This is a genomic window from Paenibacillus provencensis, assembly GCF_042678545.1.
GTDB classification, from domain to species: domain Bacteria; phylum Bacillota; class Bacilli; order Paenibacillales; family Paenibacillaceae; genus Paenibacillus; species Paenibacillus provencensis.
Window position 1 is genome coordinate 3,170,561 of record NZ_JBHTKX010000001.1, and the last position, 115,343, is coordinate 3,285,903.

At 45.9% G+C, this 115,343-nt stretch carries 97 protein-coding genes, 2 pseudogenes and 2 CRISPR repeat arrays (2 of these 101 running past the window's edge); of the genes and pseudogenes, 13 read left to right on the forward strand and 86 right to left on the reverse strand.

The window, feature by feature from the left end; genetic code table 11:
- The 15 genes from ACFQ3J_RS15240 to ACFQ3J_RS15310 all read right to left on the reverse strand — a co-directional run.
- A protein-coding gene (locus ACFQ3J_RS15240) for an S-layer homology domain-containing protein (RefSeq protein ID WP_251582485.1) crosses the window boundary here: on the reverse strand, positions 1–1,182 show its 5' portion. Its footprint begins 3,561 nt before the window's first position; 1,182 of the gene's 4,743 nt are visible here — the first part of the coding sequence; its start codon is at positions 1,180–1,182; its stop codon lies off the left edge, out of view.
- Positions 1,183–1,433: 251 nt separating this feature from the next.
- On the reverse strand, positions 1,434–1,958 hold the full coding sequence (locus ACFQ3J_RS15245; protein ID WP_091160325.1) for a hypothetical protein: 525 nt from the start codon (positions 1,956–1,958) through the stop codon (positions 1,434–1,436).
- Positions 1,959–1,973: 15 nt separating this feature from the next.
- On the reverse strand, positions 1,974–3,050 hold the full coding sequence (locus ACFQ3J_RS15250; protein WP_251582486.1) for a hypothetical protein: 1,077 nt from the start codon (positions 3,048–3,050) through the stop codon (positions 1,974–1,976).
- Positions 3,051–3,305: 255 nt separating this feature from the next.
- Entirely contained in the window at positions 3,306–4,658 is a 1,353-nt protein-coding gene (locus ACFQ3J_RS15255) for a sodium-dependent transporter (RefSeq protein ID WP_091160328.1), read from the reverse strand.
- Between the two features lie 277 nt (positions 4,659–4,935).
- Entirely contained in the window at positions 4,936–5,592 is a 657-nt protein-coding gene (locus tag ACFQ3J_RS15260; protein ID WP_091160329.1) for a deoxynucleoside kinase, read from the reverse strand.
- Positions 5,589–6,212: a deoxynucleoside kinase gene (locus ACFQ3J_RS15265; protein WP_091160331.1), complete on the reverse strand. Its 624-nt coding sequence runs from the start codon at positions 6,210–6,212 to the stop codon at positions 5,589–5,591. Before ACFQ3J_RS15265 ends, ACFQ3J_RS15260 begins: the two co-directional genes overlap by 4 nt.
- A 502-nt stretch (positions 6,213–6,714) precedes the next feature.
- Positions 6,715–6,960 carry a hypothetical protein gene (locus ACFQ3J_RS15270; RefSeq protein ID WP_251582487.1) on the reverse strand — a complete coding sequence of 82 codons (246 nt, stop codon included), beginning with the start codon at positions 6,958–6,960 and terminating at the stop codon, positions 6,715–6,717.
- 87 nt (positions 6,961–7,047) lie between these two features.
- Positions 7,048–7,689, reverse strand: coding sequence for an HAD family hydrolase (locus ACFQ3J_RS15275; protein ID WP_251582489.1), 642 nt, complete (start codon positions 7,687–7,689; stop codon positions 7,048–7,050).
- A gap of 57 nt (positions 7,690–7,746) precedes the next feature.
- Positions 7,747–8,169 carry a histidine phosphatase family protein gene (locus tag ACFQ3J_RS15280; RefSeq protein ID WP_379293136.1) on the reverse strand — a complete coding sequence of 141 codons (423 nt, stop codon included), beginning with the start codon at positions 8,167–8,169 and terminating at the stop codon, positions 7,747–7,749.
- Between the two features lie 167 nt (positions 8,170–8,336).
- Entirely contained in the window at positions 8,337–9,068 is a 732-nt protein-coding gene (locus ACFQ3J_RS15285) for a Fic family protein (RefSeq protein WP_251582493.1), read from the reverse strand.
- 831 nt (positions 9,069–9,899) lie between these two features.
- A complete protein-coding gene (locus ACFQ3J_RS15290; protein WP_091160340.1) occupies positions 9,900–10,685 on the reverse strand; it encodes a DeoR/GlpR family DNA-binding transcription regulator in 786 nt (261 codons plus the stop codon).
- A 52-nt stretch (positions 10,686–10,737) separates the two neighbouring features.
- Entirely contained in the window at positions 10,738–11,868 is a 1,131-nt protein-coding gene (gene phnW, locus ACFQ3J_RS15295) for a 2-aminoethylphosphonate--pyruvate transaminase (RefSeq protein WP_251582495.1), read from the reverse strand.
- A complete protein-coding gene (gene phnX / locus ACFQ3J_RS15300; RefSeq protein WP_251582497.1) occupies positions 11,862–12,662 on the reverse strand; it encodes a phosphonoacetaldehyde hydrolase in 801 nt (266 codons plus the stop codon). The genes phnW and phnX overlap by 7 nt, the downstream gene beginning before the upstream one ends.
- Positions 12,663–12,789: 127 nt before the next feature.
- A complete protein-coding gene (locus ACFQ3J_RS15305) occupies positions 12,790–13,047 on the reverse strand; it encodes a hypothetical protein (RefSeq protein ID WP_251582499.1) in 258 nt (85 codons plus the stop codon).
- Positions 13,048–13,294: 247 nt separating this feature from the next.
- Positions 13,295–14,059: a MerR family transcriptional regulator gene (locus ACFQ3J_RS15310; protein ID WP_091160346.1), complete on the reverse strand. Its 765-nt coding sequence runs from the start codon at positions 14,057–14,059 to the stop codon at positions 13,295–13,297.
- Positions 14,060–14,376: 317 nt separating this feature from the next.
- Here ACFQ3J_RS15310 and ACFQ3J_RS15315 point away from each other — a divergent pair, with 317 nt between their 5' ends.
- A complete protein-coding gene (locus ACFQ3J_RS15315) occupies positions 14,377–16,761 on the forward strand; it encodes a glycoside hydrolase family 16 protein (RefSeq protein WP_251582501.1) in 2,385 nt (794 codons plus the stop codon).
- A gap of 170 nt (positions 16,762–16,931) precedes the next feature.
- Here ACFQ3J_RS15315 and ACFQ3J_RS15320 read toward each other — a convergent pair whose 3' ends face one another.
- The 9 genes from ACFQ3J_RS15320 to htpG form a co-directional block, all read right to left on the reverse strand.
- A complete protein-coding gene (locus tag ACFQ3J_RS15320; RefSeq protein ID WP_285850057.1) occupies positions 16,932–17,444 on the reverse strand; it encodes a GNAT family N-acetyltransferase in 513 nt (170 codons plus the stop codon).
- A 292-nt stretch (positions 17,445–17,736) separates the two neighbouring features.
- Complete coding sequence (locus tag ACFQ3J_RS15325; RefSeq protein ID WP_251582503.1) at positions 17,737–17,904, reverse strand: hypothetical protein; 168 nt, start codon at positions 17,902–17,904, stop codon at positions 17,737–17,739.
- Between the two features lie 116 nt (positions 17,905–18,020).
- Positions 18,021–18,515 carry a hypothetical protein gene (locus ACFQ3J_RS15330; protein ID WP_251582505.1) on the reverse strand — a complete coding sequence of 165 codons (495 nt, stop codon included), beginning with the start codon at positions 18,513–18,515 and terminating at the stop codon, positions 18,021–18,023.
- 88 nt (positions 18,516–18,603) lie between these two features.
- On the reverse strand, positions 18,604–18,837 hold the full coding sequence (locus ACFQ3J_RS15335) for a YvrJ family protein (RefSeq protein WP_091160350.1): 234 nt from the start codon (positions 18,835–18,837) through the stop codon (positions 18,604–18,606).
- A gap of 196 nt (positions 18,838–19,033) precedes the next feature.
- Positions 19,034–19,189, reverse strand: a complete 156-nt coding sequence (locus ACFQ3J_RS15340) for a DUF3934 family protein (protein WP_170862541.1) — start codon at positions 19,187–19,189, stop codon at positions 19,034–19,036.
- Between the two features lie 83 nt (positions 19,190–19,272).
- Positions 19,273–19,554 (reverse strand): SunI/YnzG family protein, encoded by a 282-nt coding sequence (locus ACFQ3J_RS15345; protein WP_251582507.1) that lies wholly within the window; start codon positions 19,552–19,554, stop codon positions 19,273–19,275.
- Between the two features lie 37 nt (positions 19,555–19,591).
- Complete coding sequence (gene hemG, locus ACFQ3J_RS15350) at positions 19,592–21,004, reverse strand: protoporphyrinogen oxidase (RefSeq protein WP_251582509.1); 1,413 nt, start codon at positions 21,002–21,004, stop codon at positions 19,592–19,594.
- A gap of 14 nt (positions 21,005–21,018) precedes the next feature.
- Positions 21,019–21,903, reverse strand: a complete 885-nt coding sequence (locus tag ACFQ3J_RS15355) for a putative RNA methyltransferase (RefSeq protein ID WP_251582511.1) — start codon at positions 21,901–21,903, stop codon at positions 21,019–21,021.
- Positions 21,904–22,131: 228 nt separating this feature from the next.
- Positions 22,132–24,018 carry a molecular chaperone HtpG gene (htpG, locus tag ACFQ3J_RS15360; RefSeq protein WP_251582513.1) on the reverse strand — a complete coding sequence of 629 codons (1,887 nt, stop codon included), beginning with the start codon at positions 24,016–24,018 and terminating at the stop codon, positions 22,132–22,134.
- 264 nt (positions 24,019–24,282) lie between these two features.
- Here htpG and ACFQ3J_RS15365 point away from each other — a divergent pair, with 264 nt between their 5' ends.
- On the forward strand, positions 24,283–24,708 hold the full coding sequence (locus ACFQ3J_RS15365) for a hypothetical protein (RefSeq protein ID WP_251582515.1): 426 nt from the start codon (positions 24,283–24,285) through the stop codon (positions 24,706–24,708).
- 141 nt (positions 24,709–24,849) lie between these two features.
- Here the strand turns inward: ACFQ3J_RS15365 and ACFQ3J_RS15370 are convergent, their stop codons facing one another.
- The 12 genes from ACFQ3J_RS15370 to ACFQ3J_RS15425 all read right to left on the reverse strand — a co-directional run bounded on the left by ACFQ3J_RS15370 (position 24,850) and on the right by ACFQ3J_RS15425 (position 43,476).
- Positions 24,850–26,427, reverse strand: a complete 1,578-nt coding sequence (locus ACFQ3J_RS15370; protein WP_251582517.1) for a response regulator — start codon at positions 26,425–26,427, stop codon at positions 24,850–24,852.
- A complete protein-coding gene (locus ACFQ3J_RS15375) occupies positions 26,402–27,925 on the reverse strand; it encodes a sensor histidine kinase (protein WP_251582519.1) in 1,524 nt (507 codons plus the stop codon). The genes ACFQ3J_RS15370 and ACFQ3J_RS15375 overlap by 26 nt, the downstream gene beginning before the upstream one ends.
- On the reverse strand, positions 27,922–28,941 hold the full coding sequence (locus ACFQ3J_RS15380; protein ID WP_251582521.1) for a sugar-binding protein: 1,020 nt from the start codon (positions 28,939–28,941) through the stop codon (positions 27,922–27,924). The genes ACFQ3J_RS15375 and ACFQ3J_RS15380 overlap by 4 nt, the downstream gene beginning before the upstream one ends.
- Positions 28,942–29,082: 141 nt before the next feature.
- Positions 29,083–29,904, reverse strand: coding sequence for a carbohydrate ABC transporter permease (locus tag ACFQ3J_RS15385; protein ID WP_091160363.1), 822 nt, complete (start codon positions 29,902–29,904; stop codon positions 29,083–29,085).
- Positions 29,905–29,907: 3 nt separating this feature from the next.
- Positions 29,908–30,843 (reverse strand): carbohydrate ABC transporter permease, encoded by a 936-nt coding sequence (locus ACFQ3J_RS15390; protein WP_251582522.1) that lies wholly within the window; start codon positions 30,841–30,843, stop codon positions 29,908–29,910.
- A gap of 109 nt (positions 30,844–30,952) precedes the next feature.
- Positions 30,953–32,269: an ABC transporter substrate-binding protein gene (locus ACFQ3J_RS15395; protein ID WP_251582523.1), complete on the reverse strand. Its 1,317-nt coding sequence runs from the start codon at positions 32,267–32,269 to the stop codon at positions 30,953–30,955.
- Positions 32,270–32,581: 312 nt separating this feature from the next.
- Complete coding sequence (locus ACFQ3J_RS15400; RefSeq protein ID WP_251582524.1) at positions 32,582–34,651, reverse strand: glycoside hydrolase family 65; 2,070 nt, start codon at positions 34,649–34,651, stop codon at positions 32,582–32,584.
- Between the two features lie 166 nt (positions 34,652–34,817).
- Complete coding sequence (locus tag ACFQ3J_RS15405) at positions 34,818–36,308, reverse strand: extracellular solute-binding protein (RefSeq protein ID WP_091160606.1); 1,491 nt, start codon at positions 36,306–36,308, stop codon at positions 34,818–34,820.
- Positions 36,309–36,480: 172 nt separating this feature from the next.
- Complete coding sequence (locus ACFQ3J_RS15410) at positions 36,481–37,347, reverse strand: carbohydrate ABC transporter permease (RefSeq protein ID WP_091160369.1); 867 nt, start codon at positions 37,345–37,347, stop codon at positions 36,481–36,483.
- Positions 37,347–38,210 carry an ABC transporter permease gene (locus ACFQ3J_RS15415; protein ID WP_244533584.1) on the reverse strand — a complete coding sequence of 288 codons (864 nt, stop codon included), beginning with the start codon at positions 38,208–38,210 and terminating at the stop codon, positions 37,347–37,349. Before ACFQ3J_RS15415 ends, ACFQ3J_RS15410 begins: the two co-directional genes overlap by 1 nt.
- Positions 38,211–38,478: 268 nt before the next feature.
- Positions 38,479–40,764, reverse strand: a complete 2,286-nt coding sequence (locus ACFQ3J_RS15420) for a helix-turn-helix domain-containing protein (protein ID WP_251582525.1) — start codon at positions 40,762–40,764, stop codon at positions 38,479–38,481.
- 252 nt (positions 40,765–41,016) lie between these two features.
- Complete coding sequence (locus ACFQ3J_RS15425) at positions 41,017–43,476, reverse strand: glycoside hydrolase family 88/105 protein (protein WP_251582526.1); 2,460 nt, start codon at positions 43,474–43,476, stop codon at positions 41,017–41,019.
- A gap of 313 nt (positions 43,477–43,789) precedes the next feature.
- Here ACFQ3J_RS15425 and ACFQ3J_RS15430 point away from each other — a divergent pair, with 313 nt between their 5' ends.
- Positions 43,790–44,125, forward strand: a complete 336-nt coding sequence (locus ACFQ3J_RS15430; RefSeq protein ID WP_170862543.1) for a nuclear transport factor 2 family protein — start codon at positions 43,790–43,792, stop codon at positions 44,123–44,125.
- Positions 44,126–44,514: 389 nt separating this feature from the next.
- Entirely contained in the window at positions 44,515–45,489 is a 975-nt protein-coding gene (locus tag ACFQ3J_RS15435; RefSeq protein WP_251582527.1) for an aldo/keto reductase, read from the forward strand.
- A gap of 79 nt (positions 45,490–45,568) precedes the next feature.
- Here ACFQ3J_RS15435 and ACFQ3J_RS15440 read toward each other — a convergent pair whose 3' ends face one another.
- The 5 genes from ACFQ3J_RS15440 to ACFQ3J_RS15460 all read right to left on the reverse strand — a co-directional run bounded on the left by ACFQ3J_RS15440 (position 45,569) and on the right by ACFQ3J_RS15460 (position 52,830).
- Complete coding sequence (locus tag ACFQ3J_RS15440) at positions 45,569–47,161, reverse strand: response regulator (protein ID WP_251582529.1); 1,593 nt, start codon at positions 47,159–47,161, stop codon at positions 45,569–45,571.
- On the reverse strand, positions 47,130–49,058 hold the full coding sequence (locus ACFQ3J_RS15445; RefSeq protein WP_251582775.1) for a cache domain-containing sensor histidine kinase: 1,929 nt from the start codon (positions 49,056–49,058) through the stop codon (positions 47,130–47,132). The genes ACFQ3J_RS15440 and ACFQ3J_RS15445 overlap by 32 nt, the downstream gene beginning before the upstream one ends.
- A 157-nt stretch (positions 49,059–49,215) precedes the next feature.
- Positions 49,216–50,883, reverse strand: coding sequence for an extracellular solute-binding protein (locus ACFQ3J_RS15450; RefSeq protein WP_091160380.1), 1,668 nt, complete (start codon positions 50,881–50,883; stop codon positions 49,216–49,218).
- Positions 50,884–50,938: 55 nt separating this feature from the next.
- Positions 50,939–51,829: a carbohydrate ABC transporter permease gene (locus ACFQ3J_RS15455; protein WP_091160382.1), complete on the reverse strand. Its 891-nt coding sequence runs from the start codon at positions 51,827–51,829 to the stop codon at positions 50,939–50,941.
- Positions 51,830–51,852: 23 nt separating this feature from the next.
- A complete protein-coding gene (locus tag ACFQ3J_RS15460) occupies positions 51,853–52,830 on the reverse strand; it encodes an ABC transporter permease (protein ID WP_251582530.1) in 978 nt (325 codons plus the stop codon).
- Positions 52,831–53,013: 183 nt separating this feature from the next.
- Here ACFQ3J_RS15460 and ACFQ3J_RS15465 point away from each other — a divergent pair, with 183 nt between their 5' ends.
- Positions 53,014–53,598, forward strand: a complete 585-nt coding sequence (locus ACFQ3J_RS15465; protein ID WP_251582531.1) for a GNAT family N-acetyltransferase — start codon at positions 53,014–53,016, stop codon at positions 53,596–53,598.
- Between the two features lie 177 nt (positions 53,599–53,775).
- Positions 53,776–54,591: a DUF4097 family beta strand repeat-containing protein gene (locus tag ACFQ3J_RS15470; protein WP_251582532.1), complete on the forward strand. Its 816-nt coding sequence runs from the start codon at positions 53,776–53,778 to the stop codon at positions 54,589–54,591.
- Positions 54,592–54,671: 80 nt separating this feature from the next.
- Positions 54,672–56,878: direct repeats of the CRISPR family, unit length 32 nt; unit sequence ATTTCAATCCACGCATCCACGTAGGATGCGAC.
- A gap of 168 nt (positions 56,879–57,046) precedes the next feature.
- Here the strand turns inward: ACFQ3J_RS15470 and cas2 are convergent.
- The 8 genes from cas2 to ACFQ3J_RS15510 form a co-directional block, all read right to left on the reverse strand.
- Positions 57,047–57,337, reverse strand: coding sequence for a CRISPR-associated endonuclease Cas2 (cas2, locus tag ACFQ3J_RS15475; RefSeq protein ID WP_091160386.1), 291 nt, complete (start codon positions 57,335–57,337; stop codon positions 57,047–57,049).
- 9 nt (positions 57,338–57,346) lie between these two features.
- Positions 57,347–58,378 carry a type I-C CRISPR-associated endonuclease Cas1c gene (gene cas1c, locus ACFQ3J_RS15480; protein ID WP_091160388.1) on the reverse strand — a complete coding sequence of 344 codons (1,032 nt, stop codon included), beginning with the start codon at positions 58,376–58,378 and terminating at the stop codon, positions 57,347–57,349.
- Entirely contained in the window at positions 58,375–59,031 is a 657-nt protein-coding gene (gene cas4, locus ACFQ3J_RS15485) for a CRISPR-associated protein Cas4 (protein ID WP_285850059.1), read from the reverse strand. Before cas4 ends, cas1c begins: the two co-directional genes overlap by 4 nt.
- Positions 59,021–59,881: a type I-C CRISPR-associated protein Cas7/Csd2 gene (gene cas7c / locus ACFQ3J_RS15490; protein WP_091160391.1), complete on the reverse strand. Its 861-nt coding sequence runs from the start codon at positions 59,879–59,881 to the stop codon at positions 59,021–59,023. The genes cas4 and cas7c overlap by 11 nt, the downstream gene beginning before the upstream one ends.
- 1 nt (position 59,882) lies before the next feature.
- Positions 59,883–61,805 (reverse strand): type I-C CRISPR-associated protein Cas8c/Csd1, encoded by a 1,923-nt coding sequence (gene cas8c / locus ACFQ3J_RS15495; protein ID WP_091160392.1) that lies wholly within the window; start codon positions 61,803–61,805, stop codon positions 59,883–59,885.
- Positions 61,802–62,524 (reverse strand): type I-C CRISPR-associated protein Cas5c, encoded by a 723-nt coding sequence (gene cas5c, locus ACFQ3J_RS15500; protein WP_251582534.1) that lies wholly within the window; start codon positions 62,522–62,524, stop codon positions 61,802–61,804. Before cas5c ends, cas8c begins: the two co-directional genes overlap by 4 nt.
- Before the next feature lie 19 nt (positions 62,525–62,543).
- Positions 62,544–64,985: a CRISPR-associated helicase Cas3' gene (gene cas3, locus ACFQ3J_RS15505; RefSeq protein WP_251582535.1), complete on the reverse strand. Its 2,442-nt coding sequence runs from the start codon at positions 64,983–64,985 to the stop codon at positions 62,544–62,546.
- Positions 64,986–65,785: 800 nt separating this feature from the next.
- Positions 65,786–66,616: direct repeats of the CRISPR family, unit length 32 nt; unit sequence ATTTCAATCCACGCATCCACGTAGGATGCGAC.
- A gap of 210 nt (positions 66,617–66,826) precedes the next feature.
- Positions 66,827–66,988 (reverse strand): LPXTG cell wall anchor domain-containing protein, encoded by a 162-nt coding sequence (locus ACFQ3J_RS15510; protein ID WP_251582536.1) that lies wholly within the window; start codon positions 66,986–66,988, stop codon positions 66,827–66,829.
- Between the two features lie 233 nt (positions 66,989–67,221).
- Here ACFQ3J_RS15510 and ACFQ3J_RS15515 point away from each other — a divergent pair, with 233 nt between their 5' ends.
- The gene (locus ACFQ3J_RS15515; protein WP_251582539.1) at positions 67,222–68,676 is read left to right on the forward strand and encodes a methyl-accepting chemotaxis protein; all 1,455 of its coding nucleotides are present in this window, start codon (positions 67,222–67,224) and stop codon (positions 68,674–68,676) included.
- Between the two features lie 93 nt (positions 68,677–68,769).
- Here ACFQ3J_RS15515 and ACFQ3J_RS15520 read toward each other — a convergent pair whose 3' ends face one another.
- The gene (locus ACFQ3J_RS15520; protein WP_251582541.1) at positions 68,770–69,261 is read right to left on the reverse strand and encodes a YbaK/EbsC family protein; all 492 of its coding nucleotides are present in this window, start codon (positions 69,259–69,261) and stop codon (positions 68,770–68,772) included.
- A gap of 193 nt (positions 69,262–69,454) precedes the next feature.
- Between ACFQ3J_RS15520 and ACFQ3J_RS15525 the strand changes: the two genes are divergently transcribed.
- Positions 69,455–70,102, forward strand: a complete 648-nt coding sequence (locus ACFQ3J_RS15525) for a DUF1796 family putative cysteine peptidase (protein WP_091160402.1) — start codon at positions 69,455–69,457, stop codon at positions 70,100–70,102.
- A 156-nt stretch (positions 70,103–70,258) separates the two neighbouring features.
- Here the strand turns inward: ACFQ3J_RS15525 and ACFQ3J_RS15530 are convergent, their stop codons facing one another.
- The 22 genes and pseudogenes from ACFQ3J_RS15530 to ACFQ3J_RS15635 all read right to left on the reverse strand — a co-directional run bounded on the left by ACFQ3J_RS15530 (position 70,259) and on the right by ACFQ3J_RS15635 (position 92,881).
- Positions 70,259–71,647 carry a glycoside hydrolase family 30 protein gene (locus tag ACFQ3J_RS15530; protein WP_251582543.1) on the reverse strand — a complete coding sequence of 463 codons (1,389 nt, stop codon included), beginning with the start codon at positions 71,645–71,647 and terminating at the stop codon, positions 70,259–70,261.
- Between the two features lie 32 nt (positions 71,648–71,679).
- On the reverse strand, positions 71,680–73,320 hold the full coding sequence (locus ACFQ3J_RS15535) for a sugar ABC transporter substrate-binding protein (protein ID WP_251582545.1): 1,641 nt from the start codon (positions 73,318–73,320) through the stop codon (positions 71,680–71,682).
- Between the two features lie 153 nt (positions 73,321–73,473).
- Positions 73,474–74,361 (reverse strand): carbohydrate ABC transporter permease, encoded by an 888-nt coding sequence (locus tag ACFQ3J_RS15540; protein ID WP_251582547.1) that lies wholly within the window; start codon positions 74,359–74,361, stop codon positions 73,474–73,476.
- Positions 74,362–74,387: 26 nt separating this feature from the next.
- Positions 74,388–75,336: pseudogene (locus tag ACFQ3J_RS15545) on the reverse strand (ABC transporter permease).
- 326 nt (positions 75,337–75,662) lie between these two features.
- Positions 75,663–76,673, reverse strand: coding sequence for a LacI family DNA-binding transcriptional regulator (locus tag ACFQ3J_RS15550; RefSeq protein ID WP_251582549.1), 1,011 nt, complete (start codon positions 76,671–76,673; stop codon positions 75,663–75,665).
- A gap of 337 nt (positions 76,674–77,010) precedes the next feature.
- Positions 77,011–78,183: a dicarboxylate/amino acid:cation symporter gene (locus ACFQ3J_RS15555; protein WP_091160410.1), complete on the reverse strand. Its 1,173-nt coding sequence runs from the start codon at positions 78,181–78,183 to the stop codon at positions 77,011–77,013.
- Positions 78,184–78,438: 255 nt separating this feature from the next.
- Positions 78,439–78,786: a hypothetical protein gene (locus ACFQ3J_RS15560; protein WP_091160412.1), complete on the reverse strand. Its 348-nt coding sequence runs from the start codon at positions 78,784–78,786 to the stop codon at positions 78,439–78,441.
- Between the two features lie 2 nt (positions 78,787–78,788).
- Entirely contained in the window at positions 78,789–79,865 is a 1,077-nt protein-coding gene (locus ACFQ3J_RS15565; protein ID WP_251582550.1) for a WXG100 family type VII secretion target, read from the reverse strand.
- 268 nt (positions 79,866–80,133) lie between these two features.
- Positions 80,134–80,703 carry a DUF4256 domain-containing protein gene (locus ACFQ3J_RS15570; RefSeq protein WP_251582551.1) on the reverse strand — a complete coding sequence of 190 codons (570 nt, stop codon included), beginning with the start codon at positions 80,701–80,703 and terminating at the stop codon, positions 80,134–80,136.
- A gap of 103 nt (positions 80,704–80,806) precedes the next feature.
- Positions 80,807–81,673: a GNAT family N-acetyltransferase gene (locus tag ACFQ3J_RS15575; RefSeq protein ID WP_251582552.1), complete on the reverse strand. Its 867-nt coding sequence runs from the start codon at positions 81,671–81,673 to the stop codon at positions 80,807–80,809.
- Between the two features lie 79 nt (positions 81,674–81,752).
- A complete protein-coding gene (locus tag ACFQ3J_RS15580) occupies positions 81,753–82,118 on the reverse strand; it encodes a hypothetical protein (protein ID WP_251582553.1) in 366 nt (121 codons plus the stop codon).
- Between the two features lie 153 nt (positions 82,119–82,271).
- A pseudogene (locus ACFQ3J_RS15585) lies at positions 82,272–82,571 on the reverse strand (hypothetical protein); the annotation flags it as partial.
- Between the two features lie 36 nt (positions 82,572–82,607).
- A complete protein-coding gene (locus ACFQ3J_RS15590) occupies positions 82,608–82,826 on the reverse strand; it encodes a zincin-like metallopeptidase toxin domain-containing protein (RefSeq protein WP_251582554.1) in 219 nt (72 codons plus the stop codon).
- A 1-nt stretch (position 82,827) separates the two neighbouring features.
- On the reverse strand, positions 82,828–82,986 hold the full coding sequence (locus tag ACFQ3J_RS15595) for a hypothetical protein (RefSeq protein ID WP_251582555.1): 159 nt from the start codon (positions 82,984–82,986) through the stop codon (positions 82,828–82,830).
- A gap of 248 nt (positions 82,987–83,234) precedes the next feature.
- Positions 83,235–83,486 carry a hypothetical protein gene (locus ACFQ3J_RS15600; protein ID WP_091160423.1) on the reverse strand — a complete coding sequence of 84 codons (252 nt, stop codon included), beginning with the start codon at positions 83,484–83,486 and terminating at the stop codon, positions 83,235–83,237.
- Between the two features lie 5 nt (positions 83,487–83,491).
- Positions 83,492–84,682 (reverse strand): WXG100 family type VII secretion target, encoded by a 1,191-nt coding sequence (locus ACFQ3J_RS15605; RefSeq protein ID WP_251582556.1) that lies wholly within the window; start codon positions 84,680–84,682, stop codon positions 83,492–83,494.
- A gap of 109 nt (positions 84,683–84,791) precedes the next feature.
- A complete protein-coding gene (locus ACFQ3J_RS15610; RefSeq protein ID WP_251582558.1) occupies positions 84,792–85,175 on the reverse strand; it encodes a (deoxy)nucleoside triphosphate pyrophosphohydrolase in 384 nt (127 codons plus the stop codon).
- A gap of 233 nt (positions 85,176–85,408) precedes the next feature.
- Complete coding sequence (locus tag ACFQ3J_RS15615) at positions 85,409–87,823, reverse strand: restriction endonuclease-like protein (protein WP_251582560.1); 2,415 nt, start codon at positions 87,821–87,823, stop codon at positions 85,409–85,411.
- The gene (locus tag ACFQ3J_RS15620) at positions 87,795–90,008 is read right to left on the reverse strand and encodes an MrcB family domain-containing protein (RefSeq protein WP_251582562.1); all 2,214 of its coding nucleotides are present in this window, start codon (positions 90,006–90,008) and stop codon (positions 87,795–87,797) included. The genes ACFQ3J_RS15615 and ACFQ3J_RS15620 overlap by 29 nt, the downstream gene beginning before the upstream one ends.
- 96 nt (positions 90,009–90,104) lie before the next feature.
- Entirely contained in the window at positions 90,105–91,136 is a 1,032-nt protein-coding gene (locus ACFQ3J_RS15625) for a restriction endonuclease (RefSeq protein WP_251582564.1), read from the reverse strand.
- Positions 91,137–91,200: 64 nt separating this feature from the next.
- The gene (locus ACFQ3J_RS15630) at positions 91,201–91,914 is read right to left on the reverse strand and encodes a nuclease-related domain-containing protein (protein WP_311286637.1); all 714 of its coding nucleotides are present in this window, start codon (positions 91,912–91,914) and stop codon (positions 91,201–91,203) included.
- A 13-nt stretch (positions 91,915–91,927) separates the two neighbouring features.
- Positions 91,928–92,881, reverse strand: a complete 954-nt coding sequence (locus ACFQ3J_RS15635; protein ID WP_251582566.1) for a helix-turn-helix transcriptional regulator — start codon at positions 92,879–92,881, stop codon at positions 91,928–91,930.
- Positions 92,882–93,820: 939 nt separating this feature from the next.
- On the opposite strand from ACFQ3J_RS15635, the gene ACFQ3J_RS15640 reads away from it, so the two are divergent.
- Positions 93,821–93,883: a putative holin-like toxin gene (locus ACFQ3J_RS15640; RefSeq protein WP_368665071.1), complete on the forward strand. Its 63-nt coding sequence runs from the start codon at positions 93,821–93,823 to the stop codon at positions 93,881–93,883.
- A 159-nt stretch (positions 93,884–94,042) separates the two neighbouring features.
- Here the strand turns inward: ACFQ3J_RS15640 and ACFQ3J_RS15645 are convergent, their stop codons facing one another.
- The 6 genes from ACFQ3J_RS15645 to ACFQ3J_RS15670 form a co-directional block, all read right to left on the reverse strand.
- On the reverse strand, positions 94,043–94,837 hold the full coding sequence (locus ACFQ3J_RS15645) for an ABC transporter permease subunit (RefSeq protein ID WP_251582568.1): 795 nt from the start codon (positions 94,835–94,837) through the stop codon (positions 94,043–94,045).
- A 20-nt stretch (positions 94,838–94,857) separates the two neighbouring features.
- Complete coding sequence (locus tag ACFQ3J_RS15650; protein WP_251582779.1) at positions 94,858–95,646, reverse strand: ABC transporter permease subunit; 789 nt, start codon at positions 95,644–95,646, stop codon at positions 94,858–94,860.
- Between the two features lie 12 nt (positions 95,647–95,658).
- Complete coding sequence (locus ACFQ3J_RS15655; protein WP_251582570.1) at positions 95,659–96,543, reverse strand: ABC transporter ATP-binding protein; 885 nt, start codon at positions 96,541–96,543, stop codon at positions 95,659–95,661.
- Positions 96,544–96,835: 292 nt separating this feature from the next.
- Entirely contained in the window at positions 96,836–97,024 is a 189-nt protein-coding gene (locus ACFQ3J_RS15660) for an ATP-binding cassette domain-containing protein (RefSeq protein ID WP_311286519.1), read from the reverse strand.
- 33 nt (positions 97,025–97,057) lie between these two features.
- The gene (locus ACFQ3J_RS15665; RefSeq protein WP_251582571.1) at positions 97,058–97,585 is read right to left on the reverse strand and encodes an ankyrin repeat domain-containing protein; all 528 of its coding nucleotides are present in this window, start codon (positions 97,583–97,585) and stop codon (positions 97,058–97,060) included.
- A 119-nt stretch (positions 97,586–97,704) separates the two neighbouring features.
- On the reverse strand, positions 97,705–98,568 hold the full coding sequence (locus tag ACFQ3J_RS15670) for a helix-turn-helix transcriptional regulator (RefSeq protein ID WP_251582572.1): 864 nt from the start codon (positions 98,566–98,568) through the stop codon (positions 97,705–97,707).
- Between the two features lie 107 nt (positions 98,569–98,675).
- Here ACFQ3J_RS15670 and ACFQ3J_RS15675 point away from each other — a divergent pair, with 107 nt between their 5' ends.
- Positions 98,676–99,362, forward strand: a complete 687-nt coding sequence (locus ACFQ3J_RS15675) for a lysoplasmalogenase (RefSeq protein ID WP_251582573.1) — start codon at positions 98,676–98,678, stop codon at positions 99,360–99,362.
- A 332-nt stretch (positions 99,363–99,694) separates the two neighbouring features.
- On the opposite strand, the gene ACFQ3J_RS15680 is transcribed toward ACFQ3J_RS15675, so the two are convergent.
- The 5 genes from ACFQ3J_RS15680 to ACFQ3J_RS15700 all read right to left on the reverse strand — a co-directional run bounded on the left by ACFQ3J_RS15680 (position 99,695) and on the right by ACFQ3J_RS15700 (position 106,062).
- The gene (locus ACFQ3J_RS15680; protein ID WP_139237016.1) at positions 99,695–99,979 is read right to left on the reverse strand and encodes a hypothetical protein; all 285 of its coding nucleotides are present in this window, start codon (positions 99,977–99,979) and stop codon (positions 99,695–99,697) included.
- Between the two features lie 212 nt (positions 99,980–100,191).
- On the reverse strand, positions 100,192–102,069 hold the full coding sequence (locus ACFQ3J_RS15685) for a terpene cyclase/mutase family protein (RefSeq protein ID WP_251582574.1): 1,878 nt from the start codon (positions 102,067–102,069) through the stop codon (positions 100,192–100,194).
- A 274-nt stretch (positions 102,070–102,343) separates the two neighbouring features.
- Positions 102,344–103,966 (reverse strand): Na/Pi cotransporter family protein, encoded by a 1,623-nt coding sequence (locus ACFQ3J_RS15690; protein ID WP_251582575.1) that lies wholly within the window; start codon positions 103,964–103,966, stop codon positions 102,344–102,346.
- Between the two features lie 245 nt (positions 103,967–104,211).
- Positions 104,212–104,589: a hypothetical protein gene (locus tag ACFQ3J_RS15695; RefSeq protein WP_251582576.1), complete on the reverse strand. Its 378-nt coding sequence runs from the start codon at positions 104,587–104,589 to the stop codon at positions 104,212–104,214.
- Positions 104,590–104,709: 120 nt separating this feature from the next.
- Positions 104,710–106,062, reverse strand: a complete 1,353-nt coding sequence (locus ACFQ3J_RS15700) for an MATE family efflux transporter (RefSeq protein WP_251582781.1) — start codon at positions 106,060–106,062, stop codon at positions 104,710–104,712.
- 263 nt (positions 106,063–106,325) lie between these two features.
- Between ACFQ3J_RS15700 and ACFQ3J_RS15705 the strand changes: the two genes are divergently transcribed.
- Both ACFQ3J_RS15705 and ACFQ3J_RS15710 read left to right on the forward strand, forming a co-directional pair.
- Complete coding sequence (locus tag ACFQ3J_RS15705) at positions 106,326–106,940, forward strand: TetR/AcrR family transcriptional regulator (protein WP_251582577.1); 615 nt, start codon at positions 106,326–106,328, stop codon at positions 106,938–106,940.
- A gap of 78 nt (positions 106,941–107,018) precedes the next feature.
- A complete protein-coding gene (locus ACFQ3J_RS15710; RefSeq protein ID WP_251582578.1) occupies positions 107,019–110,129 on the forward strand; it encodes an MMPL family transporter in 3,111 nt (1,036 codons plus the stop codon).
- Between the two features lie 112 nt (positions 110,130–110,241).
- On the opposite strand, the gene ACFQ3J_RS15715 is transcribed toward ACFQ3J_RS15710, so the two are convergent.
- Positions 110,242–111,423 (reverse strand): NupC/NupG family nucleoside CNT transporter, encoded by a 1,182-nt coding sequence (locus ACFQ3J_RS15715; protein ID WP_170862546.1) that lies wholly within the window; start codon positions 111,421–111,423, stop codon positions 110,242–110,244.
- A 262-nt stretch (positions 111,424–111,685) separates the two neighbouring features.
- Here ACFQ3J_RS15715 and ACFQ3J_RS15720 point away from each other — a divergent pair, with 262 nt between their 5' ends.
- Positions 111,686–112,162, forward strand: coding sequence for a DUF5301 domain-containing protein (locus tag ACFQ3J_RS15720; RefSeq protein ID WP_251582580.1), 477 nt, complete (start codon positions 111,686–111,688; stop codon positions 112,160–112,162).
- Between the two features lie 203 nt (positions 112,163–112,365).
- Here the strand turns inward: ACFQ3J_RS15720 and ACFQ3J_RS15725 are convergent, their stop codons facing one another.
- On the reverse strand, positions 112,366–114,534 hold the full coding sequence (locus ACFQ3J_RS15725) for an amidase family protein (RefSeq protein WP_379293175.1): 2,169 nt from the start codon (positions 114,532–114,534) through the stop codon (positions 112,366–112,368).
- Between the two features lie 298 nt (positions 114,535–114,832).
- Positions 114,833–115,343, reverse strand: the 3' portion of a protein-coding gene (locus ACFQ3J_RS15730) for a methyl-accepting chemotaxis protein (RefSeq protein WP_251582584.1). Its footprint extends 1,493 nt past the window's final position; the window shows 511 of its 2,004 coding nt (coding positions 1,494–2,004); the start codon falls outside the window, past its right edge; the stop codon is at positions 114,833–114,835.

The window sequence follows — 115,343 nt, forward strand, 5'->3', positions numbered from 1 at the left end:
GAGATCTGCCCCTGTCACCTGCACCGGGGAAGGCACTCCCACATTATTCTCTACCAAGGTATAAGGGAGCCCCTGTGAAGGCGCTATCTCCTGCAGATTGTTATAGATATCCATGACGCCGCTGACACGGACCCGATCTCCTGCTTGTGCAAAGCTTGGGAAGCCATACAAGACGATGGCAGCCGTCTCATCCTGCACATACATCTTGCTGCCATTCACATGAGTAACGATACCGGAGATCATGACCTGCTCGCCTTGTGCAGCAAGTCTTGCCTCAGCGATGGTCATTTGCGGAAGCAAATCGTAGGAATAAATAGAGGTTTCACTACGCTCCAGCCCATCCTTCTCAGCGTAAGTATGGATCGTCAAGGGTTCATTAAGCAGAATCGGACCGTTAACCAGCTGGTAGCCGCTGCTTACTCCATCGGAACCATAGACATCTGCGTATACAGAAGCCCCTGCCGTTGCCGAGCTCAAATGAATCTCGGTTCCCTGTGGATAAGCGCCTTGCTCGGGACTCACTGTCACCTCTGCGGTCTTCGTTTCAGGCTGACCATAGGAGGAGTTTCGTGGATCTGGGGATGCTACGCTGAAGTCCTCTGCATTGTTATCCGTATCCAGTCCCCTGCTGCCTGGATCTGCTCCGGGTGCTGCCAGACGAACAGCTGCCGTGGAATTGGTCAGGACTGGGGCAGCAGTACTACCTTCGTATTCATTGGCATTTCCATAGCCGATTAGATCTACGAGTTCTTCCCCAAGAAATAATCCTACCTTGCCGTTTGTACCGCTTAAGTTAATGGCTCCTGTCTGATCAGGTGCCGGAAGAGCAGCTGTCCCGCCGTTTCCTTTGGCCTGCTGAATCAGATAATACGAGTAAGGACGAATAGCTCCATTCAGCTCGGTCGGAATGATTGTCCCAAAATCGCCTGTTGCGCTGGCATACTTTACGGTATACCCTGTGAGATCTACAGCTTCTCCCGTCGGATTATAGAGCTCGATGAAGTCATGCGTATAGGTTGCACCTGAGTTGCCTCCCCCTCCATAGACCTGACTGATGACGATCTGATTCCCCTCTGGGGATGCATACGCCGTATACATGGATGGATTCCAAAGACCCGCTAAGATTGTTATTACGAGTACCAAGCTCCATACTTTCAGCGGACGTCTTGTCCTTTTGCTCATTCGCAATCTCTCCTATCTTGATAATATGTAGTTTGTATCTACATCTTTTGGATCAAGTGTCAGGGACATTCTAAGCGTAAAATGTGTGGAGAAATGCCGAGATGGTGTGCAATCTTGTAAAATTTATCAGCATAACAAGACAATTTCCCATGGATTCAGACCGTTTTATCATCCCTTTCAAGTAAAATGGTACAAAAAAGGCGGGATCTCATACGTCACGTACTTTCCCACCTTGATGTGAATCTATCCTATTAATACTGCTGCAACTCCATGATCTCCCCAAGTCTCTTCGCTGCTTCCATCATATACTGCAACAATTCCGGCAGATCACGCATATGATCTTCATTAATTTTGCGGTTGAAATAAACTTCAATAGTATTTGTCATCATCGATTCGAAGCCATACACATAGCTGATCTGTTGTACGGTCTTTTGCTCAGGCCACATCTCTGCCATCATCCGCTCCACCTCGCTGCACAGGTCAGTATCCTTCATCTGCACAATATACCGCAGACACAGCACACAGCCAGGATTCTCACCGGACAGCTCCAGTATCTCAGCAGCCAGCTCCTGCATGGATGCCGTAAGCTCGATCTCGGCAGATACCCGCCTCTCTCCTGTCAGTTCAAACCGAAGCATGAACACACGCGACATCGTCGACATCTCCAGCCGATCGATTCGATTCGTAATCTGGATGGCGTTATCCAGGTTGTCCAGGTCGTACAGCTCATTCTCGAGCGCTACTTTTAAATTATCAAATATGGTGGGATCGAACATATCCTATATACCCTTTCATTGGCTAGTCAGCGTTATATATCTTAGATTCTCTTCAGCAAAATATAAATTAAACCTACGGTTATCCTCCATAGTATAAATCCACTTGTTACCCAGCATAAGATTAGGGCTGCCCAGCAAGCTGTGCACCTCCTTTTCACTCATCCCTATGCTGATGCCATCTGTGGATGAGACGTTGTTCTTCGTAAACAGAATGGTCGAAGGAGTAGATAGAATTCCAGCTTCTTCATGGATACGAACGGTCTTGATGCTGTCATCACCGACAGAATAGTAATGGTAAGCTTCCTTATAATCGGCACTACTGCTGATATAACGGCTCCACTCCGTAAAATTTTTCTCTTGGATCTTGAACCGTTCCTGGTCATAGACAAGTGACCCATCTTCCTGCGGCGCAGGGGTATCCTCTGCACTTACATCCATCCCCCTCATTTCACCGAGCATACCGAGAAGTGTATTCGGTCTGCAGAATAAATGAAGATAGCTCATCAGGTTGCGAGAAGCATAGAAATACTGACCATTCAGTTCTACTGTATTTGTATCGAGATTATATTTAATAGAATACATTTGATTATCGAGATTGAAGCGAATATACACGTCGGAAGCGAGAGCCGAAGCATCGATCTCCGTCTTCGCTGTCGATAGATTGAGACTTGTCAGCCCCTGTACAAGAGTACGATAACTCTGCGGCGAAACCGTGTATCCTCTAACCCCGTTATCCAAGCTGACCATAATACTGATTCTCTTCACTGACATCTTGTCCAGCGGGAATTGATCTCCAAGAACACCTTCTGTCTTCTCAATAGGAAGGGGCAGATCTTCAGGAAAATATGGATTAACGGATTTAAGGTTGGCATCGCTGTTAGGATCACCAGCACCTCCCTCTTGCTTTGCCTGTTCTTCTACAGACTCTAATACCATACCTGAGCCTTCTTCGGTCTGCTCTACTGGCAGATTCTGCTCTTCAGCAGCCTTCTGCTGCTCCGAACTCCATATATTAATCAACATCATCATCAAGGCAATAATCAACATCAGGATGACGGAAATGAACCATATTTCTTTTTTCTCCAAACGCATCAACGTTTGAGCCCCTCTCTGTTGAATCTTCTGGATGCGCATAGATGCACATTTCTGCAAAATTAACTTTCATACAAATATAACAGATGAGTAGGCAAATGATTGTCGAAATTTGTTCTGTCCTCCTGCATATTAACATTGTAATTTTTAACAAATTGGCTATGTATCCGAATATAATACAATAAAAAACCTCCTTCGCCAAAGCGAAAGAGGTTATGCGTAGTGTATTGCCTGAAGAATGTGTATGCTTAAGTATTACAATTTAATAATTTGGGCCGAGTACAGGAATACGAACAACACCAGAATAGGTGCGATATAACGAAGCATGAACAGCCATACACGGAACCATTTCTGTGTAAGCCCTGCTTCTTCAGCAACGTTCTTCCAGAAGTATCCTGCGAACAGGGTAACGACAAGTCCACTGAGTGGAAGGAACCAGTTGGAGGCTACAAAATCAACAAAATCGAACACCGGCATCCCGTTAATTTGGAGCTCTGGCATCAGTCCCATAGATACAGCTGAAGGTATGCTTAGCAGGAACACAAGACCAGACATGATCCATACCGCAGTGCTGCGGCGCAAGTTCCATTTCTCCATCACATAGGAAACGGGAACTTGAAGCAGGGATACTAAAGAGGTCAATGCCGCAATCCCTAGAAGGACAAAGAACAATCCCCCAAACAACCAGCCGAGCGGCATCGCCGAGAATGCAGCTGGCAGTGCAACAAAGACGAGGCCTGGTCCCGCATCGGGAGCAATATTAAAGGCAAATGTCGTTGGGAAAATGATCAGACCTGCAATAAGTGCATAGAGCATATCCCCTGCCCCGACAGCCATTGTTGCTGATCCGAGTGACTGCTTGCGGTTGACAAAAGTACCGTACGTAATCATCGTCCCCATCCCGAGTGACAGGGAGAAGAAGGCATGTCCAAGCGCCACAAGCGCTGATTCAGGTGTCAGCTTCGAGAAGTCCGGTGACAGGAAGAAGGATACCCCCTCCATACCGCCCGGCAGTGTAATGGAACGAATCATAAGGATAATGAGCAGAACCAGCATACCCGGAATAAGGATCTTGTTGAACTTCTCAATCCCGCCGGAGATTCCCTTGACTACTACGAAGCTGGTAATTACAGCAACGATCGCTCCCCATACGATCGGCATATAACCACCCGTGAAGGAACTAAATTGTCCACCAAAATCGGTGTCGTTAAACAGTTGTCCACTGAAGGATAGCACAGCATAGTGGAGCGTCCAGCCTGCCACGAGCGAATAGAATGTCATAATGACGAATGGAGCAATAACGGATAACAGCCCGAATACACCCCAAATTTTTCCTCCCCCAGCTTTGACAAAGGAAGAGGATGCGCTGCCGCGTCCTGCACGTCCAATTGCAAGTTCAGCAAGCAATACAGGCAATCCTACAATGAGCAAGCAGGCAATAAAGAGCAGGAAGAAGGCTCCGCCGCCATACTGGCCAGTAATATAAGGGAACTTCCACATATTCCCAAGCCCTACTGCACTTCCGATTGCTGCTAAAATAAAGCCGGTTGAAGAAAATCGCTCCTTTGTACCTGGTGTATCCAACTGATTCGTCTGTTTTGGTACCATGATGACCTCCCTCTCTCTTGAGAAAGCCTTACTATATTAAGACTCTTTTTTCTAATTTTTTGATATTATACAAGATAGATGAACATCCGTATACATAAAAATATTAGGAAAATCAACTTATAAGCCTACAGACCTATTTATAGATCTGATCTATTTCACAAATAATCCTTAAAAGTAATAAATTATTAACAAAAAGACGGCATAAGCCGCCTTCTTTTTATTATATATTTAGTAGTGCGCAAGTTCGCTTACCTATATTCAAAGTATCGTGAATAACCTATTGCTGCTTGCTTCTGGAGATTAGGATCTTTTGCTCCACTTCTTTCAGAATACTGTCCAAGGAAGCCGGATCATGCACATCGTATTCGTCAATGTTCAGCTTAAGTACCGGACAAGCGGTAAAGCCGTCAATCCATTTGGCATAGCGCTCATGCATCTCTTCCCAATACGCAGGATCGGTCTGAATTTCCATCTCCCGACCACGCTCTTTAATTCGACTTAATATGGACGGTAGACTACCCTCCAGATAGATGAGAATGTCCGGATGAGGAAAATACGGTGTCATTACCATTGCCTCAAACAGACTAGAATACGTCTCAAAGTCCGTCTCGCTCATTGTGCCTTTATCTGCATGCATCTGGGCAAATATTCCTGTGTCCTCATAGATGGAACGGTCTTGAACATACCCGCCCCCTGCTTCGAATATACTTTTCTGCTCTTTGAAACGTTCAGCCAGAAAATATATTTGCAGATGGAAGCTCCATCTCTCAAAATCATGATAGAACTTCTCCAGGTAAGGATTATGGTCAACCTTCTCTAAAGATGTCTTGAATCCGAGCCGCTCTGCAAGCGCAGCTGTAAGTGTGGATTTGCCTACACCTACTGTACCTGCAACCGTGATCAAGGCGTTACCCGGAATTTGTATTTCACTCATTGAATATACTCCTTTACTTCGGACACAATCAGGTCAAATTGCTCGCGATGCGTTACAAAATCAATCTGATTCCCGTCAATCGTAATAATTTTGGTATCAGGCTCACTCTCAGCAAGAGATGCCATCGCATGATCATAGTCGATGATAAGCTGCTCTAAATAGGCGGTGTCCATATTTTGCTCAAATGAACGGCCCCGCATTTTGATACGCTTCAAGAGTGTCTGAAGATCAGCCCTAATATATATAATCAAATCCGGTTTCGGAAGATCGCCTGTAAGAATGTGATAAATTTGACGATACTTTTCCCATTTCACGCCGGAGAGCGTGCGCTTGGCAAAGATCAGATTTTTGTAGATGTGGTAGTCGGAAATGACCTGCTGACCATGCTGGATATATTTCGTTGTCGTATCTTCCAGCTGTTTATAACGATTGCATAAGAAAAACATCTCCAGCTGAAAGCTCCACTCCTCAATATTGTCATAGAACTTGCCGAGAAACGGATTCTCCTCCACGATCTCTTTCAGCAGCGGAATATTCAGCTCCTGCGACAGCATCGTGGAAAGCGTCGTTTTACCAGCCCCGATCGGGCCCTCAACAGCGATAAAGGAACCTGTGCTCATGTGAATCCTCCTGTAATCTATCATGCCATCGTTCTAATTCATCCACTCTTACGAGATGGACCAAATTAGAACGGGTGATCGAACTCGTTCGATCTAGTTCATAGACAGTTTATTGTATCACAAGTTGAGGCCGGTGTGAGAGCACTAAAATCAGGAACTATTTGCACAACAAAAATATCTCTCTTGTGTCATGAAATTTATGAACCAAAGAGAGATATGATCGTCTAAACTGCAAGTTTATTCAGCTTGCTCTTACCCTCATAGCGACTGCTCCACTCAAGAGCTGTTTCTGATAGATGATGGATGCTTAGAAGATAGTGCTTACTCCTGCATTGCCTGTCAGCTTAAAGAAAAAGCAACTGGTCTTTTGAGCGGCTGCTTACTCGTTCTTATTGAATTAACGTTTCCCGTTAAAGAAAAAATGAAAAAGGAGAGCTGCCGACCGGCAAACTGCTCCCTTCTGTTTCAGGAGTAGAAGGAGGTTACTATACGTTTTTCGACTTCATTTACAAGCGTTGATTTCCTGAGCCTGAAAGCCCTGTGAACCATACCCTCCACCTTCTGTTCCCACGAGTTCCTCGAACGACAACTTTGCCACCGAGGAGTGGAAAAGCAGCCAGCTGTTCTGACTGTACTTCTCCACGTGTTCACCCATGTGCTCGATAGCGAAATCTAACTGAACTGAAGCGCTTGGCATCGCCTTTAGTATCTCGGCGAAGATAAACATGCCGTAGTACAAAGCAGCCAAGCTCTACGTTCCACGGGCATAACGTGAGTCCGCGCTGTCTGCACTGTTCTTCACAAAGTGAGTACGGGAACGCTGGCGAATTCTCTTTCAGGTTACATTCAAAATAATGTTCTTTAGTTCAATCAGAGTCTTGATTCGATAGCTGGCCTGTGAGAAGTCATGTGTTTTTGTGAAGTCGTTATGGACAATCGCACAGTCGATACCAGCCGCCACGGCTGAGTTCAACCCTCTGTTTGAATCCTCTACAACCAGGGTCTCTTCTTCGGTAGCTCCGAATCGCTTTAGGCCGGTCAAGTATGGTTCCGGGTGCGGCTTGGTGCGCTCGTAGTCTTCGCGAACAAGGACGAATTCCATGAATGGTGTAATCTGGCGATTTTCATGAATAAGTTGAAAATCCGCACGTTTTGCAGTCGTCACGATGGCCATGCGGACGTACTTTGACAGTTCGGCTAGAGTTTCAACTACACCTTCAATCTCTATGGCTTCTGTTCTTAGATATTCCTGATAATAGGCGTTGCGGATTTCACGCTGCTTGCTGATAGTCTGTTCATCAATACCTGCGGCCCTAGCTTGGGACCAAGTGCCCAATGACTGTGTCATGTCCCGGAGGTATTGATCTTTATCCAAGGTAAATCCAATGTCAGCCAGAGCGCGTTCTCCCGCTTTGAAATACCAGAATTCAGTATCAACTAGAACACCATCATGATCGAAGAGTATGTACTTTTTCATTGTTTCGTTCTCCTTCGTCAGCTGCGGCAACCATGCGTGCCAATTCGCGCCGTTGGATCACCCATAAGTAAACGGGCCTCTGATGTTAGCGTTGTCGGTGATAGCTCTCTCCAAACTGACTCCACAGCAGACATGCGCGAAGATGGCGGGACTCAGACGCCATCCCACCGTGATGATCGTGTGCTCCTTATGTTCCTTCAACTTCTCATCCAGGAACTCGCGAGCTCTTTGCGCGAAGTCTCTGAAGGACTCACCTTGGGAAAAGGTTTTGTCGATGAAGGCAAGGTAATCTCTTTCGCCTATATCCCCCCAGTTCATACCAGTGTACTGTGGACCGTTGTCGATCTGACGAAGGCGCTCGTCGATGATGATTGGAATAAACGTGTTGCTGAATAGGATCTCGCACGTTTCTTTCTGACGTCGTATCGAAGACGTATATGCAGTCGCGGAAGCCCCACTCTTCGCGATTAGGTCGCTCACCAGAGAAACGAGTTCCCGGGTGGTCCGAGTCCTAAAGGGGGATTGAAGTGAAGGATCTTCTGGGTCATCCGAGGTTCCGAGGATAATCCTCCTAATTCGAGAATCTTCTTTTCTTATGGAAGCAGCGGATCCAGATCACATGAAAAGCTAACGCACTGAAAATGTTATTAAACGGATAACATCAGTTCAAGGCTGGCCTTAACTTCAGATGCAATTAGATCAATAATCGGCTCTAAGTCTCTATTATCTGCTTGCTCCAAGGCGATATAGTAATCTTCGCGCTTTTCATTACGAATGATAGCAGGCGGATACCCGTTTTTAAGGAGTATAAAATTCATAGCAAGCCGGCTGACTCTACCGTTACCATCGGTAAATGGATGGATAGCAGCGAGTTTATGGTGCAGTACTGCTGCTAGTTTGACAGGATGCATATCTAAATTTCCATTGTACCATTCAATGAGACGTTCCATTTCATACGGAACTTGTACTGCAGGAGTATACTGATGAATATTTCCGGACATAGTGAGCACGTGATTATCCATCTTCTTGTAGTCTCCAGGAGAGAAGTCGATATCCCTTACTCCCTGAAAAAGAATGGCATGAAAGTCTTTAATAATGCGTTCGGTTAAATCTCTCTGTTTAATGGCCTCATTGAGGTAATCTATAGCTTCTGCATGGTTTATTATTTCTAGATGTTCTCTTAATGATTTTCCTTTTACCGTCAGTCCTTCTCTTAAGAAGAATGCCGTTTCACGGTAAGTAAATGTATTGCCTTCAATTGCATTCGTATGATAAGTCCACTCTTCACGGAATTTTTGAGCAATGGTATTCATAAGCTTTGGATCGATCGGGCGTTTCTTATCGACCTCTATTCGAAGAGCATCAATTTGATTAAACATTATCCATTTTCCTTCCTACTTCTTCTTACTAGCATTATATCAAAAGTAACTCTTATCAATACTTGGGATGTCCTCTTTTCTAAATAAATAATTATGAACTCAGAAGTACAAGTTTAGTTACAGTTTATTTACTTAAACATAAACATAGAGCAGACCGGTTTAACTCGGTCTGCTCTATTCAAAATGATTAGGATTCTTCTTCTATAAGGTTCTTTTCGTTCTCGAATAGTTTATACAAGGCATTTATATCGGAATCGCCTTCTAGTAACTTAAAATTCAAGACATTTATCATATGGGCTGGATCGAACAGTTCCCATTTTGAGCTGTATGCGAGATGGTATCTCACTTATATACCATTCGAAGTGCTGCTGCGCTTCTTTTTTCTTCATTTCTTCAAAAGACTTTATTTCAAATGGAGGGTGCATTAAAGGATACTCCACTCTGTGCCTCCTTAATAGTAATAATGGAATCTTGTACTTATATTCTATTGTCTTAGGTATGCCATTAACGAAGCAGTACCATGTCCTTGCACTTCGGAAGAAGTGCCAGACTACGCCACTTACACGACCTTTTTGTAGCAGCCAGCTATCCTTATTAATTTGTTTTTTTACAAAGCTTTCGGTATAAGCGAAATGCTGTCTACCTCTGTTTCTCAGTACTTCTTTACTATAAAATACATTTCGTTAACGGGCTGTTAAACACAAGTTAAATATGTGTTTTTATTCTACTTTTCATTGTTTTTGTTGTGTGTTATGGGTAACAAAAAACCATGACATGCATATTTTTCACACATCATGGTTATATGAAATGCAAAGCTATGATTAGAACATTTTAATCGGCTACGATCCAATGGACATCCTCTTCAGTTAATTTGCTCTCCCACGCCGCAGGAGGCGGCACATCGCTGACTACCATGTCCACTTCTCTGAAGTCTGCAAATTTATAGAAATGAGAGGTTCCAATCTTGGTGTGATCCGCCAGCACAATGGTTTGTTTCGCCTGCTTCATGAAGGTTCGAGCCAGCAGCCCTCTGTCATCCTCATAGCTCGTGATTCCGGTATCCAGCTGAAGACCGTCCGCGACCACAAACGCTTTGTCGACATGGAAACCGGACATGAACTCTACGGCAAGTGTTCCAGATGCACGATAATGCTTGGAATTAATTCTCCCGCCGATAAGCACAATTTCTCCGTCAAACGCACCTTTATTCTTATAATTAATTAACAAGTTCAAGGTATAGATTGAAGACACCAGTATTGTAAGATGCTTTTTAAGGATGAGTGAATCGATCATCTGCAGTGTTGTCGTTCCTTCGTCAATAACAACGATATCGTGGTTCTGTACCAGAGAAGCTGCGGTCCTGCCGATCCGCTTCTTCTCTTCTGCCTGAAGCACTTCACGTTTGCCGTAAGCTGGCTCTTCCCGTTCAACATTGAGTTTAACAGCACCGCCGTACACTCTCTTCAGCTTGTTCTCATTCTCCAGTTCTTCGAGGTATCTGCGAATGGTTTCCGAAGAGACATCCAGTGCCCTTACCAGCTCAGGCGTTCTGACCTTGCCCTGCAGCTGGAGCATATCTAATATAGTCTGCTTCCGTTCCTCTCCAGCGAGTGACATTTACTCATTCTCCTTTGTATTCGTTCTTTATATATCCAGGTCTTATTGCAGCTTACTTATCCCCATTTGCAGCCGTTATCCGTTTCACAATGCCGATCAGCTCTTTAATATCAGAAGCATGCACATCCCCGATCGTTCCAATACGGAACGTAGGCACGCTTGTCAGCTTGCCCGGATATAGAACAAAGCCTTCTTCCTTCAACCGACTGTAAAATGCGGAGAACGAGAAGCCAGCCTCCGGGTACCGGAACGAGGTAATAATCGGAGAATGCCATTCGGCCGGCAGTAATGTAGAGAAACCCGCTTCCTTCATTCCCTTAACCAGCTCCTGCTGATTTTGAATGTATCTATTATAGCGTGCATTTACACCGCCCTCTTCCTCAAGCTCGATTAATGCCTGATCAAAAGCCCGAACGACATGGGTCGGAGATGTATAACGCCATTTCCCGTTCATTCGTTCCATGATATCCCATTGATCATACAAGTCAAGGGAGAGTGAGCGTGCGTTGCCTTTACAAGCGGTCAGACAGCTGATTCGAGCAAGTACAAATCCGAAGCCGGGAACGCCCTGAATGCATTTGTTACTGCTGCTGATCAAATAGTCAATTCCTAGCTCATGCATGTCCAGCGGAACCCCGCCAAAGCTGCTCATGGCATCCACGATTAGTGTTTTGCCTTGGCGTCGTACCGCCTCACTTAGCTCATGGAGTGGATTCAGTACCCCCGTAGTTGTCTCGCAATGGACGATAGCCGCATGAGTAATGGAAGGATCCTTCATCAGTGCCTCCTCAAAAACAGCCGGGCTGATCGCTTCTCTCTCATCAAAATGGACAGCCGTCACCGGAATGCCAAGCACCTTCGCCATTTCCACCATGCGTTCTCCATATGCTCCGTTTACCGCCACCACAAGCTTTCCTCCCTGCCTCGGCAGAGCTGTGCCAAGCACCGCTTCAACACTGAAGCTGCCGCTTCCTTGCATAAGCACAGCGGTATATTCTTCTGTGTGCCCAGGTGCAGCCAGCCGAACCAGCCTGTGTCTAATGGAGTTTACCAGCGTATTATATTCATCGTCCCAGGTGCACCAATCCTTTAGCATCGCCTGCTTGACGGTGTCCGTCGTGGTCAAGGGTCCGGGAGTCAGCAGCAGATACGGATTACTGCTTGTCTTTTTTTCTGTTAGCATGGAAGCTCTCCGTTCACCATACGAAGATTAATATCTTCAATGACCTGATCCAGCTCGCCGATCTCGGAGATAACGTAGTGCGCACCAGCCTTTTTCAATTGTTCAGCAATTTCGTCAAATCTCTTCTGCTTCTCTCCCTCAGGCAGTTTGCGGACTTCCTCTTCAGTAAGCCCCAGCTCATTACCTCCGAATACAACACCCACTGCCCATACTCCAGCATTTCGTCCTTCTCTCATGTCTGCTTCTGTATCCCCGCATTTAACAATATCCTTCATCTGAATCGTACCCAGTGCTTCTGCATTTCGGAAGATCATCCAAGGATAAGGTCTGCCTGCTGCCGTCTCATCCGGCGCAATGACACTGTCCGGCTTATAACCATGCTTCGCCGCTTCAGGAACGATGACATCAAGCATTGCACGTGTATACCCCGTCGTTGTACCGATCGTTATGCCTTTTGCATGCAGTCGATCGGCCATTGCTACAGCACCCGGGACTGGAACAGCGAATTGATCGAGCAGTGAGAACAGCATAGGCTCAAAGGCTTCATACATCGTAAGGACATCCTGTACGTTCGGCAGACGTCCATACCTTTCCTGCCACGCTGCTGAGACTCCTTGATCTTCACAAATATCGCGAAGATGATCGATCTTCATCCGTCCCATCGGCTTACGAATGACCTCCGAGCTTACCACAATGCCGTGTTCGTCAAACAATCTCCGGAATGCCTCTACGGGAGCAAAGCTCCCGTAATCCACCATCGTACCTGCCCAATCCAAAATTACTGTTCTAATCATGTTATTACCTCCGTTATTTTATATTTATGATTGCTTCATCGTTTAATAATGCTTCAGGATTTTGCCTAATTTTAATTGGATGTTCTTTCAAAAACTTATGCCAAATCCTCGGATGTCTCGGTTGTACTTATCTCTTTTGCCACGCAGCTGTTATTTTGCGGCGAAGCCTTGCGGTAAGTACCTCGTATCCTCCTCGTACTGCTAAATTCAGCATGACGATCAGCACGGACATCGATGCTGCCTGCGCGGTATCACGGCCGCATCCGCTGGGACCCAGAAGACATGTGAACTTCCCCTTCGGTATAGTGACATTGATATGTTGTAGTGCAGTATAGGTTCCAAACGACTTGCTAATGCTGTCAATGACCAAGCCCCCATTGTTCATATGCATTCTCCTAACTTTCTGTGAATTGCCTGCTAACGTAACAGCCTTGCCTTAGCTGTAACTACAGTCTACGGAACCATTGTTAACAGAGTGTCAAACACACGTTAATTATGTGTTTTTGATTGTTTTTAGTTTGTTTTGGCTAGAAACACACAAAAAAAGCTGTTGCTAAACACCTTTATAGGTGCAAGAACAGCTTTTCTTCCTGGTATTTCGATATCTGAGTTACTCCAATCCCCGTCTTCTATTACTTTAAGCCATCACAGTATATGATCATTGCTTCTCTTAGGAAGGCAGCGTACCCTGGAGTTCTTCCTTTCTCTATATTCTTGGTAAATCTCGAATCCTCCACGTACAGATCGGCCAGACCACGGAAGATTTCGGGTGTACAGTCGTAGTAATTGTTCGTAATTTCCTGACGAAGCTCAGCAACTCCCTCCTGCACCTGTGCATCTGCAGGCCCTAGGTCCATAGCTCCTTCGATCTTGTCGTTAATCTCTTTGTTTCTGGCGTGGATTCTCGCCCAGTCCTGCTCCGTATAGGCATCAGTTTTACGCTCGGTTTGCGTAACGATTTCTTCCCCGTACTTCTCCTTCGCTTCCTGTGAATACTTCGCCTTGTGTTCCTCAATAGATTTCATATCAAATCCGTTAAACATCTCTTCCTTCGACATCGGAACTCCCCCATTTTCCTCTTGTAATGTTCGATCGACGGTATCGATTAATTCTTCAAGCCGTCTCTTCTGCTCCATGAGCAGCTCTTTGTGCGCCGCAAGCGCCCCTCTTCGGTCAAAATCCGGTCGGTCCAGAATCGGCCCAATCTCCTGCAGAGTGAACCCGATCTCGCGGAAAAACAGCACCTGCTGCAGCCGTTTCAGATTGTCGTCTGAATACAGCCGGTGACCGGACTCGGTGACTTCGTCCGGCTTGACCAGTCCAATCTCGTCATAGTGATGCAGCGTTCGGATCGTGACTCCCGTGAATTTCGCTACTTCCTTCACTTTATACAGCATTCCTTCACCTCCCTGAACTGATCATAATCCATCACGTAACGTTAGTTTCAAGCGTTCATTTAGGCGTTCCATTTTAACGCTCCATTTTTGGCTGTCCATTTTTGGCTCTCTCACTCCGGTTGCTGACACAAAAGTCGTTCGTCATCCAAAAATTCAACTTGGGGACTTAATAAAACCGAAAAAGTGAGACCAAAACCAAAAAATGCGACCTGTTCATCTCCGAATGTTATTAGTTAAAATATAGTCGCCCCCATTTGGAAGCGTTTACCAAAATAATTTCCACTGGGGAGCATCTACTCTTTTGAGGGAGGTTATTTATGAAGCATCGTCATGCTACGGGAAAAAGTATCTTGCACGCCGCGTTCAGCTTGTTCTTAACCGCAATTCTGGTCACTACCTTCAGTCTGCTGCCCGCTTCCAATGTTCAAGCCGCTGAAGAAGCAGCTCCTTCCATCACCTCAATGACCTATTTCTCTGCCGCCGACGGCCCTGTTATTACCAAATCGGGCGTTGGGCAGGCCAGCTATGGTTTTGTCATGCCGGTGTTTAACGGAGGCTCTGTCACATGGAATGAAGTTGCTCATGATTTGGGGGTTAAGGTAAAGGTCAATGGAAGCTGGGTTGATATCGATAGTATCGACAGCTTTACTTACAACCAAAACTGGGGGCACTGGAGCGATGGCGGCTTTAACGGCTATTGGTTCACCCTCTCCTCTACAACGGAGCTTCAGCTGCACTCCAAGACAACCGGAGCTACACTAGAATACACACTCGTATTCAATAACATTAACAAAACAACGATCACAGCAATGACCCCCACACAAGGACCGCAAATTACAGCGGGATATACAGGCGGTGCAGGCTTCACCTATCCTACATTTAATAATGATCCAGCCGTAACCTACGAAGCCGTAGCGGAAGATCTAAAGGTGTATGTCAAGCCTGTCAATGACACGGAATGGATTGATATTGACAACAATGCAGCCAGCGGCTGGATCTATGATCAGAACTTTGGTCAATTTACCGATGGCGGCGGCGGCTTCTGGTTCAATGTAACGGAGTCGATCAACGTCAAATTAGAGTCCAAAACGTCGGCAGCTAACGTTATTTACACCATTACTTTTAATGAACCCGTAAGAAATTCCTATGTGATCACACCGTATGAAGGAACGACATTTACAGCAGATGAGAGCGGCGCGATTGGCCTCCCTCTTCCCAGGATCGATGGGGGAGCTGCTGTAGGAACTGAGCTCGGTAATTTTGTATACCAGATTAACGTTGGAGGCGTGTGGATAGATCTGGATCAATCCAGTCAGAGCGGATTTACCTACTCCTCCAGTGGATATAACAACATGTCCGATGCCAATCAGTGGGGCTACTGGGCGGATCATATCTATGGCCTTTGGTTCCAGCCTATCCAGGAGGATATGCAGATTCGCATCGGCTATCCGCTGAATGGTCAGAAAGGCGGCAGTATCGGAAATAATTACGTCGTCTATACCTTCATTGGCAACCCAGATGCCCCGCGGCCAGACGTAACGGATCAGGAGGATATTATGATCGGAACGCCAGGCAATCCTGACATTCAAGGCATGAATCTCATTTGGCAGGATGAATTTAATGGATCCACACTCGACACAAGCAAGTGGAGCTATGAAACAGGATATTATTTAAACGATGACCCGAACACCTGGGGCTGGGGTAACTCCGAGCTGCAGCATTACACGAACAGTACACAGAATGTCTTTTTACAAGATGGAAATTTAACGATCAAAGCCATGAACGAGCCAAAATCCTTCCCACAAGACCCAAGTCGGTATGCACAATACTCGTCTGGTAAGATTAATACAAAGGATAAGTTCTCTCTCGAATATGGCAGAGTGGATTTCCGTGCGAAGCTGCCGACGGGAAATGGCCTATGGCCAGCCTTGTGGATGCTTCCAGAGAACAGTCCTTATGGTGTATGGGCATCATCTGGTGAAATCGATGTTATGGAAGCCAGAGGACGCTTGCCGGGCTCAACCAGCGGTGCCGTACACTTTGGCGGACAATGGCCAGCCAACCGACATCTCTCTGGTGAGTATCACTTCCCGGAAGGGCAAACCTTCGCAAATGATTATCACGTGTATTCTGTCGTATGGGAAGAAGATAATATTAAATGGTATGTGGACGGGAAGTTCTTCTTCAAAGTGACGAGAGAGCAATGGTACTCCACTGCTGCGCCGGACAATCCGAATGCGCCATTTGATCAGCCGTTCTACCTCATTATGAATCTAGCGGTTGGGGGAAGCTTTGACGGTGGACAGACTCCGAACCCTGGGGATATTCCTGCCACGATGCAGGTAGATTATGTCCGTGTCTATAAAGAAGGCAACTCGAATCCTGATCCTACCGAACCTACCGAGCCTGAACCAGTCTCTGTTGTTGGAGATGAGGTCAAGGGTCTGAAAATAATTGGAGATGATCTGCAGTTCTATGTAAATGGCGCAACTTTCGCCGATTTGCACTATAAAGTTAATAACGGAGGGCAATTGAACGTTGCTATGAACTCATCAGGCAGCGGCAATTTCACCTACAATGTAAATAACCTGCAGCAGGGAGATACCGTTGAATACTTTTTCACCTATAATCCTGGTGGAGGAGCGTTAGATACGCCTTGGCTCACCTACATCCATGGCGTTACCGAGGGTGTACCCGAATGATATAACGAGATTCTAAGCAGGTGCGGTAGCCATCAGCGTCATAGTCATTCATGTCAAAGCAGCTCTATAGCTCAAAAGAAAGAAGCAGGCACAGCATAATTGCCTGCTTCTTCTTGGTTGTATTTTCTCTCAGTAACCAACCTCTATTTTGTTAATTAAATGACTTTGACTCATCTATGAATGCCGTAAACTTCCCTGTACAGCTGTTCCTTATACGAATGAAACTCCGTTTCTGTCAATCGCTGAGGATAGCTCATAATGCATAAGGGCAGCTCCGGCTGACCTTCCCGCAGCGGTGGCTGTACATACTTGTGATCCCCGAGCTGAAAACCGAGCCGCTCATAGAACCCGATTCTTCTTCGCTTCAGCTCATCTTCGGGAGGCTCGACTTCTAGAATGACCGGCAGTGCCGATTCCTTCATGAATTGTTCCATTAACTGTCTTCCTCTTCCTCCGCCTCGTATGACCGGAGAAACGGCAATATGCTCGACGAATCGAAAGCTCTCAAATTCCCAGCCCGCGAGAAAAGCAATTACTTTCCCGTGCTCATCCTCTTGTGTCAGGAGCCGATAGTACGGATTAGACAATAACATCTTCTGCCCTTCATAGCTGCGATACTCAATAACCGGGAAAGAATCCTTCATGATGCTATATATCTGATCAAATGTTTGTAGTTGAACCAATTCTTTCACTTCCTTATATCACAATCTGCTTGATGCTGCTTTCAACCACAATGCTGCCTTTTCCAGGCTAGCACTGCACCTCAAGGATATTCAAACCACAGCTCACTCTGATTGCAATAATGCCCCGTCACGTACCTTCTATCTTATCCAACTCTTCCCATAATGATGTGGACACAAAGGAAAAGCCCAGGCCTTCTGGCCTGGACTTTTCCCTCCATGTGAAGTGACTGTCAGATGATGAGTGACTGTCAAGCAAATATGCCTGCTGATTAGTGACTGGGTGTGTGATAGCCTATTTCAAATCTACGCGCGGTACATTTTTGCCTCCATGTGACGATCGCGAGCTTCTCATCATATTGGAGACTGACGTAAACAGCTTGTCCCTCGCTTTTTTATTCCTCATCAAGTAAGTGACACCAGCGCCAATGGCTGTCATTATAATTCCTCTTTTTTTAGACATGTGTAACTTCCTCCTCTTAGGATAGATTTCATCGTGTCTTGCTTGAAATTTACCCTTTGCGGGGAAAACGAAACGCTAACGCTGACGATTAGAATGATTTACATCATAAAATTGCTCTAATTTACGTCTGCTGAGGATACGGATGTCTGTGATTTCAGAATGGTATATTTCTGATCTTCCTTGAACTGTTCCCACGCTGTATCATACACCACTTCCACATCAGGATAGGCTGTGAAATAATCCTCTCTCACTTCAAACCTCACTTCATAAATGCTTGTCTCTTCATTGCTGCTGGCAATGCTAACCTTGGGCTCAGTGAACACTTCATCCGCCTCATCAGGCATTACAAACTGAACCTGATAATCCGGATTATTTGTAACTTCCGCAGTGATTCGGACTTCGCGGCCAGATTCATTATAATGAGAAGATTTCATATGCATCTGATCTTGCTCTGGTATCTCTTCAGGTTCGGAAGAATCCGCTTCCTCCAAGAGATAATAGACTTTATCTAATTCAGGTGCAATTTCTTCAACCGCAGCAGGCTGTGAGCAGCCTGCTGCCAGCAAGCCTGTTAATATGGCTGGCAGTATCTGTTTAGTTAGTCGATTCATAATTAAAAATACTCCAATTCTGAATAAGTGTTGAATGCTGAATGAATCTATTCAGTTCGTTCGTAGTCCTTGTAATTGAAAATACTGATTATCCACCCTCTTTATCCCGATCTGACTTAATTGCTTGATTAGCCGTCGCTGCTTTGGCTTCGGCATCCAAATCCCGGACCGTCTTTGTCAGCCGGGTTATGGAGTTATCCAGCTTATCTAAACGCGTTCCAATCGTGCTCAGTATATACCGGAGTAAAATGACACAAACCGCCATGGGAAAACCGATGTTCGTCACCAAATAAATGATTTCTTCCAGATTGATTAATTCCATTGTAAATCCCTCCCTTATATATGGAAAGGTAATGGAATCGTCCTTTTTACAACTATTAACAGCGATTTCTTGAATTCCCGGTCTTAGATAAACTTTATGTAACGCAAAAGAACCGCCCGGAGCTTCTGCCGGACGGCCTAACGCATACTGTTCTGAAGTTTAAATCATCTATATCCTGTTATGTTTGATGCTTGCTTTATTTCTGACCTTCGGGAGCTGTATCAGAAGATTTCTTAGTACCTTTGCTCTTATATGGCTTTGGCGCACTCTTGGCGCGTCGCTCACTGGCTTGCCAGCGATTCCAGCCTTTTTTGCCTGTCCCTCTTCCTGTCCCGCCTTTACCTTTTGCCATGCTATCCTTCACCACTTTATATTCATTTCCATACTTATGGGTTAGCCTAACACTATACAGGAATGAGAACTCAATGTACAGTCTTACGAAGAAGCCTTGAAATACTCATCCCGGTATTGATTTATATTTGTTAATATGGACTGTGCATTCGTCGTAAATAAGAGATATGCTGCATCCTTTGTACGGATTACGATCCGATCTGTGGTACCTTGCGGTAAACCAATTCTTATTGCATCCTTTATCTCACCTGCATACGTTGCATCCTCAATAACGGAGGCGATTTGCTCAAGCGGTATTTCGACCTTGGTCAATTGCCATCGAATAACGAGCTGATCACCTTTTCTCGCAACCGTAATACCCAGCATACTGATATCCCCCTTAATAATAGTGGTATCTATCCCTCTAAGGTTGTTCTACTACGCCTTGTAAATGCAATTGCTCAATTACCTTCGCTGCTGTCTTCTCTCCATTCAGCATGCAATCTGGAATCCCCACTCCATAGTAGGAACAGCCAGCAAGCCAAATTCCCGGGAAATAAAGTGACATACCATGCTCCAGTGACTGAACCAGTTCATGATGCTTCATATGGTAATTCGGCATTTGCTCATGCCATTTGTGGACGTGATGCGTCATCGGCTTCGCCGAAATTCCCATCGCCTCGCGAATATCGCTCAGCGCAACCTCAATAAGCTCTTCTTCAGACAAGGGAAGAAGTGAGTCATATACTGGCTTCGTGCTTTTATAAAAGAGTCTGACCAGCAAACGGCTGTGATCCGATGTATGCTTCCACTTTCGGCTCGTCCAGGTACAAGCATTGCACTTCAGGTCACTCGCATCCGTCGTGATGAACCCCGTCCCGTTAGCCGGGAGCTCACTGTCCGGAATGTCAAAGCCCAAATAGATGCTGATCAAGGAGCTGCTCTTCAGCTGCTCAAAATCTCTCATAAGCTCAGGCTTAGCAAGCATACTTCCCGCTGCGGTATGAGGGACACTTAATACGACGTAATCGGCTTCCAATTCATCACCGGCAGACAAATTCAATGTATACTTTCCATTCACACGCTCAATGCGGGTAACGGACGTCTCTTTACGAATATCCACCTTGGAGAGTTCCCTTTCAAACGCATCAATGAGATCAGACATCCCTCCAGCAAAAGAAAGAAACTTCTTCTCTCCAGAGGATTTCAGCTTGCCTCGCTGCTCGGACAGTCCGCGGATCAGGCTCCCATATTCGTTCTTGTAATCCAGCAGATAGGACAGCGTCGAAGCCAGGGTAAGGTCATAAATATTCCCTGAATATACCCCGGATATAACGGGTGCAATCTGCTTCTCCACAAACTCCTTGCCGAGAAAAGCTTCAAGAAATTCACCTAGAGAATCATTTTTTGTAAACCGGTCATTAGGCGTGTAAAAATCCTTGAGTGCTTCGACTTTTCCTTCGGCAGATACAAGTGTCGTACTGGCGAGAGATTCAATGCTCATCGGTATCCCGAACATGGAATCATCAGGAATCTGCTTCAGCGCTCCGTCACTGTGGACAAAAGAAGTACCTGTCTCGTTGAAAACGATGCGATCGGTTAGCCCAAGCTGCTCAATGTATTGAAACGTATTCTTTTTGCGCGTCACAATGGAGTCAGCTCCCGTCTCCATCGTAAACTCCCCATCATGTACGGTGCTAATTTTGCCGCCCAGCGCAGAGTCTGCCTCTAACAGGACGATCCGCACGTCTTGACCGCTTGTTCTAATCTCTTTTTGCAAATGATAGGCACAGGACAAGCCTGTAATGCCTCCGCCGACGATGGCCACTGTCTTCAATGGAATCTCACCTTCTATATCTTAAAGTTCAAATTTTTCTTTTTCCCGTACATTATATGATAATCAAACGTAATACTCTGCTGTTTAAGGACTTCCTTCTGCTTGTGTTCTGTAATTCCCCAGGACAGAGGCGTCATATGAACCAAGTGGGCCATTCCCTCAGCGTCAAGCTGAAGTGTGTAGCTTACCTTCTCCTCACAAATCATGTGAAAATGACGGGCAAAATGCTGGATTGTACGCTTATTATCGTAATCCTCCTGTGCCGTATGCTCATAGAATCGGCTTCTCAGCTCCTGCAAATACCCGCTGCCTGGAATAACCTTAATGACCATGCCGTCATCCGTCAGCAGCCGGTCGAATTCTTCATAGTTCGAAGGAGACAAGATGTTCAGAATGTGGTCGACAGCATGGCTCTTAAGCGGCGTTCTTGCAAGATCTGCAACACAAAAGAGAGAATCGGAGCTCTGCTTGGCCGCAAGCAGAATCCCTTCCTTGGCAATATCCAGCCCAACACCAATCCATTCATGCCTCGTCATAGAGCCAAGCTTCTTCTGGAGCTGGATTAGCAATGACCCTTCGCCACATCCGGCATCCAGCAGCATATTCGGCGCAGAAGCCCTAGAGTACTGGAGATGATCCGGCATGTGATTCATCATTCCTAATGCGATCGCCTCAATCAGCGGTTCAAGCTTACCATCTGCGATCAGCTGTTTGCGCGCACGGAATAATGTGCGATCATATTTAGTTTTTGCTGCACGCAGCAGCATGTTAATGTAGCCGTATTTCGATATATCAAAGGTATGTCCTTGCGGACAAAACAAGCCTTTTCTTGCCGTAAGCTCCATTTCCCCGTTACATACTGGACAACGAAGCAAATTAATAACGTGTGAATTCAGCATGCTAACACCCCATTCATTCATTTATCGCAGGAATGAAAAAGGCACAGAAAAATAAACCCCCGGCTTGTCATTTTTAAAAAACGCCTGGGCTTACTTATAATCTGTACCTCTCATTAACGATAGCGAATGAACTGAATTAGCATACGTAGTTCTCCTTAAAATAGAAAAATGAGAACAGAAACCTCTGTTCTCATTTCATTTTACCGTGGCATGGGGCTGTAGTAAACCTTACGCCATGATTTTGCAGATATCGTTCGTGAACGCGACTGGATCTTCAACCTGAAGACCTTCAATCAGCAGTGCCTGATTGTACAGTACGCTGGTGTACACAGCAAATTTATCTTGATCATTCTCATATGCCTGCTTCAATGCGCTGAACACATCATGATTCGCATTAATCTCCAGCACTTTGTCGGCTTTGACCTGCTGGCCGTTCGCATTCGGCATCGCATTCAGCACTTTCTCCATCTCGATGGTGATTTCACCATCGGCGGATAAGCAGACCGGATGGGATTTGAGACGCTTAGAAGCTTTGACACTCTTCACTTTGCCGCCCAATAGCTCCTGCATTTTCTCAAACAATTCCTTGTTCTCGGACTCCTTCGCTTCGGCTTCCTCTTCACTGGCATCCGCTTCGAATCCAAGATCACCACTCGATACAGAACGGAATTCTTTCTCCTGGTAGCTCATCAGCATCTTGATGGCGAATTCATCCACATCGTCTGTGAAATAGAGAATTTCATATCCTTTATCCGCAACGAGCTCCGTTTGCGGCAGGCGTTCGATACGCTGTACGGATTCGCCTGTTGCATAGTAAATATACTTCTGATCTTCCGGCATACGGGAGACGTATTCAGCCAGGCTGACCAGCTTCTGCTCCTTCGAAGAATAGAACAGCAGGAGGTCCTGAAGATCGCCCTTGTTCATGCCGTAATCGTTGTATACTCCAAATTTAAGCTGTCTGCCAAACGATTCGTAGAACTTCTCATAATGCTCACGCTCATCCTTCATCATGGACTGGAGCGCAGATTTGATCTTGTTCTTAATATTCTTTGCAATCAGCTTCAATTGACGATCATGCTGCAGCAGCTCGCGGGAAATGTTCAAGGACAGATCCTCGGAATCGACCATCCCTTTGACAAAGCTGAAGTAATCCGGCAGCAGGTCCCCGCATTTATCCATAATCAGTACGCCGTTGGAGTAGAGCTCAAGACCTTTCTCATATTCCTTGGTGTAATAGTCGAACGGTGTTTTTTCCGGGATAAACAGAATGGCGTTGTACACAACGGCACCATCCGCACTGATATGTACGTGCTTCAGCGGCTTGTCGAAGCCGTAGCGTTTTTCGAAATAGAAGTTCTCATAGTCTTCATCTGTCAGCTCACTCTTGTTCTTGCGCCAGATCGGAACCATGCTGTTTACGGTTTGCTCTTCGGTAACTTCCTCAAATTCGTTCTCTGCATCTTCCTTCGGCTTCTGTGTCTTCACGTCCATCTTGATCGGATAACGAATGAAATCGGAATATTTCTTGATGATCGTTCTAAGACGATACTCCTCAAGGAACTCATCATAAGAATCCTCTTCCGTATTCTCTCTAATGTGAAGAAGGATATCGGTGCCCACACTGTCTTTGTCAGCCGGTTCAATCGTGTATCCATCTGCGCCCTGAGACTGCCATTTATAGGCCTGATCGCTGCCCCAAGCCTTGGTAATGACGGTAATCTCATCAGCAACCATGAACGCAGAATAGAAGCCGACCCCGAATTGACCAATAATATTATGGCCGTCCTTCAGCTCATTCTCATTCTTGAACGCAAAAGATCCACTGTTCGCAATGATCCCCAGGTTGTTCTCCAGCTCCTCCTGAGTCATCCCAATCCCTGTGTCAGAAATGGTGAGCATGCGGTTTTCTTTATCTGCCGTAATTTTGATGAAATAATCTTCGTTATTAAAAGTCAGTTGATCCTCTACCAATGCTTTGTAGTACATCTTGTCGATCGCATCACTGGCGTTGGAAATAAGCTCTCTTAGAAAAATTTCCTTTTGTGTGTAAATAGAGTTAACCATCATCTCCAGCAAGCGCTTGGATTCCGCCTTAAACTGCTTTGTTGCCATGATTAGTCTCCCTTCTATTCTATGAGCGTCGCTGCTCAAATTTTTAGCACTCTAAACCTTAGAGTGCTAACTCTTCTACTTATATATCATATCCGAAAAATTGATGTCAAGTTTAGATTCAGTTCTTGTAGTAATCAGCATAATTAATTATCTGAATAAAGCTAATCCGATCATTTTCATCTACTGGATACTGTCAGATTTGTAACCAAATCATGTATTACTTCGTTTAAAATAGGCTCGATCCTTCATTTAGGAGGTAAATCCATGAAATACATACTTAAGCTTAATATAATGAGTGCTATGTACGCGCTGCTGATCTTCTATCTCGTTCAAAGTCTCGGTAATTTTTATCGAATTGCGAGGCTTAAGAACTGGGAAATGGATATCGTGAATCAAGCAGTTGACTGGAGCAGCCTTGGAGTATCACTGCTGTTCTCTGCCCTTTTCTGTTACCTAAACGTCAGATGGCTTGGCCTGAGGAAGGCTAATTATTGGACTGTTCTGCTGTGGATACCTTATTTTATCGGCTTTACTTATGTAATGGTTACGCTGTTTCCCATCACCCATCCTGCCGATGATCCAGGACCCGCTGTAGGACTTATTGTCCTTGGCATGCTGATCTTCTACCCGTTTTATATAGCAATATTGAACTTGTTCTCATATGTGTTTCAGAGAGTGAAATCTCCATAATCTATGAATGAAGGTTGGTTTCCGTGCTCGCTTCATAAAATTCATACTGTCATGCAAGTACGTTACGAAGGGTAGTCTTGGCATCCGCTAAAAAAGGACACGATATTCTCGTGTCCTTCGTTTCATCTTCTGCTCGTAAGCCTAGCATTCTTTAAGTGCAGCACTCCGATAATCGGAAGGCGACATGCCAACCATCTTCTTGAAGACACGGCTGAAATAATTGGGATCCCTGTATCCAATTCTCTGACTAATGTCCTTCAATATATGACTGGGATCTCCGAGCAGCTCCCGAGCTTTTTCGATTCGGATTCCCGTCAAATAATCAATGAAGGTAATGCCGCACCTCTCATGAAAAATCTTACTGAAATAATGGGGATTCAGCCCCGCGATATCAGCGACCTCCTCAAGTGACAGCTCCCTGCTGTAGTGCTCAGCTATATATGCCTTTGCTTTTTCTATACTGCCTCTGTGCTCATCCATATACCATGTGTCCAGCGCTTCCAGTACAATATCAAATTGAAATATAGCATGCCCGCGTAAATCTTCGACGTCATTTATATCTTGAAATCCGCCAAGCTTAGGGAGAGATATTCCCTTCTCCTTCGCCTGGTTAAGTATTTGAGCAAACAGCTTGTGCAGATCATGCTGAACCCTTGCCAGCTGATACCTTGTCATTTCAAGCAGCTCGTTCAAGTACTGCTGAAACATGCCCTTCGCCTCCTCCACGTTGCCACGTCCTATCATAAGCAGTAACTGCTGCTCACAAGCATGAGGATAAGGGTACGACTCCTCATTCCCTGCGGGCAGATCCTCATAGAAACAGCTGCAGAAGAAACGCGGTTCACTAGAAGCGAGCACAGCCTCGTGATAAGATCTCATCCATCCTTCCCTGCTGAATTTCAGCGTTCCGATGCCCGCGGTCATTCCGCTTGAAGGAAACATGCGCTGCGCTTCCTGCAACAGGCTCCTAGTTAGATGAGCAGCTCTTGAGCGAACAGATATGCCACTTTCATTCCTCAGCCGTTCAGGAAACAGCAGCAGCGGAAGATGCTGTCCAATAAAAGGTCCTGCATGACAGAATCCATATACTGATATGCGGTTTCGTGCCCATTGCTGGATTCGAGTAAGCTCTGCTTGCCCGCTCTCCTGATCCACAGCGACCTTCAGTACACAGGCATATCCGGCTGAATCTGCAGGGATGCCTGCTGCTTGCTGCCATTCGGTTAGCTCTGCGCCAAGTGTCCGTGATTGACAGATAGAGGACACCCAATCTATTTCAAGCAGCGCTTTGGTCTGTTCTGCCTGATGCCTCAGCGCATTCATTTGTGACAGCTCACGTCTCTCCTCATCAATATCCTTCATCACTGCTTTAATCGCACTTACGATTTGCTCTTTCTTGCAGGGCTTCAAGAGGTACTCCTTAACTCCGTATTTCATGACACAGCGCGCATACTCGAATTCGTCAAAGGCCGAGACCATGATCACCTTCATGTCAGGCAGAAGGTTATACAATACCGATACAGCTTCAATTCCGTCTGTACCCGGCATCTTAATGTCCATCGTAACCAAATCAGGCAGCAGCCTTTGCGCCATTTCAATGGCCATTCTTCCGTTCTCCGCTTCACCCACGACCTCGACATCGGGCAGATTTCTCTCCACGATCATCCTGAGGGCGCTGCGTTCAATCTGTTCATCATCGGCAATAAGCATTTTGAACATAGACGGCTTTCTCCTCCTTCGCGCAAGGCAGCTTCAACCTTATGATCGTTCCCTGTCCCGGGGCGGATTCAATATCCATGACGTCTTCCCGCTGATAATATAGCTGCAGCCGTTTCAGCACATTCGTAAGACCAATACCACTAGACGATGGTGGTGAGGACGGACTTTCCGACCAAGACTGCTCTTTCTTTCCTGTATACTCTTCTGCTGCTTCATCCTCTGGGAACACAGATCGGCCGAGCAGCTTCATTATCTGTTCTTCTCTCATGCCGGCTCCGTTATCCCGAATCTCCACCATGACCAAGCCGCCGTGTCTATAAATATGCAGTGACAGTTCTCCTCCATCCTCACAAGACTCTATTCCATGTACAAAGCTGTTTTCGATCAGCGGCTGGATCGTCAAGGAAGGCACCACATAGCCCAGGCAGGACTCATCAATCGTCTCCGAGAAGCGAATCCGCCCTCCGAATCTCATTTGTTGAATGTAAAAATACTCCCTCACAATCGCGATCTCATCCCTCAGCACCACATCGTGATGCATCTTTTTCAGATTGTACCTCAGCAGTGTCGAAATGGAATCCACCAGGTCACTAGTCTTCTCCGCCCCTTCCACGTAAGCCATTTTGGATACCATATTGAGTGTATTGAACAGAAAATGCGGATTGATCTGGTTTTGGAGACTTCGAATCTCCATTTTTTTGACGAGCGCATCAAGCTCTGATTTTTGCTTCATTTCTACCACAAGCTGACGAATATTCGCGCACATCCCGTTAAATGTCTCTGCCAGAAACTGCAGCTCATCCCGACTGTTCACCTTTATATCGCCTACCGCCAGATTACCGCGTGAAATTTGCTTCGCGGCCGTGGATAATCGGCGAATAGGATTCGTTATCCCTTCGGAGAACCAGAACGTAAACAGTGTGCATAATAGTGCAGCAGCCAAAAAAGCATACACGGCCATTTTTTGCAGATGTTCATTCTTCGCATTCATCATGTCATAAAAAGTCTGGTAATTGGACAGCTCGCTGTTGATTAGCGTAAGCGTCGTATCCTGGATGAACCCGGCAGTCCGGTCCGTTTGCGTCATCCGTTCATAGTAAGCGGCCAGATCTGTCCCTTGAGCCTGATTGATGGTTTGTCTGCCTTGTTCCAAGAAGCTCGTTATCATATTGCTATAATTCTTCACGAGCACATAATTCATATCGTTCTCAATCTCCGCCAGCAGTGTTTCATTCAAGTGTCCAAGCTCATGTGCCTGTCTTTCATAATTCTCAAGCAGCCCCTGATCAGAAGCAGAGCTTTGCACAAAAGTCTGAATGGAGCCGTTAACCTGCACCGTACGCTGATTGATTTCGTTGAGCAGAAAGAACCGTTTCAATATCTGATCATACTGCGTAAGAGAATTGCTGTTATTCTGATACAAATACAAGGCAAGAGCAGATAAGAGGACGATCAGCACAGTGAAGAACAGCATCAGCTTTGTTTTGATGTGGATCATAAACCTCCGTTCCCTCCCTTGTACATCGATAGATCTTCCTTTCGAATAATGCGGGCATCCGTGTTATACACACTGACAATCCGCTCGCCTCCCAGATAGTCCAGCATAAGCTCTACACCCTCCGCTCCCATTTGATAGGGCTTCTGTACAATGGATGCAGAAACAATGCCCTTGTCAATGAGCTCTATCGTTTCCGGAAGGTCATCAAAGCCGAATACTCGAATATCTTTATGCTCGCTGGCATGCGAATCCTGACTCCTGTCATTCAGCATTTGAGCGATCCCCATCGCATCCAGGGCACTAGTACCGACAAACGTATCCAGCGCTTCATGCTCCCTGGACATCGTATACGCTGCGGACGCGGAGCCAATCCGGTCGATGTTCGATTCTTTCATGTCTAGGATACGGATACCGTCCTCCCGTTTCACCGCATCCAAAAAGCCGCGGACGCGCTCCTTCAGATTAGCAGCATGGAAGCTGCCGGTGACAATCCCGACGTTTGCGTTCCCGCCCGTATCCTGAATGAGCGCTTTGCCAGCCATAAATCCTGCCGCGTAATTATCGGTGCCCACATAAGCAAGACGCCGGCTGTCCGGCGCATCGGAATCAATGGTGATAACGGGAATCCCTAACTCTATGGCCTGGTCAACAATAGAAACGAACTGCTCTTCATCAAGCCCTTGGGTCAGAATGCCGTCGATCTTGGAGGCTACCGCCATTTCAATCAGCCGAATTTGCTCGCTGACACTGGCTTCCACCGGGCCAATGTACTCGAGCGTGGCATGGTTTTGCTCCGCTGCACTTCTTGCTCCATGCTCGATCAGGCGCCAATAGGGATTATCAAGCTCCTGTGATATCAGTACCAGATGGATCTCAGGATTATGGGAATGGGTAATGGAAGACATGCCGGATTCATAATGAAGCGCTTTCATAAAATGAGTCAAAGATATGGACACCGTCAGTAGAAGCAGCAAGGCAATCAGAATATAATGCGGCCGCAGCCATGAATTGAGCAAGCGGGAGCCCCCCCCTTAGCTTGATATGGATCAAATCTAAAAAAGCTCTTACAGAGAGCCGCTTTCTTATCTAATGCGGCTCCCTATGCTGAGCTTAATCATTTCCATAACAAATCGCAATCCTTGATTTATATGAACAAGCTATCCTTTGACAGAACCTGCGAGCAGTCCTCTAATAAAATATCTTCCAAGCAGTATATATACAATCAGTGTAGGTAATGCAGCGAGGACCGCTCCTGCCATCTGTACATTCCAATGGACAACCTGACTGCCGGACAAATTCTGCAGCGCCACCATGATGGGCTGCTGGCTCTGCGTCGTCAGCGTGACGGCAAACAGGAATTCATTCCAGATGTTCGTGAACTGCCAGATGCCAACGACCACAAAGCTTGTCACCGACAGAGGAAGAATGATATGCCTGTATATACCGAGGAACCCTGTACCATCAATCTGCGCCGATTCAATAATCTCATTAGGGATGCTCACGTAGAAATTGCGAAAGATCAGCGTTGAAATAGGCAGACCATAAATGACATGCACTAAAATAAGTCCCGGCAGTGTATTGTACAGGTGAATCTGCTGCATGAATTGAATCAGCGGAATTAGAATGCTCTGGTAAGGAATAAACATACCGAACAGAATCAGTGTAAAGATCGTTTCCGAGCCTTTAAACCGCCATTTGGCAAACACATAGCCATTCAGCGACCCAAGAAGAGCGGAGAGCACGGTTGCCGGAATGACGAGCAGCATGCTGTTCCACAGATGCGGGGCAAGCCTGGCAAAAGCCTGGCTGTAGCCGGACAGGTCTATTCTTTTTGGGAAGGACCACATTTGATTCAGTGTAATTGCATCAATTGATTTGAAGCTGGTGACAAGTACGACATAGACCGGAACCAGAAACAGAACGGCAAACACAGCAAGCAGCAAGTAAACGAAAAAGCGGGAAAGTCTTCTCTGTGCCACTCTCTAGTCCCCCTTTCGACTGGAAATCAGGTAAGGTACGATGAGGAACGAGACGAACAGCAGCAGCAGGATGGCAATGGCAGATCCATTGCCATAGAAATTGCCGCGGAACGTCGTTTCAAACATATAAACACCAGGCATATCGGTGACAAACATCGCTCCAGGGCCAGTCATCGAATAGACGAGGTCAAAGATTTTCAAGGAAATATGCCCAAGAATAATAACGGCGCTGACGATTACAGGCCTCAGCAGAGGCAAAATAATGGAGGTGAAAATCTTGCGCTCTGTGGCTCCGTCCACACGTGCAGCTTCGAACAAATCCTCCCCGATCGCCCGAAGTCCGGCGAGCAGCATCGCCATGGTATAGCCTGCCATCTGCCACACAGCCGCAATGATGACCGCAACCAAAGCTGCCGGAAAACCGAATTCAATCTGACCCATTTTGAAGAAAGAGAGGATTTCTGTACTCACATACCATTTGGGAGGACTCGATACACCGAGATTTTGCAGCAGAATATTAATTCCCGAAGAAGGATTCAGCAGCCACTGCCAGACTACCCCGGTTACGATAAAGGAGACTGCCATCGGGAAAATAAAAATGTTGCGGAAGATGCCTTCTCCTTTAATTTTCGAATTCACCAGCATCGCGAGCAGCAATCCAATCGCTAAGCACGCGAATATGAAGAGCACTGTAAACATGATGGTATTGCGGATGTCAGATTGAAACCGGAAGTCCTGAAATAGAAAAGCGAAGTTCTTGAGTCCGGCAAAGGATAAATCCTTTACAAGACTATTCCAGTTACTAAGCGATACATAACCCGTCCAGCTGATGAAACCATATACAAAGATACCGATCGCTATCAGAGAGGGCATGAGCAGCAAGATACCCCATGCGGTATCAGGCACTCTTTTTTTGCGAAGAGTTGATTGTGTTCCCATTGAATTCGCTCCTTTTGCTTACGCGATTGGCCGCCAGATTGGCGTCAGCTTCACTTCAAAAACAGCCTCGCCGGATCAAATAAGTCCGGGAGGCTGTCGAGAGGTCAAATTACAATCCTTGGGAGGCTGCCGACTTGAGTCCCTGCACCGCCTGCTCTACGTCTCCGCCGGTAACGAAAATATTAATAACTTGGTTCGCCTGTGTCAGGAATCCTTCAGAAGCGGCTGAACCGTGCGCAAGGCTTGGTGTGAGAGCACCATTCTTGAAATCCTCCATCGTCTCCTTGCCGTATACGTCGTACTTCTCTACATCCGCATCAATACGGGCAGGAATTGATCCTTTCTCCGGATTAAAAGCATCCTGCCCTTCCACAGAGCCCAGCACCTTCAGGAATGCCTTCACCGACTCGGGGTCCTTCACACCGGTTGGTAATCCGAACGTATCTGTGATAACCATGAAGCTGCCATCTGTACCCGGTGTAGGTGCGTAGCCGAAATCAACACCTACCTCAAGCTTAAGGTCGCCTGTGAAATAACCCTTTGCCCAGTCTCCCATCACGTTCATGGCTGCCTCTCCGCTCGATACGAGCTGGGAAGCATCCTGCCAGTTGCGGGCCGCATGGTCTTCGTTTACATAGGTGAGCATTTTCTTGAAGGTCTCGAGCGCTTCCTTCACCTTCGGATCATCAAAGCTGATGTCCCCTGTCCACAATTGTCTGTAACCGTCGGCACCGAGTGTTCCGAGAAGCACGGTCTCAAATAAATGGGTTGCCGCCCAAGGCTCCTTGTCTCCAAGCGCCAGCGGTGTAATTCCTTTTGCCTTCAATGCATCCGCCGCCGCAAAGAACTCATCAAACGTTGTCGGCACCGTTAATCCGTTGTCATCAAACACTTTCTTGTTGTACCACAGCACGTTGCCCCGGTGGATATTAACAGGTACAGACCAGATGCTGCCGTCACTGCTGACAAGATCGATCAAATCCTGCGGGAACTTATCGTTCCATCCTTCCGCTTCGTACAGATCATTCAGCGGCTCCATCTTGCCGGCTGCAACCCAGCCCGAATTGAGCTCCGAACCGCCGTGTACCTGAAATGTCCCCGGAGGATCTCCCCCTTGCATCCGGCTGGCCAGCACGGCCTTGGCATTGGTTCCTGCTCCGCCGGCAACAGCGGCATTAATAACCTCAATGCTCGGTTGATTATCCTTAAATACCTGAATTAGTGCCTTGAGACCTGCTTCTTCTCCGGCACCGGTCCACCAGCTGAATATTTCAACCTGCTTGCTGTCCGTCGTAGCAGGCGTTTCCGTTCCTTCCCCTCCGGTAGCTTCGCCCCCGGCAGGTGCCGAGGTTGAACCTGAACTGCATGCTGATAGAGCCAGTGAACCTAGTAGTGTCAGCGTTAGCCATATTGGTGATTTCTTCACATCAACACTTCCTTCTCATTCATGTTAGGATGGATGGTTATACTTATACACTTGCTTGCACCTCAGATTATAAGCTCCAAAATGTAAGCGCTATACTGGATTATGTTCAGGTCATCTGGACTTTATTTAGGGGTGCATGTCCGTCATAGAAGCAAGGTATACGATCTACAGAGCCTAGTTGAGCGCCAACAATAAAAAGAAGCTCCAAGCATGAGTTATCATGCATGAAGCTTCTCTAGTAAAAACGATGTATTTAATCGTTTCACACATTCTATAGGTTCTTCGTTCCTCGTCCTTCAAGCTGCAAGACTCTCACAGCCTTTGAACAAGTCCCTCATGCCTTACCGTCCAGGTACCATCCTGCGGAAAGCCAGGGGCCTCGCCATCGGGTCCGCCAATCCAGCCTGCCGCCATAAGGGCGACTGCAGCAAGGAGTCCTCCGTTGCCCGGCAAATAGGCCAGCAGATCATCGCGCTGATAATTGTGCCCGCTTTTCAGATACGTATTTTTCACCTGGTCCATGAGCAGCATGTCTATGGCGAGTTCACCTTCGCCAAGTCTCGCGGCCGTCATCGCGGCCGTTGGGAAATCCCATCCCCATGAAGTTTCCCAACGCCAGGCTTGCCTTACTCGGTGCAAAGTAGAGAGCATGACAGACCGGTCAATCAGCTTGCCGGGCAGCACGCCAAGCGCTGCCAGCATGGATGGATGATCCATGTTCGCTCTTGTATACGTATCCGTGCATAGCTCATGTGCCTCATATACACCGTTTACAGGCATTGGTACAGACAAATGCTCCATCACATGCCGCCATCTTGGCTCATCAGGCAATCCCAGCTTCTCCCGCCACAGGAGAGCAATCTCAAGACCATGGCGCCAGTATTCCAGTTCATAGACGGGATTCATCGTCTCGCTGCCCCGGTGGTTCTCCTGTGCAGGAATAACAGGCGGACCGAGCACATAACGCTCTCCCGGCTCATCCCACACCGCGAAGGAAACCATAAATTCAGCAGTTTCCATCACAATCTCCTTGTACCGTTCAAGCACCGCCTCTCCCGGATTGGCCTGATAGCACAGATAGGCCAGATCAATCGGATGCGGCTGCTGCCAGATCAGCAGTGTTGCAACGCTGGACGGGCTCTGATCGCCCTCCGGCCCAACCATCTTCGGCCATCTGGCTCCCGTGTAGCCCCCCGATACTGCCAGATCCAGTGCCTTTGGCAGAATCTTCTGATACCAGGACAGGCTGCGCTCCAGCAGATGAACTCTCCCCCACTGGGCAAAGTGTGCGGCATGCCACCAGTGCATTTCGAGGTGGGGCTTACCAAACCAGCTATTATACATAAGCCCGGTCTCCTGTGGGGGAAGAGAGCCTGCAGAATGCAGCGCTGTCTGGTATTGGGACAAGATGATTCTTCGCTCCAGCTCGGAGGCCCGCGGATCACGGCTGTCTGCGAGCTCAATAGCCCCGCCGCTCATCCAGAATTGTTCCCAGTGTGACGCAGAGTAGGATCGGATCGTGTCACTCGGATGCAGTTCTCCGATCAAATCTACAGAGGGTGTATAACTGACCGTCAAATCCAGCTTCGACAAGGAGCTGTTCGGGACCAGACGATAGGCATGCCGGCCGAGCTGAACAAGTTCACCATCCGTCCAAGCAAGCCCTACTGCATACTTGTCTTCATCCATGATCCGCCTGATCTCAGCTCCATGCTGGTCTGCATGATGCAGCTCGGTCCTATGCCCTTCTTCTGTCTCCCAGTTCAGACCTATACTGCTGCCCCAGCCGCGGGACTGCGGGTGGGGAGCAGGAAACCGGACGGATACAAATAGCCGGCCTTGTTCGATGAGCTCTGATTCTATTGTCAACCCGATCTGATCCAGCCGGTCATGACAGCTTGTGAGAACGGTAACGGGTACTTCCTCCACACGGAACCTGCTAGTGATGATTCCCGTCCATAAATCAAGCTCTTGTTCGATGTCGCCAAGGTCCTGAAGCTGAATCCGGGCGCCATCTGAAGAGAATAACTCAAGTCCGATTACACCAAGCTGGACCCGATGCGGATTCTGTCTCAGCCAGTGAAAAACCTCCTCCTGACCGGAAGCACCTGTTGCATATCCTACCTTCCGTCCATGCGTTTCATATGGGACAAGCTTTACGTCCTCATATCGATACAGATCATGTCCGCCTGTACTGTGCCATCCCCAGTTGGACTGGGTTCCTAGCGGAAACTTATATTCGTCCGGGAAGCTCTGCATGCCGGTGATATCTACAGTGTAGGCAAATTCTCCGTTGCCTACAGACAGCGGTGATAGGGTCTCCGCCTGCCGCAGCACCGGATTATGCCGGGTGACAAGCAATTTGCGATCAATTCTTTGCATAGGACAAGGAATCCTCCTGCTTCTTTTTTTAGATACTCAGCGTGTTTATTGCGAAACATTCAATGAAGCCAAAGCCACCTAAAAGTCATGGCAAGCATATAGCACTATGCTATTGCGGCCTGGCCTCATTGATTAAGCCTGCAGCTGCTCTATCATGGTCGCTTAGTTACTGCTGGTAGCTCTGCACCTTCTCATACCATTCCTGCGCCCGCTTCGTGACCTCTTCTCCGCCGGAGCTGTTCCAGCGCTCCACGAACTCATCAAATTTCTCCAGCGGCCATTCACCGATTACAATCTTGGACAAATATTCCTGGAACAGCTTGTGAGATTGTATGTCCGGATATCCTTCATATACTGACGAAGGAAGTCCATCTCCGGCAATACGGCGGGCATCTGCTGTTGCAACGTCAAAGATATCCTTGACCATCTGGATCTGATCCTCCGGAAAGGTCTGCTCAATACGGACATCCATCGTCTCTTTCGTGTTGTAATTCAGCATGCCGAGCGCAATCGGCGTGTTGTCGTCGGCAGGAAGCAGCTGCTTCTTGCCATCCACGACCTCATGCTGCACACCTTCAATCCCGAATCGGATAAAGTCCTCATTCGCCGGATCGTAGAAGAAGTCAAGCAGCTTCAGCGAAGCCTCAGCCTTGTCCTCGGACATCTTTGGAATCATCCACTCCGGCTCGCCTACGCTTTTTTGGGTAACGTAGCCTTCATAGCCTTCCACGACTGGAATGGGCATTCCCTTGACGACGGCTTCTGGTGCAAGCGTCTGGATCGCGGCCAGCCGATCCTTCAAGTTCCCAGGCAGATGATACCAGCTGCCGACCAGGTTGTTGTTAATCTTCGCTGTCCAGATCTCCCCCTTGTTCAGGAAGGTCTCGTTATCCAGCAGCTTCTGTTCGTATAAATCACGTACAAAAACGATAGCATCCTTCATGTTCTGTGTAACACCTGCGTATTGCAGCTTGCCGTCGTAAATGTCCCATTCCGGCTTCCCTTCCCACATGGCCACGCCATACATGGCAAACAGATGATCCATCCAGGTCCCGAACTCGCGGCCTGTCGTTGGAATTTCGTCTGCCTGGCCATTGCCGTTAGGATCCTCGTTCAGGAAAGCCTTCAATACTTCGACGTATTCCTCCTGTGTTGTAGGCATGTCGAGCCCCACGGCATCCAGCCAATCCTGACGAATCATGGGGGCACGCTCTGGAATCATATAGATTTTGGGAACATAATAGATCTTGCCATCCGGTGAGGCAGAACGTACTATATCCCAGGCTTCCTGAGGAATGCGCTTCCATAAATTCGGAGCATGCTGTGGCAGCAAATCGTCGAGCGCAAGTGCGCCATTCTGTGAGATCAACGTCTGCTCGACGCCACCTACCGGTCTCATAATATCCGGCAGATCACCGGAAGCGATCATCACGTTCATGCTCTCCACCGGATCGCCGCCTGACGAGGTTGTCTGCAGATTATACTGCACTCCGGTCTTCTCTGCGATATACTGCACATGCGCATCATCCGGCGATGGCAGCTTCCCCTTGCTAAGGTGCGTCTTATAGACATCCACCACGACATAATCCGGATTGGTCGGCGCAGCTGAGCTGCCTGTGTCCGTATTGCCGCTGCAGCCAGCCAGTACCGTCGTCATCCCTAGTGTCAATGCCAGGATAGCCCGAGTCCATCCTTTATGAGTCCACTGATTACGATTCCACAAATGCGATCTCCCCTTTTCAATAAGTTATATGACCCGCCAATTACTCCATTCGCAATATTCAAGACTTTGAATTCATCACATGCAGCAGTTTACGCGGCCGGATGGGCTAGCCCTTTAATGAACCCAGCATCGCTCCCTTGACAAAATATTTTTGCAAGAAGGGATATACCAGAATGATCGGCGTCGCCGCAAATATAATGGTGGCCGCCTTCAGCGTTGTAATATTGTAATCGAAGCTGCCGAGCATATCCGTCACAGTCAGCATTTCTGGTGATACGATATATTCCCTCAGCTTCACCTGCAGTGGATGCAGATTCGGGTCACGGATGAACAGAATGGCCCGCTGGAAGGTGTTCCAATAACCCACAGCATAGAATAAGCTGACCGTTGCAAGTACGGGCTTGGATAGCGGCAGGAAAATCTGGAACAACACTCTGAAGTCATGGCAGCCGTCAATCTGTGCTGAATCGGACAATTCAGCAGGTATGCCCATGAAAAAGGTACGGATAATGACCATGTTGAATGTGCCGATCAGTCCCGGAATAATCAGAGCCCAGATGGAATCCAGCATCCCGAGCGATTTGACGGTCAGATAGAACGGGATAAGCGGTGCGTTGAATATCATCGTGATCACAATCCCGAGCATGACATGCCTCTTGATCATGAACTTCGGATGCGCCAGTGGATAAGCGGTGAGCACAGAGAATAATACACTGAGCAGCGTACCAACCACCGTAATGAAGATTGTAACCGCAAAAGAATTCCATAAATCCTGACGATTCAGAATGTATTCCCAAGCCCCCAATGTAAACTCGACCGGGAACAAAAATACTTTCTTTGAATCTGCCGCAATCGGCGAACTGAAGGACATGGCCAGCATTTGTACGAGCGGTGCGAGCATTGTAAATGCAGCCACTGTCAAAAAGGTGTAATTGACGACCTTGAACACTTTTTCTCCGAATGTACTTTTCATCACCACAACCCCTGCTCTGTTTTTCTCGCAAGCCGATTAAAGATGTAGAGTAAAATAAACCCGATGACGGACTGGAACAGACCAATGGCTGTCGTCATGCTGTACTGTCCCTGGAGCACCCCTGCCCTATACACGTAAGTCTCGATAATATCTCCTACCGAATACGTCATTGGCGTCAGCAGGTTAAATATCTGATCAAATCCAAGCTCCAGGAAGTTGCCGATATTCAGCAGGAACAGTACTGTAATGGTCGGGAGCAGAGACGGAAGGGTAATATAGATCGCCTGCTTCCATTTGCCCGCACCGTCAACGACCGCGGCTTCGTACAGATTGGGATTGATCGCGGTCAATGCTGCAAGATAGATAATGGTCCCCCAGCCCACTTCCTTCCAAATCCCTGACAAAATTACGATCGTCCGGAAAGCCCCCTCCTGCTGCATAAATAGAACAGGCTCATATCCGAACCAGCCCCGTATTACGTTAACAAGTCCGCCGGTGGCCAGCAGTTCGAATACAATACCGCCCACAACGACCCAGGACAAGAAATGCGGAAGATAAAAAATGCTCTGATACGTGCGCTTCATGATTCTCCCTGCAACCTCATTAAATAGCAGTGCGAGAATAATGGGCGCCGGGAAGCTGAATACAAGCTGGTAGAGCGCAATGAGAGCCGTATTGCGGAGCACGTTCCAGAAATCGGGATACGTAAAAATAAACTTGAAATTATCGAAGCCGACCCAGGGACTGCCCCATATCCCATTCATAATCTGATAATCCTGAAAGGTAATAATGCTGCCAGCTAACGGAACGTATTTGAATACGATGTAATACACAATTCCCGGCAGGACCATGAGGTAGAGCATCCAGTACTTGCGGACATTATGCAGGTAAGGACGAATGGATCCTCGTTTCGATGTGGAATGAGACACCTCCGGTTTCGCTGTGATGTCAGCCATGTGTATGTTCGCCCGCCTTTCCTCTTCTATTGTCGTAATGCCACGTGGGACACCCTCAATTTACGACTGACAGGCTAAATCAGCAATCGACCATTCCGCCAATATATGGACATAAAGAGAAAAATCCACCCTCTGCAGTATTTGCTCATAGGGTGGAGCTTCGGTTCATCATGTGTTACACAGAATATTTTTTGTATTTCATATGCTCTCTGTATTTTCCCGGTGTAATATCCTTCAGCTTGCGAAATACACGGATGAAGCTGTTCTCATGCTGATAACCGACCATTCTTGCAATCTCCGCCAGTTTATAATCGGTCTCGATCAGCAGCTCACCGGCTTTTTCCACACGTAACTTAGTGAAATAATCGTGAATCGTCTCTCCTGTCTCTTGCTTGAACAGCTGGCTGGCCAGGCTGACACTGATATGCACTGAGGAAGCAATTTCCTGTACCCCTACATTCCCGTCCAGATGCCGTGTCATAAAATCAATCATTTGCTGCACCATTATGGCCTCCCGACTGACAGCGAGCGATGCAAAATGATCAGCCAGTCTGCTCGTGTATTCATAGAGAAGCTCCATCATATCCTGCAGATCAAGCGTGTGCAGCTGACGAATCTGAATAGCTTCCTCCGGATCGGCTCCTTCTTTGGAAACTTCCAGCTTCAACAGACGCTGGCGAATATGAGTGAGCATACTCGTCACTTCAGAAGGATACCAGCCTTCAGTCCTCATCTGTTCCTCAAGCTTGCTTAACATTCGAGTTGCCTGCTCCTTCGACCCTGTCTCTACTGCCTGTAGTAATCCCGAAACCATGGATTCATCCTCTACAGAATCGGTCCGCTCATGGGAGGCTACTTCTTCAAAGGTAATGACCGTCCCATACCCTTTATATAATCGATAGCTCAGCGCATTCTCAGCTTCATAATACGCACGCTGCAGCTTCATGACGTTCTCTGCCTGATGGCTGATCCCGATCGACACCTTAGTCTGCAAAATATCCTGCAGCATCGGTAAGATTTGGCTGATCTCTGCTTCAATCGGCTCCTCCTTATCCCGACTGGACTGGAGCACTAGAGCCAGCTTATCCTTGCCTAGATCCACGCTGACACTGCGGTAGGATGGAGCGAGCAGCTCCTCAGCGATATTGTTCATTGCATATTTATATAGGAACTGATCGTTATCACTCCATTTATCCGCCCATTCCGAATACCGATCAATGGATATCAGTACGACAAGAAGCGGTCTGTTCGTCCATTCCTTGAAATATTGATTCCACCTTGCTTCCAGCTCTCGCCTTCCGGACAAATTGCCCATGAAAATATCCTGCACGAACTTCGATGAGGCCTCTGCCTTGGTATGACGGATTTGCTGAGACAGATCTTCATGTGCCCGCAGGAGCCGGACGGTAATATTCTCAAGCTTGCCAAGATCGAGACTGTTCTCTTCACGTTCATAATTTCTAAGGAGGGAATGCAGCCGGCGAATAGGCTTGAAAGTGACGGCATGAAGCTGAATGATCAGCCAGGCTCCGAGCACCAGCATAATGAGGGAGACGAGCAGTACGACGCTGCGGATCTTCTTGGAATTGGCCAATAAATCGTCCTGGGAAGCGATGGATACATACCTCCAGTCCGTCAGAGGAGAAGGATTGTGGGTAAGCAGCAGCGACTCACCATTCAGTTCTACATCATCGTATCTTTGCTCTCCCAGCTGCCGTGTGTGCTCATAGATATCGGACGGCTCAGCGTGGGCATTGCCGATCTGATACACCAAATTCCCTTCGCTGTCGAGAATATACTGGGCGCTCTTGATCTTCGAAACCGTGCTTGGTCTCATCTGTGCGAACAGCTCTGCCTTGTTGAAGTTCAGGGCAAGGATTCCCTTCATCTCGCCTTGGACAACGATTTTTCGAAAATAGGTAATTTCGTTCGTTCCGTTCTTGCCGCTCCCGCCTGCTGCCGTTCTGGATTTGACAAGCATGGTCTTCTCTTTAAGCTCGCTGCCTACGCTCACCCAGTCCGAATCTGGAAATGTGCTGAACCGGGAGCTGTAGCCCATCGGGTAAGATACAAAGCTTTTCTCATCTTCATTAAAAATGTATGCGCTTTCTATTATAGGTGAGTTAACGACCACATATTTCAAATACTCAATGAGCTGCCGGATTTCCGTTTGCGTGATCTGTTCATCCTTAGAGAGGTATCCATATACGCCTGAATGCAGTGCCATCTTGATAGCCGTACTGTCCGTATCCTTGATATAGTCTTCAATAAAATTCATCTTATCGCTGAGCAGCTGGTGATGCATTTCGCTCAGCTCGCTTTGAAGCACCGATTTGGATGTATAATAGGAAGTCAGACTGACCGCCAGTATGATGACGAACATCGCAATCGTCAGCGCAAAAACAAGCCTTGTCTGGGTCGTTGAGAGCAATGCGCGGAGCGAGCTTGACACTTTGGACATGATTCGCCTTCCCCCATCCTTATCCGCTTGGGATTTGCATATCGTTCGTACTAACATTTTCTTTCCATATGTTATCACAACTTGTATGGATGTCGTTCACAAATATTTAAATTTTTTCCTATTTGAATCAATTCGTACTCTCATTAAAAAGGTATTATGAAATGGATTCCTTCGTGAAAAAAGACAAATAACCGGACTGTATAGCCCGGTTTATTGCCATTCATATTTTTTACTCCGTCATGCTCCCGTTATTTACTGTGGACACGATCGGATTGAAGCCGCACGGGTCTCCTTCAAATACTCGCGCAGCCTTAAGGACTCGATCCCCGCGAGCAGTACAATACCGATGCCGTGGGTGTCATTCAGCAGCCAAGACAGACGTTCCTTGTAATAATTCGGAGAGAAGGAGTATCCCGACCCTCGGCAGACCCCGTATACATTCCCGTCTCGATCAATACAATGGCGTATAATCCCCTCATAGCCACGGAAGACCGCCTCAGCATATTGACGCTGTATTTCTTCTGGAAGCCAGCCATATCTTATTCCTCGGGAAAAAGCATAGATAAACATCGACGAGCAAGATGTCTCACTGTAGGATTCGTGATCTGTCAGCACCTGATGCCACAGGCCCTGTTCATCCTGAACTGCAAGATAACCCTCGCACAGTTCCCTGTAGAAATGCAGCAGATCGTTATAATTCGGATGCGTCTCGGGAAGAACAGTCAACAGCTCAGTTAGAGAGAACAACACCCAGCCATTGCCCCGTCCCCACGGTACCGTACAGCCCTTATCAAAATTCAGATTGTACACATGGTGCATCATTCTCTGCTCAGGCATATACAGTCTTTTCTTATACAGCAGAAATTGTGCAGCTGCGTCATCCAAATACCGAGTTTCACCAGTGAGCTTGTAATACTGGCTAAGGAACGGAGTACTCATGTACAAGTCGTCGCACCAGATCGTATTGACCATTAGCTCGCTGAAGCTGCGATAGCGGTACAACGTTCCATCGGGCAGGCGATCCTGTTCATGTGTAATATAGGCCGCTATACGATGTGCAGCCTCCTCGGCTCCCCTCAGTTCCTTCAGCACGTGAGCTCTGAGCATGGTAGCACCAAAGGAACCGCAGTCATCCAGACTATCGATCAGCGCAAGCTGGTGATTCATCCCGGGGGCACCATGCCGCTCGATATCCCACATGACCAGCTCATCCAGAGATGTGCACTGCTCAATATGGCCCGCTGCATAGTCTATGTAATCCGGGCGGGACAGCTCTCTGCCGGTCTCCAGAATGCCATACAGCGTAACACCTAGCGGATAATTCCATTTTCCGTACAAACGGGATTCCAAATAAGGACGAATCCGTGCAGCCGGCTGATCGGCTCTGAAGTAAGTTCGTTCATCTCCCTCCCCGAATAGACAGTCCATATGAGGGACATCTCGGGGCTGAGGCACACGATCCTTGGAAAAAGGTCCAAGATACAGCCAGTGTCCTGTTAACCCTTCGATCGGGTATGGCCTGGACCATGTTAGCGCTTCGCCAGTTTCTTCTCCGGCAAATACATCCAGATCAAATCCCCAGGCTTGACGGGTACGGGCTGACACAACAACGACGTCATGCATTCCATAGTCCAGCTCCGTCTCCACCTCGAAGTAGCCTTGGTCCTGATCGCTTGCGTACAGCAAATTTCCGTCCACATATAGCTTGAACGTTCCTACATGCAGCCCTTTCCATGTCACACGGCGTTCACTTGAAGTGCCCCGGTGATCCAGCCTGGACCAAGCCAGCGCAACGGACCCAAGGGGACAGTCCAAGCAATCTGCAGTGACAACTGTATCGGCGCTTGCACGGGTAAGAACATTTGTAATTGCATTTGAGCTTGCATTTGAGCTTGCATTTGCACTCACATTTGCACTCGCATCATCACCGTCACTTCCCCTGGTATTGCCTTCTACATTGGCCTTTTCCTTAATTTCTGCCCCCATCCCTGTATCAAACACTCTCGCGAAGACACCGAGCTGCTGCTCCTCCTCGCTCCATTCACTTCGGGGATACCAGGTCAGACCTGTGGCTGCTTCGGATGCTGATATTTCTGCCTCGAATATACTTGCTAGCTTCGAGTCTATATCGTAAGTATTCACCTCTTTCACATTGCCTGGTATCCAACGTATATGCTGGGGTTCACTGTATACCCAGCCTTCCTGCCCTTCGCGTTCAATTGATGGGGCAAGAAAATGAACCGGTGCGCCTTTCACTGAGCCTGTACCGAATTTTGCACCGCAGCCGGTGGGTGTTTTTTCAAACTCCAGCACGAAGAAGTTCCAGCCCTGACGCAGCTTTCCACGCAGTCCAGCCTTGCTCTCCGGCATGACGTCATCCCGATGATTCGATTCAAAGGCCAGCTGGCCGTTAATAAACACCCGTGCATGGCTGTAGCAGCTGATCCGATAAGCCTGCGAGGTGTCCTCATCAGCCCATATTTTGGCCCAGGCATAAACAAACTGTCCATCCTGCAGCTGAGGAAGCTTCTCCATGAGGTTCATATCGTAACGGTATTCGTTATCTCTAATAAAGCCTTCCACATTAAGCAGCCGGTACGTCGGCAAGGTCCTCGGGTTCGCTCCGATATATCGGTTTACAATGGCTCTAAGCACATCCTCTGTTCTGTCCAGTGAAGCTCCGAAAGAACGTTCTTTGGTTACATATGGCATCGCCTGCAGCGCCTCCTTACGACGAAATGATATTTAATAGAATAAATTCCAGACTCACGGTAGAACAATGGCGCGAATCTCCAAACCGTAACCCAAAGCTTCACAATCCAGCAAAAACGATACGGTTTGTTCTCTGTACATTTGGTTGGTTGAACCCTGAACATTGCAGAGCCTGTAGAATGAGCATATATCTTTTGTGAAAATGATAATTAGTCTAAGAAAAATGGTATATGTTAAAGGATAATTTTGTGATACAATGCGGAGAAGCTTTAATACATTAAACCCATTTTACGAGAAAAAAGGAGAATTCACCGTGTCCATTACTGATGTTATTGATGCACAGCTAGCCGCGTACAATGCGCGGAACATTGAAGATCTACTGGCTACCTATCACGAGGACTGCGTCATTGAAGATGCTGTCGGCAACATCCAGAACTCAGGCAAAGAAGAAATCCGCGAGCGTTATACAGCTTTGTTCGAGATCAGTCCTGAGCTGAACGCAACCATCACGAATCGCATCGTGCACAATAACTATGTCATTGACCATGAGTCCGTAACAGGACATCGCGGCAGAACGGACGTGCTGCTGGCGGTACCTGTATATCGTGTTGAGAATGGTCTGATTACACACGTAAGATTTATTGGATAAGGAAGATCCCCGAATAACCCTATGGGAGCGTCTCCATATAAATAGAAGGCCTGTACCTCAGACGATGAGGACAGGTCTATTTATTATTATGAAGCTACTAGATTATTGCCTGCCTTATGTTATTATTTTACTCTGCTGTCATGGCAACAAGCTCTTCAAAGGCATCCACTTCCATTTCCACTTCCACTTCAGCCTGATCTAAATTAATATATTGTTTATAATATAGTGGAATCAATTTCATAATACCTTTAGCTGCTTATATCAAGGGTATATATAGATCAAAATGATTTTATTTGTCTATATATAGTTTCAAATTTACCTATTTAATGACTTATGAAATTGATTCAGTAGAGAGCAAATTAAACAATCTCAATATAGGAGTGATAACGATGAAATATACATACCTCGGACGCAGTGGAATGCAGGTCTCTCTTCTCGGTCTTGGCACCAATTCTTTCGGAAAAAGAGCGGATGAACACACTTCGACCCGCATCCTCCATCATGCCATCGACCGCGGAATCAACTTTATTGATACGGCCAACATCTACGCTGGAACGGAATCGGAACGCATTATTGGACAAGCACTGAAAGGTAGAAGAGACAAGGTCGTCCTCACGACCAAGGCCGGACTCGTCGCTAGAAATGACTCCCCGAATGGGCGCGGATCTTCCCGTTACCATCTGCAGCAGGAGCTTGAGAACAGCCTGAAGCGGCTTGGGACCGATTATGTGGATCTGTATCAAATTCACACCTTCGATCCGAATACGCCGCTGGAAGAAACACTCCGCACACTCGATGACATGGTTCGTGCCGGCAAGGTACGCTATATCGGTGCCTCCAATTATGCTGCTTGGGAGCTGATGAAGGCACTCGGGATCAGCGAGCTGAGAGGATATGAACGTTTTGTCTCCAATCAGGTCAGCTATTCGCTGGCAGACCGAACGCCGGAGCGCGAGCTCGTTCCGATGTGCCTGGATCAAGGTGTCGGAATTATTCCTTACTTCCCTCTGGCTGGAGGAATTTTGACCGGAAAATATACAGCCGAAACTGCGGTACCTGCGGGCTCCCGTGCGGAGACCGACCCGAACTTCCAGCGTTTCCTGGAGCAGCATAATGTAACACTCGGACAACAAGTGGCAGCTCTCGCGGCCGAGACTGGATATACACCAAGCGCATTATCCATCGCCTGGCTCATGAACCGGCCTGCCGTATCCACTGTCATCGTCGGCGCAACCCGAACAGAGCAGCTGGATGACAACTTGAGAAGTCTCGACATCGAGATCAATACAGAGCTCGGAGAGAAGCTTGATGAAATAAGCGATCGATTCCTATTCTCGAAACCTTTTGCTGCCTACCGAATATAATACGAAGGAAAAGGCTGGACCTTAGCTTTACGCCCCCCGTAAGCTCAAAGTCCAGCCTTTCTCTTGTCTTCTAACCACTTCATTTCCCGTGCCCTGCTTCCATACCTCCGAGCTGACGATATTCATGAGGAGACACGCCCTCCAGCTCCTTAAATACGCGGGAGAACTGCTTGCTGTTCTCAAAGCCCACTGCGAGGCTGATCTCCGCCATTTTCATGGAGGATTTATGAAGCAGCAGCTCCTTTGCCCGCTGGATACGTACCTTTTTGAGATAGGACACAAAGTTGTCTCCCGTATACGCCTTGAACGCCTCGCTGAAATACGAATAATTGAGCGATACATGATTGCTGACCATCGCCATATTCAGAGGACGTTCGTAATGCTCATGTATATAACGAACCGCTTCTTTCATATCCGCATGCTCACTATGCGCCAGCCGAATGCGGGACACATAATCATTAACGCTGACGAGCAGGTATTCCAGCTTCCTATAATACTCGTTAAAGCTCTGAAAATTGTTAAGGCTGCCGACCAGCTTATACATCTTCAGCACCTCAACCGAGGATTCCCCGTATCTCCTAAACACCTCGTCGAACACATTCTCATTAATCAGTCCGCTTACCTTCTCCAGATACGTCATATCGATCTGCTTCAGATGATCCAGCTCAAAGATGGAGGCAAGCAGCCTCTTCATCTCTTCCATTCGATCTGTCCCCAGCATATTTCCGAGCTTACGCAAGGCGCCATACGGCAGTGGAGGATTCATCCGATTCGTGAGTGCAGCATCATATTCGATATAATAAGCACTTGGATGCAAAAAAGTATATCGCAGTGCCGCCTGCGCCTCTTGATATTGCTCATGCATCTGAGCCAAATCCCTCTGCTCTGTGCTGATTCCGATGCGGAATCCGTTCCACCCTTTCTGCTCAGCCTGCCTTGCAAGCTCTTGGTACCAGTTTGCAGTATTTCCTGCCAGAATAAGCCTTCCTTCTACATCCGTAAGTGCAAGCTCTGCCCTAACATCCATGGATTGACTGAGCCGCTCGACCAGACGCTGAATTTCACCTGTCGGCATGACGGACCCATCTACATATCTGCACAGCACCATCGCGACCGCATAAGCGCTTGCTGGTGAAATACGATCTGCCCACTCCTCCTTCATCTGCTGCAGCTCTTCTTCCGTAACAGGTCCTGTTCCAAATAGAAGCTGCCGCACACGGTTCTTGTGCTGCTCCAACTGCAGCTCATACTTCTCCTGTCTTCGTTCCAGATTCGAGGCTTCTAATTCGCTCAGTTCCTTATCCACCCGATTCAGCATATCAAACAGCTCGGTTCGCTGAATCGGCTTCAGCAAATAATCCTTCACCTTGTACCGGATTGCCGTCTTCGCATATTCAAAATCATCATATCCGCTGAGCAGCACAACAGCCGGCCTTCTTCCTCCCGGTTCACGATCCAGCTCCTCCAGCAGCCGGATTCCATCCAGGACCGGCATGCGAATATCGGTTAATATCAGATCTGCACGAGATGCACGGTTCAGCTCAAGCGCCATTTGTCCATTCGAGGCCAGTTCAATCTGATAGGCTGATGGATATTGCCGCTCAATCATCGTTTTAAGTCCCAGGCGAATATTTTTCTCATCATCCACGATTATGAGTTTCCTCACCTTCATCTCCCCCTGTCATGACCACTGTAGGCAAAGTAATGGTTACGATCGTACCGACACCCTGTGTGCTATGGATCGTAAGACCGTATGGTGATCCAAAAAACAGCTGAATTCGCTGATGCACATTCATCAGTCCAATCCCAGCAGATTGATTCGATCGGCTGATTTCATTTGCCGCACTCGGCGCAGGCGCTTCTCCCAGATTCACTTTCTCGGAGCTTGAGCTTTGGAGCTGATTCCTTAGCAGCTTCAGATCCTCCTCCGCCATCCCCGTTCCGTTATCCTGGATCCATATTTGGCATTTGCCGCGGATCGCCTCTGCCCGAATGGTCATCGTCTTATTTCGGAATCCGGCCTCCTCTGCTTCCTCATACCAGCCATGCTTGACGCTGTTCTCTACAATCGGCTGAAGCGACATCTTCAGCACTTCTGCTTCCAGCATCGCATTCGGCACATCTACGATCAGCGTAATCGGTGTATCAAACCGGATATTCATCACTTCAATATAATTTCGGATATGCCTCAGCTCATCTCTCAGCTTCACATAGTCCCCTGACCACTTGAAGTTATATCGCATCATCCCTCCAAGTGAAGTGAGCGAATCCGCAATTTCCCGCTGATCCTCCATCTCGGCCAGCATCCGTATATTCTCCAGTGTATTGTACAGAAAATGAGAGTCAATCTGATTATGCAGCGTTCTTAGTTCGGCTTCCTTGGACATCGCTTCCTTACGGACAGCCACAGCGACCAGCTCATTGATCTTGTTCATCAGCTTATTGAAATGAAAGGCCAGCTCGCCAATCTCCCCGCCGCCCCGGATCACAACACCCGTATACAGCTCTCCGCGACGCGCCTTTTTCATCGCTTCTGTAAGTCTAACCAGATTTTTCAAGATGAAGGAATTGAGTACGTAAGCAATAATCGTAAAGATAATAATGAACAAAATATTGATCCCAATCGTCGTGTTGCGGATCTTGGATATCTGCGCCAGCACGTCCTCCATGGACAGTACATTCAGCAAGTGTGCATTCAATCCTTCTAGAGGGACGCTCAGAAAAATATAGGATTTGCCCGCCTCCTTATACTCCATCTGCCATGGCTCACCATCGGACAACGCTTGGAATTTAGCCTGAATCGCCTGCTCCATCATAGGAGCATCACTTAGCAGCGACTGTTTCGCGCGCGAGAAGACCTCACCTTCTCCATCGACCAGGAACAGCTGGGACCGCTCATCCTGGACAGTAAAAGTCCGGGGGGAAAATTCCGAGAGCAGCATATCGACCTGAATAATGCCGGAACGTTCTCCACTGATCACACTGATCTCTCGCAGCAAAGAAACCTTGGGCTCCTGCTCTACCGATCGTTTAATAAGATCTCGGTCGGTGTACTGAAATGACCACATCTGCAGATCACCAAGACCATACGTGTCCTCGTACCAAACTTCGTCCTTGATCCGACGTTCACTGAAGATAATCGGCCATATTTCATAAGCATACGGATTGTCCGTGAATAGATACAGATGCTCAATGTTCGGATTGTTGAACTGGATTCTTGTGAGATTAACAAAAGCGCTCATATTAAAATCAACCAGCTCACCCAGCGGCAGCTCTGTCTTCCTAGTTAAATAGTTCAGCACCTCTTTGTCTGAAACGGCAAGCTGCGCCGAACGCTCCATGGACTCAATCTGGTTCATGATATGCAGCTTCTCCATATCGAGAATATAGGCACTCTTGTCTACCGCATCCTTCATGTAGGTCTCGTTAATCGCACGAAAAGAAAAGATGGATACGAGCAGGCTCGGTACCAGTATTATCGCAATATATGCTGCAATCAGACGACTCTGCAAGGATCTGTGCTCCCACCAGGATACAAAACCCTGCACCAGATTGGTTCCTCTTCTCATCACAATAAATCCATCCCATTTCTGCTTGTATTTGCAGGTAAAAGCTCGAAAAACCCGCAGTCTGCGGGTCATTCGAACCTTAACATCTGATTGCGTATTCATACGAGTTACGAATAGAATATGGCTGCGAAAGGTCTGTACGGGTCGACCTAATTTCCTATTTCAAGAATTCAGCCAGCTTCGAAACGTTCTCCTCGTATTTCTTCTGCTGGAATGCCTGAACCTCTGCAAGACCTTCCTTCTCACGCTTCTCCTGATAATCCGTCCAGACGGAATCAAACTCGGCCTCGGATTCTGACATCAGCAGCTTCGGCAGCGTTTTGCCCCACAGCTGAGCAAGCTTCGTATTAATGATACCCTCAGGTGAGTTCCCCGTTGGATTCAGCAATTCAAATTCGGAAGCGCTTACCGTTTTGCCCTTGGTCCAATCCTCCATTTGCTTGAACGGCTCAACAGACGGCGGAGTCCACTGTGCAGTAATATTCGTATTCATCAGCATCCAGAATGTAAATGAGGCACCGTACTCTTTGTCGAAGGCAGAACGGTCTGCATTCAGCAGTTCCAATGCTTCTGGCTTAAACTGATCTTTGCCGTCAATGGTGTCGTAGGTGACTCCCTTTTCACCAAGATAGAGATCCTTGTTGCCTTCTTCACTGTTCAGGTAGCTCAGGAAGCGAATCGCACGCGCCTTATCCTTCACATTCTTGGAGATCAGCGTCACAGTCCAGCCCGAGATTCCCGGTCCATCCAGAGTCGGTGTATCCAGGTTCGTGTTCGATGGTCCATCTACAGCGATATATACGGAATTCGGATCGTTTGCATACAACGTATTTTGCTGAGCAGCAAGGTCACTGCGCTGATAAATCATGGCAAAGTATCTGCCTTGTGCAATTTTCTCTTCCATTTGAGGACGTTTATCAATGAAGATATCCTTGGATAACAATCCTTTCTCATTTGCAGTACGCAAGGTCTTGAGCCATCTTACATACTCTGGATCCGTTGCCCGGTCGTAGAGCTTGCCGTCCTTCTCCTTCGGAATCGCGAGCAGGTTCTGAATGTATCCTTCGAGAGAGTAGTTGCCGTTCTCCGTAAATTCATGCATACCCAGAGGAATCAGCGGCTGACCATTCACATCAGGGAACTTCTCTTTGGCCGCCTCAAGTGCTGCAAGGAACCCTTCCGGAGTTCGCATGTCCGGACTGCCGATCGCTTCATACATATCTTTTCTCACGAGAAACACTTGGTTGGAGACATAGGTGTCACCATACTGCTCATAATCCTTCGGTGAAGAAGAAGCATTAGGATAAGCATATACTTTACCGTCCGGCTGCGTGTACCAGGACAGCTTCGCTGCATCCGATGCAGTGAAGAAGTATGGATCATACTCCTCTGCGAGCTCGTTCAGTGGAAGCACCAGACCTCCGTCAATCATCTTCTGAACGGCATCGTCGCCCTTATCGATCGTAATGAAATCCGGAAGTTTACCGGATGCTATTAGAGTATTCATTTTTTCGCTCTCATTTCCTGCTGGCACGATAAAATTGATATTTACGCCTGTTTTTTCGGAAATGTATTTCGTTGTTGGATCCACGCCCCACTGATTTGGAAACCAGGAGAAATTCAAGTACCAATCAAACGTAATCGGTGAAGTATCCACCTTCCAGCCTGGATCATCCTTCGTCAGCTGAACAGCAGGTGTCTCTGTATCCGGTGTCTCTGTATCCGTCTCTTCTGCTCCTCCCGAGGAAGAACATGCAGTTGTAAAGATTAATACGAGTGAAGCCAGAAGAATCAGAACTCTTTTCAAGCCCAATGTTTGGTTCATGCATTTAACCCCTTTTCGGCTTATTTGTATACTGTTCCTATATGTTGCCTTACACTCATCCTTTGATGGATCCGATCATCATCCCCTTCACGAAATACTTTTGCAGAAATGGATATACGAACACAATCGGGAGCGTCGTGACGACCATGGTTGCCAGTTTAATCGACTGTGAAGTCACGGTCTTAGTTGCTGCGGTTCCCTGTACTGCGGCTACCATCTGGTTGGAGCTCGACTGGGCAACGACTCGGTACAGATAAGTCTGTATCGGCTGCATATCGGTGTTGTTGATATAGATCATTCCGGTAAAATAGTCATTCCACTGATACACGCCATGGAACAGAGCAATCGTTGCGATAACAGGCAGGGATACCGGGAGTACAACTCTCAGGAAGATCGACCAGTCATTCGCGCCATCAATACGTGCCGCCTCCTCCAGTCCTTCGGGAATTTCCCGAAAGAAGGTCATGAAGATAATGAGATCGAAGAAGCTGAACATGACAGGAATGATGTAGACAAGAAAATTGTCCAGCAGATGCAAATCCCGAATGAGCAGGAAGGTTGGAATGAGGCCTCCCCCAAAGAATAAAGTAACCGTTCCCATCAGAATGTACAGCTTGCCGCCGATCAAATCCTTGCGGGAGAAGGCATAAGCCACCATGGCGGTAAAAAAGACGTGTACTGCGGTACCAACCACCGTCTTCGCAACGGTAATACCCATTGCCGTCATAATGCCTGGGCTTTCGAACACCGCCTTGAAATTATCGAGGCTGAACTCACGAGGCCACCAGTAAATTCCCCCTCGCATCGCATCGGTTCCATCGTTAAAGGCATTGACAAGAACATACCAGATGGGATACATCGTCAGAAAACAAACAACGAGCATAATCAGGGTATTAATTGTATCAAAAGCGAACTCCCCTTTAGTTCTGCGATTAAGCGTCCACAAGGCTATAGACTCCTCCTTTCTCCTTAATAAAGGGATGTTCCGTTAAGCTTCTTCGACACCTTGTTTGCAAGGAGCAGCAGAATGAGCGCGATGACCGATTTGATCAAGCCGACTGCCGTCGAATACGAATAACGTCCGGATAGAATACCGGTCTGGTATACATAATAGTCAATTACATTACTGGCACTGTCGTTCAGCGAGTTGCGCAGTACAAGAATCTGGTCAAAGTTAGAGTTCAGCACACCGCTCACCGCGAGAATGAACAGAATCGAGATGGTCGATTTAATAGATGGCAGTGTAACGTACCACATCTTCTGGAATCGTCCCGCTCCATCAATGGTTGCTGCCTCATACATTTCAGGCGATACACTCGATATCGCTGCCAGATAGATGATGGCAGACCAGCCAAGCTCCTTCCATATATCAGAGGCAATAATAATCGTCCAGAAATATTTCGGCTCGGCCAGATAACTGATCGGCTGATCGATAATGTTCAGTGCCATCAGGATGTTATTAATCACCCCGATATCCGACAGCCATGTCGCCAGAATTCCTCCAAGAACGACCCATGATAGAAAGTGAGGCAGATAGGAGATCGTCTGTACCGTGCGTTTGAACTTAACACTCCTCAGCTCATTGAGGAACAGGGCGAACAGAATTGGAAGCGGGAAACCGATAACCAGCTTGAGCAAGCTCATTCCCAGTGTATTTCGAATTACATTACCGAGGTTGTCATCATCCAGAAACTCTCTGAAGTGTTCGAGCCCAACCCATGGTGCGTCCGATATGGAGCCGATAATGTCGTATTCCTTGAATGCGATAATAATGCCGTACATTGGGATGTAATTGAATATGAACATCCAGGCTACACCAAGCAAGGCCATTGTCTGTATGTGCTTCTGTCTGAGAAATTTCTTTCCCAGCTGGAGCGCAGCTGAAGCTCGGGGAGCTTTAGCTTGCTTCGCAGAAACAGGTGGTGCTTGGCGAGGTTCCATGTCCATAGAGGAGCCCCCTTCATTTTGTAATATTCATTGTGTAAGCACTTACATTTGATAAATACATCATACTTTCAAATCATGGGGCTGATAAGGTGTTAAATTTCGTTTTTGGTGCTCATTTTTCGGGTTGATCCTCTTTACGACCCATGTTATGTTTATTAGAAAAATTTTCTAGGGGGCGCTGCTATGAGTACTGCTAAGATTGATCCGATTCTGTTAAATTTCCCGGATAGCATAGATAGCGAAAGGCTGATGATTCGTGCACCGAGACCAGGTGACGGCACGGTCATGAACCAGGCGGTCCATGAGAGTCTCACCGAGCTGGCACCCTGGATGCCTTGGGCCAAGACTGCGCCTAGTGTAATCGAATCTGAAACACAGATCAGGCAGTCCGCGATTCGTTTCGCGGAGCGCACGGATCTGCAGCTCCTGCTGTTCCACAGAGAGACCGGCGGTCTCATCGGAAGCAGTGGTCTGCACCGGATCGACTGGGAGTCCCGGAAGTTCGAGATCGGCTACTGGGTTCACAGCGCCTATACCGGACAAGGCTACATCACGGAAGCGGTGCATGCTATCACCCATTTTGCAGTTAAAGAGCTCAGCGCGAACCGAATTGAGATCCGTTGTGATGCCCAGAATACGAATAGTGCCAATGTAGCCAAACGGGCAGGATTTACGCAGGAAGGTATTCTACGGGGAGACAGCATCGGGGTCGACGGCACGCTTCGTGACACCTGTGTATTCGCGAAGGTACGGGGACATGAATTGTAGATTTATATACAGTTCCGATTCAAAACGTGTAAATGTCCAACCAACCGGTACTGCTAAGGAAGCAGTCCGGTTCTTTGCGTTTTTTTTCGAATATTTCGCTTGCCATCTTACTTTTATTCTTACAATTAAAGGGTAATAAGTTGTAAATTATACTAACAAAAAAAGGAGGAACCGCGCATGAAGAAGCCATGGAGTATCATTTTATCTATGACTGCCGCACTTGCGTTAACTTCATGCGGTAATGATCCTTCATACCAGACAGGAAACACCACTACTGTAGAGCAGCAGGCCATTCTCGGCCAGAGCCCTACATCTGCCAGTGAACAGAAACGCTCAGGCTCAGATAATGTAGATAAGCCGCAGCATATAACACAGACTCAGGAAATCGAGGCTACCGACATTCGGTCGATCCGTATTGCGGAGGGGTACGAAGGAAATATTTTTATCAAAATGGAATCAAATGCAGAACGAATCACCGCGACTCTTAACGTTGAGCAATGGTCACATGAAGAGCAGCCTCTGCTGTTCGTTAACACGGTGGATCAGACCTTGACCACGGGAATTCGTTATCCGGAAGGTACAACGAGTGAGCAAGTGAATCACACAAACGGCAATGTGGCAGCTCAAGAGAGTGCAACACTATCTATTACAGTGCCCGAGAAGCTGTATGAGGAAATTTCACTCACGACACGCAGCGGGTACATCACGGCAGAGCACATGAATGCAGCATTCATGGAGGTAAAGACCGGGGCGGGAAATCTTGATTTGAAGCAAGTCAATGCCGAGAAGTTTGCTGGTGAGACGGGAGTCGGAGATGTGTTGTTCAAGATCAGCCATCCGGAGCACTATAAATTCAGGGCTAATACGGGGAACGGAAAGGTTGAAATGCTGGGAGAAGTATACGAGGATCATAGCAGATTGATCGCTAAGGGAAATGGCTTTAATGAAACCCAATTAGTCACAAGCAAGGGGAATGTGAGGGTCTATGAGTAAATTAAAAAATGGTGTGAGACTATAAGAAGCCTGAATTGGTTAAATCCAGGCTTCTTTTGGCTACCCAACCCATGCTCTATATTTCAATTCACGCATCCTCGTGGGATGCAAACTTGTACCGGTTCATCGGACAATACGGAACAGAGTGATTTCAATCCACGCATCCACGTAGGATGCGACCTGTACAACCTGACAGGCTTAGAACCTAATGTGACTAAATTTCAATCCACGCATCCACGTAGGATGCGACATGATGAAGTACAAAAAGAAACCAATATTGATTATTTCAATCCACGCATCCACGTAGGATGCGACTTGGAACGTTTAACAAGTTTAACGATCACTTCGGTATTTCAATCCACGCATCCACGTAGGATGCGACACGGCGGTAAATGGTGCCTAATCTGCGGTATATCAAATTTCAATCCACGCATCCACGTAGGATGCGACGACGTTAATGTTACGCCTAATTTTACGGGGTGGCAAATTTCAATCCACGCATCCACGTAGGATGCGACTCTAATCCAGAGGGCTTTTTCTATTTGAGGGAGAGGGATTTCAATCCACGCATCCACGTAGGATGCGACTGGTAAGGTATTGGCGCTTTGTTCAATGCATGGAAATAATTTCAATCCACGCATCCACGTAGGATGCGACGCGCCACAACAAACGTCTTTAAGCTCCCGTCATTATTTCAATCCACGCATCCACGTAGGATGCGACTTAGTTGACTTCTTTTCACTAAACTCGATATCAAAATTTCAATCCACGCATCCACGTAGGATGCGACTACATCTTTACGCTTTATACTTGGGTTTTTTCTATTTCAATCCACGCATCCACGTAGGATGCGACTATTTATTACGGTTTGGCTTCTCACTAAATCGTCAAAGATTTCAATCCACGCATCCACGTAGGATGCGACTCCTAATCGGTATCTATTTGGTACTAAACCGGGGTAAAATTTCAATCCACGCATCCACGTAGGATGCGACACAACAACAATCATCACAAAAGGCGATACTGTCGCCATATTTCAATCCACGCATCCACGTAGGATGCGACGTATTTCGATGTTGCAAACAGCAGAGGGTGCTTTATTTCAATCCACGCATCCACGTAGGATGCGACATCACCCGGCGGAACACGTTACGCGACTTCGGTGATTTCAATCCACGCATCCACGTAGGATGCGACGGGTAATGAGATGGACGCGGAACGGTTAGAATTTATCAAATTTCAATCCACGCATCCACGTAGGATGCGACCTATGCGAGTTGGCGAGCATTGGTCGCTAAGTAAAATTTCAATCCACGCATCCACGTAGGATGCGACTGCCTGCTTCACTACTTATTGCCCAACTCCTTCAGATTTCAATCCACGCATCCACGTAGGATGCGACCATACGATTAGCAAACATTCTTACGCTCGGTACCACAGGATTTCAATCCACGCATCCACGTAGGATGCGACGTTATCGAAAATACCGATTAGTCCATCTTCATGTGAATTTCAATCCACGCATCCACGTAGGATGCGACTACATTTACATCATTCCTAGTTGACCAGGATGGGGTAATTTCAATCCACGCATCCACGTAGGATGCGACCTACCGTGCGCTCGTACCAATGTCATTGATGTGGTGGTATTTCAATCCACGCATCCACGTAGGATGCGACCGGTTGAATCTAATCAATTGACGTTTAGTACACTTATTTCAATCCACGCATCCACGTAGGATGCGACTTTTGATTCCTCAAACAATGTATTGACTGAGATATTTCAATCCACGCATCCACGTAGGATGCGACCGGCTATGCTTGGTGGACATCGCGTGGCTAAGTTTATTTCAATCCACGCATCCACGTAGGATGCGACCTCAAATTCCTGCATCGTTAGAAAATGGTAATTTATTTCAATCCACGCATCCACGTAGGATGCGACGTTTGGTAAAGGCGGCACAAATTCCTGCATCGTTAATTTCAATCCACGCATCCACGTAGGATGCGACAGGCACTCGTATATGGGTCTTAAGTCACAGGAAATTAATCATTTCAATCCACGCATCCACGTAGGATGCGACGTGCTTGACCTGAAAGGAGGTGAAGCATAGTGGAAGATTTCAATCCACGCATCCACGTAGGATGCGACGGATATTCACGTAAATGAAAATCAGTTGGATGATTGATTTCAATCCACGCATCCACGTAGGATGCGACGCAATCCACCCTCGCCAGCCCATGCATGAGAGAGTATTTCAATCCACGCATCCACGTAGGATGCGACTCCGATTTCGGACAGAACTCTGTCGAAATATCGTGGTTTTTAAATTATTGGGTAAAGAAATCTAATATAGCATCAATATAATATCCATATATTCATACTAAACCCATTATTAGGTCGATTATTACGGTGCGAATCTCCCAGTAAAATGATGTTCACTTCGGGTTCGCATTAAAAAATAATAGGGCCTCCAAGATCAATAGAACTTTTGATACCAAAGTGCTCTATTTTGTTCTTGTAGTTGTTTCCTAATTGATAAATTCGCAAACTATCTGTTTCATTATCAATAATTTTAAGTAATTTCTGTTTGAGAACAGTGAGTTGCGTAGCATCTACGACACACTCAAATACTGAATTCTGTACTCGCTGCCCATAATCCTGGCATGTCTTAGAAACTCTTCGCAATCTAGCCTGACCATCATTCGTTTGCGTACTAACATCATAAGTAATGATAACCATCATTTGCAGCACCTACTTCCATAAAAATGGAGGGTACTCGTCCAAATCATTTCTTAAGTAACGAGCAAGTAATAAAGCCTGCACATGGGGAACTAGCCCCCAATTGATCTTCTCCCCGAGATAAGGATGAGTAATTTTATCCTGCTTTTTACTCTGCCATGCAGATAAAAACTTCTTTCTACCCTCATTTGTCATTAGAACCGCACCATTTTCTTTATGATGGAAATCAGCCGCATTCATCACTTGTTTGTTAATCAATGAAAGAACAAACCTGTCAGCATAAATTCCACGAAGCTCCTCCATTAAATCTAAAGCGAGAGACGATCGTCCAGGGCGGTCTCGATGTAGAAACCCAACATATGCATCGAGACCAACCCCTTCAAGAGCAGAAGCAGTATCGTTAGCTAATAATGTATAGGCAAGTGATAACATCGCATTTACTTTGTCTAGTGGCGGTCTGCGTGAACGGCCATGAAAGTAGAAATCATCTTTCTGCTGTAATATCATGTCATTGAACAATTGATTATAGCTTAATGCGGCTTGCCCTTCCAATCCTCTTAATCTATCAAGATCGTTACAATCTCTTATAATAAGCATTATAGCTGATAAGCTTACAGAGACTGCCTTGAATTTTGCAGTATCAATTCGAAGCGGATAATCCCTTGTCATTCGCTCAATCATCCACTTTTGATTGTATATCTTTCCAATAATGAAATTCCTGGATATCTCCGCGGATTCAGTCTCATTCTCAGATAGTCGATATTGTTTCTTACGCAGAATAACATTCCCTCTGCTCTCTCCTGTTACTCTTGCTAAGAATCTTCCATTCATGGTCATAAAAACAATTGAGATATTTCGCTCCGCACAGTAACCCATTAATGCAGGACTTGCACCGGTGTAACCAAAAGCTACAATAGAATCTAAATTGTGAAGAGGCAGTCTCCCTAAGCGCTCCTGTTCTTTTAACAGAACAACATTATCACCATCCAATGACAGATACACATCGGGTTGAGTAATATACAGGGAATTTAATAGTTTTTTCATTCTCCCAATTTCCCCTCTATGTAGCTCCGTACAGACCTCTTCGTCATCATCTCAGGAAGACACACCGTCTGAAGTGAACAATTTTTACAAAATGTGCCTGTTTTCACTTTGGGTGTGTATTTTCTGTGGTAATAATCATACATTTCTTTAACAATTAAATTTACATCAGATTTTATGCTTGGCGTAATCGATACTTCAAGCCTATGCTTAATCTCATGATAATAAATATACCCTTTAGATATTGAACAAAGAAGCATCTCTTCCAGACAAATGGCTTGTGCAGCAAGTTGTAACACATCAGCGTCATTTAATTTTGGTTTTCCCCGTTTGTACTCTACCGGGTATGCTATATATTTGCCTTTCATCCCGCTGACTTCCACTCCATTATCATCCTGAATAAATTCAACTACATCACAAATACCAGATATCTTCAGCATCTCTGATTTTACAGGCATTGCTCTGACAGTAAGTTTATTGTTTCTTTTTGCTCGGATAAACGGTTGATCCGCTTTATGATGCAAATGCTGACCTTCTACGGTCTTCACATTATCTTCCCACTGCTGTTCGATATGGATTAGGGCCCACTGTCTTTTGCAAAATTGGAAATGTTGAATACCAGACAACATCAAATATTCTTCTATATTAGTGTCCATCAATAATTTCTACATTAAGACCATTCAACTCATATAACTCTATTGCATAGTCTTCAAATGCTTGAGGATTTTCTCTTTTCTTCTTAATATCCAGTGAGCGATGAACCTTTGCCGAAGAGTATTGACCTAGCTTGGAACTATGCTCCCACCAGTAGACTTTATGTACTTCCATACTGCCATCAGGTCGGGCACCAGAAGCATCATTTTCGAAGAGAGTAACTAGGGCCTCTTTTATTTTCTCTGCATCCTCATTAGTAAATCCTGTTTTTCCAGCAAGCTGAGTATTAATGCTGCCGTAAAATACATATAGTCCAAAATCAACACGATGCTTCATCCCCATTGTATCACTGCCCCTGTCAGCGCCTGGTTCAGAGTTTACACTTTTAGTGATTTGCAGACTAGTAATATCAATCGGGTCGACACTTTTTGCACTGTGTAATGAAACAGGACCTCGAACTCCTACAGAGACTCCTTTTCCTCCTGAAGCCTTAAACGCAAACACCTGTCCGAAACTGCGGACATCGAGCCATGTCTCAGACGCTACTTTTGCGAACTCTTCTTCGGAAATATTTTTGGATTTCATAATGCTGTTTAACGCTTCATTTGCATCAGCCCGTTCACGCAAACTCCCATATGCATCATTCTTGCGATCGTTTGACTGTACGAAAATAGCCTCACCCAAATCCTGGAGCCTATTTCTTATTTTTCTTTTAATCGCCACATCCGAAATTTCACCGTAACCATCATAGTTTTGCCTCGGACGATTCCCATTAAGTGGATCACCATTGGGGTTTGCATTTCGAACAGATAAAACTACTGCAAAATCAATCTTATGAGTTAACGTTGACATTTTAAATCACTCCTTCTTCATCGTTTTGAACTAGTGATTCTGTTGCTTGATTTTTGTCTTTTTTCTGATAAAGCTCATGTCGTTGACTGGAGAAACCTAACAGATATTTACCTGACAGCGGCTGATTATTGAAATCCTCCAGTTTAAACTTGCTGCTGATCTCATCTAGAATTCGGGTCCAAATCACCGCTCCTCTGCCGAGGCGGACTAGATAAGGCTGCAAGGATGAATGTATTACCTTCCAGGTTCTTTCAGGATGATTGGCAAAAGCGTTCATATAACGAATCGCATTCGTTGCCCTCTTCTCATCTCCTAAAGCTCTCCGTTCCAGTACATCTGCGACTGCAAGCATACGACCAAATAAATAGCTCCGGTCAGTACAATTTATATCCAATCCCAATTGAAATTCCTCCCCTTGCTCCATTAGCTTTTTATTTATCAAAGCACATGCGATACTAAGTGTCTTTTCCCACTCCCACTTTTCCATACCTGCAGGATTAGATGCTCTTTGATAGACGCTTGTCACAATGTCCCTGGGTAGCCTTAAGCCATCTACAATACACGGAATAAGGCGTTCCATCAGTTCTTTCACGATCTTCTCGTTTGCTCTCGGGCCATAAGCAGCAAATGCAATATCTTTAGTAGCGGGGGCACCAATAAATTCAATCAATGTACCGTCATCATTTTTACGATATCGATGAAGCCACACACAAGTCGTATGCCATTTTTCGATTTTATCCATATATAGTTCCTTCTGAAAATTTCGATAATAAAGAACAGACATACGTCCGGTCGTCGCTGAATCCAAGACCATAATATTAACTTCACTTCTCATAGATGGATTATTTCTAAATCCATCTAGTGCTTTAGCAAATTCTTTAGCATAAGTGACACTTGTATTGGATTGCTTGCTAACCGTGGCGGATGCTGGCGCAATATCAAAGCTGTCCTCCATCGGATCAGGGATATTCGAATTTACCTCATTCGTCCAAACAAGGAATACTCGCTGATCTACCGTTTTCCCTTGGCGCTGAATAAGCCATTTTAATGCATTATGAGCCTTCTGTGAGACCTCATAGCTTATACTCGCTGCATCACTGCTTTTAGAAAATCTGCCTCTAAACGTAAATCCGCTTGTGTCGTTGGCAGATATCAATTTTGCCTTATCTGCTGCATTCCTGATCTTATTCGCATGTCTCTCGGTACTTGGGAGCAATTTACCTGTCACATAACACAGATCTTCTCTTCCTAAGAGATCTTGATAATATTGAATAAAAGAATCATAAACTCCCGGATCATCCCAAACCTTTGTTAACATGTGATGTGGTGAGTACACCGTAAATCGAATAAAAGCACTCTCAGGTCCTCCAGCAATGACCCCGTAAATCGGTGGTTTTTCTGAGGATAGCTCTTCATATTTCTTGTCCCATTTCGTAATCAAATGATGGTTACTATCAACAAATAGCTTCTTATCTTCAATTAAATCTTGTATTAGCTGTCCTTTGCTTAAATACGAGTAAATACTCTTTACTTTAGGATGAGCATATGGAGAATTGGCCCAATTGCTCAATTCCTTAATATAGGTTGCAAAAGGCTCCTCTCCCTTTACCTCTCCTCCATACTTCAAAAAATCACCTGCAACATAGCTCAGCTTGTCGTGTAAGGGGTACGGCGCGATAACGGATCCTGCACGACTAGATGATTTCTCAGTACAAGGAATTAATGTGCTGGCATCTTGCTTATCAATTACATGTGCTGAATGAAATTCCCCATTTTCCGTAATGTATACTTCTAAATGAGCGTTTTGAGTGGTATGTGAGATGGGAAGGAGCGTATATTCCCGTTTGCTCCGACTCGTTTCAGTCACTCCTATGCGATCCAAATTTGATTCATACGTTTCATATAACTTGAGCAACCAACTCATGGAGTCCCCTCCTCTTCCATCTGTGCATGCAGCACATCTGCCGATACTATATTTGATTGGTCAAACAGCTTTGGCTCCATATTCCGAATGACACGGACTTGTGTGCAGTTCTCTGGTCTAATAAATTTAATAATTCCATTTTTCATCACTGGATTCCACAGCCTGACCTCTAACTGATCTCTTCCTGTTTCATCTGGATAGTTTAATCCATGCACCATATTCCCAAAATGAATTTCGCCATCATAGCTATCATAGTAGCTATCTCCGGTTCCATATTCGCATGGCTCTACATAACCTTGACACTCCCGTGTCCCCAGAAAAATATCTCTGCGACCTCCCGCAGCCAAAGCGCGTTTTAAAATGTTGTGATGCTTATGTTCATTATGATCATGCTTCAAATCCTGACGGTGCATATTAAATTCAAAATAAGCACGTACCTGATACCGGACATTTTTCAGGTACGTATAATTAGCAAGCGTATTGCCACCGCCGTATTCAATAGGACGAATGCCCTTCGACTCCATGCTAATTGGATTCATTACTCTTATCTCGTCCACATACATAATTAATGTTGGCTTCCAGTAAATACTTTCAACAATGCCCTTAATGGCTTGATACGTCGGAATATGATAAGAAAGCTTCTCTCCCCCCAATTTTGTCAGTGGATCTGTAAACAGTGCGTAGTCACCATAGACCTCAAATTCAATTGAGTTTCTCAATTTCTCACCTCCTTTCTCGTCAAAAAAAGTTCATTTCTAAGGAACTTTCATTTTGTAAATTCAATCCATACTCTAAGTCGTAAGCACTCTCGCTCAAAATCAATACTTTACCATCTAACAAACTTTTGACTCCTCCATTTCTATCAAGTATCTGCAATTCATGGCGGAATAACTGGATTGTATACTGTTGAGACTTCTTTAATAATCTCGTCAGATCTACTATGCTTGTATCACCATTTAAATCTGCTATAATTTCCTTGCCTTCTTGACCGTACGGTACTATTACTGAAGTAGTCATATCCTCAATCACTTCAAAATGAGTTGCTGCTGTATTGTAGCTGTTGGCTAAGTACAAAGGCAGGGCTGTCTGATGTCTCGTAGTGTAATCATTAAAAAATGGACTGTTCTTTCTAGGTGCGGTCAAAAGCCGGGAAATCGTAATGTCCGATCCCAGTTGTGGCAGGCGGTAATTGAGATCCGAGCGGAAATTGTTATACAGTTCCTGAAAATATCTTTTCATCGCTTCAATGGATAGCAAGTGACCACCATGAGTTGACGGATCTTTTAACATATCGATAAGGATTCGCTTGGTTATCTGTTTGCCTGCCTTGATTTCAGGCAATTTATCCAGATTTTCTTCCATATGGTCAATAACATATACCTTTTTCAATCCATATTCACCATGGCGGTTACATCTTCCTGCTGCTTGAGCGATAGAGTCAAGACCTGCCAATGACCGGATTACACATTCAAAACTCACATCCACCCCAGCCTCAATTAACTGAGTACTGATACAGACAACTCTCTCTTTGTTATTCAAATGATCGCGCACCTTATTTAGAACGTCCTTCCGATGGGCAGCACACATCGAGGTACTCAAATGGTATATAGATACATCTTCTCTTCTATCTGAAATCAATTGTGTATAAAGCCTCTTGACCACTGTTTTGGTATTGAAAATAATCAGCACACTATTGAGTTCTCCCATCTTCTCGGCAACAAAATAAGAAAGCTGATTATTATTCATCGCTATACCTGTTGCTTGATCTATAATCTCTACTCTCTTAAAAGCGGTAATGACTTCATTCAAGTTATCAATGATTTCACCATCCGGGTTCACTTCCAGCTTATTCTCAACATATTCAAGGGCAGGTTGAGTTGCTGTACAGAGCACTATGCTTGTTGAACAATAGGATTTCAAGAAATTTAAGGCTTGATTAAATAACGACACGCATGGAACAGGGACCTTCTGTACTTCGTCAAATATGATGACAGATTGACTTAAATTGTGAAATCTCCGAATATTACGGGATCCTTTGGCATAGATTACATTAAGAAATTGAACCATCGTCGTAAAAATAATTGGAGAATCCCAGTTATCCTTTGCTAGTTTCCATTTCTGCCGCTTATTCATCAGTCCATCATCGAGTTCATCGTTATCATCAGAATCTTCTATAATGTTGGAATGATGCTCCAATATATTTTCATCGTCCATTAATATCTGTCTTACTTCAGCTGTGTTTTGTTCAATAATAGTGGTATATGGAAGGACATAAATGATTCTTTTCTTGTCATAATTCAATGCATGCCTTAAGGCATAGCGCAGACTCGCTAGCGTTTTGCCTCCGCCTGTTGGAATAGATAAGGTGTAAATTCCTGATGGTTTGTCAGCAAACAATTCGCATTGTTCAGACATTTGTCTTCGTAGAAGGTTAATGGGGTTATTGCTTGATTCTGTTTGAAAGGAATCGATCTTCTTCATGAGTAGATCATAATAAGAGAGAAACAGGCTGCTTCTATCAACTTCATTGAATTGTTCATTTTCTTTGCCCTCTTCAAACAATCGCGTATTTGTTCGGTCAGCATCAATAAGTGCGCTGAAAATAAACTTGGTTAAAAACATTAGCTTTGTCTCCAATGAGTGAGATGTTTCCAGTGCCATAAATTGATCTAATTCATTCGCCGCCTGTAAGACGTATTCCTTAAATTCTTCCTCGCTCATTACGGTTTCAAATAAGGCATTTTTTGCCTGATCATATTCATGAAGATGTTTGTCCCTGACACGGTCTAAATATTTCGATTCTAAGCTGGTATCTAAGTAATCTTGCAAGTAGGAATGATGGGAGATAATAGCATTACCAACAATTTCAGCAAGTAGTGAAGTATTTAGTTGACGTCGTTCTTGATGATACAACTCATATAACAGCTTTCCACCTGCAGTTGAATGATCGATGCTTCCTCTTTTAGGTGGATGATCTGGGTTTTGTACCGCTTCTAGTATGTATGTCCGAAAACTATCTGTGAATTTCCCCATGTCATGCAGCAATCCGGCCAGTCCAGCTATATGTGCTGCTCCTATCTTACTTCCGATAGATTCTGCCAACTTTTTCACTTCAAGAAGATGTGTTTCTACCAGCTGATGCTCTTGATCTCCCTCTCGGATATGCGCAATGAAATTCATCGGGGCTCTCCTTATCTTCTCTTCGTTTGAATCAATCTAGTCTTAATATATAGATTAAATTTGTCTACAGTCTGTCACCAAACATATGTTTTCTTTACATATTTTTTTGAAGAAAAATGTAGTTTTTTCGATAGAATTCTTTCCCGCTATAAATCCACATTGCAATTTCATAGGGTCCATCGGCACTATCTCTCTTTTCCGTAATATAATTTGTTCTATATGGTTTAGATTCTGACGATTGCAGCCAAAAGTATCTTTGCAAAATGGTATCAGAGATGTCGGTTCATAAAGCAGTTTCTGTTTACTTCGTCTTTTGCCACATGCTATACAGTGTCCATGCATCAGGAACCACTCCTCATCCATATTATCTTTTAAGCTTAACTGCTATTTCTTTTTCCGCGTTCTCTCAAACAAATAACATTATTATTGAAGGTTAAGTTTTCTCAAAAAAATTGGAGCAACATAATTCTTTTGATTAAGCGCTACCGTTTTCAATCTCAGTGAAACCCACACCCAAAGGAGTAAACTATCCCGTTCCGATTATGTTTAAGGAGAAACTATGAAATTCCAAAAAGCAAAGGATTCCTGCAACGGATCAAGGGTTTCCAAGCATTTTTAGACAACATGTCAACGGTGCATCTGTTTCTACAACCATCAATACTTTTAGCACAAGCTGAATAACTTAAGACATGTAAATTAAAGTCAGGCTTTATGTGTGGTTTTTAAATTGACTAAGACAAGGGCAGCTCTTGATAGCTGCCCTTGTCTAATCAGTTATAATCAGTTATAACCATTTTATTCTTTCAATCCACGCATCCGCCAAGGATGCGACGAGGCCAAGCCTCCGGCTAAGCCCCTCCACCTCCTGATTTCAATCCACGCATCCACGTAGGATGCGACTCCACTTGCCTGTTCTGGAGCATCTACACCAAGATTTCAATCCACGCATCCACGTAGGATGCGACCTATTCGACGATGACGTAAATAGCACCTCCCATGGATTTCAATCCACGCATCCACGTAGGATGCGACTTAAGCTATAAACGTCTCATCGGATACGAGGCCAATTTCAATCCACGCATCCACGTAGGATGCGACCCTGGGCGATGTGCTCAATAACTACAAGGATCAATTTCAATCCACGCATCCACGTAGGATGCGACTAAACAGGGGACAGATTACGCTTATCCTGCCGGATTTCAATCCACGCATCCACGTAGGATGCGACTTTGACTTACACTATGATGTCGATAGTTAATGTGAGATTTCAATCCACGCATCCACGTAGGATGCGACGTAAGATCGTAGTCACTGATTAGACTTTTGAGTATTTCAATCCACGCATCCACGTAGGATGCGACTTAGATGATTGGTTTACTTTAGACGTTGAAGGTATTTCAATCCACGCATCCACGTAGGATGCGACTTGAATATGTCTTTTGTAAATGATTATATCGAAACTTTATTTCAATCCACGCATCCACGTAGGATGCGACGTCGTTTTTTTAAAGGAGAGGGGTGATATATATCCCTAATTTCAATCCACGCATCCACGTAGGATGCGACTACGGCGATGGGTAGCGATGCCGCTCAAGACGTATTTCAATCCACGCATCCACGTAGGATGCGACTCCGATATTCGAGCAAATATTGTCGAAACATCATTCTAAAGAGAGGCACATCTATACTAATTAATTCTTTCTCGCAACATAGACCCATATATTATCTATAATACAAAATAGTTGCAAATAGTCACAGTGCGAATCTCTCTAGCAATTTATGTTCACTATACATTCGCACTTCACATTTCTAGTACTTGTATCAACTCTTTCCTGTCTCGCTCACTTCTTCTTCCGGTTAACCAGATAGAGTCCTCCCGCGCAGATGATTATCGCTGCAATGGACAGCATGACATTGCTTGCCGACATATCGGTGATGAGTAAACCCAAGAGAGCGATGATGATTAGAATCGCATACATTATGTTAATAACTGCCTTCCTCAATTCTACTTCCTCCTGTTATAAGGTAATTTATACCAACATGAAAAATTATCTAAGATATGTAATTATTTTGGACGATATATTTGTATTGACTCAAATTCATTGCTGCGTAGAACGCTGGATTTGATTCAGTCCGGTATTGTTTATCTTAACATTTTTTCAAGAAACCAATAGCAGATTCTTTTGTGAAAAGATAAACACCGAATCCCTATTTTTCAACTACAGGAGGAACATGAATGACTCAAGATTTACTCGAACTTCACAAAAGAAACGGTCTGCTGGTACTACTGCTGTGGATATGTACCACCCTTGGTATCGTATCGACAATCGATTCAATGGACGGGGTATTGTCAATCGCCTATCCTGCCATTCCTATTTGTTTATTAAGCACCTTCCTATATTGGAAAAAGCTATTTATTCCGCAAATTAAGCTCTTAATGGTTATCGGTATCAACATTATTAGCTTTTCGATTATGTCGATGGGTTCAGCTGTAACCAATTCACTCGTATTATACTTGGGATTGGCCTTCTGCTCCCTCTATATGGATCGATTTATCATGATTCTAAACGGAATCATCGGGCTGGCTTTATTGAATTATTTCGGCGCTACTGCATATGTCGGAGCGGATATTGTCGGACTCAACACGTTCTATATCGTCGTCCTGCTCACACTGATTGGTCAGAGCACGGTCGGGACTCGAATGCTGGGGAATATGAACGCTAGCATGAATGAAGCGAACGAAGCCAAAGAACGGGTCGAACTGCTCATTAATGAAGCAAGAACGGTCTCGGCAACACTCAATACATCAGGCAAGGAACTGAACGAGAATGCGGTCATGGCAGGAAAGATCAACGCCGAGGTACTGGCTGCATTTCATGAGATGTCGGCAGGCATCGAATCCCAGGCAAGCAGCGTTTCCGATATCAGCTCCGCGATGGAGAGCCTGAATGATTCGGTTCAGCGTACTTTCGCTGCCTCAGAGACGACAAGTGAAAAAGCCACTATTGCCGCCGAACTGACTAAGGAAGGCCAAGACCAAATTACCGATCTTGCAGCCAAAATGCATCAGGTCTCAGAGCTCGTCGATAATACAGCGGTGATCATGGAGAAGGTCAATTCGGAAAATGTAAAAATTGGCGGCATCCTCTCTTCTATTGAGGAGATTGCGAAGCAGACCAATCTGCTGTCCTTTAATGCCTCCATTGAAGCGGCCCGCGCAGGAGAACACGGCAGAGGCTTCGCTGTTGTGGCCGAGGAGATTCGCCAGCTTGCTCAGCTGACCCATCGTGCATCATCGGACATCGCTGACATTCTATCCTCAATCCAGAGCAATATCAGCTCGGCTGCTGTCCGCATTACGGATGGCCAGACCGCTTCCCGCTCTGGAGCTGAATCGGCGGATATCATCACAGCTCTATTTGTGCAAATCAATACGAATACAAAGGAAGTCATGGACCAGTCAGACCATCTGCTTGAGCTGAACATTCAACTCCAGTCTGCATCCACTCAAATCACCGATGAGATCTCCTCCGTATCCTCCGTTACAGAACAGTCGGCTGCTTCTGTCGAGGAGGTGCTGGCGAGCGCCGAGCTGCAGCAGCACCGGGTGAATGAGATTGTGGTAAGTATCCAGAAGCTGAATGAAACCGCGCAAGCCATGGAGAAGACGTTACAGGACAGTAACAGCTGAATTCGGATTTAGTGACTTCTCAGTAATTCAGCCATATAAAAAGGAAGCTCCCCAGCGTATTGATGCTGGAGGGCTTCCTTTTCTCTCATATACTTATGTCGAAGCTTCTTCCTCTTGCCAGCCTTTGCAGACATCAACCCAATCGTTCGCATGGGAATACAGAGCCAGTTCATCACAGGTCAGCTCGATCGCAGAATTTGGACTGCCGCAGGCAGGGAACAGACTCTCAAATCGTTTCATGGACACGTCCAGATACACATCAAGCTCGCGAGCTAAGCCAAATGGACACACCCCGCCAATGGGATGACCTGTCTGTACGACTACTTCCTCCGAACCCAGCATTCTCGCCTTATAGCCAAAGAGATCCTTGAATTTCTTGTTATCGATCTTGGCATCACCTGCTGCGACGATCAGGACGGCATTCTCGTCTGCTCCACGGAAAGAGAGTGTCTTCGCAATTCGAGCCGGGATCACACCAATCGTTTCTGCGGCCATATCCACCGTTGCACTAGAGGTATCGAACTCAAGTACATCCTGTTCTCTGTTATACGCGCGGAAGTGTTCTTTTACACTAGCAATGATCATCGTTCAAGCTACCTCCCTATTCTTCTCTCAAATTCATACAATAAGCAGTACGGTTAGCGATTCATCACTATTTTAGCTTGTTTGCTTGAACAAAATCAAAGGTCTTAGATCTCGCTTCTCTCCACTTATGACCTGAACTTTGCAGCGCTGCGAACATAAAATATAGAAATTACGAGGAAGAAGTGAAGTCTACATGATCTTGCAGGAATTGAAGGGTGCTTACACCTGTTATATCAGCCTCGGCAGCTCATGCGAACCGGCCGCGCATCTCCGTAGAAAGGGACTTCGTACCTTCTCCGGTCCACTGGATTGGTCTGTCGCCTTATCGCTGACCGATATAAATCGGCTGCTGATGAACCAGTTTCAAGGGTATATGGAGCTCTCTAATATGGGACTCATTGACGGTTATGCTACTTATGTGGACAACGAGATCGTTACACCTGTTAAATCCTATTTTGTGAAGGATCACCAATATAATGTTATTTCGGTGCATGATTTCCCTGTTGTTGAGGGCCAGGATTGGACTACTTTCCACCCCGCTTTCAAAGAAAAAATCGACAGACGCTGCCAGCGTCTGCTGAACCATTTGCGCAACAGCCCGAATACCCTGTTTATCCGTTGGGGGAGCACTTATGAGGAAGCGCTTCAGCTCCAGACAGTGCTCCGTTCGCTTACGGGTGGCAGCTTCCACATCCTGATCGTGAATGGCATCGATGGACTGAATTCCGTCGTAGATAACGGCTGGGCACTCCCCGGTATCTGCTCTCTGGGGATTCCAAACCGGGCTGGGGACGACGTAACATGGGATTATCTATTGGATGGGTTTAGTCTTTCAAGCTGAATTGAGTACAATTCATCATTTGCGACTCATACAGTGGTGTTCATCCAGCATATTGAGACAAGCCAAACAAGGCGAGGGCTTCATCCACTGAATGGATGACCCTCGCCTTGATCTTGTTATACAATTATAGATGAAGCAACATGTCGGCTCTGCTATCTACTGAAATGCTAGAGTCAGTGCGCTCTTCGCCGCCATTCCAAAGCTTACACAGTCTGCACCTGGAACGTGCACCTCTACAGAGCTCTCATCCTCACTGTCATTGAACAATACGACGGTGATGGAGCCGTCCGTGTTCCTGAACGCCACAGAACGGACGGTTTCATTGCTGCTGGAGCCGATTCGCACCGCCTTCGGGCGAATATGCTTGCTGAAATGGGCAAGCGCATAATAATCCAGAGTATACGTCAGCTCACGCGTCTCTTGATGAACAGTCACAATCCCGCGGCAGGTGCTCTTACCAAAGCCCGGCACTGTCGGTCCGTTGTTCTCATCAAGCGCCATATTCCACAGTACGAAGGATTTGCTGTAATTGCGCAGGATTTCAATTCCTGTACGCATGACATTGGAGAAGGCCTGCTCAAACGGCGGAATCCATTCTCCTCCGGAGCCTTCCGTGAAATGCACCTCTGTGTCAGGATAGGCCCGGAACACAGCAGTCTGTGCGGTTGGGCGGCCCCCATACCAATGCCAAGCCACTCCATCCACGGCTTCCGCCGCCTGTTCCAGCACGGTCAGCGGATATTCCGGCTGATCCCAGTTGTGGTCGTAGCACAGGATTTTGGTGCTGAGTCCATTCTTGACGAACTCAGGCTTCAGGTGATTCTTGATGAATCTGGCCTGATCCTCTGCTGGAAAAATCATGCCCGGATAATGACCAGGTGAATACAAGGATTCATTCTGCGGTGTAATTGCGTAGACCGGCAAGCCATGCGCCGCATAAGCCTTAATGTACCGTACGAAATACCCGGCATATGCCGGATAGTACTCCTCGATCAGCTCACCGCCGATCATGGAGCCGCTTGTCTTCATCCAGCCCGGCGGGCTCCATGGGGAGCCCATCAGCTTGAGCTGGGGATTCAGACGAACAGCCTCCTTCATGAGTGGGATAATATCTGCTTCATCATGCGCGATGGAGAAGCTCGCAAGCTCTGAATCCGTTTCTCCTTCAGGCAGGTCATTGTAGCTGTAGAAGTCCCGGGCATAGTCTGAAGCACCCATCGGATTCCGTATAACGGACAAGCCGATACCTTCAGCGGGATCAAACAGCCGAAGCATCAGCTCCTCCCGCTGCTCGGGCGAGAGCACCTGATGGATCAGATAGGCTGCCGAATCGGTAAAGGAAGCTCCGAATCCATCCAACTCCTGATACTGCTCGCTGTCGTCGATGATGATGCTGCACAAGTGTGCCTTGGGATCAGGCGGTGTGAGTTCTTCTCTCGTTTTGTTCACATACAGGGATTGCTCTCCATTTGATTCGTAGATGTTCAAGTTCGTCAAGTTCCGCATGCTGCTCTCCTCCGAGTTCTTCCGTTTTAAGACTTCCATATTTAACATCCCATTCTCGCTTCCAAATTACATTACAGACCAAGCTTCTCTTTGTTCGCTTTCATCTTCTCACTGCGGATCTCTACAATCTTCTCCCAGCTGTTGGCATCGAGGAACCCTTTGTATTCATTCAGTACCGCTTCAAACTGGGCATCGTCCTTAGACCGGATCATACTCACCATTGAAGTGTTCCACTTGGTGTTGATCGCTGTAAGGGCACGCGCTTCCGGTGTACCTTGGTCCGGATCAATATTTTCGAGGATAAAATGCGGTACCAGCTTGCCTTCACCCCATGCCTGCATCTGCTTGATCGACTCAGGGAAGGCATCCTCACTCAGCGTCTTGTGCTTGTCATGTCCGAAGAACATGAATTCACCCATCCGGTATTCCTTCTTGAACTGATCCGCATTGTTCTGCTGAATTTCTTTGACCTCCGGTGTAAACTGCACCGTTCCATCTGCGTTCTTCACATATGTCTCGCCTTCGATCCCGTAGTTCATCAGCATTTGCCCTTCCTCACTGAGGAGATAGGTGAACAGCTGCATGGATTTGGCAGGATCGGCGTTCTGCTTCGTAATGAAGCTGACCATCCAGCCCGAGATTCCGGATTGATTCAGCTTCGGCGCATTGGAGACTGTGCTCTGAGGTCCGTCAATAGCCATGTACTCCTTGCCCGGGTTGGCCGTCATGAAGATCTGCAGGTTACCTCCCTGCTGCGGTGTGCCGTCGAGCATAATGGTCGCGTACTTGCCGGATTTCACTTTTTCCTCAAATGCGGTTCCGTCATCAGCAAAGCTGTCATCGCTAATGTTGCCGTCACGATATACCATATTTAGTGTCTTCAGCCAAGTGAGATAATCCTCATCCAGGTTGCGGTTATAGAAGCCGCCATTTGCATCCTCCAGCGGAACTCCGATGAAATCCTGAAGTACGTCACCTAGAGATCCAGTGCCTTCGCCAATCGAGTTAAAGCCAAGTGGAATCAGCTCAGGGAACTGTGCCTTGATGTCATTCATGACGGACTGGAACTCTTCCGGCGTCCCTACACTTGGACTTCCGAGCGCTTCATACACATCCTTACTAATAATGAAGGCCGTCTTGGCCGGAATCGTCCCTTGATCGTAGTCCTCCTGCGTATTCGAGTAGTTCGGGTAACCATACGTCTTGCCGTCTGCGAGCTGGAACCAGTTCAGTGTATCCTGCGCAGCCACGGTGTTGAAATAAGGATCGTATTGCTCAGCCAGATCGTTTAGCGGAAGTGCCCACGTCGAAGCCTTCTGTACCACAGGGGAATTGATGCCAAAGGTCGTAATGAGATCCGGCATGTCGCCGCCCGCAAAGAACGTATTCAGCTTCGTGTCATCACCTGTGATAAATTTAATATCAATGTTTAGGTCTTCCTTGATCTTCTTCGTTACAACGTCATTGCCGTAATCCGTGTTCCACCAATCTGCGTTCACATACCAGGTCAGCTGCGTCGTTTCTTCCTTCGTGTCGAGCTGCCATGCCGGCTTGCTTGCATCCGGTGTATAACGATCCTCAATGGAGATCCAGTTTGCTTCCTTGGAGCTCGAGCCTCCCCCGCCGCAAGCGCTCACGAGCAGCATAACGGACATCATGACAGCTGTCAGAGTGAAGCCTTTTTTGCCAATACCGAGTGTTCTTCTAGACATATTTCATACCCTCCTCTTGATATTAAAGCGCTTACTGAATAAAAGTGATTCTTACAAAAAAAGAAATTCATCAGATCTATGTTGTGCTTCTTGTGATGCCGTAACTTGGCCTGCGAATGACTGCAAACGTATGCCCCAATATGGACTGAGCTCCTACTCTTTGACTGCCCCGAGCATCATGCCTGAGATAAAATAACGCTGCAAGAGCGGATAGATAATGACAATCGGCAGCGTGGTAATGACGATCGTCGCCAGCTGTACGCCTTTGGTCGCCGTCTCGATGACAACCGATCCCCCGATATTTTGCATAGACTGTGTCTGCGACTGCACAATAATCTCATACAGCTTCATCTGCAAGGGATACAGTGCTTCATTCGTGACATACAGCTTGGTAGTCATAAAATCATTCCATTGCCCGACTCCGTTAAAGAGTGCAATGGTCGCCATGGCCGGCATGGACAGCGGGATAAAGATTTTGAGGAACACCTTCCAGTCGCCGGCTCCGTCGATCTTAGCCGATTCCTCCAGCGCTTCCGGCACACCTCGGAAGAAGTTCATCAGAATAACGACATCGTAGTAGCTGAGCAGCGCCGGAATGATGTATACCCAGAAGCTGTCCAGCAGACCGAGGTCCTTGATCAGCAGGTAGGTAGGGATCATGCCGCCGGAGAAGAACATCGTAATGACACCCATAGAAACGTAGAGCTTGCGGCCGCGTACGTATTTTTTACTGAGACCATAGGCGACCATCGCACAGAAGAACACATGAGTGACTACCCCGATGACGGTCTTGGAGATGGATATGAAAAAAGCCTGCCAAATCGATGAATCCCGGAACACCGCCTGGTAGTTCTCCAGTGAGAGCTCGGATGGCCAGAAGATATAACCACCCTCTGCCAATGCCCGGCTGGAAGCAAAGGATGAAACCACGACATTCCAGAGCGGAACGATGATCACAATCATCGTAATGACGAGCAGTGTGGTATTTACCGCATTAAAGAGCCGGCTGTCGATGTCTCCTTTAATTGCTCTTGAGTTCACAAGTATTTCCCCCCTTATATAAAACCTTATAGCACGGATTGATTATCGTTCAGCCTGCTCGTAATCTTGTTTGCCGTCAGCAGCAAAATGACCGAAACGATCGATACGCCGAGACCCACTGCTGTCGCATAAGAAAAATCGCCCTGCGTCATCCCCATCCGGTACTACATAGGAGTTGATGACCTCTGCACTTTCCCGGTTCTGTGAGTTCATGAGCACAAGTGTCTGATCCAGATTCGAGCCGAGTAGTCCGCTCACGGTCAGAATCAGGTTCAAGCTGATGATCATCTTCATGTTCGGAATTGTAATGTTCCAAATTTGGCGAAGCCGGTTGGCTCCGTCGATCTTGGCAGCTTCATAATAGGTAGGATCGATCTTGGACATCACCGCCAGGTACAGAATCGTCCCCCAGCCCGCTTCCTTCCAGATGTCAGACAGAACGGCGATCCACCAATATTTGCTTGGGTCGAGCAGGATGTTCTGCGGCTGTGAGATCAGACCGAGAGAGAGCAGAATCTGATTGAACAGACCTGTCGTCGACACCCAGGTGATCAGCATCCCGCCAAGTACGATCCAGGAGAGAAAGTGAGGAAGATAGGATACGGTCTGGACAAATTTCTTAAAGCGGCTGCCGCTTAGTTCATAGATCATGATGGCTAGAATGATAGGTACAACAAACCCGATCGCCAGCTTCAGGAAGCTGATGCCAAGCGTATTAATGACCGATTCCCAGAAATACTGATCCGTCATAATAATCTTGAAGTTGTCGAGCCCGACCCATGGCGCACTGTCGATTGTGTCAATTACGGTATAGCTCTTGAAGGCGATCGTGAGTCCATAGATCGGAATAAAGTTGAAGATGATCATAAATAGTACGCCCGGAAGAATCATGGACTGCAGCTCCCACTGCTTCACGTAATCAACGCAAAATTCCTTGATCCGCTGTCCCATGGGCTTCTTGGCTGGCGGCCTCATCGTGCCTGACGAGGTATCAACCGGCTGAATCAGAGCTGGTTTGCTCATTTGCTTCTCTCCTTTTGAAATTTTTTAAAAGAAACATAAAAACGTTTTTATTTTTTGTTAAAAAAATATCACGTTTTTTTCAAATAAGACCGCTTTCATAAATGCTAAATAAAGATTCATCAAATGAAGGATCTTGATAAGCTTTGCTTGAACTACTTTCACTGCTTTTTCACGTTTCTAATCTACTTTCATTCATTTCACTGTTACTTTTTACATCTCTCGATTTGTAAGCGTTTACTATTAGACTGGGCGGGAACTTCCCTTTTGTTGTAAAAAGGTTAATCCCGCACCATTTTGATCTGCGTCGAGCCTCTAACGATGAGCTCTCCCGGCAGCTTCTCATGCCTGCCCTCTTCCTTCTCCTGGATCATGCGAATCAAATGGTTCACGACAAGTATGCCCTGCCTTGCGATTTGGTTCCGCACTGTGGTCAGCGATGGTGAAAAATACTGTGCAATGTCGATATCGTCAAAGCCAACGACGCTCGTATCCTGTGGAATTTCGTATCCGAGTGATTTGAGCGCACGCATCGCCCCGATTGCACTGAGGTCGTTGCCTGCAAGGAATGCATCCGGCAGCTTGCTGCCATGCACATTTACAAATGATTTGACCGCACCGTATGAGCCTTCCTCTTCAAAATAACCCTGCAGAATATAGTCTTCATCGACCGGCAGGCCATAGTCAGTCAGCGCCGCAAGGTACCCGGCCTTCCGCTGCTCACTATCGAACATCGTCTCTACACCCGCGATATAGGCGATCTTTTTGTGACCCAAACTGATCAGGTATTTCGTAGCTTCATACGCATCCACATAGGAATCGAAGATAATGCTTCCCATGGATTCATTCTGTATCTCACGATCCAGAAACACCGCCTTGATGTTGTTCTTCTCCATAATGGCAATGTCATTCTCGTCGATTCTGAGCTCTTCGTAGACAATGACGCCATCTACTCGGCCGCCAAGAATGTTGCTCATAATAACCTGCTTATCCTTGGTTACGAAGATATTCAGACCGTATCCGTGGCGGTCACATTCCCGTGACATTGTCTCCACCAGCGTATAGAAATACGGTCCTGACACGCTTGTGGTGAAGAAGCCCAGCATCTTCGATTTGCCCGATTTCAACAGCTTGCCGTTGATGTTCGGCACATAATTCAGGCGCTTCGCGACATCCAGAATATGCGACTTCGTCTCCGGATTCAGCACATCCACATCGTTCAGGGCATTGGAGACCGTTGAGATCGACACTCCCGCCTCCCTTGCCACATCTTTGATCGTTACCTTTCTCATCTGCCGTCTTCCTTTTTATAAAAACGTTTTTATGAACTGAATATACTATAGGTGTGATTTTATGGCAACTGTTTTTTTGAATTAGAGATGGAATTAAATCGTGGTTTGTACGGATTTACAAACACTTTGTTCTAATATTTCAGCTGGGCTATTGGCCACACAATAATAGAAGATAGACTACTTTGGCATCCATCTTATGCAGCACAGTTTACATCCATGAAATTCAAGAAAGAGATGTACGAATCTTTTCCCCTTTTAGAATTAGCCTCTTCCGCTACTTTCCATGTAAAAACAGCTCAGACATCTCGTATGAGAGGCGCTGAGCTGTTTTAATATTTTATGCAGGTTCCGACTTGCTCATTCGATCCGTGATGATCGCGATAGCACCGTCACCTGTAACATTCGTTGCTGTTCCGAAGCTGTCCTGAGCAATATACAGCGCAATCATCAGTGAGGTCAGCGTCGTATCGAAGCCGAGCATGGACTCCAAGAGACCGAGTGCGGCCATGACCGCACCACCGGGAACGCCAGGAGCAGCCACCATGGTAACACCCAGCATTAAGATGAAGGGGAACATCGAGCCGAAGGTAATCGGCATCCCCGTCAGCACCATAACGGCCATCGAGCAGCTTACCAGCGTAATCGTACTGCCGGATAAGTGTATGGTCGCACACAGCGGAATAACGAAATCAGCTACCTTCCCCTTGACTCCATTCAGCTTCGTCTGACGAAGCGTCACCGGAATCGTTGCAGCCGAGGACTGTGTCCCTATCGCTGTAAAGTAAGCGGGAATCATATTTTTGAGCAGGGTGAACGGATTCTTGCGGCCAATCTGTCCAGCCACCGTGTACTGTATGACCAAATAAAGAATATGCAGGACGATAATCATGACAAACACTTTAACAAAGACAGATAAAATCATCGTCACCTGTCCGCCATACGTCAGATTGGCAAATACACAGAAGATATGGTAAGGAAGCAGCGGAATGATAACTGATGCAATCAGCTTCTCGACAATGGCTCTAAAGTCAACCATCACATTCTGCAAAGCTTGTCCCTTAATGACCGCAGCCCCAAGCCCAAGTGTGAAGGCCAGCAGCAAGGCAGTCATGACCCCGAATACAGGCGGCATATCTACGGTGAAATAAGGCGCAAGCAGTGCCTCTTCCGGATTGCTAAAAGATTGGGTAAGGCTTCCCGCCTCCAATATATACGGGTATAACAAGGTTGCAGCAAGAAACGCCAGCAAGCCCCCTATAATGGAAGAAACATAGGCAAGACCTGTCGTTAACCCCAGCAGACGTCCTGCCCCCCTTCCCAGCTCGCCGATCCCTGGCGCTATAAATCCGATAATAATCAAAGGTATGGCGAAGCCTAAAAAGTTGCCGAACAGACCGCTAAAGGTAGCAAGCCCTGCAACAAGCCACTCCGGTGAAAACGAACCCACCGCAATCCCGAGTAGAATGGCAATCAATATCTTCGGCAGCAAGCCGAGCTTCTTCTTATTCATGATGTCATCACCTATTAATGTCATATTTTTTGTCCACTGTACAAGGACACTAGTCCTCTTTAGGCGGAATTCTCAAAAATATATCACATAATAATGTAATTGTCATGTCCTAAATGTATGAAATTTGAGTATTATTAAATATTTTTCCTAATTTATATTTCTCTGTCTCTTGTGAAGGTTATCTATATACAAGAAATCATCTAGGTAAAGAAAAACCTTGAATAAGTGACGAACACTCAATCAAGGTTATACTAACTACTCTACGGTTACATTGTCACTTCTAAATGTCATTATTTTTATATCTCCTTCACCTTCAAAGACGATTCTTATGTCTTTCGATGTTGAAGAAGAATCTACATCCGAACAACTGATCTCCAAGATTGAATCGGAATCTACCGTATCATTTGTTGAATCTAAATGATAACTTTGTACATTATCGAAAGTAATCTTAATTACTTTCATTTCATCTTCCTCGGGACTGTAATTTTTTTGTCTCCAATTACAAAGATCAATATCGAGAACCAGTTTCTCACCATTAATACCGATATTATCTATTAAGCTATCGTGTAAATCGTATTCTTCAATAAAGGTATCTATTTTCATACTTACTCACCGTCCTTTATTACTATATGAGAAGCTTTCGAACCTTTACCCACTGGATTTCCGTCAATATCAAAATAATAATCGACCTTTTTATCGGTATAACTCCGATTCTGGATATGGTAATGGTCTACTGCTTCGAATCCTGTTGCACCCTTCTTTCCTGGATCATAACTGATTTTGACACCTGTTTCAGGGCTGTAATATTCCCGAGACAAGGTATTCTGGGCTTTCCTTGGATTAGTTACATCCTGCCAGCCTTCTTTGAGCAATTGATCTGGGGTCTTTGTTCTTATGTCGTTGATCATATTGCTCATGGCTTGACCCATACCCTCAGTATTTTCTTTTGATCTACCTCCGCTTCCACCCGTATCCGGTTTATGATTCGGACCTCCCTTAATCCCGAGCCTGCCAACCAGAAATGAACCCAACATTACGCCTGCCTGTTCGCCAACGAAGTTAGCTTTTCCAGATGCGTTAGCCTCCTCCTGAATTCCTTCCAGGAATGCTTCTCGTTTCGCTTCATCTATGACCATATCTTTGCCCCAAGCGGCACCTTCGATGAAATCCTCAACGGTTCCTACCGTAGCATTATAAGCCATATCTCCTAAAGTTCCGATAGGATTCTTAACAAGGGCCGTTCCTGTATCTTTTAATGATTCGACTACACTTCCCAGACCTTTATTGAGTCCTCCTGCCAAGTCCTTTGCGGTGTCTCCAACTTGATCTATAAATGATTTAGGCGGCTCACTAGGGGTACTTATCGTACTTAGTTTAGCGAATAGCTCCATCCGCTGATCGCCCATAAAATCCTGCAGCTGATCCGCATCCATGAATCGAACGGCAATTCCCTTTAGTTCCTGGCTAATCACTTGCATACGCTCTATGGTTACATTCATTTGCTCATAGGCTGTCTTAAACTCCGATTGAAAGACCAGCATTTTCTGACCATCCCACTGGGTTAATAGCGTGAAGATCTGCCTGAGCAAATTCTCATTGATTATACCCAGCTGCTGAGAAGCTTGGCCAAACTGATCGGATACCGATAACAGCACCTCAGTCGGAACTCTGATTCTCGTCATACGCTACCTCTCTATTTATAATAGATGAATTTAACTCAGACTATTATGAAATCAATCCAGACAGGTATAATTTTGCAAATATATTATTCAATGAAAAAGGTTCCCCTGTCCTTTCTTCGCCATCTCGAGTTCATACAGAAGTCCTTCATGAATGAGCATATGACTTTTATATCAGTTTAGCCGCTGTGCCGAGACGCATATGCCAAAGAGCCTCACTTATTAAGAAGTGAAGCTTATTGTCATTGTTCAGCTATTTTTCAATCTATAATTAAACTCTAAGCAAACCGCGGAAGCCCCTGGCACCGTAATAGGAATCTGCCCCGTTGTGGTACACAAACACTGTATCATACCGGTAGTCGCAAAATATCGCCCCACCAAGTTTTCGAATGTTCGGAGGTGTCTTAATCCAGCTTGATGTTTTGTTATCGATCTTTCCAAGCTTCTGCTGCAGCTCCCGAAATTGTTCTTCCGTCAGCATCTCAATTCCCATCTCAGCCGCCATGTTCACCGCACTGTTCTCTGGCTTATGCTGCTTTCTAGACTCCAGCGCTTCATGATCGTAACAGATACTTCTGCGGCCTTTCGGGCTTTCTGCGGAACAATCACAGAATGTGTATTCACCAAGCTCTGCATCAAAACCAATCACGTCAGGTTCACCGCCGGTTCTCTCCATTTCAGATAACGACCATATCTTTTCTGGCTGAGTGTGCAGCTTATCTTCTACTGCGCTCCATTCGATTCCCTCATGGCGATCCATATGCTTCTCAAAGCGCTTCTTTAATATCATAAGGATCTCTTCCTGCTGCTCCTGCGTTAATGTCCTCTGTTTATTTACCATTTACATAACCTCCAGTGCTTGTTTTAAATATTTCGGATCACATACCGTCTCAAGGGATCTATATATGCATGTTCTATATTCCATCTTCTTATTTCTTTCCATCTCAATCAATAGTAAGCATCATTTCATATTGATGTCCAATCGTTTCAAATCCTATTTCATGCAAAAACAACTTCATACCCTCACATGTATCATCCACATTAACAACTCGCAGTTGCTCACCCTTTGAATGCTTGATCAAAGCAGCTACTATGTTTGTCGCTATCCCTTTGCGCCTGTATTTCGGAAGCACCGCGACCTGCGGGACATCGCCTGTTGCTGAGTCTACGATGCCGTAACCTACAATCTTCTTCTCCTGCCTCACGACTGCATAGACAAACTGCCTCTCTACTGCACGAATGGAATCCATCGAGTTTTGCCAGGAGGGGCTGAAATCCCACAACAGTTGTAGCTGTTCCCACGTATCCGAATCTACTTTTGTCAGGTACTCGATGTCATAAGTCAGCTCTTTTGCATGAAAACAGCCCTGTTCCAGCTTATGAAACGAGAAGTTTCTTGTAATGGAAAGCCCTTGCTTTTTGTATAGCTCAAAGGCAGCCTTATTGTTTTGTAGGACCTCCAGCAAATACTGCTCCACCTGACTTCGCTTGAGTTCTTCTCGTACAGATTGGAACATGCTGCTTGAGATACCCTGCTGTCTATGTAAAGAAGTGACGCCGGTTCCAAGATCATATGCCGTTCGTGCTCCATCCCACATCCTCATTCCATTCAGGATAAAGCCAACAAGCTCATGTCCAGGTTCTGTAAATGCACCGATCGAAATCTCTGGAGAATAACCTCTTCTAACAAGCATCTTTTGAAAAGCTTCAAGCGACAGATTCATACTCACCTGATAATCGGAAAAGGCTTCTATAAATGCGCGATGCAAGGTTTGAGTATCTATGTTATCCAGTGTTTCGTATATGTACATGGGCTCGTTCCTCCTATTAAAGGGATACAGATAAAGCAGTAAATCTTTGTGTAGGCTCACTGGATCAATAACTCATAGATTACACAAAACAAGATTTAATTTTGGCTTCAATATCTTTGTTCATTCCGTAAACCTCAAAGTATGAAGTATCAAATGGACGAATTTCCAATTCTGCTTCGTGATGAAATTGTACTATCTTTTCTACTTTTTTGATCAGTTCATCTGTATTTAGGATTCCCGAGTAAGGCTTTGGAAACAACACTTCTGACGGCTGATTACTGCTACCAAACACATCAAAAGCAAACCAAGTAAGATTGGATGTTTCATGCTGAATACAGGTTAATATTTGAACAAGTTGTTCTCCTAAACAGCCTATTTCACTTTGAAAATGTTCCCCACTTAATCTAAGTGTAAATGCAGGTTCCTTCAGATAATTATCTTTCAACTTTTTTATTTCCTTTAACCTGATTAGATGCATGATCGAATTGATCAGATACCGATAGCAGCACCTCAATAGGAACTTTGATTCTTGTCATAAGCTACCTCTCCATTTTATAGATAGGTATAATTTTACTTGTATCACCCTTATTTATTTAACCTACGCCTTATCCTTTTCCGGTTCTTCGTCACTCATAATGTACTCTATATCTTCATCTGTAAAATCATTACCTTCCGATACTGGATGCCCATTAGCATCTAACATACCCATTACTGCCTTATCAGGATCTGATACTATTAAAGTATAGTCTTCAAATAAAAATGGATTAGGCTCAAGATCAACCGTTACTCTCCAAGCTGGCCGTATATCATCATTCTCTCTATCATCTGGGTTTATCCTAAATGTATAGCCTTCATCAAAAAATAAACTTTCTATTCGTTCATCAACCCTCCCATCTAATCCACGTGATACATATTAACAACAGAAGGTTTTTTCTTAATGAATATCTGTCCATTCCACGTAATCAAATGCAGCTTCAAAATCACCTGTAAGAATCTTTCTCTTTTTATCTACTACTACAGGCACACCTAATTGATTCCATTTCTTCTTGAATTCTTTAATTTCTTTCCTCGTAGCTAGTGCTTCCCCATTACTATTTGTGTATCTATTTACTTTTCTATAATCGTAACTCTCACTGAGTACTTTCCCTGTCACTTCAGAATTCCCTTTTTGAGCACTTCCAATTTAATTCCAGTTCTACCAGAATAGAGCCTAACATTACACCAGCTTGCTCACCGACGAAGTTTGCTGTTCCGGATTGATTTACTTGCTCCTGCATTCCATCCAGAAAAGCTTCTCGTTCTCCTTTATCCATGATCATATCCATCCTTGCCCCATGCGGCAATACCCACAACATCCTCTATGTCTCTACTGTCGCATTGTACGCCATATCTCCAACCGTACCAATGGGGTTCTTAACAAAGGCCGTTTCAAGTATCTAATAGATTCGACTACGCTTTCCAGGCCTTTTTGGGTCGACAATGTTTAATTTAAGAATGCAAAAAAGCTCATTCCTACTCATAATTCAAGTGGAAAGGAGCCTAAGTTTAGCAAATGTACGAGTTATGATTCAATCGTTGTCCTATCGACAAAATTCCTATTCTCTTTAATAATCATTCTAGCCAGCCTTCTACCAGCTCTTTTGAAAAAGAATTCATCAGAATAATTGTCAGAATCAATTGAAGTAAGCTGATTTATAACATCATTTTTTTTATGATATTCAATTTTCCCCATTGTTTCTTCATTTGGTCCATAACGATATACTACTCTTTCTTCATCCTCATAATCCTTTAGCATGATCACAAATACCGCCACTGTTCTCACTCCTCATAATTCTTTTCCCAGTCCCATACTCTTCCTGATTTTATTGTTTTATCATGTGCTGTTCTATAATTAGTCTTGAATATTCCTTCAAATTTTGATTCAAAAATTTCATGATGTAATAATTGTATATCAGAATCTATATGCTGACCATTCATTAATCTTTCCCAAGCCTGTGCTAGTTCATAGTCTGGATCAAATCGCCCAATACCATGATCTTTAATGTGTAAGTTACTAAAAACATGATCTTTGATCCTTTGAACCCTGCTAAGAGGAAAGTCTGTATTTTTTGCGATAGCTTCTACATCTTTCGTGCCTAAGTCTCTAAATTTATCATACATTTCTTCAGCAATCGCTTCTTCTCTATAGAACTGCTCTGGGGATATATCTCTTCCTCCGGATTCAGCATACTTTAAATCATCAGTCTGTGCCGATTCTGCAGAATTCCCCTTGTCACTACCTCCATCACTACCAGATTCAGGTTTTAATTTTGAGCCTCCCTTGATCCCAGCTCTACTAATTGCTGCAGAACCTAATATAAATGCTGCTTGTTCACCTAAATAGTTAGGGAAACCGCCGGATTCCTGAATGTTCTCCTGAGTGCCGTCCCAGAATGCAACTCGCTTCTCTTCATCCATGACCATATCTTTGCCCCATATAACAGCACCTTTTATGTCTTCTGCTGTTCCTATAGTAGCGTTATATGCCATATCACCCAGCGTCTCCATTGGATTTTCGTATAAGTTAGTTGCTGTGTCTTTTAATGAATCCCCCAGATCACCAAGGCCCTTTTTAACCCCACTGCCAAAATCTGCTGCGACGTCTCCTGCTTTTTCCAAGAATGATTTAGAAGGCTCGCTAATGTTATTTGTTGTACTTAGTTTAGTAAATAGCTCCATCCGCTGTTCGCCCATAAATTCATTCAACTGATCTGCATCCATGAAGCGAACGGCAATTCCCTTCAGCTCCTGGCTGATTACATGCATACGCTCTATGGTCACATTCATCTGTTCATAAGCTGTCTTGAAATCCGTTTGGAAGAGATCCCCTCTCTGACCGTACCAATTGGACATAAGCATAAAGATTTGCCGGAGAAGGTTCTCATTGATCATCTTAAGCTGGTTAGATGCATGATCGAATTGATCAGATACCGATAGCAGTACCTCAATAGGAACTTTGATTCTTGTCATAAGCTACCTCTCCATTTATAGATAGGTATAATTTTACTTATATATCACCCTATGGAATAGGTACCCATGTCCCTTCATTATACAACTCGATTCATACGGAAGACCTTCATTAATGAGCACATAATTGTTCGACAAAAGGAATATCTGCTGGAGCAAATTGATACTGTGTCAGTTCCCCCGCTTGTACCCATTTGTATTCATCGTGATCAGATAACTGAATGGTTCCTCCCAGTATTCTTGCCTTATATGCAATAAGTCGAATCGTCACCGTATCATAGGTGTGCTCATTCACAGCAAAAAAAGCATAGGGCTCAATCTTGATATTCATCTCTTCCTGCAGCTCTCTGATTAAGCACAACTCCGGTGATTCACCAACTTCAATCTTGCCGCCTGGGAACTCCCATAATCCTGCTTGAGACTTCCCTTCTCTCCTTCGTGCGATGAGCATACGTCCATCTGTTTCTTCAATAATAGCTGCGGCTACTTCGATCATGTTTATCACCGTCCCTTTTGTCCTGCTGATTAGTTTATAGTACTAATGATATTCTATGGTACAATAATATTCATCTCCAAATCCTCTACCTTCCGATACTAGCATTCGATATTTTCATTGCGAACTTATAATGACCCGCCCAGCACAAAAACACCTCGAAAGGCACGAAGCCCATCAAAGTGTTAAGTATCGAAAATTGAGTCCTTTTCATGAAGCTAACTATTGCTTCCCGCCTATTCATCCACCCGAATGTCTTTAACCTGCTGGGCCAAGTCCACCTGCGTATGATCCAGCTCTACCTTTACCGCACCTCTACGTCTCTTCTCCCGCCATTCACTTAACTGTTCTTCCGTTTCCAGTTTCAGTTCGGCAATTTCAGTTGCCCGGTCAAAGATGTATTTGGAGGTGTATAGTAATCTATAAATTCCAAGTCCACCGGATACAATGGGCTCTGGTCGTTTCGTCCATTCCTCGATACGGAACTTCACATAGAGCTGATCCTCCGTACCTGAGCGTGCAGGACGTTCCTTGATCTCCCCTCTTCTCATTACCTTCCAGTTCTTCACCTTGCCGACATAATGGATTCCTGTCTCTCCCGTTGTATCAGCGAATTTTCCAATGGATTGATACACCGCTACATATTCAATTTGCGTAAGTATTTGGTGATCTACGATATTACTCAGCGGCAAATGGTAGTACTTGTATTGAAGTGAACTCTCTAATTGAGCTACTTCTCTTAACGAGCCGACGAGCACATTCTTGCCTGCAAGCTTGTTTTTATAGTACCCCTGAGTACCACGAGGTCTTGTAGACCTTTCGTAAGCTTTTTCGGGACTGTCCATAATAATCTCTTCCAAGAACTTATCCATCAGCTCTGTCGCATTCGGCAAGAAGGGAAAGGCCCCAACGTTTACGAGTTCTATGCTCTTATAAAACTTATGCTCGCGGTAAGACTGCTCATCATGATATGGGAAAAGCACATAAGCGCCAAACATACTACGCTCTAGCTCCTGACCACCCTCACTGTAGACAATCGCGTCCCGATAGCGGTGCATCGTATTAATATCTTCTTCCACCGGTCCAGGCTGCTTATACTTCTCATAATAATAAGAGCCTTCATAGGCAGGATCGATCCGGTACTTGGCATCAAAAATATATTTATATTCCATTGAGGAATCGTTCTTCTTCAAAGTAAGCACATTATCCGGTCTTTGGCCTAACGTCGCACTCCGATCACCACTTGGCAGCCTATTATAATAAAGCGTGAAGATTTCACCGTTCCTCGGGTTCCGATACTTCATCCTTGCTGACTGAGATTTGTCGAGTGTAAAAAACACGCCCGTCCGATTCACCTTAATCATGTCCTGCTTCAATAACTCATACTTCTGCCCGAGGAGCTCGTTAATCTTCAGGAAGCACCAATATTCATACAGCTGGGCTAAATCCTTCATCGACAAACGGAATAGATCACTTTGCACGCTTAGACCCTTCATCAGCATTAAGTAACTTCGATACACCTCGCGATATCCCGGCGCCATCTGCAGCACTAATGACACCGATAGCTGCTTCATCTCACCAACCTTTAGAAAATCCAGCTGTAATAGACGCTGTACCTGATTTTGAATCGAAGTCATCTTCTTATCCAGTACGGGATCCTGCAGTTTACCTGAGGCACTCAGCTTTCTCTTCATCTCCTGCAGCTTCTTCGATACCCTGATAAGCACCCATCTTACAAAACGATTCTCCAATGTATCGAACTGAACTTGGCGCTTGGTTTCAAGGGCATGAGATGGATGCAGGCGCTGCCCCTGATGTGGAATAAATCCATGCGCTTCATGATGGGTCAACAGGTACGGTCGTTTGGCGAGAAACGCGATATTTTCTTTTCCCGCCTTCCTGACCTTGGCTGCATCTACGATGCGCTGTTCTTTAGCTAGGCTGTAATGAGGATTTGCGTGAATTCGTTCCACGGCTTGTCTTAGCTGATCAAACACATGCTGCAATATCGTGAAAAATTCGGTTAGACTCTGATTCTGTGTCTCCTTTAACCCTGTCAGATGATAAGTCTTTCTCAAAAAATCAAAGGATAAATTATAAATTTGCCGATTAATGTCACTCAGAATCATTTGGTAATCCCTTTTGTAATCCATCTTGGACGGATAAATCTCGATCTGAAGCTGGAATAGTGACCGGCCCTGCTGACGAAGCTCAAGCTCGGTTAACCCCACCTCGTTCTGAAAATTCAAAATACCCGAAAGGATCGACTGCCCAAGTGGCTTAATCGCCTGCCGTAAATACAGATTGTCATGGTAGAAGATTAGCTCGGTCCCCTGTTTCTTCTCAACAACGAGCTCATATGCCTGCGTTTCATAGAATAACGGATAGCTCTTCTCCCCCGTATGCCATGGAACCAGCTGTCCCTGCTCCGGCGAAAAAACAAAGATGTTCTCCACCTCAAGCTCACGGGTTAAAGTGCTAATCTGCAGAGTATTAGAATCCATCCATGCACCCACATCATCCCGATGAAGCTGCAAGGATTCTACGGTCGAATGATAGGGCTTGCCCTGAATATAGAGGTTAAAAAGATTCGTCTCGATCCGGATCAGCTCTACGCTATGATTAAGAAAGCCAGTATGAGGTGAACCCATCTTCCTCTAACCTCCGAATCATAAAGGCAAGCTTCCGTGCAGACTGTGGATACTTCACTTCCTCGACCTGCTGCTTACTGCCATATTTTAGATACAATTCAGAAGCGTCATCTAAGAAATCCTTAACAGGAATTGTTTTGCCAATCGCCTCCTGCATTAGAAGCAGCAATACCTTCTTAACAGATAAGCTACTTCCTTGGATGCGAGGTAGAATCTTCTGAAGAAGCTGTCCATCGAACGCTTTGTCCTCTGGTAATAGCTCAAACCGCTGATTATACGTCATATAAAAACAGATCGAATCCCGAATCCTGAAGCCTACGTGCGAATGAATCTCCTCTAAGATGTTGTTGATCTTCACTAGTTTGTCTGTTGTCGAACGCACAAGCTCCGGGTAGTCGTTATACATATCGGTTAACTGCAAATATTCACTTCGCAAGAAAATATTACTTGAACTCGAAGATTCAAGCTCATCTATCTCAACACCCTTAGATGGAAATTGCTCCAGATTAATATAGTTGAATTCAATCGTGTTCGCGCGATCCAGCACCTTTTTGCTAAAAGGATGTGTCGTCTCGTCCATGTTGACCGTTCCAATCACGTACACATTATCCGGCAGAGTCAGGCCACCATATATCGACTGATCTTCCTCTCTTAAAGACTCCGGTCCAATCAACGCCGAAGTTACGATTCGACTTCCATGCCATTCCTGGGTTTCCATCACACTCAACAGATCACTGAAATAATACTCCACACGCGCCAGGTTCATCTCATCCAGACAGATAAAATAAGGCTTGTTCTTATTCTCAGCTCTAGATGCCTCTACTAACACTTCCGTTAAACGCCCAGGTCTAAACACACTAGAAAGATCCTTATAACCTAACAGATCCGACGGGTCGCTCCAGTCTGGTCTTACCGGGATTAAAGTAAACCGTCCATTCGCCATGGTAGCACCCAAAGCTTCGGCAAAGAGCTTCACCAGCTTCGTCTTCCCTGTTCCCGATACCCCGGCTAGAATGACGAACGGCTTGGTCTTGAGAGATAAGTAGAAATTCTCCATGAGGCCATCTGGGTAAAGAAAGCCTTTGTGGTGAATATATTGCTTCACTTGTTCTAGTTGCTCTCTGACATTGATGCTCACTGGAGTTATTTCCTCCTCTGGAGTAGTTTCATCTGCTCTATCTTGTAACACGATGTTTACATACTGTTTGTAGTTAGAAACGAGGTTCTCAAGATCTTGTAGGAGGACTTCATCTTCCGGCAATGTATCTCTATCGTATTTGATATACGCTACCGTAGAGACTTGGTAATCTCGGCCCAGGCCGCTTTTTTCCATAAGAAAAATATTCTCATCCTTATGTAGTCCATCTAGTGGGATCAGGCTACGGATTTCTTGAGTTTTGTTCTTGAGGTACTCGTATCCTCTGAGTTTGCCTTGCTTTAAGGGTTCAGTAACACCTTGAGCTAGAGTAAGGTAAACCGATTCCATATTCTCAGAAAATAAATATACAATGTAATCCCCTTGTTGAGTCGTCTGTGTAACTCTTCGATCCATGAGTGCAATCCAAGGAATAGTTGCCCAGTTACCCTGACCAACGGAACCTTGAACCTTGTATTGCTCATTTAGAGATAATAGATCCTTCAACTGGCCAGGAATAGAATTTCTAACTAAGATGCCTAAAGGGTGCTGTGCGAACGACTCCATTTTGGCTTGGAGATACGTGTTCATGATCTGCGATAATGCATCGTGTAAGGAGAAAGGAGAATGAGTCGTTCTATTCAATTCCAGCTTTTTATTGTAATTGTCCAGTTCTTGCATGGCGTATTCTTTAAGCTCCTTAAGTGTGTCTTCGTTAAACAAATCAGGGTCGGAGAAGGTAATGGTTTGATTTACTTGGTCGAATGTGAGAACAGAGGATAGAGCATCAATTGGTGTTTTTAGTAGGGATTTTGTTTGGTTTAGCGAAAATTCATTCCATCCATCTGCCTTTTGTTCGGGTGGAGAATCGACTATATTTCCTAGCTCGCTTTCGTCTTGGAAGTATTTAAGGAACTTTTGAGCTAGTTGATCCAATGGAGCTTGGACGGATTGAGTTTCTTCAAAGAATTCAATGATGGATAGGATAAGAACCATTTTGTATGATTTTTGTTTGGATCTGAAGATTTTTAAAAATGAACCTGGTAGCATGGAGACCTCCGATAGAAAAGATACTTAAGTATATGATATTAATTATAAAGTATATAAAAAGCAGTTTCCCAAATTACGTGGAAAACTGCACTCACTTTATTCTTCACCAGCTAAAAGCCATGCTCTTTTCAAAGGAATTTCTGCCTTTATATCTGCATCTAGCGAGTCGTATGTTTCTAGTAGCTCACTGATAATCGCCTTTTGATCCCACAATCTCACATTAAAGAATTGTGCTGCGACTTCTTTATCGACGGAGCTTTTGAACCCGCCCCAAGATACTAATAATCCATGACTTGCTTTGTGGTTATGCATGGTTCCAATTAATTGATCTAAGGTTGGTCTGTCAACTGGCGTATCTGATGTCTTCACTTGCACACAAATTTTTGGAGTACCAAAGCCTAGATTTCCTGGAGCAGCCAAAATATCCACACCTTTATCCGGCCCTTCTGGACTTATATAGGTGGTGAAACCTTTTGCCCTTAAAATAGCATCAATAATTCTAGCCATGCCATGCCCTTTAAATTTGCGAATAATATATTTGGCAATCGCGTCATTTGCGTATTCTTCAAGATCAAACATATTCTCGATATCTTGTTGAGGATCTTGGCTAGGGATATTAATTTGAACTTTTGAACCGCTGGTCATCCAGTTATTCTTTTGCATCGCTTTAATTCGTTCTTCTGCATCGTTTCTTGATATCCGGCAGACAGTCATAAAGGCTCCAAGTGAATATAAGAGATCTTGATCAAAATTGGTTCTTGGAATATCAGTGGCGAACCAATTCACTTTTCGGCTGTGGTAATAAGGATTACTATGATCTGGATGGAACTCATAGTCTCCCACGATCTCACCAATATGAATAGCAGATTTGTGTTTGCTAGGTAATACAACCCAATCTCCTTTTTTCATCTCGCTTGCAATCGGTATGATTTGGCTTGCCCAATTTCTTGCTCTGCCTAGCTTCTCTACTTCATAATCATTCATTAGATATTCGATTAAATCAGATCTTTCTTTAAAACTTCTTAAATCGATATTCAGTTCATCCCAAGTTAAATAGACTCTTTGATCACTAAGAAATTTGGACTCATACTCACCAGACCGCCCTGCACGAAATAACCACAACGCCATTTTCATATCCCCCTAGGAAAATGCTTATTAATTTCTTGAGTGAACCTGTCTACTTTAGAAAAATTTATGATGTTGAAGCATTTTTTGCCCCTTTTACATGCTGTTGTCTTAAAACAGGATCTACTATATTTAATTCTCTCAGCTTCTCTACTATTTCTATAATCTCAGTCTTGGAAAGCATTGGGCTCTTACCTTCCATTTTCAATCTACTAATCTTCCTTTGAATAAACTCAGAAAGCTCCACATCATATATAATCAGCTCATTCGACTGAATCTTTCTGAGCTCTGGATCGACATTAAATCTGCATCGCATCGTAAAAGAAATCATCGAAACATAGGGAACCTTAATATCTGGGAGATGTGATTGAATCGCTTTAATATGTCCATAGTTCTGTCTTAGTGGGCTGTAAAGCTTGTATCGATTGCTCACACTCCACTCCCTGTCTTCCTTCTTTCCTTTGATCTCTCCGGTATAATTCTTCGTTTCAATCACGAATATCGCATACGGAGACACGACAACATGATCGATCTGAGAGTATCCAGAACGTGACTTGGGATTCACAAGCATTAAATCACTGATATACCTGCATTCTTGCGGAAGCTGATCCAGCTGAATATTGATCTTGTGCTCCCCAAGCTCACCAATACGTGTGGGAGCTACTTTCGCCTTTGCTTTTACTGATGTGCTCTTATGTTCCTTTTTAACTTCCTTCTTTACTATCTTATTAACTTCTTGCTTCTTCTCACTCTTAAACCAGCTTAATATTTGCTTGAGAATCTTATTCTCCTCCTCATTCCGTGTACAACCGACTCCACTTCTCCAGCCGCTCCCTCATCACTTCCCGGTAACTCACTGGCTCCAGGATCTCTGCATCTGGACCATACTGGCTTAGCCAATTCAGAAACTCTCTGTCATGATTCAGCGTTACCTCAAATAAGAGACTTCCATCCTTCAAATCTTTCATCTTTGGACTAATAAACAGTTCTTCTTCCTTTATGTATCTTGCTACATCAGCGGAGAACTTTACTTTGAAGTGAATCTGCTGCTCTCCTCGCTCGATGGACCATGTGTTCTTCATATAACTCTTTAGATTGAAATCCCTGCGGTCGAAGTGTGTCTCTGTCACCTCCATGGAGCGAAAACGGCTTAACCGAAATGTACGAATCTCCTTCGCCTGATGACAATATCCAATCAGATAAAAACGTTGATCCCGTGGAACCAGATAATATGGAGCAATCTCTCGTTCCGTCAGCTCGTTTCGGCTCTGGGTATGGTATTGAACCTTTATCCTTTTTTCCTCCAGAATTGCCTGAATGACCTGCAGCAAGTAATTCGGGGAATCCTCCCTATACGCAGGCGAGCCCATCTGGATGATATCTGTCACATTTTGGAGAAGCTCCTGATCCTTATGTTTCTTGCGATAATGAGAGGACATTACTTTGTCGTAAGCACTGTCGAATCCGGGCGGAAAGTTGGTCTGATCCACGAAGGAAGGGAGCATTGTAAACACCAGCTCTTCTTCCTCGGTCCAATTAAATGGAAACATGGCGAAATTCCCTGTAAAAGCATATCCCTTGCCATACCCGATACTCGTAATAGGGACCAGTGTATCAAGTGCCCGCAAATCTCGATAAATGGTTCGTTCATTCGACTCACACTTCTCAGCCAGCTCCGGAGCTGTTATGCCAGGTCTTGCTTGAATCGCGTGAATAATCTTAAACCAACGAAAAAATTTGTCAGACATAGATCTATACTCCTAGTCATCATAGATTTAATCAAATTACATAAATCAAAAGTTTTAGTAGTAGTCACTACCTCAGAACTATATTTCCTATTATATAGAACAATATGGGAATATGTCATACATTTTTGCAATAAAATGAAAAATAAGGATGGATTTTTGGTGTAGATCCTGAAATTCTCTCATCCATCTCTTCGTTATTGCGAAAAAATGATTGCGATCAGGTTCAAACCAGCCCCTTTTTCTTTCTCCAACAATTAGATTGATTTAATGTTCAGAGTCCTTTTTGCACTCGGTTAATCCTTTTCCTCTCACTCAGCATCATGATCAGATAGCTCAACACAATTTCCAAACTAAATTCCATCGAGATAAACACACAATTCAGAGCCATATACCCAGTGATTTTTTTCATTATGACAGGACCAAGAGACACTACTTTGTCAGCAAACATGCGTTCTATAAATAAAACAAAAAAGCCCTGATTCCTCAGGACTACAGGGTATAATATGGTTGCACAATACGCCTAGGTGGGCGGGTCTTCCTCCGGAAAGGAGGTGAGGCTAATGCACTTCTCTTTTGCCGATATGTTGCTGTTCGCTGGCTTTAATATAGCGTTACTGACATACATCGATTCAAAAAAGAAGTGACCCCTTAGGTTTGGCAACCGGGTCACTTCTTCCGACTTATAACATCACTCGGAGGAGTTCCCACCAAGCTATTGTGCTGAGGACGGACGGCCATCCGTCCTTATTTCTATTGTTATGATAACATAACTGGATTATACAGGCAATTTCTTTAGGGTTACGTGCTACTTCTATTAAAGACAACAATAAGCCCTGATTTCTCAGGACTACATGGTATAATATGGTTGTACGATACGCCTAGGTGGGCGGGTCTTCCTCCGGAAAGGAGGTGAGGCTCATGCACTTCTCTTTTGCCGATATGTTATTGTTCGCTGGCTTTATCATAGCGTTACTGACATACATCGATTCAAAAAAGAAGTGACCCCTTAGGTTTCCGCACCTGGGTCACTTCTTCGGCCTTTAGTAACACACTCGGAGGAGTACCCACCAAGCTATTGTGCTGAGGACGGCTGCGAACCGTCCTTATTTCTATTGTTATGATAACATAACTGGATTATACAGGCAATTTCTTAGTGTGAACTTACACCATCAAATCCCGCTTTCGGAAGGCCGTAAAGGTGACGATAAGCAAGACTGCAATGATAAGCACAGACAGAAGAACGTAGATAAGATCAAGTCCTCCTCCGTACATCATCTCCTTGGCCTCAAAATACTTGAAGGGCGTAAAGTACTTCAAGCCTTCAAGTCTCTCATTCAGATCAATAGCTATGGATAAGATGAACGCAGCGAGCAAAATACCTGATGATACAGATGCCGCCTGCTTCACACGCTTGGATACTGAGGCGAGCGTCGTGCCGACGAGGAGAAAGATGATCTGAAGAAAGAGCATACCGATCATTAGAACAGCAATATCGTCATTTACCTGCTCTCCGTTATTGTACATACCGACAATCAGAATGCTCGATCCCCAGGTCACAAGATTAAGGATGAAAATTTGCAGCAGCGACGCCAATATTTTCGCGGATATGATCGCATTTCTGGACAAGGGCTTGGTGAATAGGAACTCCGCCGTTCTGTCCTGCTCCTCTTTGGCAATAATATTGGCTCCGAGGGTTACGGCATGAATGGTGACTGCGAAGAACAGGTACAGCATAAGCATTCCATAATATCCGCTTGCCTTCGACAGATCATAGGCACCCGCCCCCATTAGAGCTTGAAGGGATTCAGGCATACCTTCGATCACCTGATTCAGTTCGCCTCCGGCAGCTGTCGCTTCGAACTTATTCATTCCACTCACTAATAGCAGCACAATGCCGATGCTCCAGAACAGCAGGCTCTTGCTGTACGCTTTCGTTTCTCTCCAAAATATGTTCATGATCTCACCCTCCCGTACAGCTAGGCAGAAATGTCCCTTCTTATATAGATGTGGTAACAGACAGCAGTACATAAAATAACGATTCCGGCAGCGGCGATTATATAAAAGGTTTCATAGCTTACCGTCTCCAAGACCCGTTTTGTGTCAAAATATTTGAACGGTGACAAGTACCGCTTCAGCCCTCCCTCGTCACCAGACACCAGCATCCCAATGATATAAAATACGAGCACCGTCGTAAGAGATACAGGAAGAACCCCTTTAATTATCGGCAGCAGCACGGAAGCGATGAGCCCAAGACCAACAAACATCAGCTGAACAAACAGCAGTGTAATGGAGATCATGAAGTACAATTTCACATCGTAAGCACCAGATTGAAGCTGTTCAGCCATAAGCCAGGAAGCAGCAAGATACAGCACATTGGTCAGCAAGATCGATACGAATGCAGCCAGCAGCTTAGACGTGAGCACCCTGGTTCGAGTCACCGGCTTCGTCAGGAGGAAATCGGCGGTTCTCTCCCGGGTTTCCCGGGATACGACCGACATGCCCAGCAGCATCGCCTGAATCGCTCCGCACAGCGTAATGTACATAAATATATAAGTGTAGAACCCGAGAAACGTACCCATGCTTTCAATGTGAATACCGAACGCCTGCCTGAACGGTTCTGGATACCCCTCAAGAATCTGCGCAAAGGCATCGAACTCTCTTGAGATGGATGGGAATAAGGAGAGGAGAAATACCATAACGCCAATGATGGACAAGGACCAGATCAGCAGTGATTTACGATATGACTTCAGTTCAAAGAGAAACATATTCACCTTGAATCAAGCCTCCCTGTCATAGTAATGCATGAAGATTTCTTCGAGATTCGGCTCCTCGATCCATAGATTATCCATTTCGATATGTGCCAGCCTCTGCAGGATCTGATTCAAATTTCCCTTGAACAAAAACCGGGTGATGCTCCCCTCTGCCGTAATATGACTTACACCGTCCATATCCAGCTGCTGCGGGTCCAGAGAAACTGCCGTTTCAATCGCAAACTTTTTGTAATTGCTCTCCTTGAGAGCGCTGATCTTCTCCACGGTTACGATCCTTCCTTCTTTAATGATCGCCACCCGGTTACACAGCCGCTGAACTTCGCTCAAGATATGGGAGGAAAATAAGATCGAAGCCCCTCGTTCGTTCTCCTCCTTCAATAGTTCGAAGAACGTATGCTGCATCAGCGGGTCAAGTCCACTCGTCGGCTCATCGAGGATAAGTAATTGGGGACTGTGAAGAAGTCCTTGGACGATACCTACCTTCTTCTTGTTGCCGAGTGACAGATTCTCGATCTTCTTGCTGAGGTCCAAGTCCATCCGCTCCGCGAGCTCCTTCATGCGTTTCGTACAATCCTTCTTGTAGAAGCTGGCCGAATACTTGAGTAGATCCACGACCCTCATATGATCGTAATAGAAAACCTCCGCTGGCAGATATCCGATCTCCTTCTTAATCTCCGAGCTGTGACGAATGCAGTCTTTTCCGAAGATCGAGGCTGTACCGCATGTGGGATAGATGAGAGCCAGCAGTGTCCGGATCGTTGTTGATTTGCCGGCCCCGTTCGGCCCAATAAAACCAAAGATTTCGCCTTCCTCAATCGAAAAGCTCACATCAATAATCCCTCTTGCCTTGCCGTATTGCTTGGTCAGATGCTGAATCTCAACCGCATTCATACGTCATCTCCTCCGCTCTTTCCCTGCAACATGATTTCTGATCAAATCATAAGGGATACCTACATTGAGGGTAAAATCAGACAGTCGGCGAATTTGCCTTGATTTCGTCTTTAGAGCAGATTTACAGCAGAATTGTGCAAAGGCTAAGGATGATTGATCGCTATGCTTTGTTTTACTCTACTTCTCATCGCAGATTGAGATTATAAAAAAAAGTGACCCTACAGGATTCCACACCTGGGTCACTTCACTTTGCTTCACTTCATTGCACTTTACTCCACTATACTTCTCAGTATCATCCATTGTTGAGAGAAGCTCGATCGAATTGGAAACCTTCTGTGAGCGGATCCAGCGCTGACGTAATCTCATCGGCTACGAGCAGCCGGGGAGACATCGTCAAGGCTCTTGCAATGGCAATTCGCTGCTTCTGTCCACCAGAGCACTCTGCCGGATACCGCTCCATAAAGTCAAAAGTCAGCTTCACCTTGGTAAGCAGCGCTGCTGCAAGTCAATAGTGTCATTGCTGCTTCGATATAATCTGCCTAAGCATCTCCGCCACCCTCTGATTCCCCTGTCCATCCGCAATTTGAAGCGCGGTTTCTCCTTCCGGAGTGAGTTTGTCCCATTCAGCCCCATGCTCCAGCAGCAACTGTATCATCTCTAGGCTATCCGCATGATACGCAGCCGAATGCAGCGGGGTGTGTCCATTACTATCCACAATGCGCGGATCTGCCCCACGGGCTAGAAGAAGACGGATGATCTCAAGACTTCGTTCCCCTGCAATGGTAGCATGCAGCGCCGTATTGGAGGGAATATATGAAATTTGGGAGTGAGTGACGGCATTAACCTCAACTTCGTACTCTAGCAGAGCCTGTACGATTTCCGTAAAACCTAGATGTCCAGCATAAGCAAGCGGTGTTAGTCCATCTTCATTCTCTGTATTAGCGAGATGGGGCTGCTCTTCAAGCAGCCCCAGTACTTTTGCCGTGTCCCCAGCGATCAACGCCTTAAACAAGTCCGATATTTTCAGGTTTACCATTTCCATATGCTCCGTCATCTCCCGGCATTATAGTTTCAACTGACGTTTCTCCAAAGTAAGAAATAGAAATCAGCTTATCTTGCTTACAGCGTAACTCTATATGTAACTTGTCTGCTTATCGAAAATCACTTTTTTTGCCTGAATGCAATCGGAGAAATGCCATACCACTTCGAGAACAATAAACTAAAGGAGCTGGGGCTCTGAATGCCTACCTCCATGCAAATTTCCGTGACTGTCAGGTTGGTAGTGCGCAGCATTTTTCTAGCCTCTTGAAGCCTGCGCTCTGTTAAATACTGATGCGGGCTCCTTCCGAATAGCTGCTTATAGCTTCGTAGAAAATGATTGCCAGACATGCATGCCGCCACAGCCGCGTCTTGGATGATGATCTGTCTGTTAAAGTAAGCGGAGAGATATTCATGACCGATCTGTACTCTTCGGTAGAGCTCCGCTCGGGTAGAAGATTTAATGGATGTCAGCCTTTGTCTTTCATAATGTACCTTTTGATGGTCCTTGAGCAGGACCGAGCCCAGCTCATGAAGTCTCTCTTCCATCCACACTGGATCATGGCGAAAGTGCACATAAGCGCCTTTCAGTCGTTTAAGCAGTATGGACATGTGCTGGTTCGTATAGGTTTTTTCCATAAAGCTTGTGGTGCCGTCTCCTGAGTCAAAGGGATCTTCCAGCAGCAGTTCCGGTGGCAGCATTAATGTACGCTTCAGGTCCTCGATTCCTTCCTCCGTGATAAAGACACAAAAGGATTCTACCGGTTCTCTGCTCTCAATCGTGATGGAGTATTCTTGACCTTGGTTTAACAACAAATATTTCTCTTCCTCTACGGCATAGGTTCCCTGCCCGGTTTCGTACAATGCTCGTCCATTCGAAAAAGTCTTAAGCGACAGCCTTCCGCTCCCTTGGAAGTAGAATTCATTACTTACTTCGTGCAAAATAGAGATCGTCTGCGGCCTAGGAATCAGATAATTGAGCATCATGGTCTCCTCTCTTTTCATTCACTAATTTACCATGACTTTCCTAACGATCTAATATAATATCTATATGAATTTGCTAATTTAAACCCTTTCATAAGGAGTGTCTCTACATGATGTACGTTTGGAGAAAATGGTTCTTGCCTCTTCTCATCCTCATGATGAGCCTATTATACATCTTCTTCATTCCGGAAGATCCATTCGGTGTAAAATTACTATTTAAGCTGATTCCGATGGGGCTCATTATTCTATATGCATATTTGCAGTTCCCTGCGGATCGACGTCCTTCTCATTGGCTGCTGCTCGCAGGCCTGCTCTTCTGCATGCTCGGTGACGGCCTACTGCCAATATGGTTCGTGTTCGGGCTGGGCACGTTTCTCGTCGGCCATCTGTTTTACCTGGCAGCTTTTCTCGGCTTATGGCGGTTCTCGTGGGTCCGCTTGTTAAGTCTAATTCCCATTGGCATCTATGCCTGGTTTATGGGCGGAAAGCTTGCAGGTGATATTGGAGCATCAGCCGAGTTTACCGGGCTGGTTATTCCCGTCATGATATATGTCACTGTCATTTCGCTCATGCTGTGGTCTGCTATGATGACAGGCAGTGTGTGGGCGATGATTGGGAGCCTGCTGTTTGTGATTTCGGACTCTATTTTAGCTTGGAATATGTTTATAGAAGACATTCCCGACGCCGGTGTGCTGATTATGACGACATACTATGCCGCTCAGTTTATGATTGCGCGAAGTATCGGGTCTTTCACAAGAACAACGGGCTCACTCCTAAAGGTGAAGATTAAATATTGAAGATTATTTTCGCGCAATTATGCTTTGTCTTCTAGTACTATACGGTCTGATTCATTAGCTGGGCGATATCCCTTCTTCATAAGCACTGTATGCCACAAAAGAAATTACGTAAATCTAAAGAACTACCTTATAGCACGAAAAAAAGTTCCGAGTATTATTCGCACAGAGGATCCCCTCCAGCTCAATATAATAGTATGCTCCCTATAAGCTGGCCGTGGATTGGGTATGTAAACAAAATTTTCTCTATATGGTTTTGTTACTGACTTTCTCCAGTTTACTTGTTAGGAAGAAAAAAGACTGTCCTCCCAGACAGTCCTTCCTTGAAACGCCACTTATCTTCTGCCCCACACCATGTTCCACATTTGTTTGCGGTGGTACCGGTTTTGAGGGTCTACGCCGCAGGTCATCAGCCACTGTGCAGCATTCTCCCGTTGATAAGGAGTAACAGGTACGTTAAGACACCGGGACAGCTCATCGATCATTCCGCAGCATCTTCCATGATGTCTTAGGTCCTCGCAGCGCTTCGAGCATAAAATGCCGCACACCTGGTGAAAATGTCTTGGGTTTTTCATCTTACGACGAAATGTTCCCATCAGCTCCGGATCGAGATTGGCCATACTGAAATCTCCCTTCGTATACGCTTGTATTCTCGTCAGAGGAACAGCAAGAAGCTTCTTCGATTCAATGACGATAATTAACAATATGCTTGGCAAGCGAAAAGGACAGGGCGTGTGTCTCCCCAAATTTTAAAAATGGGTAGATTCCGCTCGAATGATATACTAGCTTAAATTTCACAATTGCATTTGAAATTGCATTTTAAATTGGATTTTTAATTGTACTTCTTCACATAGTGGCTCATAGTGAGCAGCGGCCAGACGCGCGGGTAGCTGTGATAATAAATGTAAAAATGCCCCGGTAGTCCTGCTCCGGTTGGATAAGTAGACCGCTGATCCCCTGCTCTGCCCCACTCTATGAGATTCTTTATGCTATCGTCCATTTCTTGAACAGGATAATTATAGACCGAGATCAGCGTGTCCAATGCCCAGGCGGTATGCACTACGGTAGAGTAGGGAGCGGGCTTATATCTCCGCAGAACATCGCTCGCACAGGATTCCCCCCATCCGCCATCTGGCAACCGGATGCTCCACAGCCAATTCACTGCCTTCTGAATCGCAGGATGATCGGGGTGTATACCTGCTGCTCTCAACCCCGTCACGGCAGCCCATGTCCCATATATATAGGACACACCCCATCTTCCATACCACGATCCATCCCTATTCTGCTGCTTCAGGAGCCAGCTTACCGCATCTTGAACCCGTGAGTGGGACAGGCTGAGCCCCATATGACTTCCCAAGAACTCCATTACCCGCCCGGTAATATCTGCACAGGAGGGGTCTGCCGCTGTATCGACAAAGTTCGGAATGCGAAACAGCCTGACCACAGCTGCTGTACTGTTCTTCTCGAAGGCCGCCCACCCTCCATCCTTATTCTGCATATGGAATAGGTACTGTACACCCGACCTCCATGCCCTGCGGCAGACCCCGTCTCCCTGCCCAGACAACCGGCTGAGTGCCCTCAGCACGGCCTGTGTATCATCCACATCGGGATTAACTGAGTTGCTCTCCGAGAATCCCCAACCCCCTGGATATGAGCTTCTCTGATTCGGCATAATCCCCCTTGGCAGCTGCAAAGGCAGCAGGTAACGTATCGCCCGGCTTACCGCCACATCCTGCGGATCTGCTCCAGCCTCCTGCATCACATAGCTGATCAGCGCCGTATCCCAGACCGTGGATGGAGAATTCTGAATATGAAGCTCAGGCTCATCAGCTGAGATCAAACAGCTGAAGCTCTTCAGCCCATCTACCGCCTGCTGAATGATTGGTGATTCGCGCTTGTATCCTGCAGCAAGCAGGGCATAAATCATAAAAAAGGTACTGCTGGCGTAGCTATACTGCGACCCGTCTTCTTCGATATTTTGAATGATATACTGCTCTGCTTTTTGAAGGGCCGCTTTCGCGTAAGAACGATGTCCATGCCCCATCTTCTCAGAGCCTGGAGTCTGCTTTTTTCGATGCCGTCTTCGTAATTTTTCGTATTTATCTGTCACAAATAAATGAAAGAGATTCATATCGGAGGAAGGAGAAATGGAGAACTTGTGATAACCGAGGATGAGGATAGAGGCAAAATGTGAACGCACATAAGAGCTCCAGCGGTGAAAGCTTAACGGACTGAACCTTGGCAGCTGGATGAGATAGAGCGGAACCGGATACACCGCAGGCCATGGATACAGCCCATTCAGCGCAAGCATGAACTTGGTAGAAATATGGGCTCCCTCTACACCGCCATGTGCGACTATATATGCCTCTGCCCGCTTCATCATCGGATCGCTGCGCTCACCATATCCTGAGAGCAGAAGTGCCGTGTAAGCTTCGACAGTGGAAGACAAGTGACCTTCATCATCGTCATGCAGCTGCCATGCCCCGCTGATTGACTGACGATTCTTCAGCCGCTGAACGAGCGGTACCACTAGCTCATCCTCCATCTCCATCACTGTCAGAAGAATAATCATATATGCATCGGTCATCGGTCCCGTCTCAAACGGAAGCCTCCACGAACCGTCATCCTCCTGGAGACGTTGAAGATTGCTGATTCGTTCACGGATCTCTGCTCTCAGCCGGTGTAATATAGGTCTTTCCTGATCGTTCATACCCCCGCCCCTCTTCTTGTCATGCAGCTTCGTTCATCGTGAGCTGTTCCTTGTTTGCATACTATGATGAGAATAAGGATTGGCGAGCGGTTCATGCCTAGAGGGCCCTACCCAGAATTTCAGATTTCTGAATGCCAGATAACTGACTTTGACCCTAAGCATGCATACAAAAAAAAGCACCTCTCTTACCACTAATTGTTTGCAGTGAATAAGAGAAGCACTTTATCATTTAATAAATTATTATGCTGACAGCTCGAATGCCAATTAAGGAAGCTTAGTGCTGCTCGTGGAGTACAAACTGAGCGATATTTTTGCTATGATCCCCGATCCGCTCAAGATTGGTCAGGATATCCAGGTAGATAGCTCCCGTTCCTCCGGAACAGAGATTCTGGTTCAGGCGCTGGATATGATTCTTGCGGAATTTCACTTCAAGCTCATCCAGCTGGCTCTCATGATCAAGAACAGCTCGCGCCGCTTCTTCATTCTGATGCTCCAGCGCGATAATCGCTTGTTCTACGGCTTGATCTGCGAGTTCGATCATTTCCGTGAGCTCAGCAGTTGCCTCCTTGGAGAATTCCAGCTTGTTCGTAATACTATACTCAGCAAGCTCGACCATATTCTCCGCATGGTCTCCAATCCGCTCAATATCGCTGACCGTCTGGAACCAGCCTGTCGCTTTCTCCGTTTCGCCTGCAGCAAGACCATCATTATTCTGATGAATCTTAATAATATAATCTGTAATTTTACGGTTCAGCTCATTAATGAGCTGTTCTTTTTGCAGCGCAAGTTCGGCAAGATTGTTGTCCTTCTTAAGGAAATAACCTGTTGCGTCCTGCAAAGACTCACGTGCAAATTGCCCCATACGAACAATTTCGTGCTGTGCTTGTCCTAGCGCTAAGGCTGGAGTTGCAAGCAAACGGTCATCCAGATAAATCGCCTTGAACTGGATCTCCTGTAACTTACCAGGAACCGCCTTCGTTACAATCCAGGCGAGTACCGGAATTAGCGGGAGGAAGATCAGTGTATTCGTTACGTTAAATATACCGTGCGCATAAGCAATCTGCATCCGGATGTTGACACCTTCTCCGATCCAGAGCACGACTGCATGCACCACGGGAAGCAGTATAAGGAAGATAATCGAGCCGACCACGTTAAAGATTACATGGACGAGCGCAGTTCTCTTCGCCGCTACCGTAGCTCCGATAGATGCGAGAACCGCAGTAATTGTCGTCCCGATGTTGTCTCCGAACAGAATTGGCAGCGCACCTTGAAGGCTGATCATGCCCTCATCCGCAATCGTCTGCAAGATCCCGATGGTTGCGCTTGAGCTCTGGACAATAATCGTAAAGACCGTACCGACAATAAGTCCGAGAATCGGCTGATCTGACAGCTGTACCATGAAATCTGTGAATACCGGCATTTCCCGAAGCGGCTTAAGACCTCCGCTCATGGTCGATAGACCAAGGAACAAGGTACCGAATCCAAAAATAATTTGCCCGATATACTGGAAACGCTTTTTGTTAAAGAAGAACAAGAAGAATGCACCGATAGCAATAATCGGTAAAGCATATTCCTCAATCTTGATCCCGACGATGAATGCGGTCATCGTTGTTCCGATATTCGCACCCATAACAACCCCAATGGCCTGACGAAGCGTCATCAGCCCTGCATTCACAAGACCAATGGCCATGACGGTCGTCCCTGAAGACGACTGAATCAGAATCGTGACTCCAATCCCGAACAGCACCCCAAGAATAGGGTTAGATGTATACTTCTCCAGCAAGCCGCGCATTTTGTCGCCGGCTGATTTCTGCAGGCCGTCCGACATATACTTAATACCGAACAGGAATATCCCTAATCCCCCGATAAATTTAAACAAAATATCCTGCCAATCCAATGGTGCAGATCCTCCTTAAAGAGCTATATTTCAAATAAAAACGAACTATACTAATTTAGCACATTCCTGAAGAGAGATAAACTGTCTAACTATTGACATATTCCGACAAAAAAAGAGCTGTCAAGTTTTATCCAAGGCGGATGAGACTTGAACGCTCTTTGACTTCGATAGATCAGGCCTACTTCTTCGTTAAAAGGGGATTTGCCTTATCGAATATATTGTGTGCTTTATCTCGGAGATATAGTCTACGATTGTGGCTTTAGTACAAACGACTCTTCCTGTCCATCCCATTTAATCTTCACCAGAAGCTCAGCTTCCTTCCGTGTCACAGAACAGCCGGAACAGCTTCTGGACATTGTGACCCTCCGGGAATTGTATTCCTCGTCCTTGAATATATTCTTCTTATCATCTGCATAAACCTCCAAGTTAGAGAAATGAACCTCTTGCGGTCCCCCCAGCTTATACTCGAATATGAAATCTCCATCTTCGCTGGACTCACCGATTATTGCCGTGTATTTACCTGTCCAATGATCACTTTCCCCTACAAAAGAAATCTCCTCTGACTGAGTACACCCCATCAACAGCAGCATCAGAATAACAGCAGCGATAGTCATATATTTCATAATTCGCCCTCCAGCTTATACTCACATCACTTATGAGTAGGATACGAATTTTCCAGGAAATGATTTCAAAAAAAATACTCCTTCCCCATCAGCTTGGACGGACAAAGAGTATTTTCCCCCTTAAATCAGCTTCCGACTGTACCACTTCTCGCCCCGGAATCTGAGCCAGAAGATCAGGCCGCGTACGCCCCATTCAACGACCATGGCAATCCAGACGCCCATGATGCCGTAGCCGAGCGTGATACCAAGCACATAGCCAAGAGCGATGCGCAGCAGCCACATCGACAGGAGCGATGTGATGGACGTAAAATTGGAATCCCCTGCCGCACGAAGCGCAGAAGGAAGAATAAAGCTCGCGGACCACAGAAATGGCTGAGCAATGGCAATCAGCAGTGTCAGTCCAAAGATAACTGGCACAATCTCCTCAGGCGGCGAAAACAGCTGAACCACAAATGGGAACAGCGGCAGCAAGATGGCTGCAATGAAGACAAAGAAAAGGCTCGACAGCCAGAGCAATGATCTAATAAATTTGCGGGCATCCTCGGTATTTTTGTTGCCGATACATTGCCCGACAATGGTGACAATCGCGATGCTCAGCGCGCTGCCGCCGATCTGGAACACAAGCGATATGGAGCCGGCAATGGCATTTGCCGTAATCGCGAATGTGCCAAGCTGAACAATAAAGGTCTGTGTAAGCAGCTTCCCACCATTGAAGAACATCTGCTCTGCGGCAAACGGAATGCCGATGGTCATGATTTTCTTAAGGATGGAAAAATCAAGCTTCAATAGATTTTTGATACGGAACAGCAAGGACTGATTGATCTTCACGAGATAATACAGCGAGGCTGCCGTCCCGATAATTCTTGCAGTCAGCATGGATATGATGAGGCCCATAACGCCCATATCCAGCACCGTGATGAACAGAATGTTCAGTCCAAGAAAGGTCAGGTTCATAATGAGCGATAGAATAAGGCAGGGTCTTGTCTCCGCCACACCTCGCAGCACTCCTGTAACTGCCTGAAATATTGCAATAAAAGGATAGGTCAAGCAGCTCCCGATCAGGTACAGCCTGGCATTGTCAAACACAGCGGCTTCTGCTCCGCCAAATAACAGATTCAATATGGGAGTATGAAAAGCGATCACGAGCACACAGATGATTATGGATAGAATGGCGACAGCGGATATGGCCTGTGTAGCGGATTTGGCTGCCATCTGGGAATTGCCGCTGCCCTTGTATTGGGCAACAATGACGGTTCCTCCCGTCGCAACGGCGACAAATACGTTTATGAGGAAAATATTCAAGGAATCGACCATGCTCACCGCACTGACAGCGGCGACTCCGGAGGAGCTGATCATGGCGGTATTTAGCAGACTCATCAAAATAATAAAAGCTTGATCCACAAATATCGGGATAATAATCGCGATCATTTGCTTATAATCAAGCGTCTTACCTGTAAAATATTTATTCAGCATGGCTGCTGAGGTCGTTTTGGGTCGTATATAGGGTTCCGGCGAATTCAAAGCTCATCATCTCTTTTTCAGTGTATTTGAATCAATTGCCACACTATTATAGCACCTTCCCAGCCCTTGCATAGTAATAACCGCCCTTTTTCTAAATAAAAATATTCTGCATGAATCAACTTTAGCTTTGTCATGGAATCCAATTGATGCTTGTAAATCGCATTCCACTCCTCTATACTAATACCATCATCTTAATAGTAAACAGGTGTTCATTAATGCAAACGTTAAAAGAAGAAATCAAAGACCGCATTCTTGCCGCGGCCCTCTCCGAATTTGAACAGTACGGTTATGCTCAATCTTCTATGAGGCGAATTGCAAGTACGGCTAGCATTACGACGGGTAATATATATCGGTATTTCAAGAACAAAGATGACCTCTTCCACGCATTGCTTGAACCGACATACATCCAGTTTATCAAGTATACGATGGATATTAAGGAGGCCATTGACCAAACAAATACGATTGATGCCTTTGAAACGCTCAACTGTATCCAGCTCGTAGATGATACGCTCGTGGAACTGCTGAAGGAGTCGAGCGTTGAGATCAAGATATTGCTGACGTTAAGTCAGGGGTCCGCTTACGAACAGGCCAAGCAGGATTTAATTCAGATTGTTGCGCAAATTTTGGAGAAGGTCATGCTGATCGCGAAGGACATACCGGCCCTTCATGATGCGAGGGATCAATTGGCCGTTCAGATGTTTGCCACCACCCTGATTGAGAGCATCTGTATCATTCTGCGTGATTACGAGGACGGCAGCACCATCAAATACCTGGTAGATGAGCAGCTGTACGTATTTGGAGAAGGATTCGCGAAAAAATTAAACCGGTGAGGTCATCATTGGTTTTTTTTGCTCGTAAAATGAACATGTGTTTACTAATCTATCTATAGAAAAAGGAGTTCGGAGAGAATGCAAAGAATCGTCAAATGGCGGGTGCTCATTCTAGTCGTATGGCTGGCATTGGCAGGTCTATTGACTGTATTTCAGCCCGATGTGAATGCCATTCTGCATGAGAGAGGACAGGATCCGCTTACAGAGGACAGTCCTTCCAAAGTCGCCAGTCAAATGCTGAAGAAGATTGACGGTGATAAGGGTACGAGCAATATTATTGTTTTTCATAACGAAGACAAATTATCAGACACCGAGCTCGCAGACATTGAAACAGGCATTAGCAACATCCGCGATAACATGTCCGGCCTTGGCATTACCGAGCTCCTGGATCCGTTCGGAACACCGGAAGCGAAATCCTCGCTCATCTCGGAGAATGAGACCACCCTTATGGTCAGCTTCAGCATTGATAAGGGTGACCGTGAGGTCAAGGACATCAAGCAGGAGCTTGAATCCGAGCTGTCCGGTGTCGATACGGATTTTTACTTAAGCGGTGAAGATTTCATCCAGAACGACTACCTGGAAGCGACCATCATCGGGGTGGAAAAAAGCGCTGCCCTGACTGTTGCCTTTATACTTATCGTTCTCATTATCATGTTCAGGTCTGCACTGATTCCATTCATCTCTCTGCTGACGGTCGGGATTACTTATCTCGTCTCGATGGGGATTGCGGCGCAGATTATCGACAAGCTCGATTTTCCGGTGACCAGTGTAACGCAGATGCTGCTGGTCCTCATCCTGTTTGGGATCGGAACGGACTATAACATCCTGCTGTTTAATCGTTTCAAGGAAGAGCTGTCCCATGGAGCAGGCGTTGATGAGGCGATATCGACAACGTACCGTACAGCGGGCAAGACTATTTTTTACAGTACGCTCACGGTGTTCATTGCCTTCGCGGCACTCAGCTTCTCTGACTTCGGTATTTACCAATCTGCCAATGTCGTGGCGATCGGTACGGTCATCCTGATTGCTCAAATCTATACATTAACACCATTCTTCATGAAGACGCTCGGACCGAAGCTGTTCTGGCCTTCGAAACAGGATGCAGGTCATAAGGACAGTAAGTTCTGGGGTAAGCTGACATCCATTTCGGTGCGTTTTCCGGTTCTTACGACGGTTCTCATCATCCTGGTGATGATCCCTGTGTTGATGTTCAGCAAGCAGACACTGTCGTTTGACCAGCTGAAGGAGCTTGGCAACGGCTATCCATCAACCAAAGGCTTCAGCCTTGTTGCGGACAATTTCAGCAAAGGTCAGGCGCTGCCGACCAATGTCGTTATTGAATCGGATGAGCCGATGGACAACAACGAAGCACTCGCTGCGCTGGATCAGGTCACGAATACATTGAAGAGCCTGCCTGGTGTAGATCAGGTATCCAGTGTGACCCAGCCTCAGTTTGAGCCGATCGAGGACTTCTATGTCTCTAGTCAAGCCGAAACGATTACGGGAGGCATCTCAGCTTCCAAAGACGGAGTAGACCAAATCAAAGATGGTCTGAGCCAGATGGAGGAAGGCTTATCTACACCTGACTTCTCTCAGGTCGATGAGCTCGTATCCGGATCGAGCGAGATTGAGTCCGGCTACCGCCAGCTGACCGATGCCGTAGGACAGCTGGGAAGCGGACTTGATGACGGAGCTGCGGGTGCAGAAGGCCTTGCTGCAGGTATTGCAGAGATTAGGAACGGACTCGGCTCTATCGTATCCAGTACCGGAAAGCTGTCGAGTGGACTTACGGAAATTCAGAGCCAATACGAAGCGCTTCGCAGCGGATATACTGCACTCTCCGAGCAGCTTCCAGTTATACAAACCGGTATGGCAGGCATCAATACTTTAGTCTCGGCTCTTGGCGACCGTCACACCGAGCTGCAGCAAGACGAGACTTACAATCAGCTCAAAGCCCAGGGCCCTGCACTCGAAGGCGGACTCGCCCAGATCACAGGCGGTTTGAATGAGCTGAATGAGAATTATGGCAAGCTGAACAGCGGCTTTGATACAGCTGCAGGCGGCTTGGCTCAGGTCAACAGCGGTCAAGAGCAAATTCTGCCCGGTCTGAATGAGCTGGAACAAGGAGCGAAGCAGCTCTCCTCCGGTCTATCCGAAGGTGCAGACGGCTCCTCTGTCATTACATCGAACATGGATACGCTGAATGATGCGCTTGCTCAGGTCAATGCAGGACAGCAGGAGCTCTCCAGCGGATTATCCCAGCTGTCGAGCGGTATGGGCAGCCTGAAGGACGGCCTTGGTCAGAGCGGCAACGGTCTGAACGATATTTCCGAAGGACTGGATCAGACCGGTGACTTCTTGTCTCAATATGAACAAGCGAAGACCTTCTTCATCCCGAAGGAAGCGCTCGAAGCAGAAGAATTCAAGACATCGCTCGATACCTTCATGTCCGATGACCGTAAGGTAACGAAGATGATGGTTATTCTGAAGGAAGATCCATACTCTATGGGAGCCATGGACACGATTGAGGACATTAACGAAACACTGGCTGCAAGTCTGAAGGGCACGGTCCTTGATGGGTCCTCCTATGGTGCTGCGGGACCAAGCTCCTTCACATATGACACGAACAAGGCGCAGCTTGAGTCCTTTAACAGTACAGCCATTCTTGTTATTCTCGGCGTATTTATCGTGCTGTTGTTCGTCATTAAATCACTTCTGCCATCCATCTACATTATTTTGGCGCTGATCGCTTCCTATTACACGGCTATGGCTGCAACGAATTTTGTAACGTATCAGATCTTGGGAGCTGACGGGGTGTCCTCCTTCGTTCCATTCTTCTCCTTCATCATTATCGTTGCCGTCGGCGTCGATTATAGTATCTTCTTCATGATGCGTTATAAGGAGTATGGCGATCTTAACCCGACTGCAGCACTTGTTCAGTCTGCGAAAAATATCGGAGGAGTCATCATATCGGCAATGATCATTCTCGGCGGTACGTTCGCTACACTGATCCCATCCGGGCTTGTCCTGCTGATTGAGCTGGCAACGGCGGTGATGGCCGGACTTATCATACTGTGCTTCATTCTTCTCCCTATGCTTGTTCCGGCACTCATTGTACTGCCACAGAAATTAGGTAAGAAAAATAAGACGGCTTCCGGTCAAACATCAAACCAAACCTTTGATGCATAAAATCAATGCTAACCTTATCGTAATTTTCGAGGAAGATAGGGTCACTTACATCTAAAAAAGAATCCCGATTCTTAATCAATAAGAATCGGGATTCATTATATTGTGCAGCATCTTATACAAACAATCCAGCGATAATACTTGTAATTACGGAAGCAAGTGTCGCAACAAGCAGCACCTTGAGGCCGAATTTGGCAACCACCGCTGCCTTTTCCCCGCTAATCGCCTGAATCGATCCACTGATAATCCCGATGGAGCTGAAATTCGCGAATGACACCAGGAATGTAGATACGATAGCGACTGTTTTAGGGCTAAGCGTCTCAATGAGCGGCTGGAACTGCAGCATCGCTACAAATTCATTCGTCGCCAGCTTTGTTCCCATAATGGAGCCTGCTGTTACCATTTCGTTTGCCGGAATTCCCATAATCCAGGCCACTGGACTAAAGATGTATCCCAGAATCGCGGTAAATGAAATACCTAATATCGCTGTTAGTGCTCCATCCAGAAGTGCAATGAGACCGACATACGCAATTAGCATCGCGCCTACAATCAGAGCAACTCTACCACCATCAAGTGCACCCGCCGAGATTGCTTCGAAGATCGATTTGGTCTGGGAGACTTCCCGTACATCAATCTTCTCATCCTCGCTTGGCTTCGAAGGAGCAACCATCGTTGCTATAATCAGCGCAGACATCGCGTTCAAGATCATGGCTACTAGAACATACTGCGGAGGAATCATCGTCATATATGAACCCATGATGGACGCGGACACCGAACCCATCGCAGAGGTACACACAACAAACAGCTTGTTATCGTTCATTTTCTGCAGATGGTGCTTGATCGCAATAAGCGACTCGGATTGACCGAAGAAGATCGAGTTCACTGCATTAAAGGTAAGCACATTGGATAGTCCCGTAATCTTGGCAAGTGCCCCTCCGATATACTTGATTGCCAGCGGCAGCACTCGAATATGTGTCAGTATGGACAGCAGGGTTGCCGTAAAGATAATAAGCAGCAGCACGTTAATAAAGAACACACTCGCCTCTGCCGGAGCCCACCCGCCAACAACAAAGTCAATTCCTTGATATCCGTAGGACAGCATCTTCGTTACAAAGTTTGACACACTCTCGACGATGCTCACACCAATGCTCGTCTTGAACATGAATAGGGCAAGCAATATTTGAAGAACGAACAGAACACCAATTGCTTTGAAGTTGATGTTCTTCTTATCGTTGCTAAGAAGGAATCCAAGTCCCAGTGTCAGTAGAAGCCCCAGAATTCCAATTACAATTGACATCACTCACATAAACTCCCTTTTACTTATGATTAAGCGCCTTGTTTCAAATTACACGCCTTGTCTACATTACACAGTTACGCAACCTATTGCAAGTCAATTTTCACTCTGCTGCAAACCGAACTTACTTGGTTCCATTTTGTTCAATTTTCTATTATTAAAAAGCAATTTCTTAAACTTTACCCCAATTTGCGACGTTTATTCATATAATGGAAAATAAGGATTTCTACTGCTCCCAAGTCACAAAGAAGGAAAGGAAAATCTGATGAAAAGGAAGAATATACGGTTTAAGCTGATCGCGGGCTTGTCCCTATCCATTCTGTTGACAGCCGCTGTGCTATGGCGAATTCTGTCGCTGCACTATGCTTCGTTCGAAGAGCTGGTACTTGATTACATAAGAGAAACAGATACGTACTATATGATTGATATTACAAAGATAAGCCGCGAATACGAGAATTGGGAACGTGTTGAAATTACAGACCAAGGGGAGATTCAAGAGTTAATATCTCACTTCTCCACGATGAAATTTGAATCCGCAAGTGATGCAAGCTTGCCATGGGACTACTATTTAGTCCGTATTCAGCTCAAGACCGGAGCACATTTCGATATGACCCTGTATGAAGAGCAAGAGCAATATATACGAATAGACAATTCACGAAGATCCGCACACAAATACCACGCTGGCGAATTTAAAATTTCTAACGGATTTGATACAGCAATTTTGGAGCAATATTTTAAGTAGCATGGTATCCATGCGGTTCATAGAAACCGCCCTTCCAAAGAATTAATAGAAAAGAGTCTGGGCCCAACGAATAATCGTTGGCCCAGACTCTCTTTTCCATTCAGTCACTTCATTTTTGTATTAGAGGAGCTTTGACAGTTAAGAAGTATTACCATGTAATCATTGCAGCTCATGCACATGACATGCACACGCATACTTCAATTTCAGATCTCCTGACCTGACAGCTGCAGCTCCATTGCTCTATACATAAAGGCAGCAAACTCGCCGCGTGTGACGGTATCCTGTGGTCTATAGTTGCCCAGCTCCACGGTGATTCCATGCTGAGCCAGGATCAAGACATCCTCTTTGTGTGCTGGCTTCACGTTCGTTATATTTATCGTGTGCGGGCTGTTTGACACCTTGGCCAGATTAAAGGCTCTTACTAGTACAGATGCCATCTGTTCTCTCGTCAGCGACTGCTCGCCCATGAACGAATCTGATCCGCCTAGGAGAATTCCCTCGTTATAAGCTGCAGCTATTACAGCCGCATACTCGTCCTCTGATGAAATATCCTCAAAGCCTTCAAGTACGGCACTCACATTATCGGGAATGGTTAGATGCAAACCTCTTGCTATCATATCTGCAGTCTCAGCACGTGAGATCAGCTCATTCGGCTGAAATTCTGTCTGATCCGCATCGATTGCTCCTGCCGCTGTCAATGACATCACAGCAGGGAAATACGGACTATTCGGTTTAACATCGGTATAATCTGCGGTCTTCTCAATTAATACGGGCAGCTCCCGATGCTGGGTTGCCTGTTCGTAATCGTATGCCATAGCGATTAGCTCAGCTTCTCCCCACATCTCTCCAAAGAAAGCGAGTCCAAAGGGTGAGCCATTCTCGTAATAGCCTGCGGGTACCGTAATTAATGGAAGACCGCTGATGTTAATCTCGGGGACGGTTGTCGCACCGATATCCCCTTCGCCCAGCTTTGGAATTCGATTGGACATTTGCGGGTATACAAACCCATCCAGATCATGCTCTTCCATGACACTATCCACCATTTGCAGGTACTCTTCTCTAACTTCATTGAACTCCGTTAAATCCGGCGCCACCTTCGCATCACTGATTGCAGCATCTATATCCTCAAATCTTTCTTCCATAAAACTGAGCGGTCCGCCTTTGACCCACGGAATCTCACCGGCCTCTTCAAATACACTTTGAATAGACAGGGTTTCATCTTCAGGATTCAAATTCTGCAAATAGCTCTCCAGATCGTAGAAGAACGTCTCCATACCGACATTTCCCGTCTTCTTCACATACTCTTTAAAGCCTGATCCGGCAAAAGGGTCCTCTACTACAACCGCCCCCTCTTCCTCCAGCTCCTTCACAGCTTGTTCGTATAGCTCTATGGTCTCTGCCGACAGCTCACTATCACGCCAGCCTGGTCCATACAGACCTAACCTTTTGCCATTAAGCGCCTGATTACTCACAGCTGCTGCGTAACCTTCCTCAGGAATATGGCCAATTGCAGCCTGTGTCTTCTCATCCTTCTCCGAATAGCCGGCCATGACATCAAGCATCACTGCCGCATCCAGCACCGAGCGGGCATGCGGGCCAAGAACGTCCCGGGTGCTTCCTGCGAGCGGTGTAACTCCTGTTGTCGGGATAAGTCCGAACGAGGGCTTGATGCCGACAATCGCTTGGGCTGCCGCCGGATTCTGAATCGAGCCTCCCGTCTCCTCGGCAATCCCGAGGACAGCGAAATTCCCCGAAATTGCCATCGCTGTCCCACTGCTGCTGCCGCCCGGTGCAATGGAAGGATCGACAGCATTATACGTAGGTCCAGCCCAGCTTGTATTCGCATGCGTTCCTGTTGCGCTGAAAGCCGGAATATTCGTCTTGCCGATGATGATCGCACCTGCTTCTTTAAGCCGTGACACGACGGGAGCATCCTGAGCAGGCATTAATTCAATGCCTCCCGCTGATTTACTAAGCGGTTCCCAGCCGAATGTACTTGGGAATCCAGCGACATCCACTGCTTCCTTAATGACGACGGGTATACCCGCAAGTGGCCCGAGCTCTACTCCTTCACTCCGAAGACGGTCAATCTCCTCCGCTTCCTGCAGGGCTTTGTCATTCATGAAGGTGAACGCGTTATATGTACCTTCATACTTTTCAATCCGGTCCAAATAAGCTTGGACGATCTGCTTCGCCGTAAATTTTCCACTGCTGTATCCCTCAGTCAATTCATTCACTGTCATCTCTTCCAATTGAATCTGTTCCTGAGCATATACGGTTGAAGGCGTTCCTGTCAGCTCAGGTATAGATCCTATCAACATTCCAGAAATGACCAGGGACATTGTTCTTTTTGCTAGAATTGTCTTTCTCATTATCATAACTCCTTTCTTTCTCGTAGTTAGTTACTCTCGAAACCTATTTTATACTTACTCTGCTAGATTTCAATTTTTTGTCATATGATCTGACATTACAATTTCTTATAAGTCTTATACCGGATATGATAAGGCGAGCTTTCAAGTGATCTCTTATACCGGAAAAAGGACCGCTGCATCCTTCCTACAGCGGCCCTTGGTCCATCCTCATAACATTTAGTGATTAATCGTCATCATCATCCACCCGAGGCGGGTGGTTATAGTAGTAATTTCCGTGCATACACGGATAGGGTTGGTACTAAATCTTAAATTGCTGAACCAGCTCCTGCAGTTCTTCTGCCAGCTTCGACAATGAAGCGGAAGCTGAGCTGATCTCCTCCATAGAGGCAAGCTGCTCTTCGGTGGAACTGGCCATATCTTCAGACAACGATGCATTCTCCGTGGCTATGCTCAGCAAGCTCTGAGCCGTTGAGGTCACTTGAGAGGCACTTGCTGCAATCTGTTCAGATAGTGTTGCAACCTCTTCCACCTGAACAGGGATTTCCTGAATATTCTGAATGATGGATGAGAAGGTCTCCGTCGTGTTGAAGGAAATGGTGAGTCCGCTCTCTACTTTTTCTGCGGCCAGCTTCATGCTATCCGCTGTCGTCTCCGTTTCCTTCAGGATGTGCCCGATGAGTCCGATAATCTGCTTCGCAGCCTCCTCTGACTGCTTGGCAAGATGACCAACTTCCTCGGCTACCACGGCAAATCCTCTGCCATGCTCACCAGCTCTCGCCGCCTCAATAGAAGCATTAAGAGATAGCAGC

Excerpts from the sequence above, each read along its gene's own strand:
- ACFQ3J_RS15680 (WP_139237016.1), bottom strand. The coding sequence starts at position 99,979 with ATGGCCAATCTCGATCCGGAGCTGATGGGAACATTTCGTCGTAAGATG.
- ACFQ3J_RS15610 (WP_251582558.1), bottom strand. The coding sequence starts at position 85,175 with ATGATCGAAGTAGCCGCAGCTATTATTGAAGAAACAGATGGACGTATG.
- ACFQ3J_RS15705 (WP_251582577.1), top strand. The coding sequence starts at position 106,326 with ATGCAAACGTTAAAAGAAGAAATCAAAGACCGCATTCTTGCCGCGGCC.
- cas1c (WP_091160388.1), bottom strand. The coding sequence starts at position 58,378 with ATGAAAAAACTATTAAATTCCCTGTATATTACTCAACCCGATGTGTAT.
- ACFQ3J_RS15415 (WP_244533584.1), bottom strand. The coding sequence starts at position 38,210 with ATGCTCTACCTCATGGTCCTGCCGGGAATTGTGTATTACATCGTATTC.
- ACFQ3J_RS15410 (WP_091160369.1), bottom strand. The coding sequence starts at position 37,347 with ATGAAAAGTACATTCGGAGAAAAAGTGTTCAAGGTCGTCAATTACACC.
- ACFQ3J_RS15715 (WP_170862546.1), bottom strand. The coding sequence starts at position 111,423 with ATGTCAATTGTAATTGGAATTCTGGGGCTTCTACTGACACTGGGACTT.
- ACFQ3J_RS15290 (WP_091160340.1), bottom strand. The coding sequence starts at position 10,685 with ATGTCACTCGCTGGAGAGGAACGGAAGCAGACTATATTAGATATGCTC.
- phnX (WP_251582497.1), bottom strand. The coding sequence starts at position 12,662 with ATGATTAGAACAGTAATTTTGGATTGGGCAGGTACGATGGTGGATTAC.
- ACFQ3J_RS15440 (WP_251582529.1), bottom strand. The coding sequence starts at position 47,161 with ATGAAGGTGAGGAAACTCATAATCGTGGATGATGAGAAAAATATTCGC.
- ACFQ3J_RS15345 (WP_251582507.1), bottom strand. The coding sequence starts at position 19,554 with ATGCTGGGTATTACGGTTGCGAGAAAAGGTGATCAGCTCGTTATTCGA.
- ACFQ3J_RS15525 (WP_091160402.1), top strand. The coding sequence starts at position 69,455 with ATGATCTTGCAGGAATTGAAGGGTGCTTACACCTGTTATATCAGCCTC.
- ACFQ3J_RS15670 (WP_251582572.1), bottom strand. The coding sequence starts at position 98,568 with ATGATGCTCAATTATCTGATTCCTAGGCCGCAGACGATCTCTATTTTG.
- ACFQ3J_RS15365 (WP_251582515.1), top strand. The coding sequence starts at position 24,283 with ATGAAATACATACTTAAGCTTAATATAATGAGTGCTATGTACGCGCTG.
- ACFQ3J_RS15465 (WP_251582531.1), top strand. The coding sequence starts at position 53,014 with ATGAGTACTGCTAAGATTGATCCGATTCTGTTAAATTTCCCGGATAGC.
- ACFQ3J_RS15520 (WP_251582541.1), bottom strand. The coding sequence starts at position 69,261 with ATGATCATTGCTAGTGTAAAAGAACACTTCCGCGCGTATAACAGAGAA.
- cas4 (WP_285850059.1), bottom strand. The coding sequence starts at position 59,031 with ATGGACACTAATATAGAAGAATATTTGATGTTGTCTGGTATTCAACAT.
- ACFQ3J_RS15685 (WP_251582574.1), bottom strand. The coding sequence starts at position 102,069 with ATGAACGATCAGGAAAGACCTATATTACACCGGCTGAGAGCAGAGATC.
- ACFQ3J_RS15720 (WP_251582580.1), top strand. The coding sequence starts at position 111,686 with ATGAAAAGGAAGAATATACGGTTTAAGCTGATCGCGGGCTTGTCCCTA.
- ACFQ3J_RS15330 (WP_251582505.1), bottom strand. The coding sequence starts at position 18,515 with ATGAATCGACTAACTAAACAGATACTGCCAGCCATATTAACAGGCTTG.
- ACFQ3J_RS15400 (WP_251582524.1), bottom strand. The coding sequence starts at position 34,651 with ATGCAAAGAATTGATCGCAAATTGCTTGTCACCCGGCATAATCCGGTG.
- ACFQ3J_RS15445 (WP_251582775.1), bottom strand. The coding sequence starts at position 49,058 with ATGAGAAGAGGAACCAATCTGGTGCAGGGTTTTGTATCCTGGTGGGAG.
- ACFQ3J_RS15435 (WP_251582527.1), top strand. The coding sequence starts at position 44,515 with ATGAAATATACATACCTCGGACGCAGTGGAATGCAGGTCTCTCTTCTC.
- phnW (WP_251582495.1), bottom strand. The coding sequence starts at position 11,868 with ATGCTAACAGAAAAAAAGACAAGCAGTAATCCGTATCTGCTGCTGACT.
- ACFQ3J_RS15550 (WP_251582549.1), bottom strand. The coding sequence starts at position 76,673 with ATGAGAAAGGTAACGATCAAAGATGTGGCAAGGGAGGCGGGAGTGTCG.
- ACFQ3J_RS15650 (WP_251582779.1), bottom strand. The coding sequence starts at position 95,646 with ATGTTTCTCTTTGAACTGAAGTCATATCGTAAATCACTGCTGATCTGG.
- ACFQ3J_RS15260 (WP_091160329.1), bottom strand. The coding sequence starts at position 5,592 with ATGAGTGAAATACAAATTCCGGGTAACGCCTTGATCACGGTTGCAGGT.
- ACFQ3J_RS15555 (WP_091160410.1), bottom strand. The coding sequence starts at position 78,183 with ATGAATAAGAAGAAGCTCGGCTTGCTGCCGAAGATATTGATTGCCATT.
- ACFQ3J_RS15570 (WP_251582551.1), bottom strand. The coding sequence starts at position 80,703 with ATGGTAAATAAACAGAGGACATTAACGCAGGAGCAGCAGGAAGAGATC.
- cas2 (WP_091160386.1), bottom strand. The coding sequence starts at position 57,337 with ATGATGGTTATCATTACTTATGATGTTAGTACGCAAACGAATGATGGT.
- ACFQ3J_RS15710 (WP_251582578.1), top strand. The coding sequence starts at position 107,019 with ATGCAAAGAATCGTCAAATGGCGGGTGCTCATTCTAGTCGTATGGCTG.
- ACFQ3J_RS15665 (WP_251582571.1), bottom strand. The coding sequence starts at position 97,585 with ATGGAAATGGTAAACCTGAAAATATCGGACTTGTTTAAGGCGTTGATC.
- ACFQ3J_RS15310 (WP_091160346.1), bottom strand. The coding sequence starts at position 14,059 with ATGCTGTATAAAGTGAAGGAAGTAGCGAAATTCACGGGAGTCACGATC.
- ACFQ3J_RS15315 (WP_251582501.1), top strand. The coding sequence starts at position 14,377 with ATGAAGCATCGTCATGCTACGGGAAAAAGTATCTTGCACGCCGCGTTC.
- ACFQ3J_RS15425 (WP_251582526.1), bottom strand. The coding sequence starts at position 43,476 with ATGCCATATGTAACCAAAGAACGTTCTTTCGGAGCTTCACTGGACAGA.
- ACFQ3J_RS15340 (WP_170862541.1), bottom strand. The coding sequence starts at position 19,189 with ATGGCAAAAGGTAAAGGCGGGACAGGAAGAGGGACAGGCAAAAAAGGC.
- ACFQ3J_RS15460 (WP_251582530.1), bottom strand. The coding sequence starts at position 52,830 with ATGGACATGGAACCTCGCCAAGCACCACCTGTTTCTGCGAAGCAAGCT.
- cas3 (WP_251582535.1), bottom strand. The coding sequence starts at position 64,985 with ATGAATTTCATTGCGCATATCCGAGAGGGAGATCAAGAGCATCAGCTG.
- ACFQ3J_RS15725 (WP_379293175.1), bottom strand. The coding sequence starts at position 114,534 with ATGAGAAAGACAATTCTAGCAAAAAGAACAATGTCCCTGGTCATTTCT.
- ACFQ3J_RS15575 (WP_251582552.1), bottom strand. The coding sequence starts at position 81,673 with ATGTACATATACGAAACACTGGATAACATAGATACTCAAACCTTGCAT.
- ACFQ3J_RS15255 (WP_091160328.1), bottom strand. The coding sequence starts at position 4,658 with ATGGTACCAAAACAGACGAATCAGTTGGATACACCAGGTACAAAGGAG.
- ACFQ3J_RS15515 (WP_251582539.1), top strand. The coding sequence starts at position 67,222 with ATGACTCAAGATTTACTCGAACTTCACAAAAGAAACGGTCTGCTGGTA.
- ACFQ3J_RS15405 (WP_091160606.1), bottom strand. The coding sequence starts at position 36,308 with ATGACGACGGTACTGGCTGGCTGCAGCGGCAATACGGACACAGGCAGC.
- htpG (WP_251582513.1), bottom strand. The coding sequence starts at position 24,018 with ATGGCAACAAAGCAGTTTAAGGCGGAATCCAAGCGCTTGCTGGAGATG.
- ACFQ3J_RS15370 (WP_251582517.1), bottom strand. The coding sequence starts at position 26,427 with ATGTTCAAAATGCTTATTGCCGATGATGAACAGATTGAACGCAGCGCC.
- ACFQ3J_RS15390 (WP_251582522.1), bottom strand. The coding sequence starts at position 30,843 with ATGGGAACACAATCAACTCTTCGCAAAAAAAGAGTGCCTGATACCGCA.
- ACFQ3J_RS15655 (WP_251582570.1), bottom strand. The coding sequence starts at position 96,543 with ATGAATGCGGTTGAGATTCAGCATCTGACCAAGCAATACGGCAAGGCA.
- ACFQ3J_RS15565 (WP_251582550.1), bottom strand. The coding sequence starts at position 79,865 with ATGACGAGAATCAGAGTTCCGACTGAGGTGCTGTTATCGGTATCCGAT.
- ACFQ3J_RS15325 (WP_251582503.1), bottom strand. The coding sequence starts at position 17,904 with ATGTCTAAAAAAAGAGGAATTATAATGACAGCCATTGGCGCTGGTGTC.
- cas8c (WP_091160392.1), bottom strand. The coding sequence starts at position 61,805 with ATGAGTTGGTTGCTCAAGTTATATGAAACGTATGAATCAAATTTGGAT.
- ACFQ3J_RS15335 (WP_091160350.1), bottom strand. The coding sequence starts at position 18,837 with ATGGAATTAATCAATCTGGAAGAAATCATTTATTTGGTGACGAACATC.
- ACFQ3J_RS15245 (WP_091160325.1), bottom strand. The coding sequence starts at position 1,958 with ATGTTCGATCCCACCATATTTGATAATTTAAAAGTAGCGCTCGAGAAT.
- ACFQ3J_RS15615 (WP_251582560.1), bottom strand. The coding sequence starts at position 87,823 with ATGGGTTCACCTCATACTGGCTTTCTTAATCATAGCGTAGAGCTGATC.
- ACFQ3J_RS15700 (WP_251582781.1), bottom strand. The coding sequence starts at position 106,062 with ATGCTGAATAAATATTTTACAGGTAAGACGCTTGATTATAAGCAAATG.
- ACFQ3J_RS15530 (WP_251582543.1), bottom strand. The coding sequence starts at position 71,647 with ATGGAAGTCTTAAAACGGAAGAACTCGGAGGAGAGCAGCATGCGGAAC.
- ACFQ3J_RS15625 (WP_251582564.1), bottom strand. The coding sequence starts at position 91,136 with ATGGCGTTGTGGTTATTTCGTGCAGGGCGGTCTGGTGAGTATGAGTCC.
- ACFQ3J_RS15450 (WP_091160380.1), bottom strand. The coding sequence starts at position 50,883 with ATGAACCAAACATTGGGCTTGAAAAGAGTTCTGATTCTTCTGGCTTCA.
- ACFQ3J_RS15675 (WP_251582573.1), top strand. The coding sequence starts at position 98,676 with ATGATGTACGTTTGGAGAAAATGGTTCTTGCCTCTTCTCATCCTCATG.
- cas7c (WP_091160391.1), bottom strand. The coding sequence starts at position 59,881 with ATGTCAACGTTAACTCATAAGATTGATTTTGCAGTAGTTTTATCTGTT.
- ACFQ3J_RS15695 (WP_251582576.1), bottom strand. The coding sequence starts at position 104,589 with ATGAAATATATGACTATCGCTGCTGTTATTCTGATGCTGCTGTTGATG.
- ACFQ3J_RS15605 (WP_251582556.1), bottom strand. The coding sequence starts at position 84,682 with ATGACAAGAATCAAAGTTCCTATTGAGGTACTGCTATCGGTATCTGAT.
- ACFQ3J_RS15635 (WP_251582566.1), bottom strand. The coding sequence starts at position 92,881 with ATGTCTGACAAATTTTTTCGTTGGTTTAAGATTATTCACGCGATTCAA.
- ACFQ3J_RS15375 (WP_251582519.1), bottom strand. The coding sequence starts at position 27,925 with ATGATCCACATCAAAACAAAGCTGATGCTGTTCTTCACTGTGCTGATC.
- ACFQ3J_RS15420 (WP_251582525.1), bottom strand. The coding sequence starts at position 40,764 with ATGTCCAAAGTGTCAAGCTCGCTCCGCGCATTGCTCTCAACGACCCAG.
- ACFQ3J_RS15275 (WP_251582489.1), bottom strand. The coding sequence starts at position 7,689 with ATGAAAAAGTACATACTCTTCGATCATGATGGTGTTCTAGTTGATACT.
- ACFQ3J_RS15305 (WP_251582499.1), bottom strand. The coding sequence starts at position 13,047 with ATGAACAATGGGGGCTTGGTCATTGACAGCATTAGCAAGTCGTTTGGA.
- ACFQ3J_RS15645 (WP_251582568.1), bottom strand. The coding sequence starts at position 94,837 with ATGAACATATTTTGGAGAGAAACGAAAGCGTACAGCAAGAGCCTGCTG.
- ACFQ3J_RS15560 (WP_091160412.1), bottom strand. The coding sequence starts at position 78,786 with ATGAAAATAGATACCTTTATTGAAGAATACGATTTACACGATAGCTTA.
- ACFQ3J_RS15620 (WP_251582562.1), bottom strand. The coding sequence starts at position 90,008 with ATGCTACCAGGTTCATTTTTAAAAATCTTCAGATCCAAACAAAAATCA.
- ACFQ3J_RS15595 (WP_251582555.1), bottom strand. The coding sequence starts at position 82,986 with ATGGATAAAGGAGAACGAGAAGCTTTTCTGGATGGAATGCAGGAGCAA.
- ACFQ3J_RS15250 (WP_251582486.1), bottom strand. The coding sequence starts at position 3,050 with ATGCGTTTGGAGAAAAAAGAAATATGGTTCATTTCCGTCATCCTGATG.
- ACFQ3J_RS15265 (WP_091160331.1), bottom strand. The coding sequence starts at position 6,212 with ATGAGCACAGGTTCCTTTATCGCTGTTGAGGGCCCGATCGGGGCTGGT.
- ACFQ3J_RS15355 (WP_251582511.1), bottom strand. The coding sequence starts at position 21,903 with ATGCTGAATTCACACGTTATTAATTTGCTTCGTTGTCCAGTATGTAAC.
- ACFQ3J_RS15535 (WP_251582545.1), bottom strand. The coding sequence starts at position 73,320 with ATGTCTAGAAGAACACTCGGTATTGGCAAAAAAGGCTTCACTCTGACA.
- ACFQ3J_RS15470 (WP_251582532.1), top strand. The coding sequence starts at position 53,776 with ATGAAGAAGCCATGGAGTATCATTTTATCTATGACTGCCGCACTTGCG.
- ACFQ3J_RS15285 (WP_251582493.1), bottom strand. The coding sequence starts at position 9,068 with ATGTTTAATCAAATTGATGCTCTTCGAATAGAGGTCGATAAGAAACGC.